The sequence below is a fragment of the Lysobacter sp. M15 genome (assembly GCF_022662515.1).
In the GTDB taxonomy this organism is placed as follows: domain Bacteria; phylum Pseudomonadota; class Gammaproteobacteria; order Xanthomonadales; family Xanthomonadaceae; genus JAKPBU01.
In genome coordinates this window covers 1-102,500 of the sequence record NZ_JAKPBV010000015.1, presented here as the reverse complement: position 1 = coordinate 102,500, position 102,500 = coordinate 1, and the positions used below count along the sequence as shown (strand labels likewise).

The window sequence follows — 102,500 nt, the reverse complement described above, 5'->3', positions numbered from 1 at the left end:
CTGCGAAAAGTGTCGGGGAGCTGGCAACAAGCTTTGATCCGGCAATGTCCGAATGGGGAAACCCACCTCGCAAGAGGTATCGTGCAGTGAATACATAGCTGTACGAGGCGAACGCGGTGAACTGAAATATCTAAGTAACCGCAGGAAAAGAAATCAACCGAGATTCCCTAAGTAGCGACGAGCGAACGGGGAGCAGCCCAAAAGTCTGCATGGTTCTAGTAAAACAAGCTGGAAAGCTTGGCCATAGAAGGTGACAGCCCTGTATGCGAAAGGGCCACGCAGATGAAATTGAGTAGGGCGGGGCACGTGAAACCCTGTCTGAACATGGGGGGACCATCCTCCAAGGCTAAATACTCCTGACCGACCGATAGTGAACCAGTACCGTGAGGGAAAGGCGAAAAGAACCCTGGTGAAGGGAGTGAAATAGATCCTGAAACCGTGTGCGTACAAGCAGTAGGAGCTCCGCAAGGAGTGACTGCGTACCTTTTGTATAATGGGTCAGCGACTTACTGTTCGTGGCGAGCTTAACCGTATAGGGGAGGCGAAGGGAAACCGAGTCTGATAAGGGCGCATAGTCGCGGGCAGTAGACCCGAAACCGGGTGATCTAGTCATGGCCAGGGTGAAGGTTGAGTAACATCAACTGGAGGCCCGAACCCACGTCTGTTGCAAAAGACGGGGATGAGTTGTGATTAGGAGTGAAAAGCTAATCGAACCCGGAGATAGCTGGTTCTCCTCGAAAGCTATTTAGGTAGCGCCTCATGTGAATCCTCTCGGGGGTAGAGCACTGTTATGGCTAGGGGGTCATTGCGACTTACCAAACCATGGCAAACTCCGAATACCGAGACGGAATGCATGGGAGACACACGGCGGGTGCTAACGTCCGTCGTGAAAAGGGAAACAACCCAGACCCACAGCTAAGGTCCCCAATTACTGCTAAGTGGAAAACCATGTGGAAAGGCACAGACAGCCAGGAGGTTGGCTTAGAAGCAGCCACCCTTTAAAGAAAGCGTAATAGCTCACTGGTCGAGTCGGTCTGCGGGGAAGATTTAACGGGGCTAAGCAGTAAACCGAAGCTTGGGGTGCACAACTTTGTTGTGCGCGGTAGAGGAGCGTTCCGTAAGCCGATGAAGGTGGATTGAGAAGTCCGCTGGAGGTATCGGAAGTGCGAATGCTGACATGAGTAACGATAATGCGGGTGAAAAGCCCGCACGCCGAAAGCCCAAGGTTTCCTTGCGCAACGTTAATCGGCGCAGGGTGAGTCGGCCCCTAAGGCGAGGCAGAAATGCGTAGTCGATGGGAAGCTGGTTAATATTCCAGCACCTCGCGTAAGTGCGATGGAGGGACGGAGAAGGTTAGGCAGGCCGGGCGTTGGTTGTCCCGGTGAGAGAGTTGAGGCGGTGCCCTTAGGCAAATCCGGGGGCGCAACGTTGAGACTAAGGACGAGCCCATTAGGGCGAAGCTGCTGATATCACGCTTCCAGGAAAAGCTCCTAAGCTTCAGCTTACGCAGACCGTACCGTAAACCGACACAGGTGGGCAGGATGAGAATTCTCAGGCGCTTGAGAGAACTCGGGTGAAGGAACTAGGCAAAATAGCACCGTAACTTCGGGAGAAGGTGCGCCTCCTCTGGTGAATAGCTGGGGGGGGCCGAAGTGACCAGGCCGCTGCGACTGTTTATCAAAAACACAGCACTCTGCAAACACGAAAGTGGACGTATAGGGTGTGACGCCTGCCCGGTGCTGGAAGGTTAATTGATGGGGTCAGCCGCAAGGCGAAGCTCTTGATCGAAGCCCCAGTAAACGGCGGCCGTAACTATAACGGTCCTAAGGTAGCGAAATTCCTTGTCGGGTAAGTTCCGACCTGCACGAATGGCGTAACGACAGCGGCGCTGTCTCCACCCGAGACTCAGTGAAATTGAAATCGCTGTGAAGATGCAGCGTTCCCGCGGCAAGACGGAAAGACCCCGTGAACCTTTACTATAGCTTTACACTGAACGTTGAGTTCGTCTGTGTAGGATAGGTGGGAGCCTTTGAAGCGATGGCGCTAGCTGTCGTGGAGGCAACCTTGAAATACCACCCTGATGTGCTTGACGTTCTAACCTGGGCCCGTAATCCGGGTCGGGGACCGTGTATGGTGGGTAGTTTGACTGGGGCGGTCTCCTCCCAAAGAGTAACGGAGGAGCTCGAAGGTACGCTCAGCGCGGTCGGACATCGCGCACTGTGTGCAAAGGCATAAGCGTGCTTGACTGCAAGATCGACGGATCAAGCAGGTACGAAAGTAGGACTTAGTGATCCGGTGGTTCTGTATGGAAGGGCCATCGCTCAACGGATAAAAGGTACTCCGGGGATAACAGGCTGATACCGCCCAAGCGTCCATAGCGACGGCGGTGTTTGGCACCTCGATGTCGGCTCATCACATCCTGGGGCTGTAGTCGGTCCCAAGGGTATGGCTGTTCGCCATTTAAAGTGGTACGCGAGCTGGGTTCAGAACGTCGTGAGACAGTTCGGTCCCTATCTGTCGTGGGCGTTGGAGATTTGAGAGGGGCTGCTCCTAGTACGAGAGGACCGGAGTGGACGAACCTCTGGTGTTCCGGTTGTCACGCCAGTGGCACTGCCGGGTAGCTATGTTCGGAAGCGATAACCGCTGAAAGCATCTAAGCGGGAAGCGCGCCTCAAGATGAGATCTCCCGGGGCACAAGCCCCCTAAAGGAACCATCAAGACCAGGTGGTTGATAGGCTGGGTGTGTAAGTACAGCAATGTATTGAGCTAACCAGTACTAATGATCCGTGTGGCTTGACCATATAACCTCAAGTGGCCTTGGACTCGACGACGCGTCGACGTTCGGAGCAAATTTCGCTACGTCCCAACTTATTCGCCAAAGGCGAGCCGTTTCATGGCTTGTTCGGAGGCAACCAACGAGAGCGTGTGCGCGTTCAAGTCGTCTGTGGATACGTCCGCATCCGACCCGCGACCCTCCACCCTCTCCCTGGTGACAATAGCTGCGTGGAACCACCCGATCCCATTCCGAACTCGGAAGTGAAACGCGTACGCGCCGATGGTAGTGTGCATTCAGCATGCGAGAGTAGGTCATCGCCAGGGTCTTTACCCAAAAACCCCCAGCTCCGGCTGGGGGTTTTTCTTTTGCCGCGACGAATCCGTACGAGGCTGCGAGCTGTTGAACCCGGCGACCGCTTTGCGGTCAGCCAAGCACCAGCGGCGGTTCGCCACCGACGATCACGATGTCTGCTCCGCGCCGGGCGAACAAGCCCACACTGACCACTCCTGGGATCTGGTTGAGCTCGCGCTCCAGGCCAACCGGGTCGATGATCGACAAGCCGTGAATGTCGAGCAGCACATTGCCGTTGTCGGTGACCACGCCATCGCGCCAGACAGGATTTCCGCCGGTAATCCGCAGAATCTCCCTTGCGACCAGGCTGCGCGCCATCGGGATAACCTCGACCGGCAGCGGAAACCTGCCTAGCACCTCGACGCGCTTTGACGGATCGATGATGCAGACGAAACGTGCGCTCGCCTCGGCGATGATTTTTTCCCGGGTCAGCGCCGCTCCGCCGCCCTTGATCAGGCGCTTGTGCGGGTCGCACTCGTCGGCGCCGTCGACGTAGAGGGCGAGCGGTCCGGTGTGATTGAGATCCAGCACCTCGATGCCATGTCCGCGCAGGCGCTGGCTGCTTTGTTCCGAGCTGGAGACGGCGCCCTCGATCCGGTCGCGGATCCGGGCCAGCGCATCGATGAAGTAGGCGACGGTGGAACCGGTGCCTACCCCGACGATGCTGCCATCCTCGACGTAATCAATGGCCTTCTCGGCGGCGAGGCGTTTTGCTTCGGTCATCTGGATTCTCGTTGTTGAGCGCCGGGTAAACTGGCGCCTCGTAACCAGGGACGAGCCTGCTCGCCCGGCACTGCAAAGCGTCACTCAAGCGATAGCAGCAGTTTCCACTGCGCCGCGGTCACCGGCAGCACCGACAGCCGCGTGCCGCGGCGGATCAGGGCGAAATCCTCGCCCAGGCGCTCTGCATGCGCCCGGATCTCATCGAGCGGGATCCCGCGCCGCAGCTTGCGCACGAACTTCACGTCGACGAGGTCCCAGCGTGGCTGCTCCTGGGTGGACTTTTCATCGAAGTACTTCGACTTCTTCTGGAACTGGGTCGGGTCCGGATAGGGCGTGCTTGCGACCTCGGCGACCCCGTAGATGCCGGGGACTTCCGTGCTCGAGTGATAGAACAGCACGCCGTCACCGGGTTGCATCTGGCGCATGAAGTTGCGCGCCTGGTAATTGCGCACTCCGGTCCAGGGTTCGATCCCGACCCGCTGCAGGTCGTCGATCGAAAAATCCTCCGGTTCCGTTTTCATTAGCCAGTATTTCCTGCGCGCGCTCATGCGGAAACGGTTCCTGCGAGGGTGAGATGGGTGCCTGCGTCGGTGCAAACGGCATCCAGGGCCACGTCCCAGGGCTGGCTCGCCAGTGCATCGATCTGCTGCGACTGGAAACCCGCGCCCACCAGCCATGGCGGCGGCGCGGAGGCCTGCCTGAATGCGAAGCTGCGATCGTACCAACCCGCTCCCATGCCCAGGCGCTGGCCGCTGGCGTCGAAGCCGACCAGCGGGACCACCACCATGCGCATGGATTCGGGGGCGAGCAGTTTCCCCGGATCGATGTCTGGCTCGGGAATGCCGTAGCGATTGGTCGCGAGCGGTTCGCCGGGGCGCCAGGGCGCGAAGCGGAGACCCTGGCTGCCATGGAGAACCGGCAGGCAGTAGGTCACGCGCGCGGGCAGGTGCAGCTGCCAGGCGTGCAATGCGATTTCACCGTCCATCGCCCAGTAGCCGGCGACGAAGCCCGTATCCGGAGCGAACGGCAACGAGAGCAGATGGCCGGCAAGCGACTCGGCGGCGGCCAGGCGCTGCGCGGCCGGAAGATCGCGTCGCCGCCGACGCAGTTCCGCACGTAGCGCCTTCCGGTCTAGGGTCATCGTGCGGTGGATCCAGCGGCGGTCATGCGCGGATTGTAGAGCCGGAATCGTGCAGTCGACGAGCCGTTCGCACGCGTTGTTCGCGCGAGCGAGAGCTCAGGCGATGACATTGCGCGCTATCGCCGGGACGCGGCCGCACAGCCGGATTTCCACTGCACGACGCCAAACAAAAGGCCCGCGCAAATGCACGGGCCGTAAAAATTGCATCCTCCGCCATGCCGATGCGCGCGAAACGACCTTGAACCCGGGGTTCAAGTGGGAACGCTTGGAAGCCCTTGGGCTTTCCGCTGCGAGGCGGACATGCACGCTGGGCGACCGCTGCGTCCCCGGTGTCGTTTTTAAGGGACAAGGCGAATGTTTGCGCGCGCCGTCAATCACGGCAGAGGACGCAGGCCAAGTATAGGGGAGCGTTCCGATGACGCAAGTTCCATTCGTCGGAACATTCAGTCAATCACGGTCGCAAACACCATTGCAATCCGCCAACCAGCAACCCACAGCGCATTCATTACGCGTCGACGAACTGGTCCAGCTTGCGTTGCAGCGCATCGAGCGTGCGCGTGAGCTCGCGCTCACGCCTGCCGTTTTCGTCGCGCAGCTGCTGCAGTTCGTGCGCGAGGTTCAGCGCCGCGAGCACAGCGACACGGTCGATGGCGGCCATGCGATTGGCGCCACGCACATCCCGCATGCGCTGTTCCAGCAGGCGTGCGGCCGCGACCAGACTGTCGCGCTCGTCGGGTTCGACGCCAACGGTGTACTCGCGGTCCAGGATGCGGATGCTGACCGCTTCGCTGTTGCTCACGTGTGCTGCTCCAGCGACTTCAACCGCGCGATCATCGCCTCGACCCGGGTGCGCGCCTGCTCGTTCTTGGCCAGCAGCTGCGAACGCTCGCCGCTGATCTGCTCATGCTGGTTGCGCAGACTCCGGTTCTCTTCGGCCAGGCGTTGGCAGCGTTCGACCAGGGCTTCGATGCGCGAAGCCATGGCCTGCAGCTGGGCGACCGGGTCGGGGTTGTTCATGCAGGCACCTTAGGCAGCCGGCCGAAGGCGGTCAAGCCGGTCAGGCCCGCGCCAGGGCGGCTACAGGGTACCCGCGCGGAGGCAGGGGCGCGAGTCATCCTCCTAGCCCGTTGCGGCCGCGCGGATGTCCTGCGGGCGCCAGTCGCGCAGGAAGGCCTGGCAGCGGTCGGACTCCATGGGCGGCGAAAGCCAGTAGCCCTGGATCTCATCGCAGCCCTGGGCATCGAGGAAATCCAGCTGCTCCCGGGTCTCGACCCCCTCGGCGACCACGTTCAGGCCCAGCGAATGGGCCATCGTGATCACGGTGGTGGTGATCGAGGCGTCGTCGGGGTCGCTGCTGAGATCACCGATGAATTCCTTGTCGATCTTCAGGGTGGTGATGGGCAGGCGACGCAGGTAGGCGAGCGAGGAATAACCGGTCCCGAAATCGTCGATCGCCAGGGACACGCCGGTGCGGCGGAACGATTGCAGCTTGTCCGCCGTCTGTTCCGCATTGGCCATGATCACGCTTTCGGTGAGCTCTAGCTCCAGCAGGTCCGGGGCCAGGCCGGTTTCAGCCAGCACCCGCTCGACCACCAGCGGGAAGTCGCCGCGCAACAGCTGGAGCGCGGACACGTTGACCGACATCGACAGCCTGTGCAGGCCCGACTGTTGCCAGCGGCGCAGGGTCAGGCAGGCCTCGCGCAGCACCCACTCGCCCAGTTCCAGGATCAGCCCGGTTTCCTCCGCGAGCGGAATGAATACGGCTGGCGGAACGTCGCCGTGCTCGCTGCTCTGCCAGCGCAGCAGCGCCTCGACGCCGACGATGCGGCGCTGCGGCAGCGACATTCGCGGCTGGAACACCAGGCGCAGCTCGCCCCGGTCGAGCACCTTGCGCAACGCGCCAGAGACCGTGGCGCGCTCGCGCAGCGCCACCTCCATGGAATCGTCGTAACGGGAGAAGGTGCGCCGGCCGGCGGCCTTGGCTTGGTACATCGCGGTGTCCGCGCGCTTGAGCAGCTCGGTGGGTACCTGGCCATGGTCGGGGTACAGGCTGATGCCGATGGACGGCGAGATCGCGACTTCGACCCGCTCATCGAGCCGCAGGGGCGCCTCGAACGCCATGATGATTTCGCGCGCCATGTGATCGGCGTCTTCCGGCGAGGCGACGTCCTCCACCACGACGGTGAATTCGTCGCCACCCAGGCGCGCCACGGTCGATTGCTCGCCGACGGTTTCCTGCAGCCGGGTGGCCGCAACGCGCAGGATGCGGTCGCCGGCGGCGTGGCCGAGCGAATCGTTGACGTCCTTGAAGTGGTCGAAGTCCAGGAACAGCACCGCGATCCTGGAGTTCTCCCGGCGGGCGCGAACGATGGCGCGCGAGAGCCGCTCGGACAACAACGCACGGTTGGGCAGGTTGGTCAACGCATCGAAGTTGGCCAGATAGCGCAGCTCCTGTTCGGCTCGCTTCTGGTGGGTGATATCGCTGAACACGGCGACCAGTGTCTGTGGCGGATGCCCGGGTTGGCCGATGGCGAAGAACACCGCCGAGCACAGGAATTCCTCGCCGTCCTTGCGCCGCGCCCACAGCTCGCCTGCCCAGCGCCCGTTGACCAGCACTTCCGCGCGGATCGCGGCGTAGAACTCGCTGTCGTGTTGTGGGCTGTCGAGGAGATCGACTTGACGGCCGAGCACGTCAGCCGGCGCGTAGCCGGTGATCTGGGTGAAGGCAGGATTGACGCTGACGAAGCTGAAGTCCGGATGCATGACGCAGACCGCTTCGCGCATGTTGCGCTCCACGCCGTCGGCGACCGGGTGCGGGCGCATGCCTGCCGGATCTCCGATCTGGTGGGCGACCCCGGAAACGCGAGTGACGCGTCCGTGCGCGTCGTGGGCCGTGGCGCGTCCATGTGCACGGACCCTGCGCCAACTGCCTTCGGCCTCGCGGATGCGCAGGTCGCACACGAAGGCTTCGGCTTCCCCTTTCAGGTGCGAGACCAGGCGCGCACGCACCAGCGCTGCATCCTCGGGATGGATCACGCCGTCCCATTCGGTCTGGCGCTCGGCCACCAGTTGGCCGCCCTGGATGGGATCGAGCCGCATGTGCAGGCGACGCAGCGAGCGGCGTTCCAGATCGAGCTCCCAGAACTGCTCGCCGCTGGCCGACAACGCCAGTTCCAGGCGGCGCTCGGCTTGCTCCAGGCTGGTCGCGTGCTCGCGGCGAAGGCGGGTGCGGTCACGCCATACCCACACCAGCCCCAGGCCGAGCGCCAGCACCAGGAGCAACAGCGCGAGAGTGGAGCCGGATGCAGCCGAACTGGTCAACGCGCTGGGCCTCGCTTCGCACTGCGTCGCAGCCAGTGTAGAGGTTAACGCGGTCGGCCAACGAGGCCGGCCGGCATTGGCTACACTCGCAACCCTCCGTCCACGGACCCTACTTCTTGGCCGAGCGTTTGCCCTCGCTGCAGGAAATCGCGCTGGAATCGCAGTCCGCCGGGCTCGCGACCGACCCCAGCGAACTGCACGGCGGGCTGTGCGGCTGGCTGGCCGGTGGCGGCCGCAACGCTCCCGACTGGATCGCGGCGGTGATGGCAGACGAGAGTCTGGCGCCGGAGACGCCGGGCGGCGCGCTGAGCCGCATGCGTGCCGCGACCGCGGCCCAGTTCGCGGACCGTGATTTCGATCTGCAGCTTCTGCTGCCGGACGACGATGCCAGCCTGGCCCAGCGCAGCGGGGCGCTGTTCGCCTGGTGCCGCGGCTTCCTTGGCGGCTTCGGACTGGCCGCAGGGCGCGCACCGCCGCTGTCGGACGAGGGGCGTGAATCGCTGGGCGACCTGGCCCGGTTCGCTGCGGCCACGGCCCAGGACGACGGCGACCAGGAAGACGAGGAGGCGCTCGCCGAAATCGAGGAATTCGTGCGGGTCGCGGTGCTGCTCCTGCACGGCGACTGTGTCCTTGGTCCGCGCCACCGCCAACAGTTCAACTGACGATCCGCCAGTCGCCGCGCTCCGTGCGGCCACGCCGGCAGAGCGTCATTCCCACGAAGGCGGGGATGCAGGAGTTTGCGTTGCATCGCACGCCCCGGGATCATTCCGTGCCATGACAGGATTGCCCGGACAGGGGCTGGCGATCCGCCTTCGCCGGCCTGAAGAGGAACGATGCACAAACCCATCTCCACGCCCATCTCCGCCTACGCAAGACGCCGCAAGCAGCTGATGCGCATCGCCGGCGACGACGCGATCCTGGTCCTGGCCGCCGCACCCGAGCGCATCCGCAGCCGCGACACGCATTACCCGTACCGGCAGGACTCGGATTTCTGGTACCTGACCGGCTTTTCCGAGCCCGAATCGGTGCTGGTCCTGGTGCCCGGCCGTCGGCATGGGGAGGCGCTGCTGTTCTGCCGCGAACGCGATCCCGACCGTGAGGCGTGGGACGGACCGCGCCTTGGACCCGAAGGCGCGGTCGATGCGCTGGGTATGGACGATGCCTATCCGATCGACGACCTCGACGAGATCCTGCCCGGCCTGCTCGAAGGACGGTCACGCGTGTACTACCACTTCGGGCGCGATACCGACTTCGACCTCAAGCTGATCGGCTGGCTCAACCAGGTGCGCGCGCAGGTACGGATGGGGGCGCAGCCGCCGCATGAATTCCTCGAACTCGGCCATCTGCTCGACGAGCTGCGGCTGTTCAAGTCCAAGGACGAAATCCGCCTCATGCAGCGCGCCGCCGACATCAGCGTGGCCGCGCACGAAGCGGTGATGCGCGCGGCGAAGCCTGGCATGCACGAGTACGCGTTGCAGGCGGAAATCGAGCGGGTATTCCGTCTGCACGACGCCGAGCCCGCCTATGGCAGCATCGTCGGCGCCGGCGCCAACGCCTGCGTGCTGCATTACCGCGCCAACAATGCGCAGGCGAAGGATGGCGACCTGGTCCTGATCGACGCCGGGGCGGAGTATCGCGGCTACGCCTCCGATATCACCCGCACCTTTCCCGTCAGCGGGCGGTTTACCAGGGAACAGCGCGCCCTGCACGATCTGGTCGGCGCGGCGCAGGCAGCCGCACTCGCGCAGGCCAGGCCCGGAGTGCCTTATGAAGCAGGGCATGCCGCGGCGGTGGAAACCCTGACAGACGGCCTGCTCGCGCTGGGCCTGCTGAAGGGCAAGCTCGAGAAGAACATCGCCGACGGCAGCTACAAGCGCTTCTACCGGCACAAGACCGGGCACTGGCTCGGCCTGGACGTGCACGACGTGGGCGACTACCGGCTCGATGGCGAATCGCGGCTGCTGGAACCGGGGATGGTGTTCACCATCGAGCCCGGCCTGTACATTGGTGCGGACGACACAAGCGTGAACGCGAAGTGGCGCGGCATCGGCATCCGCATCGAGGACGACGTGCTGATCACGCGCGACGGCCACCACGTGCTGACGGAAAAACTCGCGCGCAGCGCCGACGAAATCGAAGCCCTGATGGTACGGGCATGAGCGTAGCGCGCCGGTTGGGCGCGCCGCCGGATTCCTGCATGATGGCTCGCTCAGTGCAGGCAGGCGAGGTGAGCGACGTGCGCGCCCATGGTGATGTCCGATTCGTGATTGTGGCGTTGGCCGTGTTTGCGGCGCTGATGCCATGGCGTGCGGCCATAGCCGCGGACGCGATCGTGTCCAGGGAATGGATCTTCGAGGAAGCGCCGTATCCGGAAGCGCATGCCTCCACACTGGTGCAGCTGGGCGACGGCTCCATCGCCGCGGCCTGGTTTGGCGGCACCCACGAGCGGAATCCGGATGTCGCTATCTGGTTTTCGCGCCGGCGCGCCGGCCGCTGGGAAACGCCTGTGCAGGTCGCCGATGGTGTCCAGAAAGACGGCACCCGGCAGCCCACCTGGAACCCTGTGCTGTTCCGGGCACCGCAGGGCGAGCTGCTGCTGTTCTACAAGGTCGGACCGACGCCGCGCGACTGGTGGGGCATGGTCGTCCGTTCTCAGGACGATGGAAACAGCTGGGGCGTGCCGGAACGCCTGCCGGACGGCATCCTGGGTCCGATCAAGAACAAGCCCGTTGTGCTTGCCAACGGCGAGTGGCTGGCGCCGTCCAGCGTGGAGCAGTCCAGCGCCGCGATGGGCGGACCCGATGGCCCGAGCTGGCGCATGCACTTCGAGCGCAGTGTCGATGGCGGCCGTACATGGACGCGCACGCCGCCGGTGGTGTCGCCGTTGCTGATCGACGCGATCCAGCCGAGCATCCTGATGCATGGCGATGGTGTCCTGCAGGCCGTGGCGCGCAGTCGTCAGGGTGCGATGGCCAGCGCCTGGTCGCGCGACAACGGTGCGACCTGGAACGAGGTCGCGGCACTGGCATTGCCCAATCCGAATTCGGGCACCGATGCGGTGACGCTTGCCGACGGCCGGCATCTGCTCGTCTACAACCACGCCGCGCACGCTCCCGACACGCCGGGCCAGGGGCCGCGCTATCCGCTGGACATCGCGCTCTCCGACGATGGCATCCACTGGCGCCGGGTGTTGACGCTGGAGCATGCGCCGCTGCCGCATGGGTACGCGTACCCGGCCGTGGTCCAGACCGGCGATGGGCGTGTCCACGTCACCTATACCTGGAACCGCAAGCGGATTCGCCACGTCGTGATCGACCCGTCGCGGTTGGAGTGAATGGCGTCATCGCGTACGCGGAGGGCTAGGCGGCTTCGGCGAATCCCTCGCGAGTCAGGTTGATCGGGTCGCCCTGCGTACACACCACGTCGTCCTCGATCCGGATGCCGCCATAGGGGCGGAACCGGTCGACATGCTCCCAGTTGACGCTGGAGCCCAGGCCTTTGTCCCTGAGCTCGGCAAGCAGCATGTCGATGAAATAAATACCCGGTTCGATGGTCACCACCATGCCCGGCGTGAGCACCCGGGTCAGGCGCAGATAGGGATGCCCCTCGGGTTTCGGGATCGTGCCGCCCGCGTCCGATGCGGCGAAGCCGGCGACATCGTGCACCTGCAGGCCGATGCCATGGCCGATGCCGTGTGGAAAGAATGCCGAACTCACGCCGGTTTCCACCGCGGCTTCCGGGGACACGGTGATCAGGCCGAAATCGCGCAGGATCTTCGCAAGCGCCAGGTGCGCATCCAGGTGCAGCTGCTTGTAGTCGAAGCCGGCGCGGACCTGGTCGCACATCTTCAGCTGCGCCGCATCGACCGCATCGATCAGCGCCTGGAACCCGTCGCCGGCGTCGGTCGAATAGGTGCGGGTGATGTCGCAGGCATAACCGGCATGCGCGGCGCCGGCATCGATCAGGAAGCTGCGCACCGGCTTGGGGGGCACGCGGCCGAGCTCGGTGTAGTGCAGGACGGCGCCGTGTTCGTTGAGCGCGACGATGTTGGCGTACGGCAGTTCGCTCACGTCCTGCCCTGCGGCCTGGCAGTAGGCCAGGTGGATGCCCAGTTCCGAGGCGCCGGCGCGGAACGCGCGCTCGGCGGCGCGGTGCGCGCGCACGCCCTTGCGCGTCGCCGAGCGCATCATCTCGATCTCGTACGGCGTCTTGTTGCCGCGGTGGTACTCCAGATAGTCGATCACCGGCTGCGGATTGTTCGGCTTGTACGCGCCGTAATTGCCCAGTGCGCTCTGCGGCTCGCCCAGGATCGCGCAACGCTCGGCGTTCTTCGGCAGGTGCTTGAGCGCTTCCTCCGGCTTGCGGATCACCACGATGTCGAAGTGCTCGGTCCAGTAACCGCTCGGCGCCTGCGGTACCACGTGCCAGTAGTCAAGCGGCTGCAGGTAGATCATCTTTGGCTTCTGGCCAGGCGTGACCACCAGCCAGCTGCCCGGATTGCGGGTGAGCGGAACCCATGCCTTGAACTGCGGGTTGACCGCGTACGGATAGTCGCGGTCATCGAAGACCTGGTAGTGCAGCGTGCCGCTGGGCACCACGAGATGGTCGAACCCACCGCGGGAAAGCGCCGTTTGGGCCCGGATTCCCAATTCATCGAGGTGAGTGCGATATAACATCGCCTGATCGGGGATTGTCATCGGGAAGAGCTCTGTGGGGGCAATGTCGGATTTTGACCGATTCCCGCCGCAGCCGCAGGGCGCGCGCGATGGGTTGGTGCGCATGCCGCCATGGGCATGGAGCCTGATCGCGCTGGCGGTGGGCCTCGCCCTGACCTGGTGGGTGGCGGAGTGGCAGCAACGCCGCTATGCGACCGAACGCGAACAGGCCTGGACGCACATGCTCACCTCAAGCCACGATGCGCTGGATCAGCGCCTGCGCGCATGCGCGCTCATGGTCCGCTCGGTGCAGGCCCTGTTCATCGCTTCGCGCGAGGTCACCGCCGAAGAATTCGGCAACGCCTACGCGAACCTGCGCGCGCGGGAAATCTTCCCCAGCCTGCAGGCGATCGCCTTTGCGCGCTACGAGCGGCGAGAGGACGGCGACCACTACATCACCGAGATGGTGGCTCCAATGGCCGGCAACGAACGCCTGCCAGGCCTGGATATCAGGAGCCAGCCGGCCAACCTCTTGGGCGCGGAACGTTCCCGCGATACGGATCTACCGGTACTGTCGGCGCCGTTCCAGCTGGTACAGCTCTCGCCGGCCGGCCAGCCTACCGACGGCGTGACCATGCGCCTGCCGATCTACCGGGCCGGGCCGCCGCCGCGCACGCTGGCCGAGCGTCGGGCGCGCGTGCTGGGCTCGCTGGCGGTCTCCTTCCGGATCGCGGCCCTGATCGAGAGTGCGCTGCCGGCGGACATCCTCTCGGTCATGCATATCGAGGTTGCCGACGTGACCGAGGGCCAGACGCGCCCGCTGTACGACTCGCATCCCGGCCTGCATGGCGACGAGGACGCGGGTGGCCATCTGTCCAGCATCCTCGCCTACGGCGACCGCCACTGGCGCCTGTCCATGCATCCACTGCAAACGGGACAACAGCTGGACTGGCGCGAGTCGGTATGGACGCCGGGCCTGGTCGTGAGTCTGCTGTTGTCGCTGCTGGTGTGGTCCATGACCACCACCCGGCGCCGCGCGCTGGAACTGGGCTGGCGCATGAGCCAGCGCTTCAGGGAAAGCGAAGAACGTTTCCGCAGCCTGAACGAATTGTTGCCCGCGCTGGTGCTGCTGGCGCGCGCCGACGATCGCCGTATCGAATACGTCAACCAGGCCGCACGCGAGCGGCTCGGCGCCGCAATCGGCAGCGATACGGTGCTGGAAAGCGTGTTCGCCGATCCGGACGACCGCGCGCGCCTGTCCGCACTCGGAGAAGCCGGAGGCTGGCGCAACGTGGAGCTGGTCATGCAGTCGCTCAACGGCGACCCGTTCTGGGCCAGCGTGTCGCTCACCCGGATGGAAGTGGACGGCGAACAGAAGCTGCTGATGGTGGCCAAGGACATCTCCGAGCAGCGCCAGCTCACCGAGCAGCTCAGTTACCAGGCGACCCACGATTCGCTCACCGACCTTTATAACCGGCGCGAGTTCGAACGCCGGATCGAGGCTGCGCTGCAGGCGAGGGCGAAGGGCGGGCCGCCGTTCGCGCTGCTCTACATCGACCTGGACCAGTTCAAGCTGATCAACGACACCTCCGGCCACATCGCCGGCGACCAGCTGCTGATCCAGCTGGCCCTGATCATGGCGGAGGAACTGCGCAGCAGCGACGTGCTGGCGCGGCTCGGGGGTGACGAATTTGGGATCATCGCGTTCGAGACCCGGCGCGTGGATGCAGAAGCGCTGGCCGAGCGCCTGCGGGTCCGCATCGAGGCGCATCTGTACGCATGGGAGCAGCGCAGCTACACCGTCAGCGCAAGCATCGGCGTGGTGCTGGTCGACCAGCCGGGCAGCAACCTGCGCGAGCTGCTGGCCCAGGCGGATACCGCCTGTTACATGGCCAAGGACGGCGGCCGCAACCGGATCCACTTCTATGCCGCCGAAGCCGACGACACCATCCAGCGGCGCGGCGAGATGGAGTGGGTGAACCGCCTGCGGCTAGCCATCGAAGAAGGGCGCATGCTGCTGTACTACCAGGAGATGAAGCCGCTGCGGGAAGGCCCGCGCCAGGGCGTGTACCTGGAGCTGCTGCTGCGCCTGCGCGACGAGCAGGGCGCGGTGGTCCTGCCGGGCGCGTTCCTGCCGGCCGCCGAACGCTATGGCCTGGTGGGCACGCTGGATCGCTGGGTGATCGGGCAGGCGATCGCGAACTTCGGCCGCCTGCATGCTTCCGGGCCTCCGGCGCGATGCTCGCTGAACCTCTCCGCCGCATCGCTCGAGGACGAATCGATCGTCGACGACACCCTGGCGCTGCTCGCCGAACACGGCGTGCCGGCCTCGTCCCTGTGCTTCGAGATCACGGAGACCGAGGCCGTGCGCAACCTGGCGCGTGCGGTGCGTTTCATCGGCCGTTTGCGCGCAGCCGGCTGCAGCGTCGCCCTCGACGATTTCGGCGCAGGCATGGCCTCGTTCGGCTATCTCAAGAACCTGCCGGTCGACGTCATCAAGATCGACGGCAGCTTCATCCGCGACCTGGACACCGATCCGATGAGCCGGTCGATCGTCGAGGTGATCGCCGAGATCGGCCACCAGCGCGATCTGGATGTGGTGGCCGAATGGGTCGACGACATCCGGCTGCTCGATGTGCTGCGCAGTCTGGGTGTGGACCACGCCCAGGGGTTCGCCCTGCACCGTCCGGAACCGGTGTTGTTCCAGCGTCGCAGCCGCAGCTGATTGCCGGGCTCAGGTTGGATCTGGCTGGTTGTGCGCGGGCTGGTCTGCAGCGGACTGGCCTGGAGTAGATTGGCCGGGGCCGGTGGGCTCCCCGATCCAGTCGCGCAGGCGCTGCGCCTGGTCCTCGGGTATCGCGATGAACCGCAAGCCGGTCCAGGTCATGCCTGGCGTGCCCTGGTCGTCCTTCCACAGCAGGTGCGCACCGAGCTCGTACTCGGCATTGACGCCGCGGGCATCGACCAGGCGGAAGCGGAACTGGTACAGCGCGTCGTCGGTCAGCGGCGCAGTGGCGATCAGCAGCATGCCCGTTTCGGACAGGTTGGCGATCCGGCCTACCACCGCTTCGGTCATGGCATCGGTCACCAGAACCGTTTCAGAGATCTGTCGACGGCGACGGCGGCGGAATTCGCTACTCATGCGCGCGCCTGCTCGGTGCGTGCGGCGCCACCGCGGCGCGCGAGGCCGCGCAGCGTGCCCAGCGTGGCCTGCCATGCCCGATCGACCAGTCGGGCGCGTTCGATCGTGACCACACGTGCCTGCCCGCGGGCCAGCATCCGTGCCAGGCTGTCGAGCGACTGCTCGCCCACGCGCTGGCCGCGCAGGTTCACGAACAACGCGTGGCCGGTGACCTTGCTGTACCAGGACAGGCGCTTGCGCACGACGTCGCCCTGCTGGTTGCTGACGAACTCGATCCAGGTTCCGAACGGCAGCTCACTGACGCGTTCGTACTGCGCCTGCTCCTCGGGCGTGCGCGGCGCAAGCTTCTGTTTGTCCTGCGCTCCCGCGCGTTCTCCCAGGCGCGTACGCGTCTTGAGCGCGGCGGCCAGTTCGGTCCGCGAGGCCCCGTCGTCGTCCTCGCGCAGGCTGGCGAGGCGACGGCTGATCGCTGCGGCCTCGTCGCCGTGGTATCCGACCCGCGACAATGCCGCTTCGACCTGGGTGGCGAGTTCCGGATCGGGCACGGCACCTTGGTCGCAGCAGGCGGTGACGATCCGCCGGGTGGTTTCCAGCATCTGTCGCCATTCGTCCGAGTCGTCGCCGTGACGCAACAAGGCGAGCGTCAGCGCATCGGCCCAGGCCTGTTCGATCAGCGCCCGCACGAACTTGTGCGGCTTGCGCTGGCCGATCATGCCGGTAATCGTCGCGGCGGCCAGACGCTTGGCGATTTCCAGTTTCTCTTTTCCGCGCGCCGCCTCCACATGCCTGCGTTCGGCCATGTCCGATCGGCGTGCCAGGAGCTCGAGTTCCTGCTGCAACATGCGGTTGCTGGCCTCGAACACGCCCGGATCCTCGTGCGCGTGCTTCACCACGTGATCGACCGCGCGCTGGATCGGTTGCAGCAGCGCAGGGTCGATGTCGTTGTCGTCGAGCCAGCGCGCGCCGGACTCGGCCACCGTGTTGAGGAGCTGGCGCGCGGGGTGCTGGCTGCGGGTGAAGAACTCGTGGTCGTCCAGCGCGGCATGCAGTACCGGCAGCTGCAGGCGCTTGAGCAGGCCTGCGGCAAGGGTGTCGATGCGCACCTCGCGCTCGACCCGCTCATAGAGCATGCCGAGCAGGTCGAAGGTATCGCTATCGGCCTTGGTCAGTTCGGCATCCGGGCCGCGTTCCTCGCGCAGGCGTTGGCTGACCGCGCGCTTGATGCCGTCGATCGTCTGTCCGTCTCCGCCCGCCAATCCCAGCGCCGGGCGCACCTGGGCCAGGGCCGTCGCGAGCTCCGCTGCGGCGGCCGATGCGTCCGGCGCAGCGCGTGACCGCTGCGTCGCGGCCGCGGCCCGGGTCGTGCGCCTGCCGGCAAGCAATTCCTGCAGCCCGGCGAAGCTGCCTCCGCGGTCGACCGAATCCTCCGCTGCATCCAGGCCGAGCCAGGCCGTGTGCGGCCGCGCGCGCGCGCCCGCCGTTTGAGCGCCCGCAGCGGCCGCGTTGCGGCGACGTGCGCGCGGCTTCGCGGATGCCTGGTCATCGGACGGCAACGCCGTGGCGCGCAGCCGCAGCGGCACGTAGGTGAGCGCGGGCAGCACGCCGGATGCGCTCAGCTCGGCATTGAACAGTTCGGCGATCTGGCCGTAATCGGCCATCACCCTGCGCTCGAAGGTGCGCAGCAGCAGCTGCTGCGCATCCGGCGGCAGCTGCAGCACGCTGCTGGCATCCTGAAGGATCGTGCACAGCGACCACGGGCCGAGCGGCAGGCGTTCGGCATCGAACGCCGGCATCGCGCCCAGCACGCCGAAGCGTTGGCCCAGCAGATGCAGCGGCAGGCTCGCCCGCGCTGCACTGCGTTGGGCCACGTCGCGCAGGATCAGTTCGACGTCCATCTCGGTGTCGTCCACCAGCTTCAGGCTGGTGGAGTCGGGTGCGATGGCCGGTTTCGTCGCGGCGGATTCCGCGTTCGGGACAGGCGAACGGTCCAGGCTGGCCAGACCGGCCTCGACACCCAGCATGAAACGCGGGATCAGGTCCGCGCGGTTCAGGCGCATGGTGCGCAGCGTGTGCATGTAGCCCGCCTCGACCGCCGGGTTGCGTGCGTGGTCGGCCAGGCGGAACAGCTGCTGTTCGAATTCGACCAGCATGTCGCCCAGCCTGCGCTCGAACTCGTCCGAGGCAGCACGGAGCAGCGATTCGAGGATGTTGCGCACCCGCGGCGGCAGCCGTGCGCCCGCCAGGGTGCGGATCCCGGTCGATGCAGGGTTCGGACTTCCCGGAACGGTCATCAAGCAGGTTCTGCCGCCATGTCGGACGCATTATGCCTGCCCCGGCCTGAGCCGGCCGGAACAGGCCGGCCTGTCATCGGTCGGGAAGAAACAGCAGGATCACGTCGTTGGTGAAGCGGCGGCCGAGCTCGGTGGGCAGCACTTGTCCGCCTTCGGTCCGGATCCAGCCGCGGTCCTGCGCCTGCTGCAGTTCCGCGGCGATCGCCGCGCGCGGCAGGCCGGTGCGGGCCTCGAACTCCGACAGCGCGAAGCCTGCATTCAGCCGCAGCGCATTGAGCATGTAGTCGAACGGGCGCCGGTCGGGCTGGATGTCTTCATCGCCGCCGATCGCCGCGGTGCCGCCGGCGGCAGCGAGATAGGCCGCCGGATGCTTCAGCTTCCAGCGGCGCAGGATCTGCTGCTGCGCCGCCAGCGTGAGCTTGCCGTGCGCGCCGGCGCCGATGCCCAGGTAATCGCCAAAACGCCAGTAGTTGAGGTTGTGCGCGCATTGGTGGCCGGCGCGCGCATAGGCGCTCACTTCGTACTGGTCGAAGCCGGCGGCGGCCAGCTGCGCCTGGCAGTGCGCCTGCATCTCCCAGGCATCGTCGTGGTCGGGAATCCCCGTCGGTGGCTGGGCCGCAAACACCGTATTGGGCTCGAGCGTGAGCTGGTAATGCGAGACGTGGGCAGGCGCAAGGGCGATGGCACGCTCTACGTCGAACGCGGCCATCGCCAACGTCTGCTCCGGCAGTGCGTACATCAGGTCGAGGTTGAGGTTGTCGAAGCCCGCGTCCTGCGCCAGCTTGACCGCGGCTTCCGCCTCGGCGGCGTCGTGGATGCGGCCGAGACGTCGCAGGCAGCCGTCGTCGAAGCTCTGCACGCCGAAGCTGATCCGGTTGATGCCCGCCCTGCGGTAGTCGGCGAAACGGCCATGTTCGGCGGTACCCGGGTTGGCTTCGAGCGTGATCTCCGCGTTCGGGGCGAAGCGCAACCGCGCCGAGGCCTGTTGCAGGAAGGCGTCGATGGCATCGGCGGGAAACAGGCTGGGCGTGCCGCCGCCAAAGAACACGGTCTGCACCGTGCGCCCCCAGACCAGCGGCAGGTCGTGATCCAGGTCGGCGATCAGCGCGTCGACATAGGCCGAGAAGGGCAGGGCGCCGCGTTGTTCGTGCGAATTGAAGTCGCAGTAAGGACATTTGCGCACGCACCAGGGCAGATGCACGTAAAGCGACAGCGGTGGGTGAAGCAGCGCGTTTGCGGACCACTGGTCCGCGCGCTGCTGAACGCCCGGCACTGGATGTGCGGGCGTTGGCGAAGGGAGGAGATCCTGCGGCACCATGGAGGGCTGCGTCGATTCAGAGAAGCCTGGGAACCACCATTGTAGGAGCGCCGCTTCGGCGCGACTTCCACACCGGTGTGATCGCACCCACAGGCCCGTTTCGCTGTCGATGAATCGACGCCTCGTCGCGCCCGATCCGGCGCCGAAGCGGCGCTCCTACAGCGAAGTGAGCTTTTCGCGCAGCGCGGCCAGGGCCCGCCCGCGATGGCTGATCCGGTTCTTCAGCACCGGATCGAGCGCTGCGGCGCTGCAGCCGTGTTCGGGATCGAAGAACACCGGGTCGTAGCCGAATCCTCCCGTGCCCTGACGCGCATGCAGGAGCGTGCCTGGCCAGATCCCCTCGGCGATCAGGGGCTGGGGATCGTCCGCATGACGCAGCAGCGCCAGCACGCAGTAGAAGTGCGCGCCGCGCTGCGCATCGGGCACGCCCGCCATGGCGAGGAGCAGTTTGTCGATATTGGCGTCTGCGTCGCCATGCGCGCCGGCATAGCGTGCCGAATACAGACCCGGCGCGCCGTCAAGCGCATCGACGCACAGACCCGAGTCGTCCCCGAGCGCAGGCAGTCCGGTGATGCGGGCGGCGTGGCGTGCTTTCAGGATCGCGTTTTCGACGAAGGTCAGGCCGGTTTCTTCGGCATCGGATGCGCCCAGGCCCGACTGGGCGTAAAGCACATGGCCCGCGTCGCCGAGCAGTTCCTGCAGTTCGGCGAGCTTGCCTGCGTTGCTGCTGGCCAGTACCAGCTTCATGGCTGCGTTTCGATACGCGGTTCGATGAGATCCCAGCGGTTGCCGTACAGGTCGCGGAACACTACGACCGTGCCGTAAGGCTCGTGGCGCGGTGATTCCTCGAAGTGCGCGCCGGCCGCCGCCAGGCGCGCATGATCGCGGGCGAAGTCGTCGGTGTGCAGGAACAAGCCGACCCGGCCACCATGCTGGTTGCCCACGGCGGATTGCTGGACCGGACCGGCGGCCCTGGCCAGCAGCAGGCTGAATCCGGTATCGACTGCCGGCGCCATGCGCACCCAGCGCTTGCCGCCGCCGTGGTCGCTGTCTTCGAGCAGTTCGAACCCGAGCGCATCCCGGTACCAGGCGATCGCCTCGTCGTAGTCGCGCACGAGCAGGGCGATCATCGCGATATGCCGCGGGCCCATGCTCACACCGCGAGCGCCTCGCGCTGGGCGGCGAACAGCTGCGCGCATCCTGCTTCGGCGAGCACCAGCAGGGCATCCAGTTCGTCGCGCCGGAACGCATGGCCTTCTGCCGTGCCCTGCAGTTCGATGAAGCCGCCGCCGTCGTTCATCACCACGTTCATGTCGGTATCGCAGGCGCTGTCCTCGACATAGTCCAGGTCCAGCACCGGCACGCCGCGATACAGGCCGACCGACACAGCGGCAACGGCGCCGTGGATCGGATCGCGCACGATCGCGCCCTGCGACTTCAGCACCCGTATCGCGTCGACCAGCGCGACATAGGCACCGGTGATCGCGGCGGTACGGGTTCCACCGTCGGCCTGCAGCACGTCGCAGTCAAGGGTGATGGTGCGTTCGCCGATCGCCGCGCGGTCGATGCAGGCGCGCAGGCTGCGGCCGATCAGACGCTGGATTTCCAGCGTGCGCCCGCCCTGCTTGCCGCGCGCAGCCTCGCGATCGCTGCGGGTGTGGGTCGCCCGAGGGAGCATTCCGTACTCCGCGGTGACCCAGCCCTCGCCCTTGCCGCGCAGGAAGCCGGGGACGCGGTTCTCCACGCTGGCCGTGCACAGCACACGAGTGTCGCCGAAAGAGACCAGCACCGAACCCTCGGCGTGGCGGGTGAAACCGCGCGCGATCGACACGGTTCGCAACTCGGCGGCGGCGCGGCCGCTGGGGCGTGAAAACTCGGACATGCCTGGACTCGCGAAGGGGGCGGCGAGTCTATCAGGGCCGATGCGTCCGCTCGCGTCGACGCGCTACGGGGTGGTAACCGGGCGCTGCCTACTCAAATTCCACTGGCTCGGGCCAGTGTCGATGCCTGGTACGGGGATGCGAGCCACGCGACTGCGTTGGCCCTCTCCCGCACGGCCCTCCACCGCCCGCGCGAACCGCGATGGCATACTGCGGCCCCGCTTCCCAGGCCCGCCGTCCGCATGATCCGCAGCATGACCGCCTTCGCCGCCGGCGAACGCAGCACCGGACACGGCACGCTCGGCTGCGAAATGCGCGCGGTCAATCATCGATTCCTCGAAATCGGCCTGCGTCTGCCCGAAGAACTGCGCGCACTGGAACCGGCCCTGCGCGAGCGGGTCGCCTCGCGCCTGTCGCGTGGCAAGGTCGACCTGGTGATGCGGCTGCGCGCGGGCGAAGGCAACGGCGAGCTGCAGCTCAACCAGGCGCTGGTCGACCGGCTCGGCGGCATCGCACAACAGCTCGACGCGCGTTTTCCGCAGATGCGGGTCCAGTTGACCGACCTGCTGCAGTTCCCGGGCGTGCTCCAGGCCGGTGGCGGCGACATCGAGGCGCTGCAGGCGGATGCGCTGGCCCTGCTGGACGACGTGCTGGACCAGTTCGTGGCGGCACGTGAGCGGGAGGGCGGAAAGCTCGCCGCCGTCATCGGCGAACGGGTGGATGCCATCGCGCGCATCGCCGCCGAGGTGCGCGGCCTGATGCCCGTGATCGGTGCCGGCCAGCGCCAGAAGCTGGAAGCGCGACTGGCCGACCTCGCCCAGCCGGCCGATCCGGGGCGGTTGGAGCAGGAGCTGGTCATCTGGCTGCAGAAGCTGGACGTGGACGAGGAGCTCGATCGCCTCGACAGCCATGTGATCGAACTGCGGCGCGCGCTGGTGCAGCGCGAACCGGTCGGGCGCCGCCTCGATTTCCTTCTGCAGGAGTTCAACCGCGAGTCCAATACCCTGGGCTCCAAATCGGTCGATCTGCGCACCACCAACGCCGCGGTGGAATTGAAGGTGCTGATCGACCAGATCCGCGAGCAGGTGCAGAACATTGAATAGGACCGGGAGTCGGGAGTCGGGGGTCGGGATTCGTAGAATCACCAGGAATCCGGATCGCTCGCGTCTGCGCGCTTTCGAAGCCCCGATCCCCCACCGCGAATCGCTGCCTTGATGCGCGGCACCCTCTACATCGTTGCGGCTCCCTCGGGCGCGGGGAAATCCAGCATCGTCAACGCCTGCCTGGCGCGCGATCCGAACATCTGCCTGTCGATTTCGTTCACCTCGCGCCAGCCCCGCCCGGGCGAGCGTCACGCCGAGCACTACCACTTCATTTCGGCCGCCGAGTTCGAGCGGATGGTCGCCAGCGGCGACTTCTTCGAGCATGCGCGGGTGCACGGCGATTGGAAGGGCACCGCGCGCCAGTCGGTGGAACCGCAGCTGGCGGCGGGCAAGGACGTGCTGCTGGAGATCGACTGGCAGGGTGCGCGCCAGGTGCGGGCGAAGGTCCCCGACGCGGTCAGCGTGTTCATCCTGCCGCCCTCACGACAGGCGCTGGAGCAGCGCATGCGCGCGCGCGGGCAGGACAGCGACGAGACGATCCGGCGCCGGCTCGACGCCGCGCGCGAGGAGATGAGCCATTACGGCGAATTCGACTACGTCATCGTGAACGAGCACTTCGATACCGCCGTGGACGAAATGTGCGCGATCTTTACCGCCAGCCGGCTGCGCAGGGATGCCCAGGTCGCCCGCCATGGCAAATTGATCTCGGCGCTGCTGGTCGACTGAGCGCCGTCGGGCGCTGTCCCGGGATTGTCAGGCGCCAACCCCTTGATTCCAAAGGAAGCCGCTTGCGTCCGCAGGCCGCGGCCCCTAGAATCGCGAGCCCTCCCGAACAGACAGTGGCGGCCCTTGCAGCCGCCGGACAGCCTATGGCCCGGATTACCGTCGAAGATTGCCTGGAAGTGGTCGATAACCGCTTCGAACTCGTGATGATGGCCGCCAAGCGTGCGCGCCAGCTCGCCAACGGTGTCGACCCCCAGCTCGACAACAGCGAAGCCAACGACAAGCCCACCGTGCTGGCGCTGCGCGAGATCGCCGCGCGCCGTATCGACCAGCCCTATATCGACGCCGTCGACAAGGCCGAACGTGAGCGCAAAGAGCGCGAAGCCCTGGAATGGGCCGCGGCCGAGGTCGTGGCCGGCGACGACGACATGAAGGGCGACGACTGAGCTCGCCTGCCCTCCCGCAGCGCCGTAGGCCCCGCAACGCGGGGCCTTCTTTTTAGGGGCCCGGGCCCGCATTCTGGAATTGCCGCGGTCCTTGCGCCCGCGTAGTCTCGGATCCATGTCCCCCGCTGAACCCGCCCTCGCCGACGCCCTGCCGCCCGCGCCGCCAGACGACGCGGTGCCAGACTATGTGCAGTCGCTCGAGCGCGCCGCGAACTATCTCCCCGCCGAACAGATCGCACAGCTGCGCCGGGCCTGGGCGGTCGGGGCCGCGGCGCACGCCGGACAGAGCCGCAGGTCGGGCGAGCCCTACATCACCCACCCGGTGGCTGTGGCGACGGTGCTGGCCGAGCAGCGGGTCGATGTCGAAACCCTGATCGCCGCGATCCTGCACGACACCCTGGAGGACACGCCGCTGTCGCGCGAGTCAATCGTCAGCGAGTTCGGCGAGACGGTTGCCGATCTGGTCGACGGCGTCACCAAGCTGGACAAGCTGCAGTTCGCCGACCGCCAGGAAGCGGCCGCCGAGAGCTTCCGCAAGATGCTGCTGGCGATGGCGCGCGACCTGCGCGTGATCCTGATCAAGCTGGCCGACCGCCTGCACAACATGCGCACGCTCAGCGCGCAGACGCCTGAAGCGCGCGAGCGTATCGCGCGCGAAACCCTGGAGATCTACGCACCCATCGCCCAGCGCCTGGGCATGAACCTGTTCAAGGCCGAATTGCAGGATCTGGGTTTCCGCACCCTCAATCCGGTGCGCCACCAGGTGCTGGAGAAACGGATCCGGACCCAGCCGCTGGTGCGGCGCGAATCGCTGGCCAAGATCGAGGCGCAGCTCGCGCAGCGGCTGACGAAGGAAGGGCTCAATTACCGGCTGATGAGCCGGGTGAAATCGCCCTACAGCATCTACAGCAAGATGCGCGGTGAAGGCAAGAGCTTTACCCAAGTGATGGACGTGTTCGGCTTCCGGGTCGTGGTTCCGACCGTGGCCGACTGCTACCACGCGCTAGGGGTGGTGCATGCCGCGTTCAAGCCACTCGATGGCCGCTTCCGCGACTTCATCGCCATCCCCAAGGCCAACGGCTACCAGTCCCTGCACACGGTCCTGTTCGGTCCGTTCGGCTCGCCGATCGAAGTCCAGATCCGCACCGAGGAGATGGACCTGATCGCCGAACGCGGCATCGCCGCGCACTGGAGCTACAAGCACGGCGGCGACAAGCCCAACAGCGCCCAGACCCGCGCGCACTCGTGGATCTCCAACCTGCTCGAATCGCAGCAGGCCACCGGTTCGTCGCTGGAATTCCTGGAGAACGTCAAGGTCGACCTGTTTCCCGACGAGGTCTACCTGTTCACGCCGAAGGGCGACATCCTGGCCCTGCCGCGCAACGCCACCGCTATCGATTTCGCCTACGCGGTGCATACCGATGTGGGCAACCATGCGGTGGCCGCGCGCGTGGACGGCAAGCTGGTTCCGCTGCGCACCAAGCTCGCCAGCGGCCAGCAGGTCTCGATCATCACGGCGCGCGCCTCCGCGCCCAAGCCGCAGTGGCTGGAGTTCGTGGTGTCGGGCAAGGCGCGTACCGCGATCCGGCACCAGCTCAAGCAGCTCGAGCACGAGGACGCGGTGCAGCTGGGCCACCGCATGCTCGACCGCGCGCTGGAGGCGGTGGGCACCTCGCTCGACCGCCTGCCGCCCAAACAGCTGGACGGGTACCTCCACGAACACCGCTACCCGCGCCTGGAGGCGTTGCTGGCCGACATCGCGCTGGGCACGCGCATGCCGGCGCAGGTGGCCCGGGTACTGGTACGCGAAGCCGACGACACTCCGGACCTGCTGGATCCGGCGCGCCACCCCGACGAAAAGATTCTGATCACCGGCAACGAACGCGGTGTGATCAGTTTCGCCCAGTGCTGCCTGCCGATTCCCGGCGACGAGATCATGGGCTTCCACACCGCGGGCAAGGGCATCGTGGTGCACCGCCTGGAATGTCCGAACGTGGCCGATTACCGCAAGTCGCCCGAGCGCTGGGTGCCGATCGGCTGGGATCGCGAGGTGTCGGGCGACTTCCACGCCGCGCTGCGGATCGAAGTGGACAACCGTCCGGGCGTGCTGGCGCAGGTGGCCGCAGCCATCGCCCAGGCCGACGGCAATATCGATGCGGTGGAGTACCTGGAGCGCGACAGCAACGTGTCGGCGATCCGCTTTGGCATTGAGGTCACCGACCGGACGCATCTGGCCGAAGTGATCCGGCGCACGCGCAGGCTCGCGGTGGTCCATGGCGTGCAGCGCCTGTAGGAGCGAGGTCAGTCGCGAGCCTTATCGCAGCGAGGCTAGAATCAAAGCTCGCGGCTGACGCCGCTCCTACAGAAGCAACATATGCCCCGCCAACCCATCCACACTCCGGACGCTCCGGCCGCCATCGGCCCGTACTCGCAGGCCACCCGCGCCGGCAACACCGTGTTCTTCTCCGGCCAGATCGCGCTCGATCCTGCGACCGGCAACCTGGTCGAAGGCGACATCCAGGCACAGGCGCGGCGTGCCTTCGACAACCTGAAGGCGGTCTGCGAGGCCGCGGGCGGGTCGATGGACGACATCGTGCGTGTCGGCCTGTACCTCATCGATCTGGGCGAATTCGCCGCGGTCAACGCGGTGATGGGCGAATACTTCTCGCAGCCGTATCCCGCGCGGTCCACGGTCGAGGTTTCCGCGCTGCCGAAGGGTTCGCTGTTCGAGGTCGACGCGATCATGGTGCTCTAGGGCGCGTTCGACGCATGCGCCTCAGATTGCAAAGGCCATCGCTCCGAGCGCAGGTCCCGCACCGTGCGGCATTGTCCTAGGCCGATCGGCGCCTGGGCACGGTTCCGGTTCCGTCTCGATCCGGTCATGCTTCGCGGATGTCGAAAAGTCCTGGTGGCGCTGCCGTCGACCTGAACCAGCAATCCCTGACCTGCCTGCGCGGGGTCGGCGCCAGCGTCGCGGAGAAACTGGCGGCGCGCGGACTGTCGACGCTGCAGGATCTCTGGTTGCATCTGCCGCGGCAGTACGAGGACCGCACCGCACTGACCCCGATCCGCGCGCTCCAGCCTGGCGTCGCGGCGCAGATCGAGGGCGTGGTGGAGGCGGTGGAACGCGGCTTCCGCTATCGCCCGATGCTGAAGGTCGCGGTCGGCGACGATTCGCAGGCGACGCTGCTGCTGCGCTTCTTTCATTTCCGTGCGCAGCAGGCGGCGCAGTTCGCGCCCGGAACCAGGGTGCGCTGCTACGGTACGCCGCGCGCTGGCCAGCACGGCCTTGAAATCGTGCATCCCAGCTACCGGATCCTCGACCAGGCGGAACATGCGCTGGGCGAGCAACTCGACCCGGTTTATCCGGCGGTTGAAGGCATCGGGCCGGCTACCCTGCGGCGGCTGATCGCGCAGGCACTCGAACGCCTGCCCGACGATGCCGCCCTGGAGCTGTTGCCGCCCGGAACGCTGGGCGAACTCGGCCTGCCATCCCTGCGCGAAGCCCTGCTGGTCATGCATCGACCGCCGCGCGACGCCGATGTCGGCGCGCTGCTGGCCGGGGTGCATCCTGCCCAGCGCCGGCTGGCGATCGAGGAGTTGCTGGCGCACCAGCTCAGCCTGCGTCGCCAGCGCATCGCGCTGCAGCGCCACGGTGCGCCCGTGCTCGATGGCGCGTCCACGCTGGTCGATCGCCTGCAGGCCTCGTTGCCGTTCTCATTGACCGGCGCGCAGCAGCGCGTGTTCGCCCAGATCCGCAGCGATCTCGCACAGCCACGCCCGATGCTGCGCCTGATCCAGGGCGACGTGGGTAGCGGCAAGACCGTGGTCGCGGCGCTGGCGGCGATGCTCGCTGTGGAGCAGGGCAGGCAGGCCGCGCTGATGGCGCCCACCGAACTGCTGGCCGAGCAGCATTTCGGCAATCTGCGGGCCTGGCTCGAACCGCTGGGGATCCGCATGGCCTGGCTGGCGGGCAAGGTCGGGGGCAAGGCGCGCACCCAGGCGCTGGCCGAGATCGGATCGGGCGTTGCGCAGGTCGTGGTCGGCACGCATGCGCTCATGCAGGAAGGCGTGGCGTTCCATAACCTGGCCCTGGCGATCGTCGACGAGCAGCACCGTTTCGGCGTGCACCAGCGTCTGGCGCTGCGCGACAAGGGCGCATTGGGGGACATGGTGCCGCACCAGCTGGTGATGACCGCCACGCCGATCCCGCGCACCCTGGCGATGACGGCGTATGCCGACCTGGATGTTTCGGCGATCGACGAACTGCCACCCGGGCGCACGCCGGTGCGCACCGTGGTGCTCAGCGCGGAGCGACGGCCCGAGCTGATCGAACGCATCCGCAGCGCGTGCGCCGAAGGGCGGCAGGCCTACTGGGTATGCACGATCATCGACGAAAGCGACGAAGTGGTGGCGCAGGCCGCGCAAAGCACGTTCGAAGCGCTGTCGAATGCGCTTCCCGGCCTGCGCGTGGGTTTCGTCCACGGACGGATGAAGGCCGGAGTGAAACAGGCCACGATGCGCGCGTTCAAGGCCGGCGAGCTCGACCTGCTGGTGGCGACCACCGTGATCGAGGTGGGGGTCGATGTGTCCAACGCATCGTTGATGATCATCGAGAACGCCGAGCGTCTGGGGCTGGCGCAACTGCACCAGCTGCGCGGGCGCGTGGGCCGCGGCAGCGCTGCGTCGACCTGCGTGCTGCTGTACCAGGCGCCGCTGTCGGCGCTGGCGCGCCAGCGCCTGGAAACCCTGCGCCAGACCAGCGACGGCTTCGTGATCGCCGAAAAAGACCTGGAGCTGCGCGGTCCCGGCGAACTGCTCGGCACCCGCCAGACCGGGCTGGCGAGCTTCCGCGTGGCCGACCTGGCGCGCGACGCCGCGCTGCTACCGCAGGTGCGCATCCTGGCCGAAAGCCTGATGTCCGAAGCGCCCGAACTCGCCGACCGGATCATCGCGCGCTGGGTGGGAGGCGCCGCGCGGTATGCCTCCGCCTGAGCCACGCAGGCTGGTCGATCCTTGTGCGGCCCGATCGTAGGCTGCGCAAGGCGCTAGGCTGGCCAGATTCCCGTTTGTACATCGCCTAAGAACCATGACCCAGAAGATTCCGCTTCTCATCGATACCGATCCGGGCGTCGACGATGCGCTCGCATTGCTGATGGCATTCGATTCCCCAGCCCACGAGGTCGTGGGCCTGACCATCGCGGCCGGGAACGTCGGGTTGCAGCACACCGTTCGCAATGGCTTGAAACTGTGCGAGGTCGTCGGACGCGGGGACGTGCCGGTGTTTGCCGGCTGCGCCGCGCCGCTGCTGCACGGCGCGCCGGATGCGGCCTACGTGCACGGGCAGGATGGTTTCGGCGATGCCGGCTATGAACCCGCGGCACGCGAAGCGGCAGCCGAGCACGCCGCCCTGGCGATCCTGCGGCTGTCGCACGTCCACGCCGGACGCCTGCTGCTGGTCGCGCTCGGCCCGCTGACCAACCTGGCGCTGGCGCTCAAGCTCGACCCGAGCTTGCCTGAGCGCGTCGGCCGGCTGGTGGTGATGGGCGGCGCGGTCACCGCGCAGGGCAACATCACCCCGGCGGCGGAGTTCAACGTGTATTTCGACCCGGAGGCGGCGCGGATCGTCTTCGACGCCTTCCCCCGGCTGGACCTGTGCGACTGGGAGGCCACGCTGCGCCACGGTCTGGCACATGCCGACGTGGATGCCTGGCTGGCCGCCGGTGGGGAGCGCGCGCACTTTTACGACCGCATCTCGGCGCAAACCCGGCGCTGGTCGGCCGAACGGCGCGGCGAGCGCTGGCATTCCGCCGACGGGCTGGCGATGGCCTTTGCCCTGGACCCGGAAGGCGTGATGGAGGCTGTGGACCGGCCGGTCTCGGTCGAACTCGAGGGTGCCCTGAGCCGCGGCACCACCGTGGTGGACTGGAACCGCCAGCTCGGACGCCCCGACAATGCCCGGATCCTGATGGCCTACGACCAGGGTCGTTTCGAGGCCCGCGTGCGGTCCGCGCTGGCAGACTGAGCCCCAGGGGGCATTGCGCCGGAAAGCGGGCGCGGGCTAAAATAATCGGCTCCCAGTCTTTCCGGTGCCGCCATGAAGGCCGACATCCATCCCCAGTATCGCGAAGTCGTCTTCCAGGACGTCACCTCGGATTTCAGGTTCCTGACCCGCTCGACCCTCTCCAGCAAGGAGACGATCAAGTGGGAGGACGGCAACGAGTATCCGCTGGTCAAGGTCGAAGTCTCTTCGGCATCGCACCCGTTCTATACCGGCCAGAACAAGGTCATGGACACCAGCGGGCGCATCGACAAGTTCAAGCGGCGCTACACCAAGTAACGCGCCTGCACGGTGACACTCGTTGCAGCGACGGCCGCCTTTAAGGCGGCCGTTTGCGTTTCGGGGTCGGTCAGGCGCACGTTCGGCCCATTGAAGCAGCCGCCCGCAGGGACTGTGGGATAATTTGCTGCGTCGCGGCACGACCGCGGTTGCCATCTGCACCAGTCAGTCGGGGGATGCGGGCCAGTCTCGGCAGCTCCGGCACCAACAGGAGCGAGCTGTGTCCGGTTCCAACGCGTCTGTCCCGAACGAAGTCACCCTGATTGCCGGCGCGAAGTCGGTCACCCTGCCGGTACTCAGCGGCACCCTCGGCAACCCGTGCATCGACATCGCGAAGCTGCCGAAGGAAACCGGCTGTTTCACCTACGACAACGGTTTCACCGCCACCGCCGCGTGCAAGTCCGCGATCACCTACATCGACGGCGATGCAGGCGTGCTCATGTACCGCGGCTACCCGATCGACCAGCTGGCCCGGCATTCCAGCTTCCTCGAAGTCGCCTATCTGCTGATGCACGGCGAGTTGCCGGCGAAGGCGCAGTTCGAAAAGTTCGAAAGCGACGTCACCCACCACACGATGATGCACGAGGCGTTCAAGAACTTCCTCGGCGGATTCCGCCACGACGCGCACCCGATGGCGATGCTGGTCGGCATGATCGGCTCGATGGCCAGCTTCTATCACAACGACCTGGATTACGAGGATCGCGAACAGCGCCACCTCGCTGCGATCCGCCTGATCGCCAAGGTGCCGACGATCGCCGCCGCCTGCTATCGCTACTCGATCGGCTGGCCGACCCGCTATCCGCGCAACAACGTCGAATACGTCGAGCGCTTCCTGCACATGATGTTCGAGGTGCCGAGCGAGCCGCTGCAGCTGCCGCCGGTAGCCGCCAAGGCGCTCGACCTGCTGTTCATCCTGCATGCCGACCACGAGCAGAATGCCTCGACCTCGACCGTGCGCCTGGTCGGATCCACCGGAGCCAATCCATACGCCTGCGTCGCCGCCGGTGTGGCCGCGCTGTGGGGCCCCGCGCACGGCGGCGCCAACGAGGCTGTGCTGAAGATGCTGGGCGAGATTGGCCGGCCGGAACAGGTGCAGTCGGCGATCGACAGGGCCAAGGACAGGGAGTCCGGCTTCCGCCTGATGGGCTTCGGTCACCGCGTGTACAAGAACTTCGATCCGCGCGCCAAGATCATCCGCGAGATGACCCACCAGGTGCTCGATGAGCTGGGCATCGACGATCCGATGCTCGAGGTCGCGATGAAGCTTGAGGAGGCTGCGCTCAAGGACGACTACTTCGTGCAGCGCAAGCTGTATCCGAACGTCGACTTCTACAGCGGCATCATCTACAAGGCGCTGAAGATCCCGACCGAGATGTTCACGGTCATGTTCGCCATCGCCCGCACGGCCGGCTGGGTGGCGCACTGGCTCGAGCAGCAGGACGACCCGGAGAACAAGATCGGCCGGCCGCGGCAGATCTACACCGGCGCGGCCGAGCGCGACTACGCTCCGATCGAAGCGCGCTGAGCCCGACGGACAAAACCAGGGGAGCCATGGGGCTCCGCCGCCGGACCTATGTGATTGCCCGGCCCGGATAGCTGTGCTACACAGCGAGTCGTGTGCGCTTCCAAACAAGAGTCAAGACGCTCACGAGACACCTCGACAAGGAAATCGTCGTAGCCCGTACGCACAGACGGGCCGGTTTAGGAAGAACCATGAAAGTGATGCGGATAGTCATGTATGCAGCGATGCTGCTTTTCTGCGCGGGTCACGCAACCGCACAGGGCAGTCGGCGTGCCAATGCGCGAGCCGATGCATGGTTGGGGCGGGACGCCGGCGAGCTTTTGCTCCAGCTTCGTGTGGATGGCGATCGCGTGCAGATCACCGAAAACGATGAATCGGGCGAAACCGCCTACACGTGGAGTACCTGGAATCCAGCATGGACCGAAGAAGTGGTCACGGCCGTCGATACCAGGCCGATCGGCGCCACGGCCGGTGGCGGCTTGTTGCTGGGGCAGACGGTCTATACCGAGGATGTGCATCACGCTGCTACCCATCGCTGCGATGTCACGTTCTTCGCGGACTCCGATGGAGTCATCAGAAGGTGGGAATACACCGGTAATCGCTGCACCTGGGATATCCAGAAACCCAAAGACTAGAGACTCCCACCGCAGCTCAATCTCGATCCATATCCAAAGAACAGGGAGGTTCCAAGGTTCCACCATGAAGACGTATTGGATTTTCGCGTTCACCCTGGCCGCGATGCTGATGATCAATGGTCAGGCCGATGCAGCTAGCGGTCGAGCAGGAACGATTGTCGATCTGCAGCCGATCGAGAATCGAGGCGACGATGAATCTGGCAAGACCAAGAAGGGAAGGATGATCGGAGGAAAGCTCGGAAGCGTTCTGGGTGGGCTTGTCGGGTCCCGAATGGTGGGTTCGGATAACAAGGTCGTCAGCGTCGCAGGCGGATCGACGATGTCGGGAGGTGAGGCTATCGGAAGTGAACTTGCTGCGAAGGCAGTGGGTCCGGGCGCGACCACGCGATTCATGGTCAAGGTGAAGCTCGACACCGGGAAGACGCTCACCGTGACGCAGTTCAGCCAACAGATCGAGGGGCTCAAAATCGGCAGTCGGGTCCGCGTGGAGGGCAAGGGAGACGATGCCTTGATCTTTGCGGAATAGCGCCGGAGGTCTGGGTTCAGGAGCCACCCAGGGGTGGATCGCTAGCGATCACGCGCGCCCGGTGTGGTGCCGCAGGTATCGCTGAGCAGCAGAAGGTCGCGTAGCTGATGTGCCGACGCCCGCCGCATCGGCCGCTCATCGACATTCGACAATGGCGCCTGGCGTAGGGCGTCGGCGGGCAACACGGTCAGGTCGAAGGTCAGATCTTCGGCACCGAACAACCATACGTCCGCGTCCACGCTGCGTGTGCGGTCCAGCCGGAGGCGACGGGTGCGCGCCTCTGCAGGAATGCCGTGGTCTTCGAGGAATCGGGGCACGGCCTTGGCGTCGTCGGTGTACAGATGCAGCGACACTGCGGAATTGGCATCGGCGGTGCCATCGAGGACAGGTCCGACCAGGCGCGGGTCGAAGCTGTCCAGGAATTCGAGCGCCCGCAACGCCGCTTCGCGACGCTGACGCAGGCCCTCGGCCTGAATGTCTCCCTGGAACAGCCGTTGATACTCGCGCAGCGCATCCTCGATCTCGCGGTTGCGCGGCAGCGACGCATCGTCGTGGATGCCAAGCCGCGCTGCGGCCTTGAGTTTGGCCTGGTGGTAATCGCGGATGCCGCCTTCGGCCATCAGCCGGGCCGCTTCGTGGGCCAGGCGATGCCGGCGTTCGCGGGTGCGGGTCAGGGCGTGCTGGTGCGCGTGCTGGCGAGCGTGAGGCATGACGCGTCTCCGTTCGGACCCGCCCCGACTCTAACCGATGCGCCGGAACAACGCTCGTGACGATGCCGATGGATGAGCAGGCCTGGCACGGTCGGCGGTCTGCGTGTCCGCCGCGCTGCACCCGACGCAGGTTGCCCGCCAAGCATTAGAAGATATCGAACGACTCCTCCGCCGGAACCTGGTCCTCCGGGCCGTAGTCGACATAGGTTTCCATGCGTTCCAGGTCCTCGGCCTTCACCCATTCGACGATGCCGCCGCCATTGCTGGACTCGATAAGCTGGCCTCCGGCGCCCACCGTGACCTTGACCATTCCCTCGGGCGGGTCGTTTGCCGCGAGTGGCTGGTCCTTGAGCGCCACGCGCATATAGTCGATCCAGATCGGCAATGCGGCCTTGCCGCCGTACTCACGGTAACCGAGCGACTTGAAGTCGTCGCGGCCGACCCACACGGTGGTCACATAAGGGCCGCCGAAGCCGGAGAACCAGGCGTCGCGGTGGTCGTTGGTGGAGCCGGTCTTGCCGCCCACGTCCTCGCGGCCGAGCACCTTGGCCGCGGTACCAGTGCCGCGCTGTACGACGTCGCGCATCATCGAGACCAGCTGGTAGGCCACGCGTGCGTCGATGGCCCGCGGCGCGATCACGGTGCCGGGCGGCAACGCGGTCGGCTTCTTCACGTCGGCGGCCTTGGCCGCTGCCTTGTCCTTCGCCCGCTCGTCGGCCTCGGGACGCGGGGCGCCGGCTGGGCTCAGATCGAAACCGGCGACCTCGTTGGACACCCGCACCGGCTTGCCGGCGCGGCCGATCCCGCAGGTGTGGCACGCAGTGGCCGGCTTCTCCTTGAAGATTTCCTGGCCGTTGCGGTCGGTGACCCGGTCGATGAACCAGGGAGTTACCCGATAGCCGCCATTGGGAAACGTCGCATAACCGCCGGCGACCATGATCGGTGGCAACGAAGCGGTGCCCAGCGACATCGACAGATTCGGTGGCAGCAGCGCCTCGTCCAGGCCGAAATGGCTGATGTAGCGCCGTGCGTATTCCACGCCGATCGCGTCGAGCAGGCGCACCGACACCAGGTTGCGCGACTGCACCAGCGCCTCGCGGATCCGCATCGGTCCGGCGAAGTTGCCACTGTCGTTCTGCGGCCTCCACATGTGCCCGCGACGGTCCTGGAACACCACAGGTGCGTCGAGCACGATCGAGGCCGGGTTGAAACCCTTCTCGAACGCCGCGGCATACAGGAACGGCTTGAACGAAGACCCCGGCTGGCGCCGCGCCTGGGTGGCGCGGTTGAACTTGTTGCCGGCGAAGCTGAAGCCGCCGACCAGGGCGCGGAGCGCGCCGGTGTCGTAGTCCAGCGACACCAGGGTCGCCTGTCCGCGAGGCAGCTGGTCCACGCGCCAGCGCGGTCCTCCGCCTGGTGCGACATTGCCCTCGGCATCCTTGGGAGGCTCGATGCGCTTGACCCGGGCCAGGTCGCCACGCTTGTACAGGGCGGCAGGGTTGCGGCCGGGCCAGGGACTGGTGCTGGACGCATCCAGGCGCAGCTCGCTGCCATCGGGAAGCACTACATCGGCCGTGCCATTGCCAGTCCGCAGCACGATCGCGGGCAACAGCCCGCCCTGGGCGGGGATGCCGCGCAGGCGTGCGGCGGCCGTGGCCGCATCCTCGTCTTCTCCCAGCTCGAAGTGCTGCTCCACCGGACGCCAGCCGTGGCGGTGGTCGTAGGTCGCCAACCCGCTGCGGACCGCCGCATCGGCCGCTGCCTGCAGTACCGGATCGATCGTCGTGGTGACGTGGTAACCCTTGGTCAGGACGTCGCCACCGAACCGCGCGATCATTTCCTGGCGCACCATTTCGGCCACGTACGGCGCATAGACCTCCACCGGGCGCTCGTGCGGGGTGGCGTGCATCTCCACAGCCTGCGCGGCACGTTCGGTTGCCGCGTCGATGAAGCGCAACTCGCGCATGCGGGTGAGCACATAGTCGCGGCGTTCGCGCGCACGCTCCGGGTTGCTGAGCGGATTGCCGCTGGAAGGGAACTTCGGGATCGCGGCGAGCGAAGCGATCTCGTCCAGGCTCAGCTCGTCGAGCGATTTGCCGTAATAGAACTCGGATGCGGCGGCGACGCCGTAGGCGCGATTGCCGAAGAAGCTCTTGTTGAGGTACAGCTCCAGGATCTCGTCCTTGCTCAGTTCGCGTTCCATGCGCACCGCCAGCAGCATCTCCGACAGCTTGCGCGTATAGCTGTATTCGGAACTGAGGAAGAACTGGCGCGCCACCTGCTGGGTGATGGTCGAACCGCCGGGGACGCGCTTGTCGTCGGTCGTGGCCAGCAGCCAGATCGCACGGCCGACGCCCTTGTAGTCCACGCCGTGGTGCTTGTAGAAGCGTGCGTCCTCGATCGCGATGAAGGCGTGCTTGACCTGTTCGGGAACCTTGCTGATGTCGACCGGGTAGCGCCTGGTCTCGCCGAACATGGCCATCAGCCGTCCGTCGTTCGCATAGACGTAGAGCGGCTCCTGCAGCTCGACGTTGCGCAGGCTGGATACGTCCGGCAGCTTGGAGGAGACGACCCAGTACAGGACGCCCAGGCCGAGCGCACCGACCAGAACGGCACCAAGCGAGCCCAGCAGGACCCAGCGGAGCAGGCGGCGTAAACGGGACATCGAGACCGGTGGCGGCTTGAACGAAGGACGGCGAGTATAGAGGAGGCGTCGCCGCGGACCTTCGACCGGAAGCAGTGCCGGAGCGCGTTTGGGGGGCTCGGGGTGTGACGTTGGCGACGGTTTCGCAGTTGCCAGTTGCCAGCGCGTGAAAAGTCCGTTATTTAATGCGACGGGGAACGATGTGCGCGTAAGCGCCCGTCACAAGGGGAGAATCGTGGGACTGATCACAAAAAGCCAGGCACCCCTGGTCGGGGTCGACATCAGTTCGACCGCAGTCAAGCTGCTGCAGCTTTCCCGGGCCGGATCGGGCGTGGGCTACCGCGTGGAGCATTACGCCGTGGAGCCGCTGCCGCCCAATGCGGTGGTCGAGAAGAACATCGTGGAGGTCGAGGCGGTGGGCGATGCGATCCGCCGCGCCCTGGCCCGCTCCGGCAGCCGCGCCAAGTTCGCCGCCGCCGCGGTCGCCGGTTCGGCGGTGATCACCCGGGTCATTCCGATGGCCGCCGACCTGGACGAGGACGACCTCGAATCCCAGATCGAGCTGGAGGCGGTGAACTACGTGCCGTATCCGATCGAGGAAGTGAACCTCGACTTCGAGGTGCTCGGGCCGATGCCCGGCAACCCCGAAATGGTGCAGGTGCTGCTGGCCGCCTCGCGCGCGGAGAACGTCGAAATGCGCGCTTCGGCCCTTGAGCTCGGCGGGCTGACGGCCCGGGTCATGGACGTGGAGGCCTTCGCCGTCGAAAACGCGTTCGCCCTGCTGTCCGACGGCCTGAACCTGCGCCGCGACGGCCTCGCCGCGCTGGTGGACATCGGCGCGACCATGACCACGCTCAACATCCTGCGCAACGGTCGCAGCCTGTACAGCCGCGAACAGGTGTTCGGCGGCAAGCAGCTGACCGACGAGGTCATGCGTCGATACGGCTTGAGCTACGAGGAAGCCGGTCTGGCCAAGCGCCAGGGCGGGTTGCCCGAGAGCTACGAGGTCGAGGTGCTCGAGCCGTTCAAGGAGGCACTGGTCCAGCAGATCAGCCGCCTGCTCCAGTTCTTCTACGCCGGCAGCGAGTTCAACCGGGTCGACCAGGTGGTGCTGGCCGGTGGCTGTGCGTCGATTCCGGGCGTGGCCGAAATGGTGGAAGAGCAGCTGGGGGTGCCCACCACGGTGGCCAACCCGCTGGCGCACATGACCCTGGGCCCGCGCGTGCAGGCGCATGCGCTGGCCCAGGACGCTCCCGCGCTGATGATCGCCTGTGGTCTGGCCTTGAGGAGCTTCGACTGATGGCACGCATCAATCTGCTTCCCTGGCGCGCCGAGCGGCGCAAACAGCGGCAGAAGGACTTCCTCACCATGCTTGGGGCTTCGGCCCTGGGTGCGGCGCTGGTCGCCTTCCTGATCGTCAACTACTACAGCCGCCAGATCAGCGGCCAGAACGAACGCAACCAGTACCTGCAGCAGAAGATCGCCGAGGTACAGAAGCAGATCGACGAGATCGCTGCACTCGACGAGAAGAAGGCCAAGCTGCTCAAGCGCAAGGAAATCATCGAGGACCTGCAGTCCGACCGTTCGCAGATGGTGCATCTGTTCGATTCGCTGGTGCGGACGATTCCCGACGGCGTGGTCCTCACCTCGGTCAAGCAGGAGGGCGACAAGCTCTCGCTCGAGGGCCGCAGCCAGTCCAACGCGCGGGTGAGTACCTATATGCGCAGCCTGGAAGGCGCAGGCTGGATGACCAAGCCCGAGTTGTCGATCATCGAGGCCAAGGAAGGCGATCCGGGCCTGCCCTTCGTCTTCAGCCTGAGCGTCACGCTCGCCAATCCCAATGCGCCCAAGGACGCTGACGGCGACGGTGTGCCCGATGACGAGCAGGCGCCGGCGGTGCCGGATGCCACCACGCCGGCACCGGCCACAGCAGGAGCCGCGTCATGAGCCAGCGCAAGATGTCGCTGAAGGAACTGGACTTCAACAACACCGGGGCCTGGCCGCGGGAGTGGAAGATCGGTTTCTGCGTGCTGCTGGGCGTGCTGATCATCGGCCTGACCTGGTGGCTGTTCGTGCGCGACAAGCGCGCCGAACTCGAAGCTCTGGTGCGCACGGAGACCGAACTGCGCGGCGAGTACGAAACCAAGCGCGGTCGCGCATCCAACCTCGAGCCGCTCAAGCAGCAGCTTGCGCAGATGGAGCAGCAGCTCCAGCAGATGCTGCGGCAGCTGCCGAGCAAGACCGAGATGCCCGATCTGATCGTGGACATCTCGCAGACGGCGCTGGCGACGGGCCTGGCCAACGAGCTGTTCCAGCCGGGCACCGAGACGCCGAAGGAGTTCTACGCCGAGAAGCCGATCGCGCTGCGGATGGTGGGTACCTACCACCAGTTCGGCGCGTTCGTCAGCGGTGTGGCTTCGCTGCCTCGGGTGGTGATCCTGACCATGCACGACATCGCGCTGCGGCCGCGTGCGCCCAACGCGACAATCACCGCCAACAGCCAGGCGCTGGAGCTGGCCGGTACGGTCAAGACCTATCGATATCTGGACGAGGAAGAAGCGGCCCAGCAGGCTGCGGCGCAACCGGCGACGCCGGCACAGGGGGCGCAATGAGCATGTCGATGTCGTCTGCGCTGCGTCTCGCCCTCGCGCTCGCCGGGCTGGTTGCGGTGGCCGGATGTGGCCGTAGCGTGACCAGTTCTTCGGACGTGGCCGACAAGGAGAGCAACCTCGAGGCCTGGGTGGCGGAAGTGGACAAGCGTCCGCCGCCACCGCTCGATCCCTTGCCGGTGATGCAGCAGTTCGAATCCTTCGAATACGCCGCGCAAGGGCTGCGCGATCCCTTCAGTCGTGCTTTCCGCGATGTGGGCGGCAGCGGCCCGCGTCCCGATGCCAACCGGCCCAAGCAGGAGCTCGAAAACTTCCCGCTCGACAGTCTGGACATGGTGGGTACCATCGGCAGCGGCCGGGGACTCACGGCGCTGATCAAGGCGCCGGACAAGATGACGTACAAGGTGCGGCCCGGTAGCTATCTGGGTCAGAACGACGGACGCGTGACCAGCGTGAGCGAGGATCGGGTCGACCTGGTCGAGCTGGTAACCGATGGGGCGGGCGGCTGGCTGGAACGGCCGGCGTCGATTGCGCTCGAAGACCAATGATTAGGGGACAGGCATGATGACCGTGAAGACCAACCTGCGTGCGAGCCTGACTGGCGTGGCCTTGGGCCTGATTGCCGCCAGCAGCGCGCTGCACGCGACGCCGGCGCCTGTCGTGGCCACCATGGGCCAGGTCGCACCCGCTGCCGGGCTCGACCCGGCCAAGCAGTCGCCGGGCGCGGTGGCCGTGTCCGGGATCGACTTCAAGCGCGGCGATGGGGGCGCGGGGCGCCTGATCCTGCGCTTCAGCGGCGATGGCGCGATGCCGGACATGCGCACCCAGGGTTCGCAGGTGATGATCGATGTCGGCAACGCACAGCTGCCGGCGAACCTGCAGAAACCGCTCAACGTCACCGACTTCGCCACGCCGGTGCAGCGCATCGACGCCAACCGCAGCGGCAGCGGCACCCAGATCGTGTTGAGCACGACCGGCCCGTTCGAATCGATGGCCTATCAGACCGGGCGCGATTACGTGGTCGAGATCGTGCCGCGCGCCGCGAACGTGCCTGCGCGCGCCGTGGGCTCGGCCGCGGCCGGCGTGGCCGCGACAGGACAGGTCGGCGTGGTGCCGCAGGTCTATACCGGCAAGCGTCTGACCTTCAACTTCCAGGACGTGTCCGTGCGCTCGGTGCTGCAGATCATCGCCGACGAAGCCAACCTCAACATCGTCGCCGCCGACACGGTGCAGGGCAATGTGACCCTGCGCTTGCTGGACGTGCCGTGGGACCAGGCGCTGGACATCGTGCTGCAGGCCAAGGGCCTGGACAAGCGCCGCAGCGGCAACGTGGTCTGGGTAGCTCCGCAGGCCGAGATCGCCAAGTACGAACAAGACATCCAGATGGCGCGCATCAATCTGGACAACGGCGCCGAGCTGATCACCGAATACATCCCGCTGAGCTACTCCAGCGCCGAGGACATTGCCAAGCTGCTGACTGACGAAAGCAAGAACAGCACGGGCGGCGGCGGTGGAGGGGGCGTCGCAGGCGGCCAGGGCGGCCTTAACCAGCGCGGCTTCCTGTCGCCGCGTGGCAGCCTCAGCTTCGATCGCCGCACCAACACCCTGCTGGTCATCGACATCCCCAAGCGGGTCCAGGACATCAAGAACATCGTCGCCGTGCTGGACAAGCCGGTGGATCAGGTGGTGATCGAGGCGCGGATCGTGATCGCCAACGAGTCGTTCGCGCGCGAGCTGGGGGCTAAGTTCGGATTGAGCGGGCGCAAGGATGATGTTCTTTTCAGCGGCAATCTCGCCAGCAACTCGCAGATGCTCGCCGGGCAGGACGCACTGGATGTCGCGTATGCGGAGGCACTCCGTGCCTGGCTGAACGAACCGGAGGCCACGCGCGGTCAACCTCCGATCCGCAAATCCCAGCGGCCCGTGCGGGGCCTCAACGTCAACCTCCCGTCCTCGCTCTCCAACGCCGGCTCGCTGGCGCTCTCGATCCTTAATGCGGGTTACATGCTGGACATCGAGCTTTCCGCACTGCAGACCGAAGGCCGCGGCGAAGTAATTTCCAATCCGCGCATCGTGACCAGCAACCAGAAGGAAGCCGTGATCCGCCAGGGTGAGGAAGTCGGTTACCTGACCATCACGGGCAGCGGCACCGGCGCAAGCCAAGTCCCGCAGGTTCAGTTCAAGGAAGCCCTGCTGGAGCTCCGGGTGACGCCCACGATCACCAACGACGGCCGCGTCTTCCTGAACATGAACGTCAAGAAAGATGAAGTCGCCGGCTTCGTCGACACCGGGTTCGGTGAAGTCCCGTCCATCGCCAAGCGCGAAGTCAATACTGCGATCCTGGTCGAGGACGGGCAGACCGTCGTGGTCGGCGGCGTGTACGAATTCAAGAGCCAGTCCGATCTATCGAAGGTGCCGTTCCTCGGAGATATCCCAATCCTCGGGAATCTGTTCAAGAAGCGCGGTCGCTCCAAGGACAAGGCTGAGCTGCTGATCTTCGTCACGCCGAAGGTGCTGCGGGTCGCCCAGCGGCTCTGAGGGGGCTGCTGTTAGAACTACGCAAACGGGCCGGAAACGGCCCGTTTGCTTTTGCAGCATCGGAGCATGCTGACGTCTCCCGTGCACGGCACTGGAACCCTTGTGCCTCCGCCGGGTCAAAATGGCCCCGACGGGCCTTGCCGTCGCCTCGAGACCGCCACCCCATGGATAGCCGTAGCGACGAGCTTTCGACCGGTACCAATGCGCGCCTGCACGACGCGTTCATCCGGCTCCGAGAGGACCTGTCGTCTGAGATCGTGGGCCAATCCGCGCTGATCGAGCGGCTGTTGATCGCGCTGCTGGCCGACGGCCACCTGCTGGTGGAAGGTGCACCCGGGCTGGCCAAGACGAGCGCGATCCGGGCGCTGGCGGCGCGGCTGGAGGCCGATTTCGCGCGCGTGCAGTTCACCCCCGACCTGTTGCCGGCGGACCTGACCGGGACCGAGGTCTGGCGCCCGCAGGACGGACGTTTCGAATTCCAGCCCGGCCCGATCTTCCACCCGGTCCTGCTGGCCGACGAGATCAATCGCGCGCCAGCTAAGGTGCAGTCCGCCCTGCTCGAGGCCATGGGCGAACGCCAGGTCACCGTCGGCCGGCATACCTACCCCCTGCCGCAGCTGTTCCTGGTGATGGCGACGCAGAACCCGATCGAGCAGGAAGGCACATTCCCTCTGCCCGAGGCGCAGCTGGACCGGTTCCTGATGTATGTACGCATCGGCTACCCCGAGGTCGAAGCCGAAACCGAAATTTTGCGCCTGGCCCGCAATCGCGCGCGCGCCGCGATGCACGCATCCGGCGAACCGCCGGAGCGGCTGCCGCTCGCAGACGTGTTTGCCGCACGCGAGGCGGTGCTGGATCTGCACGTCGCGCCGGCGCTGGAGCGCTATCTGGTGGAGTTGGTACTCGCTTCGCGCGATGCCGGCCGCTACGACGCCGACCTGGCGCGGCGCATCGCCTGGGGCGCCAGTCCGCGCGGTTCGATCGCGCTGGAACGCTGCGCGCGCGCGCGGGCCTGGCTCGCCGGTCGCGATTTCGTCACTCCGGACGACGTGCGCGCCGTCGCGCCGGACGTGCTGCGCCATCGCGTGCTGCCCAGCTACGAAGCCACGGCCGAAGGCTGGGATGGCGAGCGCCTGGTCGCCGAACTGGTCAAGCAGGTACCGCTGCCATGAACGCCCGTCATGGTTGACGGCGTCGTGCCGACGTTGGCCGAACTGGTCGCATTGCGCGGTGCGGCGCAAGGGCGCCGGCCGCCGAAACGCGGTCGTCACGGCACCAGCGGACACGCACTTTCGCCGCTGCGCGGACGCGGCATGGAATACGCCGAGTCACGCGAGTACGCGCAGGGCGACGATGCCCGTCATATCGACTGGCGCCTGACCGCGCGTAGCGGCAAGCCGCATACCAAGCTGTTCCAGGCCGAGCGCGAGCGTCTGACCCTGGTGGTCGCCGACACCGCGCTGGCGCTGTATTTCGGCACCCGCACCCGATTCAAGTCGGTGCAGGCGGCCCGCGCCGGCGCGGTCGCCGTGTGGGCGTCCGTGCGCGACGGCGATCGGGTCGCGGCGCTGCGCGGTTCGCTGAAGGAAGCGCCGGTGCCGCCCGCGGCGGGTCCGCGCGGCGCGTTGCGGGTGCTCGATGCGCTGACCCGATGGTATGCCGCCGCGCCGGAGGAAGACGCCGGGCTCGGTGTCGCCCTGGATCATGCCAGGCGCCTGCTGCGCCCGGGTTCACGCCTGGTGGTACTGGCCGATCCGGCCAGCATTGCGGCGCTGCCGGCCGAGCGCTGGCCGGCGCTCACGATGCACAACGAGGTGATCGTGCTGCTGATCACCGACCCGCTGGAGCAGCGACCGCCGCAGGCGAGCCTCCCGTTCGTCTCCGGCGGCCGTGGTGTCGAGTCGCATCGCGTGCAGCTGGACCTGGCCGTGTCGGGGCAGCGCCAGCGCTGGCGGCAGGAGTTCGTGGCCCCGGTGGAAGCCGCGCTGGCGCAGCTGCCCGCGCGCGGCGTGCGCGTGCAGATGCTGTCCACGGACGCCCCCAGCGAGTCCTGGCTGCCCCTGCTCGGCCGCGCGCGGGCGGCATGAACCAGGCAGGATGACCCAGGACGCGACGATGCAGACGGACGGACTCGTACTGCGCGACATCCATGCCGCAAGCGCGCCGTCTTGGTGGCCGCCGGCGCCGGGCTGGTGGCTGCTGCTCGCGGTCGTGGCCGCCGCCGCGGCGATCCTGCTGGTATTGCGCCTGCGTCGACGCAGACGCGAACGCGCGATCGCCAGGCTGTTCGATGATGCGCTGGCCCAGGCCGACTCGCCCACCGCCCAGATTGCCGCCATGTCCGAACTGCTGCGGCGCGCCGCACGCCGTCGCGATCCCAATGCCGACACGCTGCAAGGGGAAGACTGGCTGCATTTCCTAGATGCGGGTTTGAAGCAGCCGGTGTTTGCCGCCGGGACAGGGGCCGTACTGGTCGAAGGTGCGTTCCGTCGCGACGTGTCCGAAGCCGATGTCGCTGGCCTGCGAACGATTGCGCGCATGCGTTTCCTGCAGTGGATGGGCGCCGGGCGATGACCAGCTGGCTGGCGCAATGGCTTCCGCAGGATTTCGACGGCTTCGCCTGGCCATGGCTGCTGCTGGCGCTGCCGGTGCCGTGGCTGCTGCGCAGGCTCCTGCCGCCGGTAGCCGATGCGTCGGCGGCGGCGCTGAAGGTTCCATTCGGCAAACGTCTCGATGGCATCGCCGGTCGCGCGGGCCCGGCGCGCGCGCGCGGGGTCGGCCTGCTCGCATGGCTGGCCTGGGGGTTGCTGTGCATCGCTGCGGCGCGGCCGCAGCTGCTCGGGCCGATGCTGCAGCCACCGCAGGCGGGGCGCGACCTGATGCTGGCGGTCGACCTGTCCGGCAGCATGGGCGAGGAAGACATGCAGCTGGGCAGTGACGTGGTCGATCGGCTGACCGCGGCCAAGGCGGTGCTGGCCGATTTTCTCGATCGCCGCGCCGGCGACCGCGTCGGGCTGATCGTGTTCGGCCAGCGTGCCTTCGTCCTCGCGCCGCTCACCCTGGATCGCGACACCGTGCGCCAGCAGCTGCAGGACAGCATGGTCGGCCTGGCCGGGCGCGAGACGGCGATCGGCGACGCCATTGCCCTGGCGACCAAGCGCCTGCGCGCGCTGCCTTCGGGCCAGCGCGTCCTGGTGTTGCTGACCGACGGCGTCAACACCGCCGGCGCGCTGGAACCGCAGAAGGCCGCGGAGCTGGCGCGCGACGAAGGCGTGCGCATCCACACCATTGCTTTCGGCGGCTATGGCGCAGGCCTGAACGTATTCGGGGTGCCGTTGCGCATGCCCGGCGGCGACGACATGACCGACGAAGCCGGCCTGAAGCGCATTGCCGATATCACCGGCGGGCGCGCCTTCCGTGCGCGCGATACCGATGAGCTGGTCGGCATCTATGCCGAGATCGACCGGCTCGAGCCGGTGGAGCGTCCGGGCCAGAGCGTGCGCCCGCGCATCGAGCGCTACGCCTGGCCGCTGGGGGCATCGCTTGCCCTGGGATTGCTTGCGGCGGCCTGGCCTCGGCGGAGGCTGGCATGAGCGCCCTGGGCATCGACGGCCTCCACTTCCTGCGCCCGCTGTGGCTGCTGGGCCTGCTGGCTTTGCCGCTGCTGGCCTGGGGCTGGCAGTCGCGGCGCGGTCAGCAGAGCGTGTGGCGCGAGGCGGTGGATCCGCATCTGCTGCCGCACCTGCTCGAGGCCCGCGTCTCCACGCAGGCACGCACCGGCCGCTGGCTGGCCCTGCTCGGGCTGGCGCTGGCCTGTATCGCGATGGCGGGACCGAGCTGGCGCCGCGTGGAGCAGCCCCTGTGGCAGACGCGTGCGCCGCTGGTGGTGGCGCTCGATCTGTCCAGCGCGACCCTGGCCGGTGATCTGCCCCCTTCGCGCCTGGCGCAGGCGCGCGCCAAGATCGCGCAGCTGCTCAAGGACCGACAGGGCGGCCAGGTGGCGCTGGTGGCCTATGCCGAAGATGCGTACACCGTGGCGCCGCTGACCGACGACGTGGCCAATATCGCGCTGTTCCTGGACGCGCTGGATCCGGATGTGATGCCCGAGGACGGCAGTCGCGCGGGCCGCGCGATCGCATGGTCGCAGCGATTGCTGCGCCAGGCCGGATTCGACCGCGGCGACATCCTGCTGCTGACCGGCGAAACCGATGCCGATGCGCGGGATTCGGCCGCCCAGGCAGCCACGGCGGGCTATCGCGTATCCGTGCTGGGTATGGGCAGCGCCGCTGGCGCGGCCTTCCGCAGGCCCGACGGCAGCATCGGCCAGGCGCGGCTGGATCCGCGTTCGCTGCAGGCGGTTGCCCGCGCCGGCGGGGGTCGCTACCAGGTATTAACGGCCGGTTCCGGCGACCTGGACGCGCTCGGCGTGCTGGATCCGGTGCAGGCCGGTGCGCGCTCGGCGCAGGGCGAGAAGCAGGCGACCTGGTTGGACGAAGGCTACTGGCTGCTGCCGCCACTCCTGTTGCTGGCGGCGCTGGCGTTCCGGCGCGGTGGGGTTCTGGCGGTCTTCGCGCTATGCCTGTGCCTGCCTGTGCCGCCGGTGCATGCTGAGGACGACGCGTCGAATCGCTCCAGCCTGTGGCGGCGCCCGGACCAGCAGGCCTACGCGCGGATGCAACAGGGCCAGCAGGCGTATCGCAAGCAAGATTTCGCCGCTGCCGCCCGCGCGTTTGCGGACGTGGACAACCCCGATGGCGCCTACAACCTCGGCAACGCGCTCGCCAGGCAGGGCCGGTACGAAGAAGCCATCGCCGCATACGACCGCGCGTTGGCAGGGCGGCCGGGCATGGAGGATGCCCTAGCGAACCGCAAGGCGGTCGAAGCGGCAATGAAGCGCAAGCCCCCGCAAGGCGCGAACAAGAACCAGCCGAATCCGCGGCAATCGCAACCGGGGCAGTCGCAGGCGCGCCCCGGCTCGCAGGGCGATCCTGGCGAGGGCGGGCAGGACGCGCAGCAGGCGCGCAAGCCGCCGCAGCAGGACAGCCAGCAGGAAGGCAAGGCAGACACGGGCTCGCCGGCAGAGCCGCCGACGCAGGATCCGGCCCAGCAGCGTGCCGCCGATGCGGCCCAGCGCCAGCGCATGCAGCGCGCGCTGGAACAGCAGAGGCAGACCAACAGCGGCCAGGACGTAAAAGGAAAGCCGGACCGCGCCGAACAGGCTGCGCAGCGAGAGCGCGGTATCGCCAACGAAGCCTGGCTGCGCCGCGTGCCCGACGATCCGGGCGCGCTGTTGCGCGCCAAGTTCCAGCTGGAATACGAGCGCCGCCAGGCGCGAGGTGAGGACTGATGGCGCGTCGTTTGCTGCGTTGTGCGTTGCTGGCCCTATGGTTGCTGTCGAGCCCCGCGTTCGCCGAAGTGCGCGCCTGGCTCGACCGCGATCGCATCGGTGCGGGCGAGACGGCCACGCTCAACATCGAAACCGACCAGGCCACGGCGGCGACCCCCGATTATTCGCCGCTGTATCCGGATTTCGAGGTGACCGGCAACACCAGCAGCCGACGGGTCGAAATCGTGAACGGCGCCAGCCGCAGTCGCGTGCTGTTCGCCGTCGCGCTGCGGCCATTGCGCGGAGGGGTCATTGGCATCCCTGCGCTGGCGGTGGGTGGCGAACGCACCCAGCCGCTGCAGCTGCGCGTTTCGGCGGCCGCGCCCGCGCCGGCGCGCGCGGGCGGCACCGTGTTCATCGAGTCGCAGGCCGATGCGGATTCGCCGTACGTGCAACAGGCCGTCGGCTACACCGTGCGCCTGTACTACGCGACTTCGCTGATTTCCGGCCAGCTCGACCAGGATGCCCCACAAGGCGCCACGCTGCAGCGGGTAGGCGATGACCTGCAATTCCAGCGCGAGGTCGCCGGCAAGCGCTATACCGTCGTCGAACGACGCTACCTGCTGATTCCCGAACGCAGCGGTGCGCTCGCAATTCCCGGTGCGCGCTTCCGGGGGGTCGGCGTGGGCGGGTTCTTCGACGACCTGTTTGGCGATGGCCGCCGCGACCTCGGCGCACGCGGCGCGCCGCGCACGCTGCAGGTGCGGCCGATGCCGGCGAACGCACCGCAGCCCTGGCTGCCGTTGCGCGGGCTCAACCTGCAATATCTCTCCACGCCACAGGCCGCACGTGCGGGCGAAGCGGCGAACATCACGGTGGAAGCGCGCGTGGACGGCGCCAGCGCCACCCAGCTGCCCGAGTTGCAGCTGGGCAGCGTCGCCGGTGCGCAGGTCTTTGCCGATCCCCCGCAGATCGCCGAGTCGTTCGAACAGGGCCGTCCGCAAGTGCGCGTGGTGCGCAAGTTCTCGGTGGTGCCGTCACGCCCGGGTCCGTTGCGCGTGCCCGGCCCGCGGATGGACTGGTGGGACGTGCAGGCCGGAGCCCTACGCACGGCGTCGCTGCCGGACGCGAGCTTCGACGTCGCGCCTGGGACGAACGCTCAGGCTGCGGATGTCACGGCAGCGCCGGCAACGGAGCATCCGCGCCAGCGCTGGATCGAGGTGCCGTTCGTACAGGGCGCGGTGCATGCCTGGGCGCTGGCCACGGTGGTGTTCGCATTGCTATGGCTGGCGACGCTGTGGTGGGGCCTGCATCGGCGGACGCACGCCACGACGGCTGAGCAGGCAAGCGACCCGGCGCCCGCCGCAGCGGCCAGCACACACACACGCACGGTCGACCTCAAACAGGCGCTTGCGGGCGGCGATCTAGGCGCCGTGGCCGAGGCACTGCGCGCCTCCGCGACGCCAGCAGCCCCCGATCTGGATGCGGTCTGCGACCGGCTCGAGGATCGTGCACAGGTGACCGCCGTGCGTGCGTTGCAGCAGGCGCGCTGGGGCAACGGCGATCCGGATGCTGCGCTGTCGCAGTTGCGCCATGCTTTCAAGCGTGCGCCCGCATGGCGCAGGGCGGGGAAGCGCGCCGCACCGCTGCTGGCGCCGCTGTATCCGGGTCGCGATTGACGGTTGAGGCGCTCGCCAGCGCGAGCCCGAGCGTACGCAGCCCGTGATGTGATCGCACCCCGGCGCGGTCGGTTAAGCTGCCGCGGTTCGATCCACACGGAGTTCCGCATGTCCGCATCCGCCGCCAAGCCGCGCATGCCGCTGCACTGGAAGATCGCGATCGGCTTCGTCGCCGGCCTGGCGCTCGGCCTGCTGGTGTACTACAGCGTGGGCACCGAGGCGCCATGGGTGCAGACGCTGACCCGCTACGTCACCCAGCCCTTTTCCACGCTGTTCCTCAGCCTGATCTTCATGCTGATCGTGCCGCTGCTGTTCTCCGCGCTGGTGGTGGGCGTGTCGGAAATGGGCGACATCCGCTCGCTCGGGCGCATCGGCTGGCGCACGCTGGCATACACCGTCCTGCTCTCGGGCATCGCGGTGCTGCTGGGCCTGGTGATGGTGAATGTGTTCAAGCCCGGTGCCGGCGTCGACCCGGTGCAGGCACAGCAGCTGCTGAGCGAAAGCGCCGAACGCGCGCAAGCCATCGTCAAGGACAGCGCAGAGCAGCCCAAGGGCATGGACATGCTGCTGGCGATCGTGCCGCAGAACGTGATCGGCGCGGCCTCAAGCAACGCCAGCATCCTGGCGCTGATGTTCTTCGCGCTGATGTTCGGTATCGGCATCGTGATGAGCAGGGAGACGCCGGCGATCGCCACGCTCAAGCGCGGCATCGAGGGCCTGTTCGAGGTTTCGATGACCCTGATCGGGCTGGTGATCCGGCTGGCGCCGTACGCGGTGTTCTGCTTCATGTTCAACCTGGCCGCGCTGTTCGGCTGGGACCTGGTGTTCCGGCTCGGCGCATACGTGCTCGTGGTGGTCGGGGCGCTGGCGATCCATTTGTTCGTGATCTATCCGATCGCGCTCAAGGTGTTCGGCAACTACTCGCCGGTCCGGTTCTTCCGCGGCTCGCAGGAAGCGATGCTGATGGCGTTCTCCACCGCCTCGTCGAACGCCACGCTGCCCACGGCGCTGCGGATCGCCGATAGCGAGCTGGGCCTTCCGCGACGGATCTCGCGCTTCGTGCTGACCATCGGCGCCACCGCCAACCAGAACGGCACCGCCCTGTTCGAAGGCGTGACGGTGCTGTTCCTCGCCCAGTTCTTCGGCGTGGAGCTGTCGATCGGCCAGCAGGTCATGGTGATGCTGGTGTGCATCCTGGGCGGCATCGGCACCGCCGGCGTGCCATCGGGCTCGCTGCCGGTGGTGGCGTTGATCTGCGCCATGGTCGGCGTGCCGCCGGAGGGAATCGGGCTGGTGCTGGGCGTCAACCACCTGCTCGACATGTGCCGCACCACGGTCAACGTCACCGGCGACCTGGGCATTGCCGCGCTGGTGTCGAAGGGCGAGGCCGACGCGCCCTCCCTGGCCGACGAAGGCGATCTGGCCGTTTGAGCCGGTCGGTCGCCCGGCCATGGGACAATAGGCCGCCCGCACCGTCCGCGGGACATTCCCCATTGCCTAGTGACCCATGACGACGCCCAGCCGCCGCGACCTTGCCAACGCCATCCGTTTCCTCGCCGCCGACGCGGTGCAGGCCGCCAACTCCGGCCATCCGGGCATGCCGATGGGCATGGCCGACATCGCCGAAGTGCTGTGGAACGACTACCTGCAGCACAACCCGGCCAATCCCAAGTGGTTCAACCGCGACCGCTTCGTGCTCAGCAACGGGCATGGTTCGATGCTGCAGTACGCACTGCTGCATCTGTCCGGCTACCCGCTGACGATCGATGACCTGAAGCACTTCCGTCAGCTGGAGTCGAAGACCCCGGGCCATCCCGAGAACTTCATGACCTGCGGGGTTGAAACCACCACCGGGCCGCTGGGGCAGGGCTTCGCCAACGCGGTCGGTTTCGCCCTGGCCGAGAAGCTGCTGGCACAGCGCTACAACCGTCCCGAGCTGGCGATCGTCGATCACCGCACCTGGGTGTTCATGGGCGACGGCTGCCTGATGGAAGGCATCTCGCACGAGGCCGCCTCGCTCGCCGGCACCTGGGGCCTGCACAAGCTGGTCGCGTTCTGGGACGACAACCACATCAGTATCGATGGCAACACCGATGGCTGGTTCACCGACGATACGCCCGCGCGTTTCGAGGCTTACGGCTGGAACGTGATCCGCAACGTGGACGGGCACGATGCGGTCGAGATCAAGACCGCGATCGATACCGCATTGAGGTCCGACAGGCCCACCCTGATCTGCTGCCGGACCACGATCGGCTTCGGCTCGCCGAACAAGGCCGGCAAGGAATCCAGCCACGGCGCACCGCTGGGCAAGGACGAAGTCGCGGCCACCCGCGCCGCGCTCGGTTGGACGCACGGCGAATTCGAGATCCCGCAGGCGATCTACGATGGCTGGAAGGTCGGCGATGTGGGGCGGTTTCGCGAAGCGCAGTGGAACGAGCTGTTCGACGCCTACGCGGCGCGGTTTCCGCAGCAGGCGGATGAACTCACGCGCCGTTCGCACGGCGATTTGCCGGAAGGTTTTGCTGCGGCCGCCGATGCCTACATCGCCAGGCTGCAGGCCGATGGCCCGGTGGTCGCCTCGCGCAAGGCCTCGCAGATGGCGATCGAGGCCTTCGCGCCGCTGCTCCCGGAACTGGTCGGCGGGTCGGCGGACCTTGCGCATTCCAACCTGACCCTGTGGAAGGGCAGCAAGTCGGTCGCCACCGATGATGCGGACGCCAACTACATCTACTTCGGCGTGCGCGAATTCGCCATGACCGCGATCAGCAACGGGCTGGCGCTGCATGGCGGCTTCATTCCCTACGATGCGACCTTCCTGGTGTTCAGCGATTACGCCCGCAACGCGGTGCGCATGAGCGCACTGATGGGCGCGCGCGCCATCCACGTCTATACGCACGATTCGATTGGACTGGGCGAGGACGGCCCCACACATCAGCCGATCGAGCACCTCGCCAGCCTGCGATACATCCCGCATAACGACCTCTGGCGCCCCTGCGATGCGGTGGAATCGGCAGTGGCGTGGAAAGCAGCCATCGAACGCCGTGACGGTCCCAGCTGCCTGGTCTTCAGCCGCCAGAACCTGCCGCACCAGCCACGCAGCGATGCCCAGCTCGCCGACATCGCGCGCGGCGGCTACGTGTTGAAGGACAGCAACGGCACGCCGGAGCTCATCCTGATCGCGACCGGCTCGGAAGTCGGCCTGGCGATAGACGCGGCCGCGCAGCTCGGCGATCGGGTGCGCGTGGTATCGATGCCCTCGACCGATGTCTTCGACCGCCAGGATGCCGCGTATCGCGAGGCGGTGCTGCCGAAGGCAGTGCGCAAACGCGTCGCCATCGAAGCCGGCGTCGGCGACTTCTGGCGCAAGTACGTTGGCCTGGACGGGGCGGTGATCGGCATCGACCGCTTTGGCGCTAGCGCCCCGGCCGAAAAACTGTTCCCGCATTTCGGCTTCACGGTCGACCACGTCGTGCAGGCGGCGAACGCGCTGTAGCGGGGGACATAAGCTGCGGATGGCGACTGCGCTCGACGCAGCGCCGCCCGTGGGCCAGGTCTAGTCGGCAGCGTCGTGGGCAATCGCCCGCAGGCGGTAGCGCAGCCGGTACAGGTCCATGCCCTGTCCGTCAGCACGTTCGGCGGAGAGTGTGATGGTGTCCGGGGTCGACCAGTCGAGCATCGCGCCGTAGCTGTCGTAACGACGGCTGTTGGCCGGCGATGGCAGCCGTTCGCCTGCGAGGTAATGGCCGGCACGCGGCGAGGAGACGAACATGTCGACGCGGTCGCGGCGGAAATCCTGTGCGCGTGCGAACACGACGGTTTCGCCATCGTGCAAGAACGTGGCATCGAATTCGTTCGCCGCAGTGTTCACTGCGCCGGGCACACGCTGCGCAAGCGCAAACCCCGTTCCCGCGCGCGCTGCCACGAACAGGTCGTGCCCACCGTTGCCGCCGGAGCGGTCGCTCGAGAACAGCAGCCGGTCGCCCAGCGGTGCGAGCATGGGCGCGAACTCGTTGGCCGCGCTGTTCACGGCTGGGCCCAAATGCTCGACCGCGCCAAAGCCGGCACCCGTCACCGCGACGCGGTACAGATCGTCGCCGCCCATGCCGCCGGGCCGGTCCGAGCAGAAATAAACGAAGCGGCCATCCGACGAGAACGCCGGATCGAAATCACGGGTAGGCGAATTGAACGCGACGGGCGATGCCTCGCCCCAGACGCCGGTGGTGCGGCGCGACATCCAGATGTCGTAACCCCCCGCGCCTCCGGGGCGGTCGCGGCTGAACCAGAGTGCGGTATTGCCGTCGGGGCTCAAGGTCAGGCGGATCTCGGCGTGCACTGTCGAAGCGATACCAGGCGCGAACGGCGTTGCTTCGCCCACAATCTCCAGTACCGGCTCCGCGGCTGGTCTGGCGACGCCGGCGCTGGCCACGACGGTAAGCGCCAGGCCGAGCAGGAGATTGCGCATGGGTTGGGCTGGTCTGGTTGTCCGGTGCACGAATCGTCCTCAGGACTGCCGCGTGAAGTCGCTGATCCAGTTCGATTCCCAGGTGGCCCCACCATCGGTCGAACCGGCCTGTTCCCAGCGCGCCGAATGCGGCGTGATCCGCGACCAGATCACGCGCGTCTTCACCGGACGTCCCTCGTGGGTGTCGTCGCCGACGAAGGTGCCGATGCCATCGGCAAACCCGCCGCGTACCGGGGCGCCGATCGCGCCAGGGAACCTGCCGTCGAGCCACCAGCTGAGCCACTGTTTCGTCGATGGATCGAAGGCGCGGATTCCGATACCCCGCACCGGGCTGTCGGGAAAGCGCATCAGGTTGTCGCCCACGTTGCCGTGGCCGCCCAGCACCGGCCAGTTGACGAGAGTGCCGTCGAATGCGTCCCAGGCCTGGCTCCCGGCGAATCGTTGCCGCAAACGCCGGTGGCGGACCTGCCAGCGGCCCACCAGGAAATCGAAGTCGTGCGGCGCGTCGTCGCGCAGGGGCAAGAACGCGGGCTCGGCCGCGGTGCGGGTGAACCAGTTGCGCCAGTTCACTTCCCAGCTCGCGCCGTTGTCGGGGGAGAACGCCTGCTCCCACCAGGGCCGCGGGCCGTTGATGTCGCGCCAGCGGAAGCGCATGACGATGGGCTTTCCGCGCAGCGTGTCGTGGCCGATGAACGTGCCGGTGTCGCCCTGGAAGGTGCCGCGCACCGGCGGGTCGATCCGGGTCGGGTCGCGACCGTCCAGCCACCAGATCGACCACGAACCGGCTGCGGCATCGAACGCGCGGATGCCCAGGCCGCGATAGGCATCGCCAGGTAATTCGACGATGTTGTCGTCGATCGTGCCCAGCCCGTCCATGGTCAGCCACATCGCGCTACGCCCGGGAAATTCCTCCCAGGTGTGGTCACCCGCAAGGCGGTGTTTGAGCCGCCGATGCCAGACCTTCCACGTACCGCGCAGCCAGGCCCAGTCGCGGGCATGCGTCATCGCCGGGTCCGCTGCCCAGGCAGGCGCGCACATGGGCACGCCGAGGGCTGTCAATCCTCCCGTCGCGGCCAGGGACGCGAGAAAATTCCGTCTGCGCATGCTGTTCTCCCGTTGTTCCGATGCGCTGGAGCGTGGCAAGACCATCGGCCCTTGACCACCCGAAGTCGACCCGCCAGCCTAAGTCAGACTTATGGTCGACGATCGGCGTCTCCCTTCGCTTGCCTCGATCCGTGCCTTTGAGGCGGCCGCGCGCGTGGGCAGCTTCGCCGCCGCAGCGCAGGAACTCGACACCACCGCGGCGTCGGTCAGCTACCACGTCCGCCGGCTGGAAGCGCAGACCGGCATGCAGTTGTTCCGGCGTCATGCACAGCGCGTCGAGCTCACTGCGGCCGGAGAGTTGGTGGCGGCAGAGGCTACCCGTGCCTTCGCCCTGCTGCGGGCGAGCTTCGCGAAGGCGGCGGACGTCGATGCGTTGCGACTGTCGGTCACCACCCTGCCCACGCTGGGCACGAGTTGGCTGACGCCCAGGTTGGGCCGCTTCCGCGCCCGGCATCCGGACATCGCGTTCGAACTCGATCTCTCGCCCGAGCCCCAGGACCTGGCGTCGGGGCGGTTCGATGCTGCCATCCGCAATGGCCATGGCGACTGGCCTGGGCTGGCGACTGTGGAACTGTTCCCCAGCGTGTTCATGCCGCTGTGCGCGCCGGCGATGCTCGGCGCCTGCGCGGATCTGGCCGATCCGCAGGCGCGACCCGAGTTGCCGTTGCTGGGTCGGCCCGACTGGTGGGCGCTGTGGTATCGCGCGCTCGGTGCCGATTGCGTGCCCCGCCCTGACCGCTTCGGCACCACCTTTTCGGCCGAATACCTGGACATCGCCGCAGCGATCGCAGGGCAGGGCATTGCGATGGGTTCACCGGTGCTGTTCCGTGACGACATCGAAGCCGGGCGCCTGGTCCCCGCGCATCCGCTGGTGGCCACCGACGGACGGCGCTTCTGGCTGGCCTATCCGGCCGTACGCAGGCAGGCGCACAAGATCGCCTGTTTCAGGGAATGGTTGTGCGACGAGGCGGCCACCGCACTGCGTGCGATCCGATTGCGCCTGCCCCGGTTGCCCGGTCCCAGCGCGCCGTGATCGCGCCGATCTGCCAGAATCCGCTCGCCGCGATCGCAGATCACAGGGCGGCGCGTGCCACATGCAAGGGACTTGCACATGAACGAAGACGACCAGCGGCTTTCCCTCACCATGAGCCTGCGGAAGCTGCGGGCAATCGACGAGGCGATGGATGTCGTCGAATCGCACTTGGAGCGCCTGCTCACGGTCGACGAGGAATGCGACGAGGACGATGAGGAGTTGCCGGGACGGCCGACCCTGCGCTCGTTCCAGCCGATGCCGGAAACCCGATTGCAGGGCGATGCCGAGCGGTTCTGCCGCGAGACGCTGATGCGTCTGGTGCTCAACCCGCAGCTCGACGCCGAGGGCATGGGCGTGGCCGACGCCGGCGAGATGCTGCGCGCGCTCGACCAGCTGCGCCCGCGGTTGGAGCGCCTGCAGCGGTTGGGCGACCGCGCCTCGCACGCGCATTCGGCGCTGAGCGAGAGCCTGATGACCGCGGCGACGCTCGGCTACGCGCTGCTGGAATCGGCCGACAGGCACGAGGGCCTGGAGCGGCTGCGCGCCGCATGGCAACCGCGGCGGCGCCGGAACCGCTGAGGCTGCGCGCGTCGCGGCCGATGGCCGCGCACGGCGCGAAATGCGCGCGAACCCGCGGCCGTAGCGTGGCACGGCGACAAGCGATCGCTTGAACACGGCCCGCCTCAGCCGCGTGTGCTGTTGAGCGCGTACGCCACCAGCCGGGTCAGCAGCTTCTCGCGCAGCCCCTGCGGCTTGTCCAGCTGCATGCGCGCCAGCGCTTCGCGGTCGGCGGTCCGGCCCGCGAAGGTCGAGCGGAACAGCGTCATTGCCTTCGCCCAGGGCGTGGCCGTATTGGCCCTGAGCCAGCCCAATGCCTTGACCAGGCGCTGTTCGGCCGCGGTGAAATCGCTGCCCAGCGGATAGTCCGGCAAGGTGCCGTCGGCGCGCAGCGACGCCAGGGCATCACGCAGGCGCCCAGGCGTATTGCGTTTCCACGCGTCGGCAGCCTTGAAGTCCTTGTCCAGCTTCAGATGGGTCTTTGCGCGATCGAGCAGCTGCGTTTGGAAACGCGCATCGCTGATCGCGGACATGGCGATGACGCAGTCCTCGTCGGCCATGCCGCGCAGGTCGGCGATGCCGTATTCGGTGATGTAGAGATCGCGCAGATGGCGCGGGATCGTAGTGTGGCCGTAGTTCCAGCGGATGTTGGGCTTCGGCCTGCCCCCCTCGTCGCGCGTGGCGCGCAGCAGTAGCGCCGAACGCGCATCGGGCAGGGCGTGCGCCATCGCAACGAAGTTGTACTGGCCGCCGACGCCGGAGACCACGCGGCCGTCTTCCAGGCCGTCGGACACCGCGGCCCCGAGCGCGGTGGCCATCATGCAGGTGTTGAAGAAGCGCGCGTCGCGGCGCTGCAGGCGTTCAAGCGTTTCGTTGCCGCCGTAGAGCTCGTTGACCTCGCTCACTCGGCGCATGCCGATGCCGCGCCGGGTCCTGGCGTCCAGGTTACGCAGCCAGTCGTAAAAGTCGGGCGAGCCCAGGAAGAACGCGCCATGCAGAAACTCGCCGTCGCGTTCGAGCAGCTTCTTGTCCGACAGGTCGGCGGTGCCGTCGGCGACGCGCCGCATCAGCGCTTCGTTGTCCACCACCTTGCGCCGGATCACGCCGGATTCGACCAGGCGCTTGAAGCCCTCGTTGATCATTTCGCTGCAGCCGTACAGCCCGCGCTCGAACGGATCGAGACCCCCGCTGGCGACCACCGCGCCATTGCGTTCCAGTTCCGAATCCAGCGCCTGCAGCACGCGCCGGTAGGCGGCGTTGTCCGTATGCCGCAGCGCCAGCGCATGGCAGAGCGCATCGGCCAGTGCGCCGATCCCGATCTGCAGGGTGCCGCCGTCGCGTACCAGCGCGCTGGCGTAGAAGCCGATGGCGTAGTCGGCGTCGCTGACCGGCTGGCGTGGCAGCGCGAACAGCGGCGGGTACGCGCCAGAATGCAGCGGAGGCGGCAGGACCACCATGTCGAAGAAGCCGGCGTCCACCGCGGCCACGCCGTCCAGCCACGGCAGCTGCGGGTCGATCTCGGCGACCAGCACCGGCCGCGGCAGTCCACGCGCGACGATCGCGTCGATCGCATCGAAAGTGAGGTCGGTATTGGACGACAGCGACAGCCGGGTGTCGTCCGGGTTGCTCGCCACTTTCTGCACCAGTACGTTCATGCCGCGATCGGCCAGTGCACGTGCCACATGCGTGTAGTTCAGGCTGGAGTAGCGTCGCTGCGCCTGCGATGAGCCCAGCAACGCGCCGGACTGCAGGTAGAACTCCTCGACGTGGACATGCGCCGGCAGAGCGTCGCGCTTCTGTGCCTGCACGTAGGTCAGGCGCGGGAAGTCATCGCCGTACAGGCGTGCCACGAACGGCGCGAGGAAACGCTTTTCCAACGCGCTCGACCCTGAGGGGGGATCCAGCGACAGCGCCGTGTAGAGCGTCAGCGACCGCGAGGGGTCGGCTTCGATGCGTGCGTACAGGGCGTTGAGGAAGCGGTGCGGCTTCCCGATCCCCAACGGCGCGCCGACCCGGAGCGGGCCTTCAATGCTGGCGAGCAGGGAGGCGACCGCATCGTCGAGGGAGTCGAAGAACGCCGGCAAGCGGGACTGCGTCATGCCGGCATCATCGTCGCTGTCCTGTTAATTTTCACTCAGGCGAACAGCAACTTCCCCGCCGCAATCAGCAGCACGATCCCCAGGGCGTAGCGCAGGCCCCTGACCGGCAGCCAGCGCAGGCCGAGCTGGGTGCCGATCAGCGCGCCCAGCGCGACCGCGCCCAGCCACAGCGGCAGGGCCTGGGGCAGGGTGCCGCTGGCATGCATCAGCCCGGCCAGGCCGGTGAGCGAATTGATCCAGACGAATGCGACCGAAGTGCCGCTGGCCTCGCGCGTGGGCATCCAGTGCGCGAACAGCAGGATCGGGGTCAGGAAGATCGCGCCGCCGGTGCCGGTCAGGCCCGACAACAGGCCGATCGCGGCCCCGATCAGCAGCGCCGCAAGCCACGGAACGGTGCGCCCCGCATCGTGCGCGTCGCTGGCTTCGGCGCGCGAGGCGCTGCGGAACACGCCGATCGCCGCCGCCAGCAGCACCAGGCCCAGCAGCAGCGAGTAGCTCTCCTTCGGCAATCTGATCTGTGCGGCGAAGAACGCGGCCGGTGCGGAGGCGAGTACGAAGGGCAGCACGTTGCGCCAGCGCACATGCCCGCCGCGCCACCAGCGCAGCAGGCCGATGCCGCCAACCAGCAGGTTCAGCGCGAGCGCTGTCGGCCGCACCTGTTCGGGCGCGAAACCGAGCAGCGCCATCGAGGCGATGTAACCGCTGGCGCCGGCATGGCCGACCGAGGAATAGAGCACGGCGACGGCGAAGAACAGCGCGGTCAGCAGCAGTTCGATCTCGCTCATCCCGCAGCCCGGCGTCCGCGATGCGACATCGACGGTTCGGCACGCACGGTTACCGTCATAGCGTGTCCAGCGGCACCTTCAGATAGCGCACGCCATTGTCTTCGGGCTGCGGTAACGCACCGGCGCGGATGTTGACCTGCACCGAAGGGATGATCAGCGCCGGCATCGGCAGGGTCGCGTCGCGCGCCCGGCGCAGGGCCACGAACTCGGCTTCCCCGGTGTCCGCCCGCACGTGGATGTTGCCGCGCTTCTGCGCGCCGATGGTGGTTTCGCAGGCGGGGGCGCGGCCACCCGGGCCGTAGTCGTGGCAGATGAACACCCGGGTTTCGTCGGGCAGTGCGTACAGGCGCTGGATCGAGGCGTACAGCATCGCCGCATCGCCGCCGGGAAAATCGCAGCGCGCGGTGCCGCCGTCGGGCATGAACAGCGAATCGCCGGTGAACAGCGCATCGCCGACCAGATAGGCGCTGCTGTCGCTGGTATGACCCGGCACGGAGAGGACCCGTGCCTGCAGGTCGCCGATGCGGAAGGTTTCTCCGTCCACAAACAGCCGGTCGAACTGCGATCCATCGGCGCGAAACCCGGGGTCGAGGTTGTAGATGGCGCGAAACGTGTCCTGCACCCGCACGATGCCGGCGCCGATCGCGAGCACGGCATCCGGGTAGTGGTTCGATTTCAGCCAGTGCGCGGCGGAAAGATGGTCCGCGTGCGCATGGGTTTCCAGCAGCCAGCGCACCTGCAGGCCGCTGGCGGCCGCGGCGTCGACCAACGCCTGGGCGGAGACGAAAGTGACGCGGCCGGAGGCGCCGTCGTAGTCCAGCACCGGATCGACGATCGCCGCCTCGCGCGTGGCCGGATCCCAGGCCAGATAGCTCCAGGTGCCGGTACCGGCGTGATGGAACGGGGCGACCGTCGGCTTCATCGCGCTGCGTTCGCGGACCCGAGCGTCTCGTTCAGCACGGTGGCGAGCCGGTACGCCGCCTGCCTGACGCGTTGCTCGGCCAGCGGTCGCATCGCGTCGGGATAGGTCTGGTCCATCTTGTGGCCAGGCGGGTACAGGCCGCGCGCGTCGATCAGCCGGCACGACTCGCCGGCCCAGGCCAGCGGCGGCGACAGCGGCTGGTCCGGCAAGGGCGGCCAGGGCAGGGCGTCGAGCTTGTCGGCGTACTGCGGCAGGGTGAGACCGCGCTCGCCGAGGACGTAGTAGTCCCAGACCGCATGCAGGTTGGTACCCATCACCCCGTCGACGTACTTGTCCTTCGCATAGGCTTCGGGCGCAAGGCCGGTGCGCAGGCTGATCTGGTAGCCGTTGCCGCCGGCATCGGTGCGGTTGCCGGCGTGCATCGGCTGGTGCACGTCGCCGACGAAGTGGACGATGAACTTCAGCGCGTCGCGCCGGGCCGCGAGCGGCTGGCTGCCGTCGGCCAGGATGGCGCGCTGGCGTTCGATCGCGGTGACGACGCAACCTTCGCTGCAGTCGCGCGCGACATCGAAACCGCACCCTCCGCCCCTGGCATTGATGTAATGCCATTTCGAGGTCAGCTTGAAGCGCGGCGGATCGCTGTTGCGCAGGTCGTCGGCCCAGGTCGCCACGCCGGCCAGGCTGGGATCGGGCTCGTCGGCCAGCAGCGCCTGCACCTGTGACAGGGCCTGAGGCGTCAGGTGGCGCTGGGCCAGTTCGCCGACCAGACGATGGCCCAGCGCGCTCCACGCGCCCACCGGGCCGGCCAGAAGCAGCAGGATCAAAACGGTCAGCGACAGCAGGCGCACTGGGCGCCGTGAACGCGTCGGCGGGGCCTGGATCGTGCCTGGGATTGCCGGGGTCTGGTCCATGCCGCCACTTTACCGGAGCAGGCCCCCTGCTCCGACTGGAACGGGGGCGATTCACCGCCGGGCGAGCGTCAGAACTGGAACACGTAGGCGACGCCGTAGGCGAGCGGATCGATCTGCACCGTGCCCAGGTCGGCGCCGTCGAGCTCGACGTCCGTGTCGATGTCCATCCAGCGCACATCCACCCGCACCGCGCCGCGTTCGCCAATCGCAAAATCCAGGCCCGCATGGGCGGCCAGGCCCCAGGAATCGTCCAGGGTCAGCCGGGTGCCTTCCAGCGCGCCGCGGGTGTCTTCGCTGAAGAACATCGTGTAGTTGACGCCAGCGCCAACGAACGGCCGCACCCTGCCCGCGTCGAAGTGGTATTGCAGCGACACGGTCGGCGGCAGCTGCTTGGTCGAACCGACCGTGCCGACACCGACGATGGCGATGTCGTGTTCGAACGGCCACGAGGCCAGCACCTCGATGCCCAGGTTGTCGCGGATGAAGTATTCGGCGGTGATGGTCGGCTTGATGTCGTCGTCGACCTCGACCTCGAGGGTGTTGCCGGCGAGCGATCCGTTGTCGGACTTCGGGTTGACCTGGTGGACGCCGACACCGAACGTCCAGTCGCCGGCGGACTGGGCGAGGGCCGGTGTGGCCAGGGTGCCGAGCGCGAGCGCGGCGCAGAGTGGGGGCAGTTGCTTGGACATGAGTGGCCCTCGTGGGCGATGTGAACTGGCGCCAGTGTCCATTTCGCCGGCGTGCCGGATTTGACTAGAGTCAATCCGGCTGTGCGCCGGGCGGAGTAGCGCAGCCGCAGCCCTGAAGCCGCCAAAAACCGCGTAAAATCTGTCTTTTCCCCTGTCCCTCCCCCTCACAGGAACTTCCATGGCGATCAAGGTAGGCATCAACGGCTTCGGCCGCATCGGACGTAACGTGCTGCGCTCGGCAGTGGAGAATTTCGCCGACGACATCGAGATCGTCGCGATCAACGACCTGCTCGAGCCGGACTACCTGGCCTACATGCTGGCCTACGATTCGGTGCACGGCCGCTTCAAGGGCGAGGCGAAGATCGAGGACGGCGCGCTGGTGGTGAACGGCAGGAAGATCCGCCTGACCCAGGAGCGCGACCCGGCCAACCTGAAGTGGGACGAGGTCGGCGCCGAGGTGGTGATCGAGTCCACCGGCCTGTTCCTGGACAAGACCACCGCGCAGAAGCATCTGGATGCCGGCGCCAAGAAGGTGATCCTGTCGGCGCCGTCCAAGGACGACACGCCGATGTTCGTCTACGGGGTCAACGACAAGACCTACAAGGGCGAGGCGATCATTTCCAATGCGTCGTGTACCACCAACTGCCTGGCGCCGCTGGCCAAGGTGCTGCACGACAAGTGGGGCATCAAGCGCGGGCTGATGACCACGGTGCATGCCGCCACGGCCACCCAGAAGACGGTCGATGGACCCAGCAACAAAGACTGGCGCGGTGGGCGCGGCATCCTGGAGAACATCATTCCCTCGTCCACCGGCGCCGCCAAGGCCGTCGGCGTGGTGATCCCGGAGCTCAACAAGAAGCTCACCGGCATGAGCTTCCGCGTGCCGACCAGCGACGTCTCGGTGGTCGACCTCACGGTCGAGCTTGAGAAGCCGGCCAGCTACGACGAGATCAAGGCCGAGATGAAGGCGCAGAGCGAGGGCGCGCTCAAGGGCATCCTCGGCTACACCGAGGACAAGGTGGTGGCCACCGATTTCCGCGGCGACGCGCGGACCTCGATCTTCGACGCCGACGCCGGCATCGCTCTGGATCCCACCTTCGTCAAGCTGGTCAGCTGGTACGACAACGAGTGGGGCTACAGCAACAAGTGCCTGGAAATGGTGCGCGTGGTCGCCGGCAAATAAGTCGCAAGGCCGCGTCCGATCGTCGAAGCCCCGCCAGTGCGGGGCTTCTTCGTTTCCGGTCAGCCGAAGCTGCGCATCAGCGGCCAGGCCTTGGCCCAGTCGATGCGCAGGTTGCGGCAGAGGTAGATGTCGGGATGCCCGCTTTCCTCGTTTTCCACGCCGTGGGGTATACGGACGCGGCCCGCCAGCGTGCAGTCTCCGGGCGTGTCGCTGATGCCTTGGGCATCGTCGCCGAGCACGATCACCGTGGTCGGGGGCGGATCGCCGTAACCGCGGTACCAGTAGCTGTTGATGGCGCTGATCGCGCGTGGCAGGCCCAGCCGCGGTCCGTAGAGGTTGATCGCACCGGCTTCGCCGTAATTGTTGGCGTAGATCGCCGCATGCTTTCGCTCGGCTTCGGGCAATGCGTGGTAGACCTGCGCCACCTGGGCGACGAGTTCCGGCCAGCCCACCTGCTCGGCGAAATTGTCGTGCACGCTGCGGCTGATGCGCCAACCGGCCGAGCCGATGGGCGAGACCGGCAACGCGATCGCGACCGCGGCGGCGAACGCCGCCGGCAACACCACTGCCGCGCCGGCGCTGGCCCAGCGTCGGAAGGCCGGGCGCAATCGCGACATCCCGGCTTCCAGCGCCACCGCGCCGGCCGCCAGCAGCATCGGATATGCGGGCGCCAGGTAGTAGTCGCGCGCACCGGCCAGCCAGAACAGCAGCAGGGGCACGGCGTACAGCCACGCCAGCACGCGACCGCGTATGGCCTGCTTCGCCAGCGCCAGCCAGGCCAGGCCTGCTAGCCACAACGGCACCAGCAGCGGGCCCGCGCCGACCAGCAGCTGGCCGATCAGGAACCCCTCGGTGCGACCAATGCGCATATCGCGCGCATGGATGTGGGCAACGAAATCGAGATAGACGAAATCATGCCGCCACTGCCACCACGCATTCGGCGCGAACACCAGCAACGAGAGCGTCACGCCTCCCCACAGCCACGGGCTGCGCAGATCGCGGCGCAGCGGCGTTGCCAATACCGCGGCGACGATCCCGGCCGCGCAGAACAGCATCGTGTAGCGGGTCATCATGCCCAGGCCGATCACCAGTCCCAGTGCGAGCCACCAGCGCCGGTCGCCACCGGTGGCCAGCTTCAGCAGGAGCCAAGCGGCCAGCACCCACCACAGGTAATCCGGACTGGTGTACTGCAGCATCGAGCCGGCCAGCATCGAGAACGGAACGCATGCGATGACGAACGCCGCCAGGCACTGCGCGGTCCGGTTTCCGCCCAGCTCGCGTGCGATGAGGCCCGCCAGCAGCGTTGCCAGCGCCTGCGCCAGCGCCGACGGGAGCCGATACCCGAACGTCGTCTCGCCGAACAGTTGCATCGACACATGCGCCAGGAATGGCGTCAGCGGCGGATAGGCGACATAGCCCCAGGCCAGCTGTCGGGCGTCGTCCAGCACCGCGAGTTCGTCGCGATGGAATCCATACTGGCCGTTCGTCGCGACATGCAACGCCAGACGCGCGAGCGCAAGCGCGAGCAGCCAGCGCCAGGCGATCCGCGGCAGGGTCGTGATCGGCGCTGAATCGGCTGGCATCGGGCTCCTGGTTCATCGGCGCCGGTGATCCAGGCCAGCCACCAGTTTGCCTGCGTTTCGCGCGCCGCGGACAATGGCGACCCGATCCCCCATCACGAGCCTCCTGATGTCCATCCTCCGCATGACCGACCTCGATCTCGCCGGCAAGCGTGTGCTGATCCGCCAGGATCTCAACGTCCCGGTCGCCGACGGCAAGGTCACCGCCGACCAGCGCATCACCGCTTCGATCCCCACCCTGCGCATGGCGCTCGATGCCGGCGCCGCGGTGATGGTCACCTCGCATCTGGGGCGGCCGAAGGAAGGGCAGTGGAGCGAAGCCGACTCGCTGGCGCCGGTGGCCGCGCGGCTGTCCGAGCTGCTGGGCCGGGAGGTGCCGTTGCTGCGCGACTACTTGGGTGGCGTGGAGATCGCCCCGGGCCAGCTCGTGCTGCTCGAGAACTGCCGCATGAATCCGGGCGAGGGCAAGGACGACGAGACCCTGTCGAAGCAGTACGCGGCCCTGTGCGATGTCTTCGTCATGGATGCCTTCGGCACCGCGCACCGCGCGCAGGCTTCCACCCACGGCGTCATCCGCTTCGCGAAACAGGCCGCCGGCGGCCCGCTGCTGATGGCCGAGCTCGATGCACTGGCCAAGGCGCTCGAGCATCCGGCGCGGCCGCTGCTGGCGATCGTCGCCGGCAGCAAGGTGAGCACCAAGCTCGAGCTGCTGTCCTCTCTGGTCGGCAAGGTCGACCAGCTGATCGTGGGCGGCGGGATCGCCAACACCTTCATCGCCGCCGAGGGCCATGGTGTCGGCAAGTCGCTGGTCGAAGCCGACCTGATCGACACCGCGCGGCAGATCATGGCCGAGGCGAAGGCGCGCGGCGCGGAGATCCCGGTTCCGACCGATGTGGTCGTGGCCCCCGAGTTCAAAGCCGATGCGCCTGCCACCGTGAAGCCGGTGGACGCGGTCGGCGCCGACGACATGATCCTGGACATCGGTCCGGACACCGCGGCGCGCTATGCCGAACTGATCCGCAAGGCCGGCACCGTGGTCTGGAACGGACCGGTCGGGGTGTTCGAGTTCGACGCCTTCGGCAAGGGCACGCAGACCCTGGCCCGTGCGATCGCAGATTCGAGCGCGTTCTCGATCGCCGGCGGCGGCGACACCCTGGCTGCGGTCGCCAAATACGGCATCACCGACGACATTTCCTACATCTCCACGGGCGGCGGCGCGTTTCTGGAATTCCTCGAGGGCAAGACCCTGCCTGCCGTCGCTGCGCTGCAGGCGCGGGCGTCTTGAAGCCTCGGAACTGACGATGGACGGCCGTCGAGCAGGTCGCCGCTGCGTTGCCGCCGTACACGTCGGTGCTGCGCTCCGCAAAACCGTCACATATAACCTGTGCGTAGCACGCCATGACAATCACGCGAAGACAGCTGCCGGCGCTGCGGCTTGTGCTAGCGTGATCGGTGGAGGGAACACACGATGACCGAACACCGACGCCGCACCAAGATCCTCGCTACGCTAGGCCCCGCGACCGATGCGCCCGGGGTGCTCGATGCACTGCTCGCCGCGGGCGTGGACGTGGTGCGGCTCAACTTCTCCCATGGCGATCCGTCCGCCCAGGTGGCGCGCGCGCAGGCGGTGCGGGATGCGGCCGCACGTGCCGGACGCGAGGTCGGCATCCTCGCCGATCTGCCGGGACCGAAGATCCGGATCGAGAAATTCGCCAACGATCGCGTCAAGCTGCGCCAGGGCGAGCGTTTCGACCTGGTCGCCAGCGCGGACGCACCCCTGGGCGACGAGCACCAGGTGGGGGTCAGCTATCTCGGCCTGCCCAACGATCTGAAACCCGGCGATGTGCTGCTGCTCGATGACGGTGTCGTCCAGCTGCAGGTCGAGAGCATCGAAGGCGAGCGCATCGCCACCCGGGTGCTCAACGACAGCGCGCTGTCCAATCGCAAGGGCCTGAACAAGCAGGGCGGCGGACTGTCGCTGGGCGCGCTGACCGAGCACGACGAAACGCTCATCGGCGTGGCCGCGCAGATCGGCGTGGATTTCATCGCCGTGTCGTTCTGCCGCAACGCCCAGGACATGCACGACGCGCGCCGCATCGCGCGCAGCCACGGCAGCGATGCGGCCCTGGTGTCGAAGATCGAGCGGGCCGAGGCGATCGAGAACCTGGTGGAAATCGTCGAGGCCAGCGACGTGGTGATGGTCGCGCGCGGGGATCTGGGCGTGGAGATCGGCGATGCCGAGCTGCCCGGCCTGCAGAAGAAGATCATTCGCGAGTCGCTTGCGCAGAGCAAGGTGGTCATCACCGCCACCCAGATGCTGCAGTCGATGGTCGACAGCCCCATTCCGACCCGTGCCGAGGTGCTGGACGTCGCCAATGCGGTGATCGACGGCACCGATGCGGTGATGCTGTCGCAGGAAACCGCGGCCGGCAATTACCCGGTGCGAGCGGTCGAAGCGATGGCGCGCATCTGCGTGGGCGCCGAGCGCCAGTTCGAATCCGACACCAATTTCGAAAAGGCCGCGCGCGACCTGGAGCGCGCCGACCAGGCCATCGCCATGGCCACCATGTTCCTGACCGAGCACATCGGCGTCGGCGCGATCGTGGCCATGACCGAATCCGGTGGCACCGCCCGCTATCTGTCGCGGTTCCGTTCCAAGGCGCCGATCTACGCGTTCTCCCGCCATGCCGGCGCGCGTCGACGCATGGGCCTGATCCGCGACGTGTTCCCCATGGACTACGACAGCCGCGGCCAAACCCCGGGCGAGGCCGGTCGTGGCAGCATCCGGGTGCTGGTCGAGGCCGGCCTGCTCGGGCCCGGCGAGCGCGTGGTGTTCACCAGCGGCGAACGCATGGAGACCCACGGCGCCACCAACACCCTGCGCCTGCTGCAGGTGGGCGAGGACGGAAGGGCGGAGGGGCTGGGCGAGCTGTAAACCAGCGAGGCGCGCGACATTGTGCTTGTCTCGATGCTCTGTCCGTCGGCCGCGTAAGGCCGTCCTCCGCCGATAAGACCCTTGAAGGCTGCTGCCTTGCATGCGGTTCCGCTGGTGCGGACCTGCGGTTGGGGTGGTCGCTATAATTCGGGTCCCTTTCCGCCGCCCGGACGCCTTCGCCATGAGCATCGAACAACTCGCTGAAACCGCCCGCGCCATGGTCGCGCCGGGCAAGGGCATCATCGCCATCGACGAATCGGCCAGCACCTGCCAGAAGCGTTTCGACGGGGTGGGCATCGAGTCCTCCGAGGAAAACCGCCGCGCCTACCGGGAGCTGCTGCTGACCGCGCCCAACGCCAACCAGTACCTGTCCGGTGCGATCCTGTTCGACGAGACCATCCGCCAGTCGACCAAGGCCGGCGTGCCGTTCGCAAAGTACATGGCCGACAACGGCATGATTCCGGGGATCAAGGTCGACAAGGGCACGCATCCGCTGGCGGGCTTCCCGGGCGAGCTGATCACCGAGGGTCTGGACGGGCTGCGCGATCGCCTGAAGGAGTACTACAAGCTCGGTGCGCGCTTCGCCAAGTGGCGCGCGGTGATCAACATCGGCGAGGACATCCCCTCGGGCACCTGCATCGAAGCCAACAGCCACGCGCTGGCGCGCTATGCCGCGCTGTGCCAGGAGCAGGGCCTGGTGCCGATGGTGGAACCGGAAGTGCTGATGGACGGCGATCACGACATCGAGACCTGCTACGAGGTCACCGAGGTGGTGCTGCGCTCGCTGTTCGATGCGCTGTACAACCAGAACGTGATGCTCGAAGGCACGATCCTGAAAGCCTCGATGGTCGTCCCCGGCAAGGATTGCGCGGAGCAGGCGAGCGTGGAAGAAGTGGCCGAATCCACCCTGATGTGCCTGAAGTCGGCGGTGCCGGCGATCCTGCCGGGCATCGTGTTCCTGTCCGGCGGTCAGAGCGACCATGACGCCACCGCGCATCTGGATGCGATGAACCGCATGGGCCCGAATCCGTGGCCGCTGAGCTTCTCCTATGGCCGTGCGATGCAGCAGGCTGCGCTGAAGCTGTGGGCCCAGGACATGGCCGGCAATTTCGCCAAGGCCCAGCAGACCGTGTACGAGCGTGCCCGCGACAACGGCCTGGCCGCGCTGGGACAGTGGGAAGCCGCCGCCTGAGCGAGGCGCATGCGGCTTGGGAAAGCCATCGAAACGCCGGCCTAGCGCCGGCGTTTTTTTGTATGCGTTTGCGCCTGCCGAGCCGCTTCAAGATTGGCGATGTTGCGCTGCGATACCGCGCGGGAAACTCGTTGCACTGCAACATCCCGCGCCCATCCTGGCTCGCGACGAAAAGCCATTTGGACTCTGTTTTCAAGGACTTTTCTGCGTTTCCGCCACCCGGGGCCGGATACTGCCGGGGGGTATATTGGCAATGGGCGACTGGCGTGCTTAGGCTAGCCCCGGCCGCCATGCGTGCGATGCATGCGCCGACTGTCAGTGCCAGTGCTCGTCAGCTCACAACTTCAGGGAGTGTCTGTCATGCGTTCCAGAGCATCCCGCCTCTTCACCCCGGTTCTGGCCGTTGCGTTCGTGCTTGCGCCGGCAGCATGCAAACGCCAGGAATCGACACCTGCCGCGCAGGCGCCGGCCGACACGTCGGCTGCGCCCGCGACCGCGGTCGATACCGACCAGGAATTCCTCGCCAACGCCGGCAAGCCCGAGAACTGGGGCGGCATCGGTCGCGATTTCGCGCTGACCCGCCATAGCCCGCTGGCCGACATCACCCGCGAGAACGTCAAGGACCTCAAGACGTCGTGGGAGATGAAAAGCGACGCCACGCGCGGCCACGAGGGTCAGCCGCTGGTGATCGACGGCATCATGTACACCGTCAGCGCGTATCCCAACATCGTGCGCGCCATCGATGTCTCGCAGCAGGACCAGGGCAAGGAACTGTGGAAGTACACGCCCCAGCAGGATGAGCGCTCGGTCGCCGTCGCGTGCTGCGACACCGTCAATCGCGGGGGTTCCTACGCCGACGGCAAGTTCGTCTTCAACAGCCTGTCGGGCGACGTGATCGCGCTAGACGCCAAGACCGGCAAGGAAGCGTGGAAGGTGAAATTCGCCGACCCGGCCAAGGGCGAGACCCTGACCATGGCGCCGATCATCGCCAGCGGCAAGGTGATCGCCGGCATCTCCGGCAACGAATTCGGCGTGCGCGGCCGCGTGGCGGCGTTCAACCTGGCCGACGGCAAGACCGTCTGGACCTGTCATGCCACCGGCGCCGACAAGGACATCTGCCTGGGTGCCGACTTCAACAAGGCGCATCCGGAATACGGCCAGCTCGGCGACCTGGGCATCAAGACCTTCCCGGGCGACGAATGGCAGCGCGGCGGCGGCGCGGCCTGGGGCTGGTACAGCTACGACCCGCAACTCAAGCTGGTCTACATCGGCACCGGCAACCCGGGCTTGTGGAGCCCGAGCTATCGCTGCGGTGCGCAGCCGCAGACGCAGGAGGCCTGCAACAACGGCGACTGGGACAACAAGTGGTCGATGACGATCTTCGCCCGCAACGTCGACACCGGCGAGGCCGTCTGGGGCTACCAGATGACGCCGTTCGACCAGTGGGACTACGACGGCATCAACGAGCCGATCCTGGTGGACCTGGACGTGGACGGCAAGAAGGTTCCCTCGCTGGTCACGTTCAACCGCAACGGCTTCGCCTACGTGCTCGATCGCCGCGACGGCACCCTGCTGCGCGCGCATACCTACGGACCGGTGGACTGGGCCGAACGCATCGACATGAAGACCGGCCGTCCGGTCAAGGTGGCGGCGCATTCGCCGCTCGAGGTCGGCAAGATGGTGTCGTCGTCGCCGTCGGCCATGGGCACCAAGGACCAGCAGCCGTGTTCGGTCGATCCGGCCAAGCCCAACGTGTTCTTCTGCGGCACCAACAACTGGTACATGGAGCTGACCCCGCAGGAACGCGGCAAGACCATGCAGGGCATGCCGTACGTGTTCGCCAACGTGATGATGAAGCCGCACAAGCCCGGCGCGCTCGGCATCATCAAGGCCTTCGACGTGATCAGCGGCAAGGAGGTCTGGACGATCGAGGAGAAGTTCCCCACCTGGAGCGGCACCCTGGTCACCGATGGCGGGCTGGTGTTCTACGGCACGCTCGATGGCTGGTTCCGCGCGGTGGACAAGGACAACGGCAAGAAGCTGTGGGAAACCAAGCTGCCCTCCGGGATCATCGGCAACCCGATCACCTACAAGATCGGTTCCGACCAGTACGTGGCCGTCTATTCGGGCATCGGCGGCTGGATCGGCCTGCCGGTGACCGCCGGCCTGGATCCGTCGGATCCCTACGGCGCGCTCGGTGCCGCAGGCCTGGCCTTCAGCAACGACTTCCAGAGCATCCCCACGGGCGGCATGCTGCATGTGTTCCGCCTGGGCGCCAACGGCGTCCCGGCGGCGGCACCGGCGGCGGATGCGCCAGCCGGGCCGGCCACAGGCGCGGCAAAGGCTGCGAAGCGCAGTTGATGTCGTCCAAGCAGATCGCATGGAGCGGCGCCCTGGCGCGTCCGCTCCACGCCACCCCCAGCCTGTCCAAGGGGCGATCCGCCGCACTGTTGCTCGCAATCGCCCTGGCCGCCTGCGCAAAGCAGGAACCAGCACCGGCCGCATCGCAACCCGAAGCTGCTGTCGACGTCAAAGGCGCGACTGGCGCGGCGCTGCGCATCTGCGCCGACCCGGGCAACATGCCGCTGTCCAACCAGGCGGGCGAGGGCTATCAGAACCGGATCGCGCAGCTGCTCGGCAAGTCCATGGGCATGCCGGTGGAATATTACTGGCGCACCTATTACGAACGCGGCCTGGCGCGCGGCACCATCAACAGCGGCAAGTGCCACGTGCTGATGGACATGCCCGAGGATTACGAACAGGGCCTGACCACAAAACCCTATTTCCGCTCCACCTATGTCCTGGTGAGCCCGCGGGACAAGCCGTTGAGACCGGCATCGCTGGACGATGCCGCGCTCCGGCAGGCACGCATCGGCGTGTTCCAGAGCTCGCCCGCGCGCGCGGCGCTGTATGCGCACGGCATCAAGGGCGAAGTGCAGTACCTGTTCTACGATTCGGCGCGCCATCCGGAAGAGCATCCTGCGCGGCTGGTGCAGCAGGTTGCCGCCGGCGAGCTCGATGCGGCCGAATCCTGGGGGCCCGTCGCGGGCTATTACGTCAAGCAGTCGGGACTGACGATGGTGCCGCTGAACCGCCTGACCGATACGGTGCTGGAGTATTCGCTGTCGCTGGCCGTGAATCGCGACAATGTTGCGCTTCGCGACCGCCTCGACGCTGCACTTGCCCGGAACCGCGATGCGATCCGCGCGATCCTGGAAGAATTCAACGTGCCTCTGGTGCAATGCGCCGATTGCGTGGTGTCCGGTTCGCTACCCTCGCACGGGCCGTATCCGGAGCCGCCGCCTTACCGCGATACGCCCGTGTCCGATCCGCGCGAGCTGGCGCTGATGCAGCAGCGCGTGGGTACAGGTGCCTCGCCCGATGAGGAAATGCAGAGCGCGATCAAGGCCAACGATCCCGCGCGGGTGGCGTGGCTGCTGCGCAACGGCGCGCGGCCGGATGCGCTGGACACGCAGGGGCGCACTCCCCTGCAGCAGGCGATCCGCCTGCGCCAGCTCGCCGTCGGTGCTGCCCTGCTCGACGGTGGCGCGCAGCTGGAAGCGCGCGACGGCGACGGCTGGACCGCGCTGATGACTGCGTTATGGGTTGGCGACAGCGAAACCGCGGACTGGCTGCTGACCCGGAAACCGCGCCTCGACGTGCAGTCGAAGGACGGCTGGACCCCGCTCACCGTTGCCATCCGCAACGGCGACGAATCGCTGGTGGCGCGGCTGCTGGATGCAGGCGCGGATCCGCGCGCGGTCAACCCCGCCGGCTTCACTGCCCTGATGTTCGCGGTGGTCGCCGATCTGCCGAAAACCGTCGACCGGCTGATCGTCGAGGGCGTGCCGGTCGACCATGCGAACAAGGCCGGCGTCACTGCGCTGATGCTGGCGGTGGCCGCGCACAAGCCCGAGCTGGTGCGCAAGCTGATTGCTGCCGGTGCGAATCCTGCGCTGCGCGATGCGAAGGGCCAGAGCGCGCTGTCGCTGGCGCAGCAGGCGCGCGATCCCGTCCTGCTCGCGCTGGTGTCGGGAGAAAGCAAGCCCGCGCCATAACGCGCCTGCGACGTTCGATGCGCCAATCATGCTTTCCGTTTTGACTAGTTGTCCCCCGACATTTCCAGGAATGCCCATGCCCACGTCTCCCCAGAATCTTCGATGTCTGCTGCTCGTCGGCCTGTTCGCAACGGCGCTGGGCGCCTGCGGCAAGTCGGAGCCGCAAGCCTCGTCCCCGCCCGATACCACTGCGCGGGAATCTGCGGCGGCGCCCGCCACCGCGCCCGCACCCCCGGCCACCGACCAGGGTCTGACGCCGGGCGAACAGGCGGCCGCGCGCGGCATCGCGCCGGATACGGCGATTCCCGCGCCCACGGGCCCGGCCAAGCCGATCCCGCAGATCGAGCCGATCGAGGCGACGCCGCAACTGGTCGAGGAGGGCAAGAAGCTCTATTTCACCGCCGGCTGCAACGCCTGTCACGGCGGCACCGGTGGCGGCGGGATGTGTCCTTCGCTCATCAATGACATCTGGGTCTACGGCAGCGACGACAGCACCCTGCATACGCTGGTCAAGGAAGGCTCGCAGGCGATGCAGACGACCTACGGGCACGCGCGCGTGGGCAAGGAAAACGTGGTCGGCCTGATGATGCCCTTCGGCCAGGTGCTGACCGACGAGGAGATCAACAAGATCCTGGCCTACGTGCATTCGATCAATCCCACGGCGGGCAAGGTCAAGCCACCCGCGGCCGACGCAGCGGGCGCGCGATGAGGTCGCGTCGGCCCGCCAGCGGAAGGGCGCGCAATGCCCGGGTCTGGCGCGTCATCGCGCTGGCGGCGGGCATTGCTTTGCTGATGGCCTGCAAGCCGCAGGCGCCGGCCGCGGCGCCCGCCACGCACGTGGTGATCGCCTATGTCCCGAACCAGAAGAGCGGCACGATTTCGGTCATCGACACTTCCACCGACCGGGTCGTGCGCACGCTCTCGGGCGGCGATGGACTCGGCAAGCGCCTGCAGCAGATCGCGCTCACTCCTGACCACAAGCAGCTTTACGTAGTGGATGCCGAAGGGCATCGCCTGCTGCTGCTCGACATCGCCAGCGATACCGTGCAGCGCAGCGTCGACATCGGGCAGGGCGCCGAAGGCGTCGGCGTCTCGCCGGACGGCAAGCAGCTGGTGGTCTGCATCGAAGGCCAGAACCAGGTGATGTTCATCGACGCGGCCACGTTCGCACTGGGCGCGCACGTCGACGTGCAGGGCAAGGCGCCCGAGCACTGCGTCTGGACGCCAGACGGCAAGTCGGTGCTGACCAGCAACGAGGCTTCCGACACGATCGACGTGATCGACGTTGCGAGCGCCAGGTCGGTGGCCAGCATCGCCACCAGCGGCCACCCGCGCGGCATCGCCTTCGCCGAAGGTGGCGGCAAGGCCTACGTGGCTCAGGAATCGGCCAACGTGGTCGACGTGATCGACCTTGGCGCGCGCAAGCGCATCGCCAGCATTCCCGCGGCACTGCGCACCGCGGGCGTTGCGATCTCGCCCGACGGCAAACGCGTGTACGCCTCCAACGGCGGTGCCCACAGCGTGACCGCGATCGACGTGGCCAGCGGCAAGGTGGTCGCGGAAATCCCGGTTGGCGAGCGGCCGTGGAATCCCGCGGTCACGCCCGACGGCGCCAAGGTCTACGTGGCCAATGGACGCTCGAACAGCGTCAGCGTCATCGACACCGCCACCCTGCGTAAGGTTGCGGACATCCCCGTCGGTGAAATGCCATGGGGCGTCATTATTCGGTGAGGCGTGTCGTTGAGCACGTAGTCGGTCGTCTGGGCATCGACGCGGGCGCCATCGCGCGGTGCGTGCTACCCGCGTCCCGCCCGAGTGGAAGAAGGCCAAGTGCGCGACGTCGCGTCAGACGCAGCGCGCCAGTTCAAAGTCCGGCGCGCAGGAACCGTTAAATCCCCGATGGCTCATTCGTGCCACCGCCATTCCAGCCCGAGCAACCAGCTGCGTCCGGGTCCGGGTTCGAAGTAGCGACCGTTGCCGTCGTTGACGATCGCCGAGCCCACGTAGTCGCGGTCGGCAAGATTGTCCACGCGCACGAAGGCACGCAGCGCGCCGACCTGTGATTGCCAGCGGTATCCCGCTTCGGCGCCGAACAGCGTGTAACCGGGTGCGCGCGCGGTGCCGAAGTCGTTGACCACCATGTCGCCGCTGTGGCTGGCGTCGACGCCGGCGTTCCAGCCCTGGGCCGGTTGCCAGCGCAACGACAGCGATGCATCGTCGCGCGGCACGCCGGGAATCCGCGCGCCGGATTCGATCGGCGTGTCCGGGCTGGTGCAGCGCGCACTGCAGCCGAGGAAATCCGAGGTGAAGCGCGCATCGATATGACTGTAGGCGAAGGCCAGGCGCCAGTCGTTGGCGAAGCTCCAGTCGACGGCGAGTTCGGCGCCGCGCCGGCGCGAGCTGCCGATGTTCTGGTAGGTGGTGCGTCCACCGCCGCTGGTCGCGACCGCCAGTTCGTCGTCGCTGCGCGTCTCGAACCACGCCAGCTGCGCCTGCAGCCCGCCGCGTCGCCACTTGGCGCCCAGTTCGGTGTTGTCGCTGGTCGCCGGCTGCAGGTCGAACGCCAGGCCGCTGCCGCCATCGGCGCGATAGGCGACCTCGGTGATGGTCGGCGTCTCGAACCCACGCCCATAGCTCGCATACAGGTGCAGCGCTTCGCTGGCGCGGAACATCAGCCCGGCGACCGGCGTGGTCTCGGAGAATTCGACGCGGCCGCTGTCGTCGGGATTGCCCGGTGCGATGTAGTCGTCGTCCACGTCCATCCGCACCTTGCTGTGGCGTGCGCCGGCGAGCAGGCGCCAGCGTTCGGCGAGGTCCCAGTCCAGCTGCGCGTACTGGTCGAAGCTGCGCACGTCGATGCCCTCGTCGCGACGCGGGCGTCCGATCACGCCGAGCGTCGTGCCGACGAAATTCTCGAACCCGCGCCGCCGCTGATCGAGCCGGTCGGCGGCCAGGCCGGCGCTGAATTCCAGCGGCCGTCCGCCCAGTTTCATCCGTCGCGCCCAGCGCAGGTCGGTACCGCCGAAGCCGGTGTCCAGGTCGACCACGCCACCGGCATGGCGCGGTGCCTCCTGTGGGGCCAGCGGTATCGACAGGAACTGGGTGATCGCGCGCGTGCCGCCGTAGCCCATGATCCGCAGCGCATCGCGATCCGACATCGGCAGGTCCAGAATCGCGCCGCCGACCGCCTGGCTGGTGCGCTTGCGGGTATTGAACTCGCTCGCCGGGGACGCGGTCTGGTGCGGATCTTCCTGGAACTGCTCCCAGGTCAGACCCAGCGGGTCCTGGGTATCGGGTTGCCGCAGCACGTTGCCGAGCAGGGTGAGCTTGCCGCCGTTGCCCAGTTCGATGCCGACCTTTGCATTGAGGGAGTCGCGGCGCGCGCGGCTGTGCGCGCGATAGCCGTCGGTCTGGAAGTGGCTGTAGTCGAGGTTGGCGTCGAAGCCGTCGCTGGCGCCGCGGAAGTTGACCCCGCCGCGCAGCGTGCCGTCGCTGCCGCCTACCGCGCCCACCCGCCACTCCGACGGCTGCACGCCATCGGCGGTGAACAGCTGGATCACGCCGCCCGACGCGTTGCCGTAAAGCGCCGAGAACGGACCGCGCAGCACCTCGATGCGGGCCGCCGAATCCAAGTTGAAGTGCGAGACCTGGCCTTGTCCGTCCGGCTGGGTCGCGGGGATGCCGTCGGTGTACAGGCGCACGCCGCGGATGCCGAAGGTCGAGCGTGCGCCGAACCCGCGGATCGCGATCTGCGTGTCCTGGGCGTAGTTGTGCCGGTCGCGGGCCACCACGCCGGGTACGCCGTCGAGCAGTTCGGCCGGGCTTGCGCCCAGGCGCAGCGCATCGTCCACGTCCACCGAGTCGATCGAGGCCGGAACCTCGAACGGATCGGCTTCGCTGCGGGTCGCCGTGACCACCACCGCATCGAGCAGCGGCGCCTCGCCCTCGACGCGTGGGGCTTCCTGCGCAGCCGCAGGATTCGCAGCCAGCAATGCGGGCACGCACAGCAGCGTCAGGACAGCCAACTGGCGCGACGGTGCGGACATGCGCGACTCCTGGGCGGGGTAGGGCGATGATAGCCCGCACATCCATGTGGGTGCCCACGTCCCGGCTTCTCCTGTGGGAGCGAGCTTGCTCGCGACTGCGTTTGACTTAGGCGCGAAAGGCAATCGCGGCCAAGGCCGCTCCCACATAATGTCAACTCCCAGCAGCTGAGCGTCTATGGCAGGAACAGTCTTGCTGCGAATGCGCGCGCGAATGTCGGACCGTAATCGCGGGCAAGCCCACTCCCACACGAGTGCGCGTTAACGACAGCGCCTGGTCAGGCGGCGAGCTCGCGCTGGTAGCGATCGGCCATGGTCGCGTCAAAGCAGCAGAAGATCAGCTGCAGCGGTCGCGGCCCGGCCCAATGCCGCGCTTCGTGCACCGCGACCGCGACCGCGGCCGCGGGTGGATACCCGTAGATGCCGCAGCTGATCGCAGGGAAGGCGATCGAGACGATGCCGCAGTCTCCGGCCAGCCGCAGGCTGTTGCGATAGCAGGCCGCCAGTTGCCGCGGCTCGCCGTCGCCACCGCCCCGCCAGACCGGGCCGACGGTGTGGATCACGTGCCGCGCGCTTAGCGCGAAGCCGGCGGTGATGCGCGCCTCGCCGGTCGGGCAGCGCACCCCGGATGCGGTTTCGGGCAGCGCGCGGCAGGCCGCCAGCAGTCCCGGTCCCGCCGCGCGGTGGATCGCGCCGTCCACGCCACCGCCGCCGAGCAGGGTGGCGTTGGCGGCATTGACGATGGCATCCACTTCGAGCGTGGTGATGTCGGCGATCTGCACCTGGATCCGCATGGCGCGAGCATGGCGCCAGGGAGGTTGGGGCCGCGTGCACAGCGTCGGCGTATGCTGCAGGCTTCTCCGCGTTTACGGAGCCGCACATGACGTCCGCAAACCCGCTCCCTGGCCAGGTGGTTGCCGCGCTGATGCGCGGCGACCGTATCCAGGCCGTGCGGCTGCTGCGCGAAGTCGGCGGGCAAGGGTTGAAGGAGACCCTTGCGGCGGTGGAGGCCTGGTCCGCGCAACAAACCGGAGGAGGTCCGAAAGCCGACCTGCACGCGATGCGCGCGGCCCTGCACAAGGGCAAGGTGATCGACACGCTCAGGCAATTGCGCGAAGCCAATCCCGCGATGGATCTCCGGCCCGCGAAGGCGGCCGTCGACGCGATGCGCCACGGCGCAGCGGCGCAGACTGCGGCCGATGCCGTGCGTCACCGCTCGGTATCGGCTACGGCAACGCGCCCGCCCACCGTTACCGAGGGCGATCATGGCGGTTACGCGATCGTGCTGCTCGCACTCGCAGCGGCGCTCGCGGCGCTGGTGTGGTGGTTCGTGTCGGCTTGAGCGCCCGCTTTCAACGCCCTGGCGCCGCTGGCTAAGGCAGGCCAGCCAGCCAGTCGTCGTCGGAGCCTTCGTTGACGCCTTCGAACAGCGGCGTGGAGAAGTAGCGTTCGCCGGTATCGGGCAGCATCGCGAGGATCACGTCGCCGTCCCGCGCCTGCGCCGCCACCCGCAAGGCGGCCGCCACCGTCGCGCCGGCGGAGATGCCGACGAAGATCCCTTCCTCCGCCGCCAGCCGCTTCGACGTGGCGATGGCGTCGGCATCCTCGATCGACAACACCTGCGCGGCGGCGTCGCGGTTGAGCACGGCCGGCACGAAATCCGGCGTCCAGCCCTGGATCTTGTGCGGCGACCAGTCCTTGCCCTGCAGCAGCGGTGCGGCGGCGGGCTCGCAGGTGGTCACTTTCACTTCCGGCCGCGCGACCTTGAGCACTTCGCCCACCCCGGTGAGCGTACCGCCGGTGCCCCAGCCGGTGACGAAATGATCGAGCCGTTGCCCGGCGAAGTCGCGCAGGATCTCCGCCGCGGTGGTCTGACGGTGGTAGGCGGGGTTGGCCGGATTCTCGAACTGACGCGCGAGGAACCAGCCGTGCTGCTTCGCCAGCTCCTCGGCCCTGCGCACCATGCCGCTGCCGCGCTCGGCGGCAGGGGTGAGGATCACCTTGGCGCCATAGGCGCGCATCAGCTTGCGGCGTTCGATCGAGAAGGTCTCGGCCATGGTCGCCACGAACTTGTAACCGCGCGCGGCGCAGACCATCGCCAATGCGACACCGGTATTGCCGGAAGTCGCTTCCACCACCGTGTCGCCGGGCTTGAGCAGGCCCTTGGATTCGGCATCGAGGATGATCGCCAGCGCCAGCCGGTCCTTGACCGAGCCGCCGGGATTGAAGGATTCGACCTTCGCGTACATCGTCACGCCCGGCGGGGCGATGCGATTCAGGCGGACCACGGGCGTGCGGCCGATGGTGTCGAGGATGCTGTCGTAGATGGCCATGGTCGGCTCCGTTGGGGGACGGACATTCAGACGCGTTGCAGCGCCGTTACAGGCCAGAGTGCCGCGTAACGCGCGCGCGCGCCAGCGGTTGACCGCAATGCCGCGTTCCACGGGCAGGTCGGATGGCATACGTCCCGTCCACGGGCGGCCGCTAGAATCCCGGGATTCACTCACGCCGTGCGCTGCACATGCCCGTTTTCCGAGTCCGCCGCACGTTGCTCCTGCCCGTTGCGGCCGCGGCCCTGCTGTCCCTGGGCGCCTGTGGCGACCGCGCTGCCGGCGCGCAAGAACAGCGCGCGGACCGCGATCGCCCGATTCCGGTCGTAGTGGAAACCGTGCGCGAGCAGCCGTGGATCGACAGCCTGCGCGCGCTGGGCACCGTGCAGGCCCGTGAATCGGTCACGCTCACGGCCAAGGTGAGCGAAACCGTGCAGCAGGTGCATTTCGAGAGCGGCCAGGAAGTCAGGCGCGGCGCGCCGCTGATCACCCTCAGCGGCCAGCAGCAATTCGCGGCGCTCGCTTCGGCCGAGGCTGCGGCCAAGGAAGCCGAGCAGCTGTATCAGCGCCAGAGCCAGCTGGCCCGGCAGCAGCTGATCGCGCGCGCCTCCCTGGATACCCAGCGCGCCATGCGCGATGCAGCGCGCGCGCAGGTGGCGGAGATCCGCGCCAATCTGTCCGATCGGGTGATCCGCGCGCCGTTCGGTGGCGTACTCGGCATCCGCCAGGTCAGCCCCGGCGCGCTGGTGACGCCGGGCACGGTGATCGCCACGCTCGACGACGTATCGCGCGTATACGTGGACTTTCCGGTACCGGAAACCGAGCTGGCAGGGGTCGCGCCCGGACAGGCGTTGGCCGGACGCAGCGGCACCTATGGCGAGCGCGAGTTCGACGGCACGGTGAACACCGTCTCCGCGCGCCTGGACGCCGGCTCGCGCGCCGCCATCGTGCGCGGTGATTTCGCCAACCCCGATCACGCGCTCAAGCCGGGCATGCTGGTCGAGGTGCGTCTGGCCCGCGGCCAGCGACCGGCGCTGGTGGTGCCCGAGATCGCCGTCCAGCAGCTCGGCAGCGAGACCTTCGTCTGGCGGGTCAAGGCCGACAGCACCGTCGAGAAGGCGGACGTCGTAGTGGGCGGGCGCATTCCCGGCAAGGTGATGCTGCGCGAAGGAGTGAAGGCGGGCGACCGCATCGTGACCGAAGGCGTGGGCAAACTGCAGGCCGGCGCAAAGATCGCGGCAGGTGCGCCGGCCGCTGCCGCCGCGAATGGACTCCAGACCGCGACACGGCCCGCCGGCAGCGCGGCGCGGTAGGGCGCGCGGATGAAGCTGTCGGACCTGTCGATCAAGCGGCCCGTGCTGGCCGTGGTGATGAGCCTGCTGCTGATCGTGCTGGGCATCATGTCGTTTCTGCGCCTGACCCTGCGCGAGTTGCCGGCGATCGATCCGCCGATCGTGTCGGTGCAGGTCGATTACCCCGGCGCGTCGGCGAGCGTGGTTGAGACCCGGATCACGCAGACGCTGGAGGACGCGCTTTCGGGCATCGAGGGCATCAACACCATCGACTCCAGCAGCCAGAACGGCAGCTCCCGGATCAGCATCGAATTCCTGGCTTCGCGCGATATCGAAGGCGCCGCCAACGACGTGCGCAACGCGGTCAGCCGGGTCGCCGACCGGATGCCGGAAGAAGCCGATCCGCCCGAGATCAGCAAGGTCGAGAGCGATTCGGACCCGATCATCTGGTTCAACCTGCGCTCCTCGACCATGGACACGCTGCAGCTGTCCGACTACGCCCAGCGCTACCTGGTCGACCGGTTCTCCAGCCTGCAGGGCGTGGCCCAGGTCCGCGTGGGCGGCAGCCAGCGCTACGCGATGCGGATCTGGCTCGACGGCGATGCGATGGCGGCGCGCGGGCTGACCAATGCCGATGTCGAACAGGCCCTGCGCGCGGAAAACGTGGAACTGGGCGCCGGCCGGATCGAGTCCGCCGACCGCGACTTCATCCTGCGCGTGGCCCGCGACTACGCCAGCGCCGAGCAGTTCGCGCAGATGCCCGTCGCCAAGGGCGCGGACGGCTACATCGTCAGGCTCGGCGACGTGGCGCGGGTGGCGCTGGAATCGTCCGAACGCCGCGCCTACTACCGCAGCAACGGCGAGCCGGCGATCGGCATCGGCATCGTCAAGACCTCCACCGCCAACAGCCTGGAGGTGGCGGAGGAAGCGAAGGCGGAAGCCGAGCGTATCGGGTCGAGCCTGCCCGAGGGCACCGGCATCTACGTCGCCTTCGACACCACCACCTTCATTTCCGCCTCGGTCGAGCGCGTCTACGAGACGCTGATCGAGGCGATCGTCCTGGTCCTGATCGTGATCTGGCTGTTCCTGGGCAGCGTGCGTGCGGCGCTGATCCCGGCGGTGACGGTGCCCGTGTGCCTGATCGCATCGTTCATCGCGCTCTACGCCTTCGGTTTCTCGATCAACCTGCTGACCCTGCTGGCGCTGGTGCTGTGCATCGGCCTGGTGGTGGACGATGCGATCGTGGTGGTGGAGAACATCCAGCGCCGGGTCGACCTGGGCGAGCCGCCGCTGGTTGCCGCGCGCCGCGGCACCGCGCAGGTGGCGTTCGCGGTGCTGGCGACCACCGCAGTGCTGATCGCGGTGTTCCTGCCGGTGGGATTCCTGCAGGGCAACACCGGGCGCCTGTTCCGCGAGCTGTCTGTCGCGCTGGCGGCGGCGGTGGCGATCTCCGCGTTCGTGGCGCTGACCCTGACCCCGATGATGGCGTCGAAGCTGTTGCACCCGCATACCGGCCCGCACGCGGTCAAGGAGAACCGCGCCAGCGCCTGGTTGAATGCGCGCTTCATGCGCGTGGCCACCGGCTATCGCGGCGTGCTCGACCGCAACGTGCACCGCACCTGGCTGTTCGGCGGATTGATGATCGCTGCGCTGGTGGCATTGGTGCTGTTGTTCCGGATGCTGCCCAGCGAGCTGGCGCCGGCCGAGGACCGGGGCTCGTTCCAGCTGTCGATGGAAGGCCCCGAGGGCGCCGGCTTTGATTACACCGTCCGGCAGATGCAGCAGGTCGAGAAGATCCTGGCCGGCGAAGTCGGCGAGGACAAGCCGATCGTGCGCGCCAACCCGCGCGTGCCCGGGAGCTTCGGCGTCAGCGAGGAAATGCATACCGGCCGCGCTAGCATCTTCCTTGCCGATTGGGACAAGCGTGAGCAGAGCACGGCTGAAGTCGCCGCGGAACTGGAGAAGAAGTTCGCCGGCCTGACCGGCGTGCGCGTGCGCACCCAGGTCGGCGGTGGTCTGGTGCGCACCCGCGGCCAGCCGTTCCAGATGGTGTTGGGTGGGCCCGATTACGCCGAACTGGCGCAGTGGCGCGACATCATGCTGGCGAGGATGGAGGCCAACCCCGGGTTCGTGGGCCCGGACTCCGACTACAAGGAAACCCGGCCGCAGATGCGGGTGGTGATCGACAAGGCGCGCGCCGCCGACCTGCGCGTGTCGGCGACCGCGATCGGCACCGCGCTGGAAACCATGATGGGCGGGCGCCGGGTGACCACCTTCGTCGACAACGGCGAGGAATACGACGTGATGCTGCAGGCCGAACGCAGTGGCCGCGCGTCGGTTGCCGACCTGGACGCGCTGCAGGTCCGGGCCGGCAGCGCCAGTACCAGCACCGGTGCCGGCGCCACCGCGGGCACCACCGGCACCGCATCCGGAACGACGCGGGCCCTGGTGCCGCTGTCGAACCTGGTCACGCTGCGTGAGATCGCCGAGCCGGGCACCTACAACCGCTTCAACCGGCTGCGTTCGATCACCCTGAGTGCGCGCCTGGCCGAAGGCTATCCGCTGGGCGAGGCGGTCGCATGGGCGCAGGAAACCGCGCGCACCAATCTGCCCGACTACGCCCAGATCAGCTGGAAGGGCGAGTCGCGCGAGCTGCAGCAGTCCGGGAGCGAGGTGCTGATCACCTTCGCGCTGGCGCTGCTGATCGTGTACCTGGCGCTCGCGGCGCAGTTCGAGAGCTTCCTGCATCCGCTGGTGATCATGCTGACCGTACCGCTGGGCGTGCTCGGTGCGCTGATCGGCCTGGCGGTCACCGGCGGCACGATGAACCTGTTTTCGCAGATCGGCATCGTGATGCTGGTGGGCCTGGCGGCGAAGAACGGCATCCTGATCGTGGAATTCGCCAATCAGCTGCGCGATGAAGGCCGCAGCATCCACGAGGCGATCATCGAATCGTGCGCGGTGCGCCTGCGTCCGATCCTGATGACCTCGATCGCGACCATCATGGGCGCGCTGCCGCTGGTGATCTTCGGCGGTCCGGGTTCGGCCAGCCGCGCCACCATCGGCATCGTGGTGGTCTTCGGCGTGGCGTTTTCCACCCTGCTGTCGTTGTTCGTGGTACCGGCCTTCTACGCGTTGCTGGCGAAGTACACGCACTCGCCCGAGGCGCTGGCGCACGAGCTGGAGCAGCTGGAACAGCGCACGCCACCGGTTTCGGGCCATGCCTGACCCCGCGGACGAGCGCTTCGCCGCGGAGCTGCGCGGCAGCGGGTTTAGATTGCGCCGCTGGCGCAGCGACGACCTGGAAGCGCTGCTGCGCCACGCCGACGACGCCGAGGTCGAACGCGGCCTGAGCGACCGGTTTCCTCATCCCTACACGCGTGCCGACGGCGAGGCGTTTCTGGCCGGCAGGGTGGTCGACCTGCGCAATCCCGTGTTCGCGATCGAGGTCCACGGCGAGGCCTGTGGCGGGATCGGCGTGCGCCCGCTCGAGGGCGAGCGCCGCATCGGCGCCGAACTCGGCTACTGGATCGGGCGGCGCCACTGGGGTCACGGACTCATGACCCGGGTCGTTGGGATGTTCGCGCCATGGGCGATGGAAGAGCTGGCCCTGGAACGGCTGCAAGCGACCGTGCTCGACTCCAACCCCGCATCGGCGCGGGTGCTGGAGAAGAACGGCTTCGTGGAAGAAGGTCTGCTGCGCCGCGCGGTGACCAAGCATGGCCACGTGCACGACTTGCGGATGTTCGCCATGGTCCGCCAACGGCTGTCCTGACGGAGCCCTGCCGGGACTGCGGGCGGCACACTGTCCGCGGAAACGTGGACAATACTGTCTGGAAGCGTTCGAGCAGACCGTCATGTCAGGGATCGACGTGCCAAGAACACGGACAGGCATTGCGATCCGGGCCGCGCTTGCCGCGAGCTGGGGCCTCGCAATCCTTTACGTTGCGGTTGCATTGGCAGCGATGTGGCACGCACCTCGGGTGCCCTATGCGGATGGCTGGGGCTTCCTGGGTCATTTCGCCTCCAAGCCTGTCGTACGGGAGATTCTCAGGGAGGACAACGGGCACCATGAGGTTCTGCCGCACGCCGTGCGCATGTTCGAACTGCGCGTATTCGATGCCCAGCAGTGGCTGCAGGTGGGCGTTGGAATCGGTCTGCTTTTGGCAACGCTGGCGTGCGTCTGGAGCGTTCTTCGTGTGATATCAGCGCCAGATCGGCGTGCCGCTGCCATGCTCGTCGCCGTGCTTGGGCTCTGTTGGCTGGGCAACATCCGTACGTTGGGCCATGCCAATGAGACCGTCCATGCTTATCTGGTGACGCTATGCGTCACGCTTGGGATCGCGATGCTGGGATCTCGGGGCGGAGAACCGCCAAGCGTGCGCGCAACCGCGACCGCAGCGTTACTTGGCGTGATCGCCGCCTTCAGCTTCAGCAGCGGCCTGGCGGCGTTTGTCGCCTTACTCGTCGTCGCTTTGCTGCTGCGCGCGCGAGCAATCGTCCACCTTGTTCTCGGCTTGACACTCGCCGGCACGATCATACTGCGACGCTGGAGCAACGCCGGCATAGAGACGGCCATGCTGCAGTTCGCACCTTTATCCCAGCTCGATCTCCTGCTGAGATGGCTCGCAGGCCCTTTGGTCTACGCAATCTGGCCCGTGACCGATCCCGCGCTGGCGGCGCACGTGCCAACGACCCCGTTGCGTACGCTGGCCGAATGGATGGCGAGGACCTGGCATGAGGCTTTCGGTCCGGTCATGCTCGCGCGGTGGCCGCATTTGCTCGTTGGTGTTCTCGGAATCTGCTGGTTGGCGTCGGTCACTTGGCGCGCGCGCCTCGGAACGTCGCGCCCGGGCATGCTGGGCCTCGGTATGGCGTGGTTCGCCTTGGCGGTCGGTGGCATGGTCGCGGTAGGGCGACTGCACTATTTCGACCTGCATCCCGACCAGTTGCTCGCCCAGCGTTACCTGGTCTGGTCCAGCTTGTTCTGGGCGGGCCTGGCAATTGCGACGCTTGCGAATGCGCCCCGACCACGAAACGTGATTCTCGTCGTGCTCGTCATCGCCGCAGGCCTCCTGCCAAGCCAGTTCTGGATGTGGCGGCACGGCGAGTCCATGCGTGAGGTCGCGAACACCACATCTGTTGCCGTTGCGGTTGGCGTAGTGGATCCAACGCTCGAACTGGGCGAGACCGCGCCGAGCGAACTTATCCATGTGCTGCCGGCGATCCAGGGTGCCGGTGCAGCGATGTTTGCCTGGCCGGAAACGGCATTGCTAGGCAGTTCGATCTATTCATCTCGCCGACATTCGGTACCTATCGCCGGCGTGTCGATCGATCCTGTCATGAACCTGTTGGGACCGCCCGGTCGCCGCGTGCGCTTCCATGCGGCATCCGACGAGGCAAAGTTGGTTCTGGTCGACGCCGATGGCGTCGCCCGCGGCATTGCGATCCCAGACCCGGAGGCAGGCGGCTGGCTGGGATGGATGCGGGGTGCGGAGCAAGGCGGGCCGGTGCGGGCGTTCTCGCTACGCTGAATCCAGTGCTCATTCCTCCGGCGGCGTGACCGGCTTGGCTTCGCTGCCGAATCCGCCGTCCGCTTCGGCCGCAAGAAAGGCGAATACGGTGTAGGCCGCCGCGTTCTGCGCCAGCGCTTCGGGATCGATCTTGTCGAGCGTGTCGTCGGGGGTGTGGTGCAGGTCGAAGTACTCGGTGCCGTCCTGTCGTAGCGATGCCCAGGCCACGCCGAGCGCCGCGCTGGGGCCGGCGTCGGAGCCAGGGCCGCCTTCGCCCGGGGTGTAGGCGATGCCCAGCGGCGCCAGCGCTTCGGCGATCTGTTCCGACGCCCGTTGTGCGGGCCCTTCCTTGGCGCTGCTGGTGTTGAACGCGTAGATGCGCCCGGCACCGAAGTCGCTCTCGGCGATGATCTGGTTGCTGGCGATGCTCTGTGCCTGCGACTTCGCGTAGACCTCGCCGCCGTGCAGGCCCTGTTCCTCGTTGGCATAGGCGATCACGCGGATCGTGCGCAGCGGCTTGTCCTTGCGCTGGCCGATGAGATGGCCCGCCGCCATGGTGATGCCGATGCCCGCGGCATCGTCGATCGCGCCGGTGCCCTGATCCCAGGAATCCAGGTGCCCGCCGATCACCACGACCTCGTCCTTGCGCTTGCCCGTGATCTCGCCGATGACGTTGTGCGAGGTGTACTCGCCGTCCCAGCCGCAATCGAGTGCGACGCGCACGCGCGTGGCACCGCGCGCGACCAGACGCGAGAGCTGTGCCGCGTCCGGCACCGACAACGCCGCGGCGGGGATCGGCTGCAGACCTTCTTCGAAGCGGGTGATGCCGGTGTGCGCGACGCGATGCGAATCGGTGCCGGCCGAGCGCATCAGGAATGCACTGGCGCCGGCGCGCACGGCGGCCGAAGGACCGCCGCCGCGCACGCGGCTGCCGGTGCCGTAACCGCGGCCATCGCGCGCCCGCTCCATCGCGAAATCAACGAACGCAATCTTGCCGGCGAGCGAACCGGCCGGCGCGGCCTGCAGTGCTTCGAGCGAATCGAAGCGCACCACTTCGCCCTCGACGGTGCCGCCCGGGCTGCCGCCCAGCGCAGCCAGTATCAATGGCTGCGCGTACGCGCCCAGCACCTCGCCGTGTTCGCTGCGCCGCTCCCATTTCGGGAAGGTCACCGGCTGGGTCCAAACCTCGTCGTAGCCCAGCGCCTCGAACTTGCGCCGGGCCCATTCCACGGCGCGCGCATCGGCCTCGCTGCCGGCCAGGCGCGGACCGATCTCGGTGGTCAGCGATTCGGTCACCTTCCACGCGGTGTCGTCGGCCAGCGCCTGTTCGCGCAGCTGCGATGCGGCCTGCAGCGCTGCGTCGGGAATGGTGGTTTGCCCGGGCGTCTGCGCGAGGGCGGGCGAGGCAACAAACAGGGCAAGCAGCAACGGCGCAAGACGCATGGGGGTTCCTTCGGCGCAAAAAGGCGAAGCCGCGAGCGTAGCAGCCCGCGGCTACGCGCCTGCTGTGCAGGAAGTCCTGCGCGCGACGATTACTGCTTCAGCGAATCGCGGATCTCGCGCAGCAGCAGCACTTCTTCAGCCGGTGCTGCCGCTGCCGCCGGCGTGCGCATGCGGTTGTAGGCCTTGAGCACCAGGAAGATGACGAAGCCGATGATCAGGAAATCGACCACGGTCTGGATCAGGAGGCCGTAGCGGATCGCCGACTCGGCCGCGGTTTCCTTGCCGGATGCGTCCAGCTGGGCCGGCGCAATCACGTACTTCCAGTCGGAAACGCTCACGCCCCCGGTCAGCAGCCCGATCAGCGGCATGATGATGCCATCGACCAGCGCGGTGACGATCTTGCCGAAGGCCGCGCCGATCACGACGCCGACGGCGAGATCCATGACATTGCCCTTGGCGATGAATTCCTTGAATTCGCTGACCATGCCCATCGCAACGTTCTCCCGGGGGACGCCGCAGATCGCGGCCGGATCGTAGCCTACAGCAGCTGTGGACGGCCCACGATGCGTCCTTCGAGCGCGACGACATCGCCCAGGCGGGCGATGAAGACATCGCCTGGCTGCAATGCCGCGACTCCAGCCGGCGTACCCATGAACACGAGGTCGCCTGCACGCAGCGCATAGAGTCTGGACAGTTCGTGCAGGATGTCGGGCACGTCCCAGATCAGGTCGGACAGGCTGCCGTGCTGGCGACGCGCGCCGTTGACCTCGAGCGTGATCGACAACGTAGCGAGCGCGGGCATATCGTCTTTTGCAACCAGTTCGCTGACCGGCACGGAATGGTCGAAGGCCTTGCCGGTATCCCAGGGCAATCCCTTGGCCTTTGCGGCCGCCTGCAGATCGCGACGGGTCAGGTCCAGGCCGATGCCGTAGCCGAAGACCAGCGCAGCCGCATCGCCCGCATCGAGCACGCCCGCAGGCGCATCGTTTCCGATGGCCACGACCAGTTCCACTTCATGATGCAGATCAGCCGTGCCGGGCGGGTAGGGCACCACGCCGTCGACGACCAGGGCGTCGGCTGGCTTGAGGAAAAACACCGGTTGCCCGCGGTCGGCCTTCGAAGCCGGCGCGCTGGCGCCCATCTCCCTTGCGTGATCGGCGAAGTTGCGACCGACGCAGTAGATGCGGTGCACGGGGAAAGCGGCGCCACCCCGCACCGCCACGCGGGGCAGCGGTAGCGCCGGGACGACATCCCGGTCGGCGGACACGCGGGCTCAGCGACCCGAAGGCAGAGCGGTCTTGCCGACCAGGCGATACTCGGCCTCGACCGCGCGTGAGTCGCGTGCGGGCCGGGCGATCGGCTGGCCGCGCGTGCGCAGCAGCCGCAGCAGTAGGCCGCCGGCAAGCATCGCCACACCGACAAACAGGCCGATCACCACCAGCACTGCAAGCAGCGCCAGGCCGACCAGGCCGACGGCGATCCGCAGCAGCGGATGGCGTGGCTTGCGGGGGGCGAACAGATTGCGCACGGCATCGACGTGCTCGGGACGGAGGCGATGGGCAAACATGGCGGGGGCGGTGCCACAATCGGCGCAGGGCCGGGATGCGCAGTATCCGGCTGCGACCCGCGCCGAATGTAAGGAGTTCGTTAACCGATGGCCGGATCGTGTCCGCTGGCAATGCTGGACAGGCTGCAGGACGGCGCCCTGCTCGAAGTCGAAGCGGTGCTCGGGGGCGACGCCGAATCGCTGATCCTGCACCGGCGCGGCGACGCCGTGCGCGCCTGGCTCAACGTCTGCCCGCACGCCGGGCGCCGCCTGAACTGGGCGCCGGGGCAATTCCTGCTCAGCCGGGACGGTCTGCTGGTGTGCGCGGCGCATGGCGCATCGTTCGAGCTTGAGCAGGGCAGCTGCGTCGCCGGCCCCTGCCGCGGCGACGCCTTGCGCGCGGTGCCGGTCGAAGTGCACGACGGCCAGGTCTGGCTGGGCGGGCCCGCACCAGGGTCGGAACCGTAGCGCGGGCTGTGCCGCCTCAACAGGTCGGCTGCTGCCGGCATCGCCCACCGCGCTACCTACGAAAACAGCCGCAACCACCATTGCGAGAACAGCATGTTGACCATCACCACGACCACGGCGGTGTAGATCAGCGAGAGCGGCCCGCCGACGCGCCAGAGTTCGCGCGCGGAATAGTTGGCTGGGCCGGCGACCATCGAGATCACGGGATTGGACTGGGTCATGAAGTTGTTGGACGCCGACAGCGCCACGATCAGCGCGAACGCGGTGGGGTTCGCGTCCGCCGCCAGCGCCAGGTTGATCGCCAGCGGCACCATCACGATGGTGGCGCCCACATGGCTGATCACCAGCGAGAACGCGGTCGTCAGCAGGCCAACGGCGAGCTGCAGGATCCAGTCCGGCAGGCCCTGCGGCAAACGCTCGATGGTGTGGCCCGCGACCCAGGCCGCGGCGCCGCTGGAATCCATCGCCCAACCCAGCGGGATCAGGCAGGCCATCAGGAACACGGTTTTCCAGTTGATCGCCGCGTAGGCCTCGTCCATCTTCAGCACGCCGGTGACCAGCATCCCGGCCACCCCGGTCATCAGCGCGACCGAGGCGGGGATCCGCGAGGACAGCGCGAGGAGCATGGTGATCGCGAAGATGGTCATCGCGATCTTGAATTTGTGCGGACGCTGCTCGCCCTTCGGATAATCGGTGACTACCACGAAATCCCGGCTGGCCGCGGTCCGCGCCAGATCCTGCCAGATGCTGTGCAGTACCAGCATGTCGCCCGCGCGCAGTTTGGTATTGCGCACGTCATCGCGCAGCACTTCCTTGTCGCGGTTGATCGCCAGCAGGCTGATGCCGTGCTTTTTGCGCAGCTCGAGTTCGCCCGGGGTCTTGCCGATGAAGGTGGACGTGGGTGGCACCACCGCCTCGGAAATGCCGGCCCGGCTCGGGTTGAACAGGTCGCCGAACTCGCGCAGCCGTGAATTGAGCTTGAGGAAGTGATTCTGGGCGAAATCCAGCGCCTGCTGGCGCGAGCCCATGGCGCCGATCACGCTGCCCACCCAGATGCGGCTGTCGGCGGGCGGTGCCAGACGCGACTCGTTGCCGGTCTTGAGCGCCAGCAGCAGCGGCGCGCCGTGTAGCGCCTCGGCCTCGCCCATCGACATGCCCACCAGCGGGCTGTCGGCGGTCACCGTCAGCTCGAACACGTCGCCTTCGATGCCATAGGACTTGGCGAAATAGCTCTGGGTCCGCGCCGGGGTCACGCCGCCATCGCTGCCGTCCTCGGCCAACAACTTCTCGCCGAAGAAATGGAAGTAGGCCAGCGATGCCAGCAGCAGGGCCACGCCGATCGGCAGCGGCGCGAACATGTTCATCGGCTCCAGCGTGGCCACGCCCGAGGGCAGGTTGGCATTGGCCGATACCAGCAGGTCGTTGAGCAGGATCAGCGGCGAATTGCCGACCATGGTCAGCCCGCCGCCCATCAGGATCGCCGCCGCGATCGGCATCAGCAGGCGCGAGAGCGGCAGGCCGGTACGCGAAGACAGGCGCGAGGCGACGGGCAGGTACAGCGCCATCACCGAAGGGTTCTGCATCATCGAAGAGTTGAGCCCGGCGATGGCGCTGGTGAACAGCAGCAGCCGCTGCTCCACGCCCTTGGCGCGCCGCAGCAGCCACGCGGCCAGGCGATTGAGCGCACCCGTGCGATCCAGCCCCGTGCCCAGGATCATCGTCGCGATGACGCTCATCACCGCGTTGCCCGAGAAGCCGTTGAACAGGTCCTCGGCGCCGACCAGGCCGGTCAGGCCCAACAGCACCAGCACCACCAGCGCGACCAGGTCGGGGCGCACGCGCTCGAACAGGAACATCACCATCGTCAGCGCCACCAGCCCGAGCACGAGCTTCATGTCGCTGGTGAGGATGAGGGTGTCCATCAGGCGGCGGGATTCGGGATTCGGGATTCGGGATTGGTGAAGACGGATGATCCGACACGGTCAGGACTTTCCGGATCCCGAATCTCCAATCCCGAATCCCGGATGTAAAGCAGGTCCCATACCCCGTGCCCCAGACGCTGGCCGCGGCTTTCGAAATGGGTCTGCGGCCGCCAGGGGGGGCGCGGCACGTGTCCACGCGGGCCGGCGATGTTGCGCAGGCCGGGGGTTGCATCGAGCACGTCCCACATCTGCTCGGCGTAGTCCTGCCAGTCGGTTGCCAGGTGCAGGCGACCGCCGGGGCGCAGCTTGCGGGCGAGCAGGGCGGCGAATGCCGGGTTCACGAGCCTGCGCTTGTTGTGGCGCTTCTTGTGCCACGGATCGGGGAAGTAGATCCGGATCTCGTCGAGTCCGCTTGAAGCCGGCCCGCTTGCATCCGCGGAGCCGTCGGCAAATTCGTGGGTCAGCACCTCGACCGCGTCGTGGTGGTAGATCCGCACGTGGTCGCTGCCGTCCTCTGCCAAGGCATTGAGCAGGCGTCCGACACCCGGGGCGTGCACTTCGATGCCGATGTAGTCGCGTTCGCGATCGTGCTGCGCGGCAAAACGCAGCGCCTCGCCGTTACCGAAGCCGATTTCCAGCACGCGCTGCGCGTGACGCCCGAACACGGCGTCGAAATCGCGCGCGACGCCGGTGTAGTCCAGGCCGAAGCGCGGCCACAGCGCATCGAAGGCCCGTTGCTGGGCCGGCGTGAAGCGACCCTGTCGCAGCACGAAACTCCGGATCCGGCGCTCGCCCGGCGTGGCGGTGAAGGGCTTGGGTGGTGCCTTGGCGCCCAGGCTGGAGAACGGGTCGGTCATCGCCGGGAGCGGTTCAACTGCATGCCATCGGCTTCCACGACATCACCCGATCATGCCATCGACCGGCGAGGAAGCGCTGGCGTAGCGCTTGCGCGGAATGCGCCCGGCCAGGTACGCATCGCGCCCGGCTTCCACGGCCAGCCGCATCGCGCGTGCCATGCGCACCGGATCCTTCGCGCCGGCGATGGCGGTGTTCATCAGCACGCCGTCGCAGCCCAGTTCCATCGCGATCGCCGCGTCCGAGGCGGTGCCGACGCCGGCGTCGACCAGGATCGGTACTTTCGCGTTCTCGATGATCTCGAGCAGGTTGTAGCGGTTTTGGATGCCCAGGCCCGAGCCGATCGGCGCGGCCAGCGGCATCACCGCCACGCAGCCGATTTCCTCGAGTCGCTTGGCCAGGATCGGGTCGTCGCTGGTATAGACCATCACCTGGAAGCCGTCGGCCACCAGTTGTTCGGCGGCCTTGAGCGTCTGCACGACGTCCGGGAAAAGTGTTCTCTGATCACCCAGGACCTCGAGCTTGGTCAGGGCATGGCCGTCGAGCAGTTCGCGCGCGAGCCGGCAGGTCCGGACCGCGTCCTCGGCGGTGTAGCAGCCGGCCGTGTTGGGCAGGATCGTGTACCGGTCGGGCGGCAGCACGTCGAGCAGGTTCGGCTCGCCCGGATTCTGGCCGATGTTGGTGCGGCGGATCGCGACGGTCACGATCTGGGCGCCGGCAGCCTCGGTCGCGGCACGGGTTTCGTTCAGGTCACGGAACTTGCCGGTGCCCGTCAACAGGCGCGAGACATAGGATTTTCCGGCGATGTGCAGCAGGTCCGCCGGGTCAGGTTGCGCCGCTTCATTCATGCACGAATCTTAACAGTGCCGCCGGTCGCCGAAATGTGGCCTGCCATCGGTGCGGGCGCGGAAAGCGTACAAAAGCTGGCCGGTTGCCGGGGCGAATGACGTCGGGCCATGTGAGCGAACTGTCTGCGGACCACGGTCCGCTGGTGGAACGCCCGACGCATCAGCGCTCGCGGCGGCCAGGCAGGCCAACGGCACCAGCCGATTCATCCCAGGGACCGCCCGTCGGCGCGTCGAACTGGGTCTCGTCCAGAGCACACCCGGCGTGAGCCGGGGCCGCAAAGCCAACGGGTGCCGTCAGGCACGGCCGGGCCGCCGAGGGGCGTACATCGGGCGTCGTCAGACGCCTCGATCGACGGGAGAACTTCAATGCGTTCGAATTGGCGAAAGACCGCCCTATGGGCGGCGTTCGGCGTTGCCGCACTCGGCGGCGCCGTAGCCGCCGTGGGCGACATCGGGCCGGACGTGGATCCGGTCTACTTCGCGTTGCCGCTGCAGCCGGAAACCGGTAACCCGGTGGAATGCACCGCGGGAGGCGCGCAGACGCTCGGCCTTGGTTATCCCATCGGTGTGCGCCTCGACGACAAGGGCGTGGGCGTGTGGGACATCTATCTTCCCCTGTCGGGCACGGGCACCGGCGTGGCCGTGGCGCATGGAGGCCCCGCTCCGGGCGGCGCGCTCGCTTTCGCCGGCACCATCACGGTGACCGACGTGGTGGGCGACAGCAATTCGATCAACTTCACCTCGACCTTCGGTGTCAACGGGGTCATCGTCAAGGCCGGCAGCGGCGGCGACAAGCAGACCGCCAGCGTCTATGCCTATGTGCGTCCGCCGAACGTGGCCTCGCTGCAGGCGCTGGGCTGGCCCAATCCGGAAAACGAGTACACCGGACCCGCGGACGAGGACGATGACCTCGATTCGCCGACCAACATCACCCAGGGCATCAGCCATGTCGACTTCTGCATCGACCCGCAGCCCACCGTCACCAAGTCGGCGGACCTGAGCTGGAAGCGCTGGCAGGATTGGCAGCTGGTCAAGACCGTCAACGGGCAGCCGTCGGTGAGCTTCGACCTGGATGTGGGCGAGAACGCCGCGGTGCAGTACGACGTGGTCGCAACCCCGATCAATCAGGGCAAGCGCTTCCGGGTGGAAGGCGACATCGTGGTGTCCGACCCGCTCGAGCGTGGCTACGCCCTGGCGGCGGTCACCGACACGCTGACTGTCGATGGCAACGTATTCGTCGCCACCCTGGCCGACGACGGCCCGTTCAGCGTGTTCGATTGCGATCCGGTAAGCGATGCGACCAGCGCGATCTACCACTGCGAGTACGCCATCGAGCTGGAGAGCGCGGCATATCCGGGCATCGCCGCGGGCGATACCGTGGTCAACGAGGTCGAGGTCACGCTCAGCTTCAACGGCGCCGACACCGTCCTGTCGTACACCACACCAGGCAAGGTCTTCGCGGCGGCTCCCAATGCCAGCTACGGCGACACGCTTGCGGTGGACGACGACCTGCTCGGTGCCAACCCCGACCATACGTTCCCGACCGATGGTCCGTGGAGCTATCCGATGAATGTCGCGTGCCCGGTCCCGGGCGACAACCAGCGCGTCAACACCGTGCTCGGTACCTACAGCAGCGCGACCGGCCCGAAGATGGTGTCCGACAGCGCCGCGGTCAACTGGCGCTGCTTCGCCCTGCCGACGGTGGACAAGACCGCCAAGGGCAAGGCGACGCGCAAGTACACGTGGGATATGACCAAGGTGGTCACGCCTACGGCCGTGAGCCTGTTCGATGGCGACAGCCACGCACTCAGCTATACCGTGGAAGCCACGCGCAGTGCAGCCGACAACAGCGTGACCGTGTCCGGTGTGATCACCATCCGCGATGCCGCCGAACGCGCATTCCTGGCGCCGGTGGTGAGCGACGTGGTGAGCTTCGGTGCCGCGCAGTTCCCGGCGACCGTCGGTGCGTGTGCGGCCGACAACGTGGCCGGCGACGGGGTCGTGTTCAAGTGCCCCTACTCGGTGACCATCGATCCGGAGGCCTATCCCAACGTCGCCTTCGACAACGGCTCCAACCATGTCGAAGTGCAACTGACCAAGGCCGACAGCAGCAAGACCTATCCGCTGTCGTTCGACCAGGCCTTTACGGTTGCGGCACCGGTGGTGACCGGCGACACCCTGACCGTGGACGACACCATGGCCGGCCAGCACGTGTTCGCCGATTCGGGCACATGGAACTACCCCGGCACGGCGACCTGCGACCCGGCAAAGAAGGCCGAGTACGGCTTCAAGATCGACAATACCGCCACCGGCACCTATGGCAACGCAACGCCGATCGTTCGCAGCGCGAGCGTCGACGTGCAATGCCACACGGTGATCCTCAAGAAGGCGGCCAAGACCAGCTTCAAGCGCGACTACGACTGGAGCGCGGACAAGAAGGTCGTGGTGGATCTGGCCGACGCGCGGGTGCAGAGCCCGGGCACCTGCCTGGCAGCGCCGATCAGCGACGGCAGCCCGTACAACGGCTTCGCGCTATGCAACAACGCGGTGCTCACGCTGGAACCGACCGGTTTCTACGACACGGTCTATCGGCTGCAGGCCACGCGCACGGTGCAGAGCGAAAGCGACTTCCGGGTGTACGGTGACATCCAGGCCACATGGATGGCGGGCGCGCCAACACCGGTGTTCTCGCCGGCGGTGCCGTCGGATACGCTGCATTTCAGCGATGCGACGACGCAGGCGGTCGTGCCGACCTGCACCACCATGGCGGCCACTTCGCTGACCTGCCGTTACAGCGCGGCGGTGACCGACAAGACGGGTGGATACAACCTGGCGAAGTTGAACCGGCCGCGGCAGTGCTACACCGCTGCTGGCGTGCCGAGCGCGTGCAACGGGACGTCGATCTACACGTCCAACCAGGCGGCGTTCAATTTCAACGGGACGCCCACCGAGACCGACGCGTGCGCCACCATGAAGGATCTGTTCAACGACAGCGCGCTGGGGCTCAACCTGGGTGCGGGCTTCGGCTGGACGGTGGCCAGCAACATCTGCGCCACGACCACCCGCTACGTGACCGGGACGGTCACCAACGGAGTCATCGTCCTGGGCAGCCTGGACATCCACGCCAGCTGGATCAAGCCGGCGCAGGTGGCCGACATGACCTGTCGCTTCCAGGTGCCGAACGAGTTGTTCGTCGACTTCGCCAACGACCAGCAGAAGCACGATCTGGCGATGATCAGCGTCAACGTGCCCAAGCTGTGCAAGCTGCCGGGTTGCACCTACACGCAGGGGTACTGGAAGACCCACGTGAAGTACGCGCCCAAGCCCCAGTTCGCCAGGAAGCGCGACAAGACCTGGGACCTGATCGACGGAGCGGGCGCGTTGAACGAGAACGCACCCTTCATCGACGCGACCTACAACAGCGGTTACAGCTACATCCAGGTCATGTGGACTCCGCCGAAGGGCAACGCCTACTACCTGCTGGCGCACCAGTACATCGCGGCGAAGCTCAACACGCTCGCGGGTGCGGGGACGACCGCGCAGGTGGCATCGGCGATCACCCAGGCCGAAGCCATGTTCCGGGCGCATATCAACCCGAATGACGCCTGGTGGAGCAATGCGACCAATCGCAGCAACGCGATCGCGCTGGCCGGGATCCTCGGTAGCTACAACGAGGGCAAGACCGGTCCGGGCCATTGCTCGGTGTCGCCGGCCAGCATCATCGCCGGCCGCTGACAGCCCATTGAATGCTTTCGAACCCCGGCCGCGAGGCCGGGGTTCTTTTTTGCCCGCTCATCCGCTTTCCGGGACGGCTCAGCCGCCGCCCAGCGCGTGCACGATCTCGACCCGGTCGCCGGCCTGCAGCGCATAGGTCGCGTGGCGCCCGCGCGGGACGATCTCGCCGTTGACCTCGACGGCCACCCGGCGCTGGCTCAGGCCTTCGGTGTCCAGCAGGGCGGCGATGGTGAGCAGGCTGCGATCGAAGTGGCGGGCTTCGCCGTTCAAGGTGATGTCCATGGGCACCATTGTGGATGACGCACTGCACGATTGAGAACGTTATGTTTTCGTGAAACCATGCGCGACCATCCGGCGGCGTATCCATGCCGGGACCAGATCGATCTTCAAGATCAATCCTCAGGAGTAGGACATGCAAATGAAGTTCCGGCCGATTCGTTCGCTGCTGGCCGCAGCGCTTGCGCTGGCGGCGACGCCTGCCTTGGCGCAGGACGGCACGTTTTCGCAGACGGTGTTTTTTGGCGACAGCCTGAGCGACGCCGGGTTCTTCCGGCCACTGCTGGTGCAGCAGAATCCCGCCGCCGCCGTGCTCGGCCGGTTTACCACCAATCCGGGCCTGGTCTGGTCGGAATACCTGGCCGATTACTACGGCACAGACGCCTCGACGGCATGGGGCGCGACCGGCGCGACGCCCACCCCGGGCACGGGCACCAATTACGCCGTTGGCGGTGCGCGGGTCGGCCAGGACACGATCGGCGGGCTGGGCTATACGCCGTCGCTGGCCACCCAGGTGAACGCCTATCTGGCTGCCAACGGTGGCCAGGCGGATGCCAACGCGCTGTACTCGGTCTGGGGCGGCGCCAACGACCTGTTCGCAGCCGCGGCCACGGCCGACCCGGCGCAGCAGCAGGCGATCGTGGTCGGCGCGGTCACCGCGGAAATCGGGATCGTCGGCGCGCTGCAGGCCGCCGGTGCCCAGTACGTGCTGGTGCCGACCGTGCCCGACCTGGGCCTGACGCCTTCGTTCCGTGCGCAGGGACCGGCCGGAATGGCCGGCGGCACCGCGCTGTCCACCGCATACAACAACGCGTTGTTCGGCGGCCTGGCCCAGAGCGGCCTGAGCGTGATTCCGGTCGATACCTTCACCTTTCTGCGCGAGGTCGCCGCCAGTCCGGCCGAATACGGCTTCAGCAACATTACCGGCACTGCCTGCCAGCCGCAGGTCACCGCGCAGTCGCTGACCTGCAATCCGGCTAGCTACGTCAGCCCCGATGCGCCCAATACCTATCTGTTCGCCGACGGCGTGCACCCGACCACCCGCGCGCACGAACTGGTTGCGGATCTGGCCGTGTCCATGATCGAAGGGCCACGCCAGGTGGCGATCCTGCCGCACGTGGCGGCTACCGTGGGTCGCTCGCGCGCGGACACGGTCGCGACCCAGTCGATGCTTGCGCGGGTCGAGGACGAAGACGCAGCGCGCTGGTGGGTCGGCGGCCGGTACGACTCCCAGCGCTACGGACCGAGCTCTTCGGCCGACCTGTACGACGGTGGCGGCGGTGCGTTGACCGTGGGCGTGGACTGGGCCCGCGGCAACCTGGTCTACGGAGCGTTCGGTGGCTACAGCCACCAGATCATGGACTGGGGTCTGCGCCGCGGAGACTTCCGCCAGGACGACACCACATTGGGCGGCTACATCGGCTGGAGCAACGACAACGCCTGGGTCAGCGGCCAGCTCAGCTATACGCAGCTCGGTTATGACCTGGATCGCAAGGTGCGGCTGGGCCCTGCCACGCGCAGCTACGAAAGCTCGGTCGACGGCGAAAACCTCGGCGCTGCGGTCAGCGCCGGCTGGAACTTCGGCGACGGCGCGCTGCAACACGGTCCGGTGGTGGGTCTGGTGGCCCAGCGCATCGAGATCGACAGCTTCGCCGAAGACAATCCTTCGCAATCCACGTCGCTCGCCTTTCCCGAACAGAGCTTCGATTCGCTGATCGGCAGTGCCGGCTGGCAGATGAGTTACGCGATGGACAGCTTCGCCCCATTCCTGCGCGCGACCTGGGACCGCGAATTCGAGGATTACGCCGACCAGGCGCACGCGCAGGCGCAGTCGATCCCGGGATCGCTGTCCTACGCGGTGCCGGGCGTGGAGTTCGACGACAGTTTCGGAACGCTCACCCTTGGCGCCCGGGCCGGCCTGTGGGGCATGCAACTGCTCGGTGGCAGCTCGGTCAGCGTCGGGCGCAAGGGCGGCGACGATGTCAGTGTCTTCCTGAGCCTGCGTGGCGGATTCTGACCGCCTCGCACCGAAATGCGCCGGACAAACAAGGCCCTGCGGGGCCTTGTTTTTTGCGCCGCCAGACGCAACCACAAGGTGCCGGTGCGCGGTTGCCAACCGATCGGGGCGGGCATAGACTCGCGCCTGCAATTGTGAGTGGTTCAGCGGGTGTAGTTCAATGGTAGAACTGCAGCTTCCCAAGCTGCTAGCGTGGGTTCGATTCCCATCACCCGCTCCATCCCGAAGGCAGCGGCATCGACACGGTCCGCTGCCTTTGTTTTCCGCGAACGCAGCGCCGCTCGCGGCCCGAGGCAGGTGCCATGTCCACGATCGCGCCGCCCGGCCTTAGTGCTGCATCCGACGGGTTATTGCCGTTGGTCATCGGATGGCGGGAGCGGATTGCGCTTCCGCAACTCGGCATCGCATCGTTGCGGGCGAAGATCGACACGGGTGCGCGCAGTTCGTCATTGCACGTCGATGCGCAGTGGAGGTTCGTCGAAGCCGGCGCGCCCTGGGTGGGCTTCCGGCTGCGGCCGCGGCGGCGGCAGTCGCACGTGCACGAAGCCATCGCGCCGATCCACGATGAGCGCGAAGTCGCCGATTCCGGCGGCCACCGGACGCGCCGTGTTTTCATCCGCACCGCATTACGCATCGCCGGCCTGGAGCGGACGGTTGAAATCAATCTGACCGATCGCTGCGGCATGCTGTTCCCGATGCTGGTGGGGCGGACCGCGCTGCAAGGCGCGTTCACCGTCGATCCGGCACGCTCCTTCGTCCGACGCGGCGCGGCACTCCCCGGGACACCATGAAACTCGCCATCCTTTCGCGCAACAGTAAGCTGTATTCCACCCGGCGGCTGGTCGAGGCCGCGCGCGAGCGTGGGCATACCGCACGGGTGCTCGACCCGCTGCGTTGCTATATGCATATCGCCTCCAGCGGGTTCGCCATGCGCTACAAGGGGCAGGCGATCTCCGGCTATACCGCGGTGATTCCGAGAATCGGTGCCTCGATCACGCGCTACGGCTGCGCGGTGGTGCACCAGTTCGAGCTGATGGGCAGCTACACGCCCAATCCATCGGATGCGATCGCGCGCGCGCGCGACAAGCTGCGCTGCCATCAGCTGCTGGCGGCGCAGGGCATCGGCCTGCCGGCGACGGTGTTCGGCGACAACCCGGACGACACCGCCGACCTGCTGGCGATGCTCGGGCCGCCGCCGCACGTGATCAAGCTCAATGAAGGTACCCAGGGCGCCGGGGTCATGCTGACCGAGAAACCGTCGGCCTCGCGCAGCGTGATCGAGGCGCTGCGCGGGCTCTACGCCAATTTCCTGGTGCAGGAATTCGTGGCCGAGGCCAGGGGTGCGGACCTGCGCTGCTTCGTCGTGGGCCGCGACGTGGTGGCCACGATGCGCCGGCAGGCGCCCAAAGGCGATTTCCGCTCTAACCTGCATCGGGGTGGGACCGCCAAGGCGGTGCAGGCCAGCGACGCCGAACGGGATACCGCCGTGCGTGCAGCGGCCGTACTGGGGCTGGGCATTGCCGGCGTGGACCTCATCCGGTCACGGCGCGGCCCTCTGGTGCTGGAGGTGAACGCATCGCCGGGGCTGGAGGGCATCGAGGAGGCCAGCGGCGTGGACATCGCGGGCCGGATCATCGACCACCTGGCCGCATCCGCCGAGGTTCGGCACGTGGGGAGGCGCTGGCAGCGCCGCACTTAACCAGGTCTTCACGGCCGGTTTAACAGGGGTTTAATCGCAGCCTGCGTAGTCTGTCTGGACCGAGTTCTGCGCTCTCTCCAGTGGTACCCGCCGCAAGGCGTGCAGACACGGTCAATCGGGGCAATTCCCTTGGCCCAAGCGGGCTTCTCGCTTGGGTCTTTGTTTTGGCCGTACGCTCGCGCGTCTGCCCCTGCCGCTGTGCCAGAATCCTTACGACGCGGCTGCAATGGAACTGCCGCAACGTGGTCCGGTCTCATGCGAGCCCTTCGCTGGCCACCCGCCCCCCGTACCCAGACAGGAACCGCCGATGCGCATCCTCGTGATCGAAGACAACCAGGACATCGCCGCCAATCTTGGCGACTATCTCGAGGACCGCGGCCACACGGTCGATTTCGCGGCCGACGGCGTGACCGGGCTGCATCTGGCGGTGGTACATGAGTTCGACGCGATCGTGCTGGACCTCAACCTGCCGGGCATGGACGGACTGGAGGTCTGCCGCAAGTTGCGCAACGAGGCGCGCAAGCAGACTCCGGTGCTGATGCTGACCGCGCGCGACACCCTGGACAACAAACTGGCCGGTTTCGATTCGGGGGCCGACGACTACCTGATCAAGCCGTTCGCGTTGCAGGAAGTGGAAGTGCGGCTCAACGCCCTGTCGCGCCGCGGCAAGGGCGTGCAGACGCGGGTGCTGGATGTCGCCGACCTGCAATACAACCTTGATACCCTGGAAGTCCGGCGTGAGGGCAGGCTGCTGCAGCTCAATCCAACCGCGCTGAAGATCCTGCAGGCGCTGATGGAAGCCTCGCCCGCGGTGGTGACCCGGCAGGAGCTCGAAACCCGCGTCTGGGGCGAGGAGCTGCCGGATTCGGACTCGCTGCGCGTGCACATCCACGGCCTGCGCGCCGTGGTCGACAAGCCCTTTCCCACGCAGCTGATCCAGACCCGCCACGGCATCGGCTATCGCATCGCCGCGCCCGATGCGAACGCCTAGGGCCTGATGTCAGCCGACGCCAGAGGCGCCTCGCGCCGAAGACCGCAATACCGGCGGCGGCTGCGCAGCCGCATCATTCTGTCTTTCCTGCTGCTCGGCACCGGGCTGACCCTGCTGTTCGCGTTCGCCACCAACTGGACCCGCAACCGGGTGGAGGACCAGCTGGTGGAAGACGTGATGAACCGCAACATCACCGAGTACGCGCGCCAGTACTTCACCGACCCCGAGCGCAAGCCGGAGTTCGGCGTGCAGCAGATGTTGGGGCGCGTGGTCAGGCGCGATCGCTTCGATGAGCTGCGGATCGAGCAGCCCGACTGGTACGAGCTGCCAGACGGCATCCACAGCATCCGCGGCACCAACCCGGACGGCAGTTCGTTCGCCTACAAGCTGGCGGTGCGCAAGACGCCCAACGAATGGTTCTTCCTCGCCTACGACATGACCCAGGCCGCCCGTGGCGAGGCGCAATTCCAGCGCGCGATCTATGGCTCGGTGCTGGTGTTCTCGTTGTTCTCGCTGCTCGTGGGCTGGTGGGCCGCGTCGCGGGTGATGAGCCCGGTTTCCGAACTCGCGCAGCGCCTGCGCCGCTCGGGCGATACCAGCCAGCCCGAGGGACTGGCGCCGCATTTCGCCGAGGACGAGGTCGGCGAGCTCGCGCGCGCGCTCGACGACTACGCCACGCGCCTGACCGAGGTGGTCAAGCGCGATCGCGAGTTCAACGCCGACGTCAGCCACGAATTGCGCACGCCGCTGGCGGTGATCAAGGGCGCGGTCGAACTGCTGCTGTCCAAAGCCGACCTGGACGACAAGACGCGGATGCGGCTGGAGCGGATCCAGCGCGCCGAACGCCAGTGCACCGATCTGATCAGCGCGCTGCTGCTGCTCTCGCGCAACGAGCGCGGCCATGGCGCGACCGATATCGCCAGGATCGCCGAACAGCAGCTCGACGCGCACCGCGGGCAGCTCGGCGGCAAGCCGCTGGTGCTGCGGCTGGAAGGTGAGCCGGGCAAGGTGATCGTGGATGCTCCCGAAGCCGCGGTGACCGTGGCCCTGGGCAACCTGGTCGGCAACGCGGTCAAGTACACCAACCACGGCGAGGTGGTCGTGCGCCTGCGCGACAACGCGGTCGAGGTGATCGATTCCGGCCCCGGGCTGTCGGCGGAGGATGCGGCCAAGCTGTTCGAGCGCGGCTACCGCGGCACCCATGCCGAACACACGCAGGGCGGCGGCATCGGCCTGTCGATCGTGCGCCGCCTGTGTGCGCTCTACGACTGGAACGTGCGTGTGGTGCCGGGCGAAGAACAAGGCGTGGTGGCGACGTTGTCGTTCACGCCGGAGACGTGAGCCGGAAGGCGCCCTACGTGAGGGGAGCGAGGGAATTGTGGCGTGCCTTGGTTCCCTGCCCGGCTCAACAGGTTTCAGTTGAAGTGAAAGGCGAAGCCTGTTTCAGGGACAGCGAGTTGAGCATCGCAAGAGCTTTCGCCTGAAGGCGAGTTACTTTCTTTGCTGGTGCAAAGAAAGTAACCAAAGAAAGCACCCAGGTGGATCCACTTCATTCAAGCCGGCCGGAACCCATCGCCATTTTCGGACTCGCCATCCATGGCTCGATCCGAAA

General features: G+C 67.3%; 84 protein-coding genes, 1 tRNA gene, 2 rRNA genes, 1 other RNA gene and 1 riboswitch (1 of these 89 running past the window's edge). Of the genes, 53 read left to right on the top strand and 35 right to left on the bottom strand.

Annotated features, from left to right (window positions below; genetic code table 11):
• Both MC380_RS16675 and rrf read left to right on the top strand, forming a co-directional pair.
• A 23S ribosomal RNA gene (locus tag MC380_RS16675) occupies nucleotides 1-2,801 on the top strand (it extends 65 nt beyond the left edge of the window).
• Between the two features lie 184 nt (nucleotides 2,802-2,985).
• Nucleotides 2,986-3,099, top strand: a 5S ribosomal RNA gene (gene rrf / locus MC380_RS16670).
• Between the two features lie 100 nt (nucleotides 3,100-3,199).
• Here the strand turns inward: rrf and rpiA are convergent.
• From rpiA to MC380_RS16635, 7 genes are all read right to left on the bottom strand, one after another.
• The gene (gene rpiA, locus MC380_RS16665; RefSeq protein WP_242102916.1) at nucleotides 3,200-3,850 is read right to left on the bottom strand and encodes a ribose-5-phosphate isomerase RpiA; all 651 of its coding nucleotides are present in this window, start codon (nucleotides 3,848-3,850) and stop codon (nucleotides 3,200-3,202) included.
• Nucleotides 3,851-3,930: 80 nt separating this feature from the next.
• Entirely contained in the window at nucleotides 3,931-4,398 is a 468-nt protein-coding gene (locus MC380_RS16660; RefSeq protein ID WP_242166055.1) for an EVE domain-containing protein, read from the bottom strand.
• Nucleotides 4,395-4,991: a 5-formyltetrahydrofolate cyclo-ligase gene (locus MC380_RS16655; protein WP_242166053.1), complete on the bottom strand. Its 597-nt coding sequence runs from the start codon at nucleotides 4,989-4,991 to the stop codon at nucleotides 4,395-4,397. The genes MC380_RS16660 and MC380_RS16655 overlap by 4 nt, the downstream gene beginning before the upstream one ends.
• A gap of 203 nt (nucleotides 4,992-5,194) precedes the next feature.
• Nucleotides 5,195-5,380: non-coding RNA, 6S RNA (ssrS, locus tag MC380_RS16650), on the bottom strand.
• Nucleotides 5,381-5,496: 116 nt separating this feature from the next.
• On the bottom strand, nucleotides 5,497-5,790 hold the full coding sequence (locus MC380_RS16645) for a cell division protein ZapA (RefSeq protein WP_242166051.1): 294 nt from the start codon (nucleotides 5,788-5,790) through the stop codon (nucleotides 5,497-5,499).
• Nucleotides 5,787-6,008 carry a TIGR02449 family protein gene (locus tag MC380_RS16640; RefSeq protein ID WP_242101398.1) on the bottom strand — a complete coding sequence of 74 codons (222 nt, stop codon included), beginning with the start codon at nucleotides 6,006-6,008 and terminating at the stop codon, nucleotides 5,787-5,789. Before MC380_RS16640 ends, MC380_RS16645 begins: the two co-directional genes overlap by 4 nt.
• A gap of 102 nt (nucleotides 6,009-6,110) precedes the next feature.
• A complete protein-coding gene (locus MC380_RS16635) occupies nucleotides 6,111-8,312 on the bottom strand; it encodes a GGDEF domain-containing phosphodiesterase (protein WP_242166049.1) in 2,202 nt (733 codons plus the stop codon).
• 116 nt (nucleotides 8,313-8,428) lie between these two features.
• Here MC380_RS16635 and MC380_RS16630 point away from each other — a divergent pair, with 116 nt between their 5' ends.
• From MC380_RS16630 to MC380_RS16620, 3 genes are all read left to right on the top strand, one after another.
• Nucleotides 8,429-8,974, top strand: a complete 546-nt coding sequence (locus tag MC380_RS16630; protein ID WP_242101396.1) for a UPF0149 family protein — start codon at nucleotides 8,429-8,431, stop codon at nucleotides 8,972-8,974.
• Nucleotides 8,975-9,145: 171 nt separating this feature from the next.
• Nucleotides 9,146-10,471, top strand: a complete 1,326-nt coding sequence (locus tag MC380_RS16625) for an aminopeptidase P N-terminal domain-containing protein (RefSeq protein WP_242101395.1) — start codon at nucleotides 9,146-9,148, stop codon at nucleotides 10,469-10,471.
• A 38-nt stretch (nucleotides 10,472-10,509) separates the two neighbouring features.
• Nucleotides 10,510-11,646: a sialidase family protein gene (locus tag MC380_RS16620; RefSeq protein ID WP_242166047.1), complete on the top strand. Its 1,137-nt coding sequence runs from the start codon at nucleotides 10,510-10,512 to the stop codon at nucleotides 11,644-11,646.
• 25 nt (nucleotides 11,647-11,671) lie between these two features.
• Here MC380_RS16620 and pepQ read toward each other — a convergent pair whose 3' ends face one another.
• The gene (gene pepQ / locus MC380_RS16615; protein WP_242102915.1) at nucleotides 11,672-12,988 is read right to left on the bottom strand and encodes a Xaa-Pro dipeptidase; all 1,317 of its coding nucleotides are present in this window, start codon (nucleotides 12,986-12,988) and stop codon (nucleotides 11,672-11,674) included.
• A gap of 43 nt (nucleotides 12,989-13,031) precedes the next feature.
• Between pepQ and MC380_RS16610 the strand changes: the two genes are divergently transcribed.
• Nucleotides 13,032-15,692 carry an EAL domain-containing protein gene (locus MC380_RS16610; protein ID WP_242101393.1) on the top strand — a complete coding sequence of 887 codons (2,661 nt, stop codon included), beginning with the start codon at nucleotides 13,032-13,034 and terminating at the stop codon, nucleotides 15,690-15,692.
• A 9-nt stretch (nucleotides 15,693-15,701) separates the two neighbouring features.
• On the opposite strand, the gene MC380_RS16605 is transcribed toward MC380_RS16610, so the two are convergent.
• The 6 genes from MC380_RS16605 to rph all read right to left on the bottom strand — a co-directional run bounded on the left by MC380_RS16605 (nucleotide 15,702) and on the right by rph (nucleotide 21,600).
• Nucleotides 15,702-16,109 (bottom strand): PilZ domain-containing protein, encoded by a 408-nt coding sequence (locus tag MC380_RS16605; RefSeq protein WP_242101392.1) that lies wholly within the window; start codon nucleotides 16,107-16,109, stop codon nucleotides 15,702-15,704.
• Nucleotides 16,106-18,400, bottom strand: a complete 2,295-nt coding sequence (locus MC380_RS16600) for a DUF1631 family protein (RefSeq protein WP_242166045.1) — start codon at nucleotides 18,398-18,400, stop codon at nucleotides 16,106-16,108. The genes MC380_RS16605 and MC380_RS16600 overlap by 4 nt, the downstream gene beginning before the upstream one ends.
• 73 nt (nucleotides 18,401-18,473) lie before the next feature.
• On the bottom strand, nucleotides 18,474-19,673 hold the full coding sequence (hemW, locus tag MC380_RS16595) for a radical SAM family heme chaperone HemW (RefSeq protein WP_242166043.1): 1,200 nt from the start codon (nucleotides 19,671-19,673) through the stop codon (nucleotides 18,474-18,476).
• Nucleotides 19,674-19,874: 201 nt separating this feature from the next.
• On the bottom strand, nucleotides 19,875-20,465 hold the full coding sequence (gene rdgB, locus MC380_RS16590) for an RdgB/HAM1 family non-canonical purine NTP pyrophosphatase (protein ID WP_242101390.1): 591 nt from the start codon (nucleotides 20,463-20,465) through the stop codon (nucleotides 19,875-19,877).
• Entirely contained in the window at nucleotides 20,462-20,848 is a 387-nt protein-coding gene (locus MC380_RS16585) for a VOC family protein (RefSeq protein WP_242101389.1), read from the bottom strand. The genes rdgB and MC380_RS16585 overlap by 4 nt, the downstream gene beginning before the upstream one ends.
• 23 nt (nucleotides 20,849-20,871) lie before the next feature.
• Nucleotides 20,872-21,600 (bottom strand): ribonuclease PH, encoded by a 729-nt coding sequence (rph, locus tag MC380_RS16580; protein WP_242101388.1) that lies wholly within the window; start codon nucleotides 21,598-21,600, stop codon nucleotides 20,872-20,874.
• Nucleotides 21,601-21,840: 240 nt separating this feature from the next.
• On the opposite strand from rph, the gene MC380_RS16575 reads away from it, so the two are divergent.
• From MC380_RS16575 to MC380_RS16525, 11 genes are all read left to right on the top strand, one after another.
• Nucleotides 21,841-22,701, top strand: a complete 861-nt coding sequence (locus MC380_RS16575) for a YicC/YloC family endoribonuclease (RefSeq protein WP_242166041.1) — start codon at nucleotides 21,841-21,843, stop codon at nucleotides 22,699-22,701.
• Between the two features lie 111 nt (nucleotides 22,702-22,812).
• Nucleotides 22,813-23,427: a guanylate kinase gene (gene gmk / locus MC380_RS16570; RefSeq protein WP_242101386.1), complete on the top strand. Its 615-nt coding sequence runs from the start codon at nucleotides 22,813-22,815 to the stop codon at nucleotides 23,425-23,427.
• A gap of 143 nt (nucleotides 23,428-23,570) precedes the next feature.
• Entirely contained in the window at nucleotides 23,571-23,870 is a 300-nt protein-coding gene (gene rpoZ / locus MC380_RS16565) for a DNA-directed RNA polymerase subunit omega (RefSeq protein WP_242101385.1), read from the top strand.
• Nucleotides 23,871-23,985: 115 nt separating this feature from the next.
• On the top strand, nucleotides 23,986-26,163 hold the full coding sequence (locus tag MC380_RS16560) for a bifunctional (p)ppGpp synthetase/guanosine-3',5'-bis(diphosphate) 3'-pyrophosphohydrolase (protein ID WP_242166039.1): 2,178 nt from the start codon (nucleotides 23,986-23,988) through the stop codon (nucleotides 26,161-26,163).
• An 81-nt stretch (nucleotides 26,164-26,244) separates the two neighbouring features.
• Complete coding sequence (locus tag MC380_RS16555) at nucleotides 26,245-26,625, top strand: RidA family protein (RefSeq protein WP_242101383.1); 381 nt, start codon at nucleotides 26,245-26,247, stop codon at nucleotides 26,623-26,625.
• Between the two features lie 137 nt (nucleotides 26,626-26,762).
• On the top strand, nucleotides 26,763-28,865 hold the full coding sequence (gene recG, locus MC380_RS16550) for an ATP-dependent DNA helicase RecG (RefSeq protein ID WP_242101382.1): 2,103 nt from the start codon (nucleotides 26,763-26,765) through the stop codon (nucleotides 28,863-28,865).
• Between the two features lie 94 nt (nucleotides 28,866-28,959).
• Entirely contained in the window at nucleotides 28,960-29,895 is a 936-nt protein-coding gene (locus MC380_RS16545; RefSeq protein ID WP_242101381.1) for a nucleoside hydrolase, read from the top strand.
• Between the two features lie 72 nt (nucleotides 29,896-29,967).
• On the top strand, nucleotides 29,968-30,210 hold the full coding sequence (locus MC380_RS16540) for a type B 50S ribosomal protein L31 (protein ID WP_242101380.1): 243 nt from the start codon (nucleotides 29,968-29,970) through the stop codon (nucleotides 30,208-30,210).
• A gap of 220 nt (nucleotides 30,211-30,430) precedes the next feature.
• Nucleotides 30,431-31,735: a citrate synthase gene (locus tag MC380_RS16535; RefSeq protein ID WP_242101379.1), complete on the top strand. Its 1,305-nt coding sequence runs from the start codon at nucleotides 30,431-30,433 to the stop codon at nucleotides 31,733-31,735.
• Between the two features lie 188 nt (nucleotides 31,736-31,923).
• Nucleotides 31,924-32,367 carry a hypothetical protein gene (locus MC380_RS16530; RefSeq protein WP_242101378.1) on the top strand — a complete coding sequence of 148 codons (444 nt, stop codon included), beginning with the start codon at nucleotides 31,924-31,926 and terminating at the stop codon, nucleotides 32,365-32,367.
• A 64-nt stretch (nucleotides 32,368-32,431) separates the two neighbouring features.
• Nucleotides 32,432-32,893, top strand: coding sequence for a hypothetical protein (locus tag MC380_RS16525; protein WP_242101377.1), 462 nt, complete (start codon nucleotides 32,432-32,434; stop codon nucleotides 32,891-32,893).
• Nucleotides 32,894-32,934: 41 nt separating this feature from the next.
• Here the strand turns inward: MC380_RS16525 and MC380_RS16520 are convergent, their stop codons facing one another.
• Nucleotides 32,935-33,603 (bottom strand): hypothetical protein, encoded by a 669-nt coding sequence (locus MC380_RS16520; RefSeq protein WP_242101376.1) that lies wholly within the window; start codon nucleotides 33,601-33,603, stop codon nucleotides 32,935-32,937.
• 145 nt (nucleotides 33,604-33,748) lie between these two features.
• Nucleotides 33,749-36,268 (bottom strand): penicillin-binding protein 1A, encoded by a 2,520-nt coding sequence (locus MC380_RS16515; protein ID WP_242101375.1) that lies wholly within the window; start codon nucleotides 36,266-36,268, stop codon nucleotides 33,749-33,751.
• A gap of 214 nt (nucleotides 36,269-36,482) precedes the next feature.
• Here MC380_RS16515 and MC380_RS16510 point away from each other — a divergent pair, with 214 nt between their 5' ends.
• The 13 genes from MC380_RS16510 to tkt all read left to right on the top strand — a co-directional run bounded on the left by MC380_RS16510 (nucleotide 36,483) and on the right by tkt (nucleotide 51,892).
• Nucleotides 36,483-37,547: a pilus assembly protein PilM gene (locus tag MC380_RS16510; RefSeq protein ID WP_242101374.1), complete on the top strand. Its 1,065-nt coding sequence runs from the start codon at nucleotides 36,483-36,485 to the stop codon at nucleotides 37,545-37,547.
• Nucleotides 37,547-38,194 (top strand): PilN domain-containing protein, encoded by a 648-nt coding sequence (locus tag MC380_RS16505; RefSeq protein ID WP_242166038.1) that lies wholly within the window; start codon nucleotides 37,547-37,549, stop codon nucleotides 38,192-38,194. Before MC380_RS16510 ends, MC380_RS16505 begins: the two co-directional genes overlap by 1 nt.
• Nucleotides 38,191-38,859, top strand: a complete 669-nt coding sequence (gene pilO / locus MC380_RS16500) for a type 4a pilus biogenesis protein PilO (protein WP_242101373.1) — start codon at nucleotides 38,191-38,193, stop codon at nucleotides 38,857-38,859. Before MC380_RS16505 ends, pilO begins: the two co-directional genes overlap by 4 nt.
• Nucleotides 38,856-39,404, top strand: a complete 549-nt coding sequence (locus MC380_RS16495; RefSeq protein ID WP_242166035.1) for a pilus assembly protein PilP — start codon at nucleotides 38,856-38,858, stop codon at nucleotides 39,402-39,404. Before pilO ends, MC380_RS16495 begins: the two co-directional genes overlap by 4 nt.
• Nucleotides 39,405-39,417: 13 nt before the next feature.
• Nucleotides 39,418-41,394, top strand: a complete 1,977-nt coding sequence (locus MC380_RS16490) for a type IV pilus secretin PilQ family protein (protein ID WP_242101371.1) — start codon at nucleotides 39,418-39,420, stop codon at nucleotides 41,392-41,394.
• 164 nt (nucleotides 41,395-41,558) lie between these two features.
• Nucleotides 41,559-42,566: a MoxR family ATPase gene (locus MC380_RS16485; RefSeq protein ID WP_242101370.1), complete on the top strand. Its 1,008-nt coding sequence runs from the start codon at nucleotides 41,559-41,561 to the stop codon at nucleotides 42,564-42,566.
• A 9-nt stretch (nucleotides 42,567-42,575) separates the two neighbouring features.
• Entirely contained in the window at nucleotides 42,576-43,481 is a 906-nt protein-coding gene (locus tag MC380_RS16480) for a DUF58 domain-containing protein (protein WP_242166032.1), read from the top strand.
• A gap of 10 nt (nucleotides 43,482-43,491) precedes the next feature.
• Nucleotides 43,492-43,968, top strand: a complete 477-nt coding sequence (locus tag MC380_RS16475; RefSeq protein WP_242166030.1) for a DUF4381 domain-containing protein — start codon at nucleotides 43,492-43,494, stop codon at nucleotides 43,966-43,968.
• Nucleotides 43,965-44,987, top strand: coding sequence for a VWA domain-containing protein (locus MC380_RS16470; protein WP_242166028.1), 1,023 nt, complete (start codon nucleotides 43,965-43,967; stop codon nucleotides 44,985-44,987). Before MC380_RS16475 ends, MC380_RS16470 begins: the two co-directional genes overlap by 4 nt.
• Nucleotides 44,984-46,741, top strand: coding sequence for a VWA domain-containing protein (locus tag MC380_RS16465; RefSeq protein WP_242166026.1), 1,758 nt, complete (start codon nucleotides 44,984-44,986; stop codon nucleotides 46,739-46,741). Before MC380_RS16470 ends, MC380_RS16465 begins: the two co-directional genes overlap by 4 nt.
• The gene (locus MC380_RS16460) at nucleotides 46,741-48,399 is read left to right on the top strand and encodes a BatD family protein (RefSeq protein ID WP_242166024.1); all 1,659 of its coding nucleotides are present in this window, start codon (nucleotides 46,741-46,743) and stop codon (nucleotides 48,397-48,399) included. Before MC380_RS16465 ends, MC380_RS16460 begins: the two co-directional genes overlap by 1 nt.
• A 108-nt stretch (nucleotides 48,400-48,507) precedes the next feature.
• Complete coding sequence (locus MC380_RS16455; protein WP_242166023.1) at nucleotides 48,508-49,830, top strand: dicarboxylate/amino acid:cation symporter; 1,323 nt, start codon at nucleotides 48,508-48,510, stop codon at nucleotides 49,828-49,830.
• 76 nt (nucleotides 49,831-49,906) lie between these two features.
• Nucleotides 49,907-51,892 carry a transketolase gene (gene tkt, locus MC380_RS16450; protein ID WP_242166021.1) on the top strand — a complete coding sequence of 662 codons (1,986 nt, stop codon included), beginning with the start codon at nucleotides 49,907-49,909 and terminating at the stop codon, nucleotides 51,890-51,892.
• A 60-nt stretch (nucleotides 51,893-51,952) separates the two neighbouring features.
• On the opposite strand, the gene MC380_RS16445 is transcribed toward tkt, so the two are convergent.
• Together MC380_RS16445 and MC380_RS16440 are read right to left on the bottom strand one after the other, a co-directional pair.
• Nucleotides 51,953-52,861: a hypothetical protein gene (locus MC380_RS16445; RefSeq protein WP_242166018.1), complete on the bottom strand. Its 909-nt coding sequence runs from the start codon at nucleotides 52,859-52,861 to the stop codon at nucleotides 51,953-51,955.
• A gap of 39 nt (nucleotides 52,862-52,900) precedes the next feature.
• Nucleotides 52,901-53,866, bottom strand: coding sequence for a DUF1579 domain-containing protein (locus tag MC380_RS16440; protein ID WP_242166016.1), 966 nt, complete (start codon nucleotides 53,864-53,866; stop codon nucleotides 52,901-52,903).
• A 190-nt stretch (nucleotides 53,867-54,056) separates the two neighbouring features.
• Between MC380_RS16440 and MC380_RS16435 the strand changes: the two genes are divergently transcribed.
• Nucleotides 54,057-54,998, top strand: coding sequence for a LysR substrate-binding domain-containing protein (locus MC380_RS16435; RefSeq protein WP_277930014.1), 942 nt, complete (start codon nucleotides 54,057-54,059; stop codon nucleotides 54,996-54,998).
• A 78-nt stretch (nucleotides 54,999-55,076) separates the two neighbouring features.
• Nucleotides 55,077-55,577 carry a hypothetical protein gene (locus MC380_RS16430; protein WP_242101359.1) on the top strand — a complete coding sequence of 167 codons (501 nt, stop codon included), beginning with the start codon at nucleotides 55,077-55,079 and terminating at the stop codon, nucleotides 55,575-55,577.
• A 104-nt stretch (nucleotides 55,578-55,681) separates the two neighbouring features.
• On the opposite strand, the gene MC380_RS16425 is transcribed toward MC380_RS16430, so the two are convergent.
• The 5 genes from MC380_RS16425 to MC380_RS16405 all read right to left on the bottom strand — a co-directional run bounded on the left by MC380_RS16425 (nucleotide 55,682) and on the right by MC380_RS16405 (nucleotide 60,962).
• Entirely contained in the window at nucleotides 55,682-57,655 is a 1,974-nt protein-coding gene (locus MC380_RS16425; protein WP_242166012.1) for an acetyl-CoA hydrolase/transferase C-terminal domain-containing protein, read from the bottom strand.
• A 35-nt stretch (nucleotides 57,656-57,690) separates the two neighbouring features.
• Nucleotides 57,691-58,440 (bottom strand): sulfite exporter TauE/SafE family protein, encoded by a 750-nt coding sequence (locus tag MC380_RS16420; protein ID WP_242101357.1) that lies wholly within the window; start codon nucleotides 58,438-58,440, stop codon nucleotides 57,691-57,693.
• Nucleotides 58,441-58,495: 55 nt separating this feature from the next.
• Nucleotides 58,496-59,362, bottom strand: coding sequence for an MBL fold metallo-hydrolase (locus MC380_RS16415; protein WP_242101356.1), 867 nt, complete (start codon nucleotides 59,360-59,362; stop codon nucleotides 58,496-58,498).
• Nucleotides 59,359-60,273, bottom strand: a complete 915-nt coding sequence (locus MC380_RS16410; RefSeq protein ID WP_242166010.1) for a S1/P1 nuclease — start codon at nucleotides 60,271-60,273, stop codon at nucleotides 59,359-59,361. Before MC380_RS16410 ends, MC380_RS16415 begins: the two co-directional genes overlap by 4 nt.
• A gap of 68 nt (nucleotides 60,274-60,341) precedes the next feature.
• Nucleotides 60,342-60,962 carry an OmpW family outer membrane protein gene (locus tag MC380_RS16405; protein WP_242166008.1) on the bottom strand — a complete coding sequence of 207 codons (621 nt, stop codon included), beginning with the start codon at nucleotides 60,960-60,962 and terminating at the stop codon, nucleotides 60,342-60,344.
• Nucleotides 60,963-61,140: 178 nt separating this feature from the next.
• Here MC380_RS16405 and gap point away from each other — a divergent pair, with 178 nt between their 5' ends.
• Entirely contained in the window at nucleotides 61,141-62,145 is a 1,005-nt protein-coding gene (gene gap, locus MC380_RS16400) for a type I glyceraldehyde-3-phosphate dehydrogenase (RefSeq protein WP_242101353.1), read from the top strand.
• 59 nt (nucleotides 62,146-62,204) lie between these two features.
• Here the strand turns inward: gap and MC380_RS16395 are convergent, their stop codons facing one another.
• Entirely contained in the window at nucleotides 62,205-63,728 is a 1,524-nt protein-coding gene (locus MC380_RS16395) for a glycosyltransferase family 39 protein (RefSeq protein ID WP_242166006.1), read from the bottom strand.
• A gap of 106 nt (nucleotides 63,729-63,834) precedes the next feature.
• Between MC380_RS16395 and MC380_RS16390 the strand changes: the two genes are divergently transcribed.
• From MC380_RS16390 to MC380_RS16360, 7 genes are all read left to right on the top strand, one after another.
• Nucleotides 63,835-65,010: a phosphoglycerate kinase gene (locus MC380_RS16390; RefSeq protein ID WP_242166004.1), complete on the top strand. Its 1,176-nt coding sequence runs from the start codon at nucleotides 63,835-63,837 to the stop codon at nucleotides 65,008-65,010.
• A gap of 183 nt (nucleotides 65,011-65,193) precedes the next feature.
• Nucleotides 65,194-66,660, top strand: coding sequence for a pyruvate kinase (gene pyk, locus MC380_RS16385; RefSeq protein WP_242166003.1), 1,467 nt, complete (start codon nucleotides 65,194-65,196; stop codon nucleotides 66,658-66,660).
• Nucleotides 66,661-66,841: 181 nt separating this feature from the next.
• Entirely contained in the window at nucleotides 66,842-67,852 is a 1,011-nt protein-coding gene (locus MC380_RS16380; protein ID WP_242101347.1) for a class I fructose-bisphosphate aldolase, read from the top strand.
• Nucleotides 67,853-68,212: 360 nt separating this feature from the next.
• The gene (locus MC380_RS16375; protein WP_242166001.1) at nucleotides 68,213-70,213 is read left to right on the top strand and encodes a methanol/ethanol family PQQ-dependent dehydrogenase; all 2,001 of its coding nucleotides are present in this window, start codon (nucleotides 68,213-68,215) and stop codon (nucleotides 70,211-70,213) included.
• Nucleotides 70,213-71,910, top strand: coding sequence for a quinoprotein dehydrogenase-associated putative ABC transporter substrate-binding protein (locus MC380_RS16370; RefSeq protein WP_242165998.1), 1,698 nt, complete (start codon nucleotides 70,213-70,215; stop codon nucleotides 71,908-71,910). Before MC380_RS16375 ends, MC380_RS16370 begins: the two co-directional genes overlap by 1 nt.
• A gap of 76 nt (nucleotides 71,911-71,986) precedes the next feature.
• Nucleotides 71,987-72,619 carry a cytochrome c gene (locus MC380_RS16365; protein ID WP_242165993.1) on the top strand — a complete coding sequence of 211 codons (633 nt, stop codon included), beginning with the start codon at nucleotides 71,987-71,989 and terminating at the stop codon, nucleotides 72,617-72,619.
• A gap of 83 nt (nucleotides 72,620-72,702) precedes the next feature.
• The gene (locus tag MC380_RS16360; protein ID WP_242166090.1) at nucleotides 72,703-73,641 is read left to right on the top strand and encodes a beta-propeller fold lactonase family protein; all 939 of its coding nucleotides are present in this window, start codon (nucleotides 72,703-72,705) and stop codon (nucleotides 73,639-73,641) included.
• 173 nt (nucleotides 73,642-73,814) lie between these two features.
• On the opposite strand, the gene MC380_RS16355 is transcribed toward MC380_RS16360, so the two are convergent.
• Both MC380_RS16355 and MC380_RS16350 read right to left on the bottom strand, forming a co-directional pair.
• A complete protein-coding gene (locus tag MC380_RS16355) occupies nucleotides 73,815-75,956 on the bottom strand; it encodes a TonB-dependent receptor (RefSeq protein ID WP_242165991.1) in 2,142 nt (713 codons plus the stop codon).
• 275 nt (nucleotides 75,957-76,231) lie between these two features.
• Nucleotides 76,232-76,747 carry an O-acetyl-ADP-ribose deacetylase gene (locus MC380_RS16350; RefSeq protein ID WP_242165989.1) on the bottom strand — a complete coding sequence of 172 codons (516 nt, stop codon included), beginning with the start codon at nucleotides 76,745-76,747 and terminating at the stop codon, nucleotides 76,232-76,234.
• Between the two features lie 86 nt (nucleotides 76,748-76,833).
• Between MC380_RS16350 and MC380_RS16345 the strand changes: the two genes are divergently transcribed.
• Nucleotides 76,834-77,295 carry a hypothetical protein gene (locus MC380_RS16345; protein ID WP_242101340.1) on the top strand — a complete coding sequence of 154 codons (462 nt, stop codon included), beginning with the start codon at nucleotides 76,834-76,836 and terminating at the stop codon, nucleotides 77,293-77,295.
• Between the two features lie 31 nt (nucleotides 77,296-77,326).
• On the opposite strand, the gene cysK is transcribed toward MC380_RS16345, so the two are convergent.
• Nucleotides 77,327-78,286 (bottom strand): cysteine synthase A, encoded by a 960-nt coding sequence (gene cysK, locus MC380_RS16340; RefSeq protein ID WP_242101339.1) that lies wholly within the window; start codon nucleotides 78,284-78,286, stop codon nucleotides 77,327-77,329.
• A 215-nt stretch (nucleotides 78,287-78,501) separates the two neighbouring features.
• On the opposite strand from cysK, the gene MC380_RS16335 reads away from it, so the two are divergent.
• From MC380_RS16335 to MC380_RS16320, 4 genes are all read left to right on the top strand, one after another.
• The gene (locus MC380_RS16335) at nucleotides 78,502-79,596 is read left to right on the top strand and encodes an efflux RND transporter periplasmic adaptor subunit (RefSeq protein WP_242165987.1); all 1,095 of its coding nucleotides are present in this window, start codon (nucleotides 78,502-78,504) and stop codon (nucleotides 79,594-79,596) included.
• Between the two features lie 9 nt (nucleotides 79,597-79,605).
• Nucleotides 79,606-82,803 carry an efflux RND transporter permease subunit gene (locus tag MC380_RS16330; RefSeq protein ID WP_242165985.1) on the top strand — a complete coding sequence of 1,066 codons (3,198 nt, stop codon included), beginning with the start codon at nucleotides 79,606-79,608 and terminating at the stop codon, nucleotides 82,801-82,803.
• Nucleotides 82,796-83,350, top strand: a complete 555-nt coding sequence (locus tag MC380_RS16325; RefSeq protein WP_242101336.1) for a GNAT family N-acetyltransferase — start codon at nucleotides 82,796-82,798, stop codon at nucleotides 83,348-83,350. Before MC380_RS16330 ends, MC380_RS16325 begins: the two co-directional genes overlap by 8 nt.
• Nucleotides 83,351-83,432: 82 nt before the next feature.
• A complete protein-coding gene (locus tag MC380_RS16320) occupies nucleotides 83,433-85,109 on the top strand; it encodes a hypothetical protein (protein ID WP_242165983.1) in 1,677 nt (558 codons plus the stop codon).
• A 9-nt stretch (nucleotides 85,110-85,118) separates the two neighbouring features.
• Here MC380_RS16320 and MC380_RS16315 read toward each other — a convergent pair whose 3' ends face one another.
• The 4 genes from MC380_RS16315 to MC380_RS16300 form a co-directional block, all read right to left on the bottom strand.
• Complete coding sequence (locus MC380_RS16315; RefSeq protein WP_242165981.1) at nucleotides 85,119-86,531, bottom strand: M28 family peptidase; 1,413 nt, start codon at nucleotides 86,529-86,531, stop codon at nucleotides 85,119-85,121.
• Nucleotides 86,532-86,620: 89 nt separating this feature from the next.
• The gene (mscL, locus tag MC380_RS16310) at nucleotides 86,621-87,022 is read right to left on the bottom strand and encodes a large-conductance mechanosensitive channel protein MscL (protein ID WP_242101333.1); all 402 of its coding nucleotides are present in this window, start codon (nucleotides 87,020-87,022) and stop codon (nucleotides 86,621-86,623) included.
• A 47-nt stretch (nucleotides 87,023-87,069) separates the two neighbouring features.
• On the bottom strand, nucleotides 87,070-87,798 hold the full coding sequence (locus MC380_RS16305; protein WP_242165979.1) for a fumarylacetoacetate hydrolase family protein: 729 nt from the start codon (nucleotides 87,796-87,798) through the stop codon (nucleotides 87,070-87,072).
• Nucleotides 87,799-87,804: 6 nt separating this feature from the next.
• On the bottom strand, nucleotides 87,805-88,098 hold the full coding sequence (locus tag MC380_RS16300; protein ID WP_242165977.1) for a hypothetical protein: 294 nt from the start codon (nucleotides 88,096-88,098) through the stop codon (nucleotides 87,805-87,807).
• A gap of 87 nt (nucleotides 88,099-88,185) precedes the next feature.
• On the opposite strand from MC380_RS16300, the gene MC380_RS16295 reads away from it, so the two are divergent.
• A complete protein-coding gene (locus MC380_RS16295; RefSeq protein WP_242101330.1) occupies nucleotides 88,186-88,545 on the top strand; it encodes a Rieske 2Fe-2S domain-containing protein in 360 nt (119 codons plus the stop codon).
• Nucleotides 88,546-88,601: 56 nt separating this feature from the next.
• On the opposite strand, the gene MC380_RS16290 is transcribed toward MC380_RS16295, so the two are convergent.
• Genes MC380_RS16290 through MC380_RS16280 form a run of 3 tightly spaced genes read right to left on the bottom strand, consistent with a single transcriptional unit; the run spans nucleotide 88,602 to nucleotide 92,170 of the window.
• Nucleotides 88,602-90,467: an SLC13 family permease gene (locus tag MC380_RS16290; RefSeq protein WP_242101329.1), complete on the bottom strand. Its 1,866-nt coding sequence runs from the start codon at nucleotides 90,465-90,467 to the stop codon at nucleotides 88,602-88,604.
• Nucleotides 90,467-91,324 (bottom strand): tRNA (guanosine(46)-N7)-methyltransferase TrmB, encoded by an 858-nt coding sequence (trmB, locus tag MC380_RS16285; RefSeq protein WP_242165974.1) that lies wholly within the window; start codon nucleotides 91,322-91,324, stop codon nucleotides 90,467-90,469. The genes MC380_RS16290 and trmB overlap by 1 nt, the downstream gene beginning before the upstream one ends.
• 42 nt (nucleotides 91,325-91,366) lie before the next feature.
• A complete protein-coding gene (locus MC380_RS16280; protein WP_242101327.1) occupies nucleotides 91,367-92,170 on the bottom strand; it encodes a thiazole synthase in 804 nt (267 codons plus the stop codon).
• 240 nt (nucleotides 92,171-92,410) lie between these two features.
• Nucleotides 92,411-92,487, top strand: a riboswitch (cyclic di-GMP riboswitch).
• A 49-nt stretch (nucleotides 92,488-92,536) separates the two neighbouring features.
• Between MC380_RS16280 and MC380_RS16275 the strand changes: the two genes are divergently transcribed.
• Nucleotides 92,537-95,905, top strand: coding sequence for a hypothetical protein (locus MC380_RS16275; RefSeq protein WP_242101326.1), 3,369 nt, complete (start codon nucleotides 92,537-92,539; stop codon nucleotides 95,903-95,905).
• Between the two features lie 78 nt (nucleotides 95,906-95,983).
• On the opposite strand, the gene thiS is transcribed toward MC380_RS16275, so the two are convergent.
• Nucleotides 95,984-96,187, bottom strand: coding sequence for a sulfur carrier protein ThiS (gene thiS, locus MC380_RS16270; RefSeq protein WP_242165973.1), 204 nt, complete (start codon nucleotides 96,185-96,187; stop codon nucleotides 95,984-95,986).
• Between the two features lie 130 nt (nucleotides 96,188-96,317).
• Between thiS and MC380_RS16265 the strand changes: the two genes are divergently transcribed.
• From MC380_RS16265 to MC380_RS16240, 6 genes are all read left to right on the top strand, one after another.
• Complete coding sequence (locus MC380_RS16265; RefSeq protein WP_242165971.1) at nucleotides 96,318-98,198, top strand: autotransporter domain-containing protein; 1,881 nt, start codon at nucleotides 96,318-96,320, stop codon at nucleotides 98,196-98,198.
• Between the two features lie 146 nt (nucleotides 98,199-98,344).
• Nucleotides 98,345-98,418, top strand: a tRNA-Gly gene (locus tag MC380_RS16260).
• An 82-nt stretch (nucleotides 98,419-98,500) separates the two neighbouring features.
• Nucleotides 98,501-98,989, top strand: coding sequence for a RimK/LysX family protein (locus MC380_RS16255; RefSeq protein ID WP_242165969.1), 489 nt, complete (start codon nucleotides 98,501-98,503; stop codon nucleotides 98,987-98,989).
• On the top strand, nucleotides 98,986-99,897 hold the full coding sequence (gene rimK, locus MC380_RS16250) for a 30S ribosomal protein S6--L-glutamate ligase (protein WP_242101322.1): 912 nt from the start codon (nucleotides 98,986-98,988) through the stop codon (nucleotides 99,895-99,897). The genes MC380_RS16255 and rimK overlap by 4 nt, the downstream gene beginning before the upstream one ends.
• A gap of 307 nt (nucleotides 99,898-100,204) precedes the next feature.
• Nucleotides 100,205-100,888 (top strand): response regulator transcription factor, encoded by a 684-nt coding sequence (locus MC380_RS16245; protein WP_242101321.1) that lies wholly within the window; start codon nucleotides 100,205-100,207, stop codon nucleotides 100,886-100,888.
• 6 nt (nucleotides 100,889-100,894) lie between these two features.
• A complete protein-coding gene (locus tag MC380_RS16240; protein ID WP_242101320.1) occupies nucleotides 100,895-102,229 on the top strand; it encodes a HAMP domain-containing sensor histidine kinase in 1,335 nt (444 codons plus the stop codon).
• Nucleotides 102,230-102,500: the final 271 nt, after the last annotated feature.

Bases quoted from the DNA above. Each gene is read 5' to 3' on its own strand.
- rpiA (WP_242102916.1), bottom strand. From the start codon at position 3,850: ATGACCGAAGCAAAACGCCTCGCCGCCGAGAAGGCCATTGATTACGTC.
- MC380_RS16660 (WP_242166055.1), bottom strand. From the start codon at position 4,398: ATGAGCGCGCGCAGGAAATACTGGCTAATGAAAACGGAACCGGAGGAT.
- MC380_RS16655 (WP_242166053.1), bottom strand. From the start codon at position 4,991: ATGACCCTAGACCGGAAGGCGCTACGTGCGGAACTGCGTCGGCGGCGA.
- MC380_RS16640 (WP_242101398.1), bottom strand. From the start codon at position 6,008: ATGAACAACCCCGACCCGGTCGCCCAGCTGCAGGCCATGGCTTCGCGC.
- MC380_RS16625 (WP_242101395.1), top strand. From the start codon at position 9,146: ATGCACAAACCCATCTCCACGCCCATCTCCGCCTACGCAAGACGCCGC.
- MC380_RS16620 (WP_242166047.1), top strand. From the start codon at position 10,510: ATGATGGCTCGCTCAGTGCAGGCAGGCGAGGTGAGCGACGTGCGCGCC.
- pepQ (WP_242102915.1), bottom strand. From the start codon at position 12,988: ATGTTATATCGCACTCACCTCGATGAATTGGGAATCCGGGCCCAAACG.
- MC380_RS16610 (WP_242101393.1), top strand. From the start codon at position 13,032: ATGTCGGATTTTGACCGATTCCCGCCGCAGCCGCAGGGCGCGCGCGAT.
- MC380_RS16605 (WP_242101392.1), bottom strand. From the start codon at position 16,109: ATGAGTAGCGAATTCCGCCGCCGTCGCCGTCGACAGATCTCTGAAACG.
- MC380_RS16600 (WP_242166045.1), bottom strand. From the start codon at position 18,400: ATGACCGTTCCGGGAAGTCCGAACCCTGCATCGACCGGGATCCGCACC.
- rdgB (WP_242101390.1), bottom strand. From the start codon at position 20,465: ATGAAGCTGGTACTGGCCAGCAGCAACGCAGGCAAGCTCGCCGAACTG.
- MC380_RS16585 (WP_242101389.1), bottom strand. From the start codon at position 20,848: ATGATCGCCCTGCTCGTGCGCGACTACGACGAGGCGATCGCCTGGTAC.
- rph (WP_242101388.1), bottom strand. From the start codon at position 21,600: ATGTCCGAGTTTTCACGCCCCAGCGGCCGCGCCGCCGCCGAGTTGCGA.
- MC380_RS16575 (WP_242166041.1), top strand. From the start codon at position 21,841: ATGATCCGCAGCATGACCGCCTTCGCCGCCGGCGAACGCAGCACCGGA.
- gmk (WP_242101386.1), top strand. From the start codon at position 22,813: ATGCGCGGCACCCTCTACATCGTTGCGGCTCCCTCGGGCGCGGGGAAA.
- rpoZ (WP_242101385.1), top strand. From the start codon at position 23,571: ATGGCCCGGATTACCGTCGAAGATTGCCTGGAAGTGGTCGATAACCGC.
- MC380_RS16560 (WP_242166039.1), top strand. From the start codon at position 23,986: ATGTCCCCCGCTGAACCCGCCCTCGCCGACGCCCTGCCGCCCGCGCCG.
- MC380_RS16555 (WP_242101383.1), top strand. From the start codon at position 26,245: ATGCCCCGCCAACCCATCCACACTCCGGACGCTCCGGCCGCCATCGGC.
- recG (WP_242101382.1), top strand. From the start codon at position 26,763: ATGTCGAAAAGTCCTGGTGGCGCTGCCGTCGACCTGAACCAGCAATCC.
- MC380_RS16545 (WP_242101381.1), top strand. From the start codon at position 28,960: ATGACCCAGAAGATTCCGCTTCTCATCGATACCGATCCGGGCGTCGAC.
- MC380_RS16540 (WP_242101380.1), top strand. From the start codon at position 29,968: ATGAAGGCCGACATCCATCCCCAGTATCGCGAAGTCGTCTTCCAGGAC.
- MC380_RS16530 (WP_242101378.1), top strand. From the start codon at position 31,924: ATGAAAGTGATGCGGATAGTCATGTATGCAGCGATGCTGCTTTTCTGC.
- MC380_RS16525 (WP_242101377.1), top strand. From the start codon at position 32,432: ATGAAGACGTATTGGATTTTCGCGTTCACCCTGGCCGCGATGCTGATG.
- MC380_RS16520 (WP_242101376.1), bottom strand. From the start codon at position 33,603: ATGCCTCACGCTCGCCAGCACGCGCACCAGCACGCCCTGACCCGCACC.
- MC380_RS16515 (WP_242101375.1), bottom strand. From the start codon at position 36,268: ATGTCCCGTTTACGCCGCCTGCTCCGCTGGGTCCTGCTGGGCTCGCTT.
- MC380_RS16505 (WP_242166038.1), top strand. From the start codon at position 37,547: ATGGCACGCATCAATCTGCTTCCCTGGCGCGCCGAGCGGCGCAAACAG.
- pilO (WP_242101373.1), top strand. From the start codon at position 38,191: ATGAGCCAGCGCAAGATGTCGCTGAAGGAACTGGACTTCAACAACACC.
- MC380_RS16495 (WP_242166035.1), top strand. From the start codon at position 38,856: ATGAGCATGTCGATGTCGTCTGCGCTGCGTCTCGCCCTCGCGCTCGCC.
- MC380_RS16490 (WP_242101371.1), top strand. From the start codon at position 39,418: ATGATGACCGTGAAGACCAACCTGCGTGCGAGCCTGACTGGCGTGGCC.
- MC380_RS16485 (WP_242101370.1), top strand. From the start codon at position 41,559: ATGGATAGCCGTAGCGACGAGCTTTCGACCGGTACCAATGCGCGCCTG.
- MC380_RS16480 (WP_242166032.1), top strand. From the start codon at position 42,576: ATGGTTGACGGCGTCGTGCCGACGTTGGCCGAACTGGTCGCATTGCGC.
- MC380_RS16475 (WP_242166030.1), top strand. From the start codon at position 43,492: ATGACCCAGGACGCGACGATGCAGACGGACGGACTCGTACTGCGCGAC.
- MC380_RS16470 (WP_242166028.1), top strand. From the start codon at position 43,965: ATGACCAGCTGGCTGGCGCAATGGCTTCCGCAGGATTTCGACGGCTTC.
- MC380_RS16465 (WP_242166026.1), top strand. From the start codon at position 44,984: ATGAGCGCCCTGGGCATCGACGGCCTCCACTTCCTGCGCCCGCTGTGG.
- MC380_RS16460 (WP_242166024.1), top strand. From the start codon at position 46,741: ATGGCGCGTCGTTTGCTGCGTTGTGCGTTGCTGGCCCTATGGTTGCTG.
- MC380_RS16455 (WP_242166023.1), top strand. From the start codon at position 48,508: ATGTCCGCATCCGCCGCCAAGCCGCGCATGCCGCTGCACTGGAAGATC.
- tkt (WP_242166021.1), top strand. From the start codon at position 49,907: ATGACGACGCCCAGCCGCCGCGACCTTGCCAACGCCATCCGTTTCCTC.
- MC380_RS16445 (WP_242166018.1), bottom strand. From the start codon at position 52,861: ATGCGCAATCTCCTGCTCGGCCTGGCGCTTACCGTCGTGGCCAGCGCC.
- MC380_RS16440 (WP_242166016.1), bottom strand. From the start codon at position 53,866: ATGACGCATGCCCGCGACTGGGCCTGGCTGCGCGGTACGTGGAAGGTC.
- MC380_RS16435 (WP_277930014.1), top strand. From the start codon at position 54,057: ATGGTCGACGATCGGCGTCTCCCTTCGCTTGCCTCGATCCGTGCCTTT.
- MC380_RS16430 (WP_242101359.1), top strand. From the start codon at position 55,077: ATGAACGAAGACGACCAGCGGCTTTCCCTCACCATGAGCCTGCGGAAG.
- MC380_RS16425 (WP_242166012.1), bottom strand. From the start codon at position 57,655: ATGACGCAGTCCCGCTTGCCGGCGTTCTTCGACTCCCTCGACGATGCG.
- MC380_RS16420 (WP_242101357.1), bottom strand. From the start codon at position 58,440: ATGAGCGAGATCGAACTGCTGCTGACCGCGCTGTTCTTCGCCGTCGCC.
- MC380_RS16415 (WP_242101356.1), bottom strand. From the start codon at position 59,362: ATGAAGCCGACGGTCGCCCCGTTCCATCACGCCGGTACCGGCACCTGG.
- MC380_RS16410 (WP_242166010.1), bottom strand. From the start codon at position 60,273: ATGGACCAGACCCCGGCAATCCCAGGCACGATCCAGGCCCCGCCGACG.
- MC380_RS16405 (WP_242166008.1), bottom strand. From the start codon at position 60,962: ATGTCCAAGCAACTGCCCCCACTCTGCGCCGCGCTCGCGCTCGGCACC.
- gap (WP_242101353.1), top strand. From the start codon at position 61,141: ATGGCGATCAAGGTAGGCATCAACGGCTTCGGCCGCATCGGACGTAAC.
- MC380_RS16395 (WP_242166006.1), bottom strand. From the start codon at position 63,728: ATGCCAGCCGATTCAGCGCCGATCACGACCCTGCCGCGGATCGCCTGG.
- MC380_RS16390 (WP_242166004.1), top strand. From the start codon at position 63,835: ATGTCCATCCTCCGCATGACCGACCTCGATCTCGCCGGCAAGCGTGTG.
- pyk (WP_242166003.1), top strand. From the start codon at position 65,194: ATGACCGAACACCGACGCCGCACCAAGATCCTCGCTACGCTAGGCCCC.
- MC380_RS16380 (WP_242101347.1), top strand. From the start codon at position 66,842: ATGAGCATCGAACAACTCGCTGAAACCGCCCGCGCCATGGTCGCGCCG.
- MC380_RS16375 (WP_242166001.1), top strand. From the start codon at position 68,213: ATGCGTTCCAGAGCATCCCGCCTCTTCACCCCGGTTCTGGCCGTTGCG.
- MC380_RS16370 (WP_242165998.1), top strand. From the start codon at position 70,213: ATGTCGTCCAAGCAGATCGCATGGAGCGGCGCCCTGGCGCGTCCGCTC.
- MC380_RS16365 (WP_242165993.1), top strand. From the start codon at position 71,987: ATGCCCACGTCTCCCCAGAATCTTCGATGTCTGCTGCTCGTCGGCCTG.
- MC380_RS16360 (WP_242166090.1), top strand. From the start codon at position 72,703: ATGGCCTGCAAGCCGCAGGCGCCGGCCGCGGCGCCCGCCACGCACGTG.
- MC380_RS16355 (WP_242165991.1), bottom strand. From the start codon at position 75,956: ATGTCCGCACCGTCGCGCCAGTTGGCTGTCCTGACGCTGCTGTGCGTG.
- MC380_RS16350 (WP_242165989.1), bottom strand. From the start codon at position 76,747: ATGCGGATCCAGGTGCAGATCGCCGACATCACCACGCTCGAAGTGGAT.
- MC380_RS16345 (WP_242101340.1), top strand. From the start codon at position 76,834: ATGACGTCCGCAAACCCGCTCCCTGGCCAGGTGGTTGCCGCGCTGATG.
- cysK (WP_242101339.1), bottom strand. From the start codon at position 78,286: ATGGCCATCTACGACAGCATCCTCGACACCATCGGCCGCACGCCCGTG.
- MC380_RS16330 (WP_242165985.1), top strand. From the start codon at position 79,606: ATGAAGCTGTCGGACCTGTCGATCAAGCGGCCCGTGCTGGCCGTGGTG.
- MC380_RS16325 (WP_242101336.1), top strand. From the start codon at position 82,796: ATGCCTGACCCCGCGGACGAGCGCTTCGCCGCGGAGCTGCGCGGCAGC.
- MC380_RS16320 (WP_242165983.1), top strand. From the start codon at position 83,433: ATGTCAGGGATCGACGTGCCAAGAACACGGACAGGCATTGCGATCCGG.
- MC380_RS16315 (WP_242165981.1), bottom strand. From the start codon at position 86,531: ATGCGTCTTGCGCCGTTGCTGCTTGCCCTGTTTGTTGCCTCGCCCGCC.
- mscL (WP_242101333.1), bottom strand. From the start codon at position 87,022: ATGGGCATGGTCAGCGAATTCAAGGAATTCATCGCCAAGGGCAATGTC.
- MC380_RS16300 (WP_242165977.1), bottom strand. From the start codon at position 88,098: ATGTTTGCCCATCGCCTCCGTCCCGAGCACGTCGATGCCGTGCGCAAT.
- MC380_RS16295 (WP_242101330.1), top strand. From the start codon at position 88,186: ATGGCCGGATCGTGTCCGCTGGCAATGCTGGACAGGCTGCAGGACGGC.
- MC380_RS16290 (WP_242101329.1), bottom strand. From the start codon at position 90,467: ATGGACACCCTCATCCTCACCAGCGACATGAAGCTCGTGCTCGGGCTG.
- trmB (WP_242165974.1), bottom strand. From the start codon at position 91,324: ATGACCGACCCGTTCTCCAGCCTGGGCGCCAAGGCACCACCCAAGCCC.
- MC380_RS16280 (WP_242101327.1), bottom strand. From the start codon at position 92,170: ATGAATGAAGCGGCGCAACCTGACCCGGCGGACCTGCTGCACATCGCC.
- MC380_RS16275 (WP_242101326.1), top strand. From the start codon at position 92,537: ATGCGTTCGAATTGGCGAAAGACCGCCCTATGGGCGGCGTTCGGCGTT.
- thiS (WP_242165973.1), bottom strand. From the start codon at position 96,187: ATGGACATCACCTTGAACGGCGAAGCCCGCCACTTCGATCGCAGCCTG.
- MC380_RS16265 (WP_242165971.1), top strand. From the start codon at position 96,318: ATGCAAATGAAGTTCCGGCCGATTCGTTCGCTGCTGGCCGCAGCGCTT.
- MC380_RS16255 (WP_242165969.1), top strand. From the start codon at position 98,501: ATGTCCACGATCGCGCCGCCCGGCCTTAGTGCTGCATCCGACGGGTTA.
- rimK (WP_242101322.1), top strand. From the start codon at position 98,986: ATGAAACTCGCCATCCTTTCGCGCAACAGTAAGCTGTATTCCACCCGG.
- MC380_RS16245 (WP_242101321.1), top strand. From the start codon at position 100,205: ATGCGCATCCTCGTGATCGAAGACAACCAGGACATCGCCGCCAATCTT.
- MC380_RS16240 (WP_242101320.1), top strand. From the start codon at position 100,895: ATGTCAGCCGACGCCAGAGGCGCCTCGCGCCGAAGACCGCAATACCGG.